The sequence below is a fragment of the Gordonia polyisoprenivorans NBRC 16320 = JCM 10675 genome, assembly GCF_000241325.1.
GTDB classification, from domain to species: Bacteria; Actinomycetota; Actinomycetes; order Mycobacteriales; family Mycobacteriaceae; genus Gordonia; species Gordonia polyisoprenivorans.
The window spans coordinates 1-115,343 of record NZ_BAEI01000056.1 but is presented as its reverse complement, the minus strand read 5'-3'; the positions used below and the strand labels follow the sequence as shown (position 1 = coordinate 115,343).

102 protein-coding genes, 2 tRNA genes, 2 pseudogenes and 1 riboswitch (1 of these 107 running past the window's edge) are annotated in these 115,343 nt (G+C 68.3%); of the genes and pseudogenes, 22 read left to right on the top strand and 84 right to left on the bottom strand.

The window, feature by feature from the left end:
• The 6 genes from tkt to GOPIP_RS13750 all read left to right on the top strand — a co-directional run.
• Positions 1-255, top strand: the 3' end of a protein-coding gene (gene tkt, locus GOPIP_RS13775) for a transketolase (protein WP_006370303.1). The gene continues 1,824 nt to the left of window position 1, outside the view; 255 of the gene's 2,079 nt are visible here — the last part of the coding sequence; its start codon lies off the left edge, out of view; it ends in the stop codon at positions 253-255.
• Between the two features lie 90 nt (positions 256-345).
• Complete coding sequence (gene tal / locus GOPIP_RS13770; RefSeq protein ID WP_006370302.1) at positions 346-1,467, top strand: transaldolase; 1,122 nt, start codon at positions 346-348, stop codon at positions 1,465-1,467.
• A 4-nt stretch (positions 1,468-1,471) separates the two neighbouring features.
• Positions 1,472-3,013 (top strand): glucose-6-phosphate dehydrogenase, encoded by a 1,542-nt coding sequence (zwf, locus tag GOPIP_RS13765; protein WP_006370301.1) that lies wholly within the window; start codon positions 1,472-1,474, stop codon positions 3,011-3,013.
• Positions 3,014-3,035: 22 nt separating this feature from the next.
• On the top strand, positions 3,036-3,953 hold the full coding sequence (locus GOPIP_RS13760) for a glucose-6-phosphate dehydrogenase assembly protein OpcA (protein WP_006370300.1): 918 nt from the start codon (positions 3,036-3,038) through the stop codon (positions 3,951-3,953).
• Positions 3,950-4,693, top strand: a complete 744-nt coding sequence (pgl, locus tag GOPIP_RS13755; protein ID WP_006370299.1) for a 6-phosphogluconolactonase — start codon at positions 3,950-3,952, stop codon at positions 4,691-4,693. Before GOPIP_RS13760 ends, pgl begins: the two co-directional genes overlap by 4 nt.
• Positions 4,694-5,397: 704 nt before the next feature.
• Entirely contained in the window at positions 5,398-6,978 is a 1,581-nt protein-coding gene (locus GOPIP_RS13750) for an HNH endonuclease signature motif containing protein (protein WP_006370298.1), read from the top strand.
• Positions 6,979-7,089: 111 nt separating this feature from the next.
• Here GOPIP_RS13750 and ppc read toward each other — a convergent pair whose 3' ends face one another.
• From ppc to GOPIP_RS13680, 14 genes are all read right to left on the bottom strand, one after another.
• Positions 7,090-9,921, bottom strand: a complete 2,832-nt coding sequence (gene ppc, locus GOPIP_RS13745) for a phosphoenolpyruvate carboxylase (RefSeq protein WP_006370297.1) — start codon at positions 9,919-9,921, stop codon at positions 7,090-7,092.
• A gap of 142 nt (positions 9,922-10,063) precedes the next feature.
• Positions 10,064-10,303, bottom strand: a complete 240-nt coding sequence (secG, locus tag GOPIP_RS13740; protein ID WP_006370296.1) for a preprotein translocase subunit SecG — start codon at positions 10,301-10,303, stop codon at positions 10,064-10,066.
• A 123-nt stretch (positions 10,304-10,426) separates the two neighbouring features.
• On the bottom strand, positions 10,427-11,218 hold the full coding sequence (gene tpiA, locus GOPIP_RS13735) for a triose-phosphate isomerase (RefSeq protein ID WP_006370295.1): 792 nt from the start codon (positions 11,216-11,218) through the stop codon (positions 10,427-10,429).
• Positions 11,215-12,426, bottom strand: a complete 1,212-nt coding sequence (locus GOPIP_RS13730) for a phosphoglycerate kinase (RefSeq protein ID WP_006370294.1) — start codon at positions 12,424-12,426, stop codon at positions 11,215-11,217. The genes tpiA and GOPIP_RS13730 overlap by 4 nt, the downstream gene beginning before the upstream one ends.
• A gap of 45 nt (positions 12,427-12,471) precedes the next feature.
• Complete coding sequence (gap, locus tag GOPIP_RS13725) at positions 12,472-13,488, bottom strand: type I glyceraldehyde-3-phosphate dehydrogenase (RefSeq protein WP_006370293.1); 1,017 nt, start codon at positions 13,486-13,488, stop codon at positions 12,472-12,474.
• A gap of 183 nt (positions 13,489-13,671) precedes the next feature.
• The gene (gene whiA / locus GOPIP_RS13720) at positions 13,672-14,649 is read right to left on the bottom strand and encodes a DNA-binding protein WhiA (RefSeq protein ID WP_170320206.1); all 978 of its coding nucleotides are present in this window, start codon (positions 14,647-14,649) and stop codon (positions 13,672-13,674) included.
• A 121-nt stretch (positions 14,650-14,770) separates the two neighbouring features.
• Complete coding sequence (locus GOPIP_RS13715; protein ID WP_006370291.1) at positions 14,771-15,775, bottom strand: gluconeogenesis factor YvcK family protein; 1,005 nt, start codon at positions 15,773-15,775, stop codon at positions 14,771-14,773.
• Positions 15,772-16,713, bottom strand: a complete 942-nt coding sequence (gene rapZ, locus GOPIP_RS13710) for an RNase adapter RapZ (protein ID WP_006370290.1) — start codon at positions 16,711-16,713, stop codon at positions 15,772-15,774. The genes GOPIP_RS13715 and rapZ overlap by 4 nt, the downstream gene beginning before the upstream one ends.
• A gap of 47 nt (positions 16,714-16,760) precedes the next feature.
• A complete protein-coding gene (uvrC, locus tag GOPIP_RS13705) occupies positions 16,761-18,809 on the bottom strand; it encodes an excinuclease ABC subunit UvrC (protein WP_006370289.1) in 2,049 nt (682 codons plus the stop codon).
• Positions 18,810-18,819: 10 nt separating this feature from the next.
• Positions 18,820-19,695, bottom strand: coding sequence for an SAM-dependent methyltransferase (locus GOPIP_RS13700; RefSeq protein ID WP_006370288.1), 876 nt, complete (start codon positions 19,693-19,695; stop codon positions 18,820-18,822).
• 14 nt (positions 19,696-19,709) lie between these two features.
• Positions 19,710-20,195, bottom strand: a complete 486-nt coding sequence (locus GOPIP_RS13695; protein ID WP_006370286.1) for a PH domain-containing protein — start codon at positions 20,193-20,195, stop codon at positions 19,710-19,712.
• Entirely contained in the window at positions 20,192-20,707 is a 516-nt protein-coding gene (gene ribH, locus GOPIP_RS13690) for a 6,7-dimethyl-8-ribityllumazine synthase (protein WP_006370284.1), read from the bottom strand. Before ribH ends, GOPIP_RS13695 begins: the two co-directional genes overlap by 4 nt.
• A gap of 47 nt (positions 20,708-20,754) precedes the next feature.
• A complete protein-coding gene (locus GOPIP_RS13685; RefSeq protein ID WP_006370282.1) occupies positions 20,755-22,104 on the bottom strand; it encodes a bifunctional 3,4-dihydroxy-2-butanone-4-phosphate synthase/GTP cyclohydrolase II in 1,350 nt (449 codons plus the stop codon).
• Positions 22,104-22,802, bottom strand: coding sequence for a riboflavin synthase (locus GOPIP_RS13680; RefSeq protein WP_006370280.1), 699 nt, complete (start codon positions 22,800-22,802; stop codon positions 22,104-22,106). The genes GOPIP_RS13685 and GOPIP_RS13680 overlap by 1 nt, the downstream gene beginning before the upstream one ends.
• Positions 22,803-22,853: 51 nt before the next feature.
• A riboswitch (FMN riboswitch) is annotated at positions 22,854-23,008 on the bottom strand.
• A 162-nt stretch (positions 23,009-23,170) separates the two neighbouring features.
• Here GOPIP_RS13680 and GOPIP_RS13675 point away from each other — a divergent pair.
• The gene (locus GOPIP_RS13675) at positions 23,171-23,446 is read left to right on the top strand and encodes a lipopolysaccharide assembly protein LapA domain-containing protein (RefSeq protein WP_006370278.1); all 276 of its coding nucleotides are present in this window, start codon (positions 23,171-23,173) and stop codon (positions 23,444-23,446) included.
• A gap of 33 nt (positions 23,447-23,479) precedes the next feature.
• Here GOPIP_RS13675 and ribD read toward each other — a convergent pair whose 3' ends face one another.
• Together ribD and rpe are read right to left on the bottom strand one after the other, a co-directional pair.
• Positions 23,480-24,511, bottom strand: a complete 1,032-nt coding sequence (gene ribD, locus GOPIP_RS13670; RefSeq protein WP_006370276.1) for a bifunctional diaminohydroxyphosphoribosylaminopyrimidine deaminase/5-amino-6-(5-phosphoribosylamino)uracil reductase RibD — start codon at positions 24,509-24,511, stop codon at positions 23,480-23,482.
• A gap of 5 nt (positions 24,512-24,516) precedes the next feature.
• On the bottom strand, positions 24,517-25,194 hold the full coding sequence (gene rpe / locus GOPIP_RS13665; RefSeq protein ID WP_193361617.1) for a ribulose-phosphate 3-epimerase: 678 nt from the start codon (positions 25,192-25,194) through the stop codon (positions 24,517-24,519).
• Positions 25,195-25,298: 104 nt separating this feature from the next.
• On the opposite strand from rpe, the gene GOPIP_RS13660 reads away from it, so the two are divergent.
• The gene (locus GOPIP_RS13660; RefSeq protein WP_006370272.1) at positions 25,299-25,772 is read left to right on the top strand and encodes a nuclear transport factor 2 family protein; all 474 of its coding nucleotides are present in this window, start codon (positions 25,299-25,301) and stop codon (positions 25,770-25,772) included.
• Between the two features lie 62 nt (positions 25,773-25,834).
• Here the strand turns inward: GOPIP_RS13660 and map are convergent, their stop codons facing one another.
• Positions 25,835-26,599, bottom strand: coding sequence for a type I methionyl aminopeptidase (gene map / locus GOPIP_RS13655; protein ID WP_035728029.1), 765 nt, complete (start codon positions 26,597-26,599; stop codon positions 25,835-25,837).
• Between the two features lie 101 nt (positions 26,600-26,700).
• On the opposite strand from map, the gene GOPIP_RS13650 reads away from it, so the two are divergent.
• On the top strand, positions 26,701-26,967 hold the full coding sequence (locus tag GOPIP_RS13650) for a helix-turn-helix transcriptional regulator (protein WP_014359929.1): 267 nt from the start codon (positions 26,701-26,703) through the stop codon (positions 26,965-26,967).
• Positions 26,968-26,999: 32 nt separating this feature from the next.
• On the opposite strand, the gene GOPIP_RS13645 is transcribed toward GOPIP_RS13650, so the two are convergent.
• The 20 genes from GOPIP_RS13645 to GOPIP_RS13550 all read right to left on the bottom strand — a co-directional run bounded on the left by GOPIP_RS13645 (position 27,000) and on the right by GOPIP_RS13550 (position 48,912).
• A complete protein-coding gene (locus GOPIP_RS13645) occupies positions 27,000-28,460 on the bottom strand; it encodes an RsmB/NOP family class I SAM-dependent RNA methyltransferase (RefSeq protein ID WP_006370268.1) in 1,461 nt (486 codons plus the stop codon).
• On the bottom strand, positions 28,457-29,392 hold the full coding sequence (gene fmt / locus GOPIP_RS13640) for a methionyl-tRNA formyltransferase (protein WP_014359927.1): 936 nt from the start codon (positions 29,390-29,392) through the stop codon (positions 28,457-28,459). The genes GOPIP_RS13645 and fmt overlap by 4 nt, the downstream gene beginning before the upstream one ends.
• Positions 29,393-29,447: 55 nt before the next feature.
• Positions 29,448-31,478, bottom strand: a complete 2,031-nt coding sequence (locus GOPIP_RS13635; RefSeq protein WP_006370266.1) for a primosomal protein N' — start codon at positions 31,476-31,478, stop codon at positions 29,448-29,450.
• 8 nt (positions 31,479-31,486) lie between these two features.
• On the bottom strand, positions 31,487-32,698 hold the full coding sequence (gene metK, locus GOPIP_RS13630; protein WP_006370265.1) for a methionine adenosyltransferase: 1,212 nt from the start codon (positions 32,696-32,698) through the stop codon (positions 31,487-31,489).
• Positions 32,699-32,768: 70 nt separating this feature from the next.
• On the bottom strand, positions 32,769-34,067 hold the full coding sequence (gene coaBC / locus GOPIP_RS13625) for a bifunctional phosphopantothenoylcysteine decarboxylase/phosphopantothenate--cysteine ligase CoaBC (RefSeq protein ID WP_006370264.1): 1,299 nt from the start codon (positions 34,065-34,067) through the stop codon (positions 32,769-32,771).
• A gap of 19 nt (positions 34,068-34,086) precedes the next feature.
• Positions 34,087-34,386, bottom strand: coding sequence for a DNA-directed RNA polymerase subunit omega (gene rpoZ / locus GOPIP_RS13620; RefSeq protein WP_006370263.1), 300 nt, complete (start codon positions 34,384-34,386; stop codon positions 34,087-34,089).
• A gap of 101 nt (positions 34,387-34,487) precedes the next feature.
• Positions 34,488-35,078 (bottom strand): guanylate kinase, encoded by a 591-nt coding sequence (gene gmk / locus GOPIP_RS13615; protein WP_014359925.1) that lies wholly within the window; start codon positions 35,076-35,078, stop codon positions 34,488-34,490.
• Positions 35,079-35,104: 26 nt separating this feature from the next.
• The gene (mihF, locus tag GOPIP_RS13610) at positions 35,105-35,419 is read right to left on the bottom strand and encodes an integration host factor, actinobacterial type (protein ID WP_006370261.1); all 315 of its coding nucleotides are present in this window, start codon (positions 35,417-35,419) and stop codon (positions 35,105-35,107) included.
• 491 nt (positions 35,420-35,910) lie between these two features.
• Entirely contained in the window at positions 35,911-37,182 is a 1,272-nt protein-coding gene (locus GOPIP_RS13605; RefSeq protein ID WP_006370260.1) for a sensor histidine kinase, read from the bottom strand.
• A gap of 14 nt (positions 37,183-37,196) precedes the next feature.
• Positions 37,197-37,835 carry a response regulator gene (locus tag GOPIP_RS13600; protein ID WP_006370259.1) on the bottom strand — a complete coding sequence of 213 codons (639 nt, stop codon included), beginning with the start codon at positions 37,833-37,835 and terminating at the stop codon, positions 37,197-37,199.
• A gap of 23 nt (positions 37,836-37,858) precedes the next feature.
• Complete coding sequence (gene pyrF, locus GOPIP_RS13595; RefSeq protein ID WP_006370258.1) at positions 37,859-38,680, bottom strand: orotidine-5'-phosphate decarboxylase; 822 nt, start codon at positions 38,678-38,680, stop codon at positions 37,859-37,861.
• Positions 38,677-42,027: a carbamoyl-phosphate synthase large subunit gene (gene carB / locus GOPIP_RS13590; RefSeq protein WP_006370257.1), complete on the bottom strand. Its 3,351-nt coding sequence runs from the start codon at positions 42,025-42,027 to the stop codon at positions 38,677-38,679. Before carB ends, pyrF begins: the two co-directional genes overlap by 4 nt.
• Positions 42,027-43,196, bottom strand: a complete 1,170-nt coding sequence (gene carA, locus GOPIP_RS13585; protein WP_006370256.1) for a glutamine-hydrolyzing carbamoyl-phosphate synthase small subunit — start codon at positions 43,194-43,196, stop codon at positions 42,027-42,029. Before carA ends, carB begins: the two co-directional genes overlap by 1 nt.
• Positions 43,193-43,759, bottom strand: a complete 567-nt coding sequence (locus GOPIP_RS13580) for a PH-like domain-containing protein (protein WP_006370255.1) — start codon at positions 43,757-43,759, stop codon at positions 43,193-43,195. The genes carA and GOPIP_RS13580 overlap by 4 nt, the downstream gene beginning before the upstream one ends.
• On the bottom strand, positions 43,756-45,066 hold the full coding sequence (locus tag GOPIP_RS13575; RefSeq protein WP_006370254.1) for a dihydroorotase: 1,311 nt from the start codon (positions 45,064-45,066) through the stop codon (positions 43,756-43,758). Before GOPIP_RS13575 ends, GOPIP_RS13580 begins: the two co-directional genes overlap by 4 nt.
• Positions 45,063-46,013 (bottom strand): aspartate carbamoyltransferase catalytic subunit, encoded by a 951-nt coding sequence (locus GOPIP_RS13570; RefSeq protein ID WP_006370253.1) that lies wholly within the window; start codon positions 46,011-46,013, stop codon positions 45,063-45,065. Before GOPIP_RS13570 ends, GOPIP_RS13575 begins: the two co-directional genes overlap by 4 nt.
• Positions 46,013-46,600, bottom strand: coding sequence for a bifunctional pyr operon transcriptional regulator/uracil phosphoribosyltransferase PyrR (pyrR, locus tag GOPIP_RS13565; RefSeq protein ID WP_006370252.1), 588 nt, complete (start codon positions 46,598-46,600; stop codon positions 46,013-46,015). The genes GOPIP_RS13570 and pyrR overlap by 1 nt, the downstream gene beginning before the upstream one ends.
• Before the next feature lie 124 nt (positions 46,601-46,724).
• The gene (gene nusB, locus GOPIP_RS13560) at positions 46,725-47,192 is read right to left on the bottom strand and encodes a transcription antitermination factor NusB (RefSeq protein WP_006370251.1); all 468 of its coding nucleotides are present in this window, start codon (positions 47,190-47,192) and stop codon (positions 46,725-46,727) included.
• Positions 47,193-47,206: 14 nt separating this feature from the next.
• Positions 47,207-47,770, bottom strand: coding sequence for an elongation factor P (gene efp, locus GOPIP_RS13555; protein WP_006370250.1), 564 nt, complete (start codon positions 47,768-47,770; stop codon positions 47,207-47,209).
• A 35-nt stretch (positions 47,771-47,805) separates the two neighbouring features.
• Positions 47,806-48,912, bottom strand: coding sequence for a M24 family metallopeptidase (locus tag GOPIP_RS13550; RefSeq protein WP_006370249.1), 1,107 nt, complete (start codon positions 48,910-48,912; stop codon positions 47,806-47,808).
• Between the two features lie 102 nt (positions 48,913-49,014).
• Here GOPIP_RS13550 and GOPIP_RS13545 point away from each other — a divergent pair, with 102 nt between their 5' ends.
• Positions 49,015-49,515, top strand: a complete 501-nt coding sequence (locus GOPIP_RS13545) for a B-4DMT family transporter (protein ID WP_006370248.1) — start codon at positions 49,015-49,017, stop codon at positions 49,513-49,515.
• A 36-nt stretch (positions 49,516-49,551) separates the two neighbouring features.
• On the opposite strand, the gene GOPIP_RS13540 is transcribed toward GOPIP_RS13545, so the two are convergent.
• The 9 genes from GOPIP_RS13540 to alaS form a co-directional block, all read right to left on the bottom strand.
• A complete protein-coding gene (locus GOPIP_RS13540; protein ID WP_006370247.1) occupies positions 49,552-50,109 on the bottom strand; it encodes a hypothetical protein in 558 nt (185 codons plus the stop codon).
• Positions 50,110-50,178: 69 nt separating this feature from the next.
• Positions 50,179-51,300, bottom strand: coding sequence for a 3-dehydroquinate synthase (aroB, locus tag GOPIP_RS13535; RefSeq protein WP_006370246.1), 1,122 nt, complete (start codon positions 51,298-51,300; stop codon positions 50,179-50,181).
• A complete protein-coding gene (locus GOPIP_RS13530; protein WP_006370245.1) occupies positions 51,297-51,860 on the bottom strand; it encodes a shikimate kinase in 564 nt (187 codons plus the stop codon). Before GOPIP_RS13530 ends, aroB begins: the two co-directional genes overlap by 4 nt.
• Positions 51,857-53,065, bottom strand: a complete 1,209-nt coding sequence (gene aroC, locus GOPIP_RS13525) for a chorismate synthase (RefSeq protein WP_035728005.1) — start codon at positions 53,063-53,065, stop codon at positions 51,857-51,859. Before aroC ends, GOPIP_RS13530 begins: the two co-directional genes overlap by 4 nt.
• A gap of 70 nt (positions 53,066-53,135) precedes the next feature.
• Positions 53,136-53,522: an A24 family peptidase gene (locus GOPIP_RS13520; RefSeq protein WP_006370243.1), complete on the bottom strand. Its 387-nt coding sequence runs from the start codon at positions 53,520-53,522 to the stop codon at positions 53,136-53,138.
• 90 nt (positions 53,523-53,612) lie between these two features.
• Positions 53,613-54,557 carry a shikimate dehydrogenase gene (locus tag GOPIP_RS13515; RefSeq protein WP_247608846.1) on the bottom strand — a complete coding sequence of 315 codons (945 nt, stop codon included), beginning with the start codon at positions 54,555-54,557 and terminating at the stop codon, positions 53,613-53,615.
• On the bottom strand, positions 54,527-55,903 hold the full coding sequence (mltG, locus tag GOPIP_RS13510) for an endolytic transglycosylase MltG (RefSeq protein WP_006370241.1): 1,377 nt from the start codon (positions 55,901-55,903) through the stop codon (positions 54,527-54,529). Before mltG ends, GOPIP_RS13515 begins: the two co-directional genes overlap by 31 nt.
• Before the next feature lie 700 nt (positions 55,904-56,603).
• Positions 56,604-57,059 (bottom strand): Holliday junction resolvase RuvX, encoded by a 456-nt coding sequence (gene ruvX / locus GOPIP_RS13505; protein ID WP_006370240.1) that lies wholly within the window; start codon positions 57,057-57,059, stop codon positions 56,604-56,606.
• On the bottom strand, positions 57,059-59,836 hold the full coding sequence (gene alaS / locus GOPIP_RS13500) for an alanine--tRNA ligase (RefSeq protein WP_006370239.1): 2,778 nt from the start codon (positions 59,834-59,836) through the stop codon (positions 57,059-57,061). Before alaS ends, ruvX begins: the two co-directional genes overlap by 1 nt.
• A gap of 125 nt (positions 59,837-59,961) precedes the next feature.
• Here alaS and GOPIP_RS13495 point away from each other — a divergent pair, with 125 nt between their 5' ends.
• A complete protein-coding gene (locus GOPIP_RS13495) occupies positions 59,962-60,429 on the top strand; it encodes an OsmC family protein (protein WP_006370238.1) in 468 nt (155 codons plus the stop codon).
• A 209-nt stretch (positions 60,430-60,638) separates the two neighbouring features.
• The gene (locus GOPIP_RS13490) at positions 60,639-61,394 is read left to right on the top strand and encodes a dienelactone hydrolase family protein (RefSeq protein WP_006370237.1); all 756 of its coding nucleotides are present in this window, start codon (positions 60,639-60,641) and stop codon (positions 61,392-61,394) included.
• A 24-nt stretch (positions 61,395-61,418) separates the two neighbouring features.
• On the opposite strand, the gene GOPIP_RS13485 is transcribed toward GOPIP_RS13490, so the two are convergent.
• The 7 genes from GOPIP_RS13485 to aspS all read right to left on the bottom strand — a co-directional run bounded on the left by GOPIP_RS13485 (position 61,419) and on the right by aspS (position 74,850).
• Complete coding sequence (locus GOPIP_RS13485; protein ID WP_006370236.1) at positions 61,419-62,858, bottom strand: MFS transporter; 1,440 nt, start codon at positions 62,856-62,858, stop codon at positions 61,419-61,421.
• Positions 62,859-62,945: 87 nt separating this feature from the next.
• Entirely contained in the window at positions 62,946-64,331 is a 1,386-nt protein-coding gene (locus GOPIP_RS13480) for a replication-associated recombination protein A (protein ID WP_006370235.1), read from the bottom strand.
• 7 nt (positions 64,332-64,338) lie between these two features.
• A complete protein-coding gene (locus GOPIP_RS13475) occupies positions 64,339-65,511 on the bottom strand; it encodes a hypothetical protein (protein ID WP_006370234.1) in 1,173 nt (390 codons plus the stop codon).
• 112 nt (positions 65,512-65,623) lie between these two features.
• Positions 65,624-66,592, bottom strand: a complete 969-nt coding sequence (locus GOPIP_RS13470) for a transglutaminase family protein (protein ID WP_006370233.1) — start codon at positions 66,590-66,592, stop codon at positions 65,624-65,626.
• Complete coding sequence (locus GOPIP_RS13465) at positions 66,589-69,345, bottom strand: circularly permuted type 2 ATP-grasp protein (RefSeq protein ID WP_006370232.1); 2,757 nt, start codon at positions 69,343-69,345, stop codon at positions 66,589-66,591. Before GOPIP_RS13465 ends, GOPIP_RS13470 begins: the two co-directional genes overlap by 4 nt.
• Complete coding sequence (locus GOPIP_RS13460) at positions 69,342-72,839, bottom strand: transglutaminase family protein (RefSeq protein WP_006370231.1); 3,498 nt, start codon at positions 72,837-72,839, stop codon at positions 69,342-69,344. Before GOPIP_RS13460 ends, GOPIP_RS13465 begins: the two co-directional genes overlap by 4 nt.
• 172 nt (positions 72,840-73,011) lie before the next feature.
• Complete coding sequence (gene aspS / locus GOPIP_RS13455) at positions 73,012-74,850, bottom strand: aspartate--tRNA ligase (RefSeq protein ID WP_006370230.1); 1,839 nt, start codon at positions 74,848-74,850, stop codon at positions 73,012-73,014.
• 181 nt (positions 74,851-75,031) lie between these two features.
• Here aspS and ypfJ point away from each other — a divergent pair, with 181 nt between their 5' ends.
• Both ypfJ and GOPIP_RS13445 read left to right on the top strand, forming a co-directional pair.
• Entirely contained in the window at positions 75,032-75,904 is an 873-nt protein-coding gene (ypfJ, locus tag GOPIP_RS13450) for a KPN_02809 family neutral zinc metallopeptidase (protein ID WP_006370229.1), read from the top strand.
• A pseudogene (locus tag GOPIP_RS13445) lies at positions 75,904-77,559 on the top strand (DUF885 domain-containing protein); the annotation flags it as partial. The gene ypfJ and the pseudogene GOPIP_RS13445, both read left to right, overlap by 1 nt.
• Positions 77,560-77,612: 53 nt before the next feature.
• Here the strand turns inward: GOPIP_RS13445 and hisS are convergent.
• Positions 77,613-78,878, bottom strand: coding sequence for a histidine--tRNA ligase (gene hisS, locus GOPIP_RS13440; RefSeq protein ID WP_006370227.1), 1,266 nt, complete (start codon positions 78,876-78,878; stop codon positions 77,613-77,615).
• Positions 78,875-79,606 carry an MBL fold metallo-hydrolase gene (locus tag GOPIP_RS13435; RefSeq protein ID WP_006370226.1) on the bottom strand — a complete coding sequence of 244 codons (732 nt, stop codon included), beginning with the start codon at positions 79,604-79,606 and terminating at the stop codon, positions 78,875-78,877. Before GOPIP_RS13435 ends, hisS begins: the two co-directional genes overlap by 4 nt.
• Positions 79,607-79,821: 215 nt before the next feature.
• Between GOPIP_RS13435 and GOPIP_RS13430 the strand changes: the two genes are divergently transcribed.
• Positions 79,822-80,925 carry a peptidylprolyl isomerase gene (locus tag GOPIP_RS13430; protein WP_006370225.1) on the top strand — a complete coding sequence of 368 codons (1,104 nt, stop codon included), beginning with the start codon at positions 79,822-79,824 and terminating at the stop codon, positions 80,923-80,925.
• A 53-nt stretch (positions 80,926-80,978) separates the two neighbouring features.
• Here GOPIP_RS13430 and GOPIP_RS13425 read toward each other — a convergent pair whose 3' ends face one another.
• From GOPIP_RS13425 to ruvC, 10 genes are all read right to left on the bottom strand, one after another.
• Entirely contained in the window at positions 80,979-83,399 is a 2,421-nt protein-coding gene (locus GOPIP_RS13425; protein ID WP_006370224.1) for a RelA/SpoT family protein, read from the bottom strand.
• Between the two features lie 168 nt (positions 83,400-83,567).
• Positions 83,568-84,281 carry a hypothetical protein gene (locus GOPIP_RS13420; RefSeq protein WP_035728000.1) on the bottom strand — a complete coding sequence of 238 codons (714 nt, stop codon included), beginning with the start codon at positions 84,279-84,281 and terminating at the stop codon, positions 83,568-83,570.
• A gap of 26 nt (positions 84,282-84,307) precedes the next feature.
• Positions 84,308-84,925: an adenine phosphoribosyltransferase gene (locus GOPIP_RS13415; RefSeq protein ID WP_035728020.1), complete on the bottom strand. Its 618-nt coding sequence runs from the start codon at positions 84,923-84,925 to the stop codon at positions 84,308-84,310.
• Complete coding sequence (locus GOPIP_RS13410) at positions 84,907-86,607, bottom strand: ABC transporter substrate-binding protein (protein WP_035727997.1); 1,701 nt, start codon at positions 86,605-86,607, stop codon at positions 84,907-84,909. Before GOPIP_RS13410 ends, GOPIP_RS13415 begins: the two co-directional genes overlap by 19 nt.
• A 65-nt stretch (positions 86,608-86,672) precedes the next feature.
• Positions 86,673-87,908, bottom strand: coding sequence for a protein translocase subunit SecF (gene secF, locus GOPIP_RS13405; RefSeq protein ID WP_006370220.1), 1,236 nt, complete (start codon positions 87,906-87,908; stop codon positions 86,673-86,675).
• Positions 87,905-89,707 carry a protein translocase subunit SecD gene (gene secD / locus GOPIP_RS13400; protein ID WP_006370219.1) on the bottom strand — a complete coding sequence of 601 codons (1,803 nt, stop codon included), beginning with the start codon at positions 89,705-89,707 and terminating at the stop codon, positions 87,905-87,907. The genes secF and secD overlap by 4 nt, the downstream gene beginning before the upstream one ends.
• 237 nt (positions 89,708-89,944) lie before the next feature.
• Complete coding sequence (gene yajC / locus GOPIP_RS13395) at positions 89,945-90,367, bottom strand: preprotein translocase subunit YajC (RefSeq protein ID WP_006370218.1); 423 nt, start codon at positions 90,365-90,367, stop codon at positions 89,945-89,947.
• A 282-nt stretch (positions 90,368-90,649) separates the two neighbouring features.
• A complete protein-coding gene (ruvB, locus tag GOPIP_RS13390) occupies positions 90,650-91,798 on the bottom strand; it encodes a Holliday junction branch migration DNA helicase RuvB (RefSeq protein ID WP_006370217.1) in 1,149 nt (382 codons plus the stop codon).
• Entirely contained in the window at positions 91,795-92,391 is a 597-nt protein-coding gene (gene ruvA / locus GOPIP_RS13385) for a Holliday junction branch migration protein RuvA (RefSeq protein ID WP_006370216.1), read from the bottom strand. The genes ruvB and ruvA overlap by 4 nt, the downstream gene beginning before the upstream one ends.
• Positions 92,388-92,981 (bottom strand): crossover junction endodeoxyribonuclease RuvC, encoded by a 594-nt coding sequence (gene ruvC, locus GOPIP_RS13380; protein WP_006370215.1) that lies wholly within the window; start codon positions 92,979-92,981, stop codon positions 92,388-92,390. Before ruvC ends, ruvA begins: the two co-directional genes overlap by 4 nt.
• Before the next feature lie 108 nt (positions 92,982-93,089).
• Here ruvC and GOPIP_RS13375 point away from each other — a divergent pair, with 108 nt between their 5' ends.
• On the top strand, positions 93,090-93,710 hold the full coding sequence (locus tag GOPIP_RS13375) for a nucleoside/nucleotide kinase family protein (RefSeq protein ID WP_006370214.1): 621 nt from the start codon (positions 93,090-93,092) through the stop codon (positions 93,708-93,710).
• A 51-nt stretch (positions 93,711-93,761) separates the two neighbouring features.
• Here GOPIP_RS13375 and GOPIP_RS13370 read toward each other — a convergent pair whose 3' ends face one another.
• The 16 genes and pseudogenes from GOPIP_RS13370 to GOPIP_RS13295 all read right to left on the bottom strand — a co-directional run bounded on the left by GOPIP_RS13370 (position 93,762) and on the right by GOPIP_RS13295 (position 109,481).
• On the bottom strand, positions 93,762-94,514 hold the full coding sequence (locus GOPIP_RS13370) for a YebC/PmpR family DNA-binding transcriptional regulator (RefSeq protein ID WP_006370213.1): 753 nt from the start codon (positions 94,512-94,514) through the stop codon (positions 93,762-93,764).
• Positions 94,515-94,641: 127 nt separating this feature from the next.
• Positions 94,642-95,253, bottom strand: coding sequence for a pyridoxal 5'-phosphate synthase glutaminase subunit PdxT (pdxT, locus tag GOPIP_RS13365; protein WP_035727995.1), 612 nt, complete (start codon positions 95,251-95,253; stop codon positions 94,642-94,644).
• Entirely contained in the window at positions 95,250-96,104 is an 855-nt protein-coding gene (locus GOPIP_RS13360; RefSeq protein WP_006370211.1) for an acyl-CoA thioesterase, read from the bottom strand. The genes pdxT and GOPIP_RS13360 overlap by 4 nt, the downstream gene beginning before the upstream one ends.
• A gap of 93 nt (positions 96,105-96,197) precedes the next feature.
• Positions 96,198-96,662 (bottom strand): helix-turn-helix transcriptional regulator, encoded by a 465-nt coding sequence (locus GOPIP_RS13355; RefSeq protein ID WP_006370210.1) that lies wholly within the window; start codon positions 96,660-96,662, stop codon positions 96,198-96,200.
• 198 nt (positions 96,663-96,860) lie between these two features.
• Entirely contained in the window at positions 96,861-97,622 is a 762-nt protein-coding gene (locus tag GOPIP_RS13350) for an FHA domain-containing protein (protein ID WP_373278842.1), read from the bottom strand.
• A 227-nt stretch (positions 97,623-97,849) separates the two neighbouring features.
• Positions 97,850-98,698, bottom strand: a pseudogene (locus GOPIP_RS13345) (PP2C family protein-serine/threonine phosphatase); the annotation flags it as partial.
• A 94-nt stretch (positions 98,699-98,792) separates the two neighbouring features.
• A complete protein-coding gene (gene pdxS / locus GOPIP_RS13340; protein WP_006370207.1) occupies positions 98,793-99,752 on the bottom strand; it encodes a pyridoxal 5'-phosphate synthase lyase subunit PdxS in 960 nt (319 codons plus the stop codon).
• A gap of 131 nt (positions 99,753-99,883) precedes the next feature.
• Positions 99,884-100,423, bottom strand: a complete 540-nt coding sequence (locus GOPIP_RS13335) for a LemA family protein (RefSeq protein WP_006370206.1) — start codon at positions 100,421-100,423, stop codon at positions 99,884-99,886.
• Positions 100,424-100,447: 24 nt separating this feature from the next.
• Positions 100,448-101,572: a glycosyltransferase family 4 protein gene (locus tag GOPIP_RS13330; protein WP_014359879.1), complete on the bottom strand. Its 1,125-nt coding sequence runs from the start codon at positions 101,570-101,572 to the stop codon at positions 100,448-100,450.
• The gene (locus tag GOPIP_RS13325) at positions 101,569-102,504 is read right to left on the bottom strand and encodes a phosphatidylinositol mannoside acyltransferase (protein WP_006370204.1); all 936 of its coding nucleotides are present in this window, start codon (positions 102,502-102,504) and stop codon (positions 101,569-101,571) included. The genes GOPIP_RS13330 and GOPIP_RS13325 overlap by 4 nt, the downstream gene beginning before the upstream one ends.
• Positions 102,505-102,518: 14 nt before the next feature.
• On the bottom strand, positions 102,519-103,205 hold the full coding sequence (gene pgsA, locus GOPIP_RS13320; RefSeq protein WP_006370203.1) for a phosphatidylinositol phosphate synthase: 687 nt from the start codon (positions 103,203-103,205) through the stop codon (positions 102,519-102,521).
• A 28-nt stretch (positions 103,206-103,233) separates the two neighbouring features.
• Positions 103,234-103,872: an ATP adenylyltransferase gene (locus GOPIP_RS13315; RefSeq protein WP_006370202.1), complete on the bottom strand. Its 639-nt coding sequence runs from the start codon at positions 103,870-103,872 to the stop codon at positions 103,234-103,236.
• Positions 103,865-105,934: a threonine--tRNA ligase gene (thrS, locus tag GOPIP_RS13310; protein ID WP_006370201.1), complete on the bottom strand. Its 2,070-nt coding sequence runs from the start codon at positions 105,932-105,934 to the stop codon at positions 103,865-103,867. The genes GOPIP_RS13315 and thrS overlap by 8 nt, the downstream gene beginning before the upstream one ends.
• Positions 105,935-106,083: 149 nt before the next feature.
• Positions 106,084-106,497 (bottom strand): TIGR02611 family protein, encoded by a 414-nt coding sequence (locus tag GOPIP_RS13305; RefSeq protein WP_006370200.1) that lies wholly within the window; start codon positions 106,495-106,497, stop codon positions 106,084-106,086.
• Complete coding sequence (locus tag GOPIP_RS13300) at positions 106,425-107,960, bottom strand: glycosyltransferase 87 family protein (protein ID WP_006370199.1); 1,536 nt, start codon at positions 107,958-107,960, stop codon at positions 106,425-106,427. Before GOPIP_RS13300 ends, GOPIP_RS13305 begins: the two co-directional genes overlap by 73 nt.
• A gap of 81 nt (positions 107,961-108,041) precedes the next feature.
• Complete coding sequence (locus GOPIP_RS13295; RefSeq protein WP_035727992.1) at positions 108,042-109,481, bottom strand: carboxylesterase/lipase family protein; 1,440 nt, start codon at positions 109,479-109,481, stop codon at positions 108,042-108,044.
• Between the two features lie 101 nt (positions 109,482-109,582).
• Between GOPIP_RS13295 and GOPIP_RS13290 the strand changes: the two genes are divergently transcribed.
• From GOPIP_RS13290 to GOPIP_RS13275, 4 genes are all read left to right on the top strand, one after another.
• Positions 109,583-110,020: a DUF1622 domain-containing protein gene (locus tag GOPIP_RS13290; protein ID WP_006370197.1), complete on the top strand. Its 438-nt coding sequence runs from the start codon at positions 109,583-109,585 to the stop codon at positions 110,018-110,020.
• An 80-nt stretch (positions 110,021-110,100) separates the two neighbouring features.
• Complete coding sequence (locus GOPIP_RS13285; RefSeq protein ID WP_006370196.1) at positions 110,101-110,988, top strand: D-hexose-6-phosphate mutarotase; 888 nt, start codon at positions 110,101-110,103, stop codon at positions 110,986-110,988.
• Positions 110,989-111,167: 179 nt separating this feature from the next.
• Positions 111,168-111,776: a recombinase family protein gene (locus GOPIP_RS13280; RefSeq protein WP_006370195.1), complete on the top strand. Its 609-nt coding sequence runs from the start codon at positions 111,168-111,170 to the stop codon at positions 111,774-111,776.
• A complete protein-coding gene (locus GOPIP_RS13275) occupies positions 111,773-112,036 on the top strand; it encodes a hypothetical protein (RefSeq protein ID WP_006370194.1) in 264 nt (87 codons plus the stop codon). The genes GOPIP_RS13280 and GOPIP_RS13275 overlap by 4 nt, the downstream gene beginning before the upstream one ends.
• Positions 112,037-112,059: 23 nt before the next feature.
• Here GOPIP_RS13275 and GOPIP_RS13270 read toward each other — a convergent pair whose 3' ends face one another.
• Complete coding sequence (locus tag GOPIP_RS13270) at positions 112,060-113,292, bottom strand: hypothetical protein (protein WP_006370193.1); 1,233 nt, start codon at positions 113,290-113,292, stop codon at positions 112,060-112,062.
• Positions 113,293-113,606: 314 nt separating this feature from the next.
• On the opposite strand from GOPIP_RS13270, the gene GOPIP_RS29705 reads away from it, so the two are divergent.
• On the top strand, positions 113,607-113,729 hold the full coding sequence (locus tag GOPIP_RS29705; RefSeq protein ID WP_269210494.1) for a hypothetical protein: 123 nt from the start codon (positions 113,607-113,609) through the stop codon (positions 113,727-113,729).
• A 365-nt stretch (positions 113,730-114,094) separates the two neighbouring features.
• On the opposite strand, the gene GOPIP_RS13265 is transcribed toward GOPIP_RS29705, so the two are convergent.
• Together GOPIP_RS13265 and GOPIP_RS13260 are read right to left on the bottom strand one after the other, a co-directional pair.
• The gene (locus tag GOPIP_RS13265; RefSeq protein WP_006370192.1) at positions 114,095-114,865 is read right to left on the bottom strand and encodes a DUF8168 domain-containing protein; all 771 of its coding nucleotides are present in this window, start codon (positions 114,863-114,865) and stop codon (positions 114,095-114,097) included.
• 73 nt (positions 114,866-114,938) lie between these two features.
• A tRNA-Val gene (locus GOPIP_RS13260) sits at positions 114,939-115,013 on the bottom strand.
• Between the two features lie 254 nt (positions 115,014-115,267).
• On the opposite strand from GOPIP_RS13260, the gene GOPIP_RS13255 reads away from it, so the two are divergent.
• A tRNA-Gly gene (locus GOPIP_RS13255) sits at positions 115,268-115,340 on the top strand.
• Positions 115,341-115,343 lie beyond the last annotated feature (3 nt).

Sequence of the window (115,343 nt, the reverse complement as noted above, 5' to 3'; positions counted from 1 at the left end):
GTGTCCATGCCGTGCTTCGAGTGGTTCTTCGAGCAGGACGCGGAATACCGCAATTCGGTGCTTCCGCCGTCGGTGCCTCGCGTCTCCGTCGAGGCCGGCATCGCCATGCCGTGGTATCAGGTCGTCGGCGATACCGGGGAGATCATCTCCCTCGAGCACTTCGGTGCCTCGGCCGACTACAAGGTGCTCTACGAGAAATTCGGCATCACCGCCGACGCCGTGGCCACCGCCGCGCAGCGCGTCGTCGGCTCCTGACCCCACGCCCGAACGCCTTCCACCACAACCGAACACACCGAGATCGCGTGCCCCACAAGGACACCACGCGATGCACGCAAGGAGAGAACCGTGACCCAGAACGCCAAGCTCGCCGAATTGTCCGCCGCCGGTGTATCGGTGTGGCTGGATGACCTGTCCCGTGACCTGATCTCCTCGGGAGGTCTGCAGGAGTTCATCGACACCCGCTCGGTGGTCGGCGTGACCACCAACCCGTCGATCTTCCAGGCCGCACTGTCGAAGGGCAACGCCTACGACGAGCAGGTCAACGAGCTCGCCGCCCGTGGCGCCGACGTCGATGCCACCATCCGCACCGTCACCACCGACGACGTCCGCAATGCGTGTGACGTCCTCGCACCGGTGTTCACCGAGTCCCGCGGTGTCGACGGTCGGGTGTCGATCGAGGTCGACCCCCGACTCGCCCACGACACCGACAAGACAGTCGCGCAAGCCATCGAACTGTGGAAGATCGTCGACCGCCCGAACCTGCTGATCAAGATTCCCGCCACCAAGGCCGGGCTGCCGGCGATCACCCGGGTACTCGCCGAGGGCATCAGCGTCAACGTGACCCTGATCTTCTCCGTCGAGCGCTACCAGGGCGTGATGGACGCCTACCTGTCGGGCATCGAGGCCGCCGCGCAAGCCGGCCACGATATCTCGACGATCCACTCGGTCGCCTCGTTCTTCGTCTCCCGCGTGGACACCGAGATCGACAAGCGTCTCGACGCCATCGGTACACCCGAGGCGACCGCGTTGAAGGGCAAGGCGGCGCTGGCCAACGCCCGCCTGGCCTACGCCGCCTACCAGGAGATCTTCGAGGTCGAGTCACGCTTCCACGGTTTGGTCGACAAGGGCGCCAATCCCCAACGGCCGCTGTGGGCCTCGACCGGCACCAAGAACGCCGACTACCCCGACACGCTGTACGTCAGCGAGCTCGTCGCACCAAACACCGTCAACACCATGCCGGGCAAGACGATGGAGGCCTTCGCCGACCACGGCTGGGTCAACACCGACTCGATCATCGGTACCTCGGCAGCCTCACAGGAGGTCTTCGACAAGATCGCCGGCCTCGGCGTCGACCTCGACGACGTCTTCGTCGTCCTCGAGGACGAGGGAGTCAGCAAGTTCGAGGAAGCCTGGAACGAATTGCTCGCAGCCACCGCCGAGCAACTCGACGCCGCGAAGAAGGCCTGAACACGTGCCTACCGGCGGTCCCACGAAATGGCGTAACCCACTTCGGGATCCGCGTGACAAGCGGCTACCGCGCATCGCCGGCCCGTGCAGTCTGATCATCTTCGGCGTGACCGGTGATCTCGCGCGCAAGAAGTTGATGCCCGCGGTCTACGACCTGGCCAATCGCGGTTTGCTGCCACCGTCGTTCGCTCTCGTCGGCTTCGCCCGGCGTGATTGGGACGACGAGGATTTCGCCACGGTGGTGCACGACGCGGTCCGTCAGCATGCGCGCACCGGGTTCCGCGAGGAGGTCTGGGAGCGACTGGCCGAGGGATTCCGCTTCGTACAGGGGTCGTTCGACGACGACGAGGCGTTCGCGCGACTCAAGTCGACGCTGGCCGATCTCGACAACAAGCGCGGAACCGACGGCAATCATGCGTTCTACCTGTCGATTCCGCCGAAGGCCTTCCCGACGGTGTGCGAGCAGTTGCAGCGCAGCGGTCTGGCCGAAGAACGTGATGACCACTGGCGTCGGGTGGTCATCGAGAAACCGTTCGGCCACGATCTGCAGTCGGCGAAAGACCTCAACGGCATTGTGAACGCCGTCTTCCCGGAGTCGTCGGTGTTCCGCATCGACCACTATCTGGGTAAGGAGACGGTTCAGAACATCCTCGCGCTGCGGTTCGCCAATCAGCTGTTCGATCCGCTGTGGAGTTCTCACTACGTCGACCACGTCCAGATCACCATGGCAGAGGACATCGGACTCGGTGGCCGCGCCGGCTACTACGACGGGATCGGCGCCGCCCGCGACGTCATCCAGAACCACCTGCTGCAGCTGATGGCACTGGTGGCGATGGAGGAGCCGATCTCCTTCGAGCCCAAGCAATTACAGGCCGAGAAGATCAAGGTACTGTCGGCGACCCGCAACATCCTGCCGATCGAGGAGAACACCGCCCGCGGTCAATACGGCCCGGGCTGGCAGGGTAGCGAGAAGGTCCCGGGACTCAAGGACGAGGAGGGGTTTGCGGCCGACTCGACCACGGAGACCTATGCGGCGATCGCCCTCGAGGTCGACTCGCGGCGCTGGGCCGGTGTGCCGTTCTATCTGCGGACCGGAAAGCGGTTGGGCCGCAGGGTGACCGAGATCGCCTTGGTCTTCAAACGGGCGCCGCACCTGCCGTTCGACAAGACCATGACCGAGGAGCTGTCGCAGAATGCACTGGTGATCCGGGTGCAGCCCGACGAGGGCATCACACTGCGTTTCGGGTCCAAGGTGCCGGCGTCGAGCATGGAGGTCCGCGACGTCAACATGGACTTCAGCTACGGAACGGCCTTCACCGAGGCATCACCGGAAGCCTACGAACGCCTCATCCTCGACGTGCTGCTCGGTGAGCCGTCGTTGTTCCCGGTGAACGACGAAGTCGAATTGGCTTGGGAGATCCTCGATCCCGTCCTCGAGAACTGGGCGGAGTCGGGTAAGCCCGACACCTACGAAGCCGGGACGTGGGGCCCGAAGTCGGCTGACGACATGATGGCCTGGACCGGCCGCGCATGGCGCCGACCGTGACGACCGATGTGAGAGGACCCCGATGATCATCGAGATGCCCGAGACCTCGACCAACGACGTCGCCAAGAAGATGGTCGAGATCCGCGAGTCCGGTGGCGCGATCAGCCTCGGCCGCGTGCTGACCCTCGTCGTGGTGGCCGAACACGGCGAACCCACCGAGGCCGCCGTGGAAGCGGCGATCGGCGCCAGCAGCGAACATCCCAGCCGGGTCATCGTGCTGGCGTGCGGCTCCAGAAAGGGCGAGTCGCTGCTCAACGCGCAGATCAGGGTGGGCGGTGACGCGGGCGCATCGGAGGTGGTGATCCTGTCGATGTCCGGGCCACTCGCCGATCAACCGCACAGCGTCGTGACGCCGTTCCTGCTGCCGGACTGCCCGATCGTCGTCTGGTGGCCGGGCGCGGCACCCGAGGATCCGTCCGCCGACCCGATGGGCCGGATCGGTCGACGACGCATCCTCGACGCCAGCAAGTCCACGCATCCCGAGAGTGTTCTCGAACGCAGGCTGGCGACCTACTCCCCCGGTGACTCCGATCTCGCGTGGACCCAGATCACGCATTGGCGTGCGCTGCTCGCGTCGGCGATCGATCGCCCGCCGCACACACCGATCCAGTCGGTGGTGGTCACCGGACCGGCCCAGTCCCCGGGCATCGAATTACTTGCGGGATGGCTGTATTCGGCGCTCGGCGTACCCACCACCCGGTCGATCGGAAGTTTCGAGGTCCGGCTGTTGCGTGACCACGGCGCGACGGTCCTGTCGATCGATCAGAACGGCAACGCGGTGATCTCGGTGCCCGGCAAGCCCGATGGTCGGGTCGCCATGACCAACCGTGATCTGCCCGTGTATCTCGCCGAGGAACTGCGCCGCCTCGATACCGACGAGGTCTTCGAGCAGGCACTTCGTGGCGCCGTCGAACTGAGCCAGCAAGGACAACCGGCATGACCACCGAGACACTGGTTTTCGATGACAAGCAGACTCTGGTCGACACCGCGGCACGTCGGTTCGTCGATCTGATCGGTGCCGCTCAGCGCGCTCGTGGGGTTGCGTCGGTGGTGCTGACCGGTGGTAGCAACGGCATCGCGATTCTGGCGTCCCTCGCCGACGACAGCGGTGACATCGACTGGTCCAAGGTTGACATCTATTGGGGCGATGACCGATTCGTCCCGACCGGCGATCCGGAACGCAATTACGGGCAGGCCCGGGACGCGCTGCTCGACCATGTGCCGGTCGATCCGGCCCGGGTGCATCCGATGGCACCGTCGGACGGCGAGTTCGGCGACGACATCGAGGCCGCGGCAGCCGATTACGCCGCCACCCTGTTGGCAAACGCGGGAGCCGATGTGTCCCCGCAGTTCGATCTTCACCTGCTCGGCATGGGCGGTGAGGGCCACATCAACTCCCTGTTCCCGCACAGCGCCGCCACCGCCGAGACGCAGAAGACCGTTGTTGCCGTGGAGGACTCACCCAAACCACCGCCGCGGCGGATCACCCTCACGCTGCCGGTGGTCAACCGCAGCAAGGCGGTGTGGTTTCTCGTCGCCGGTGAGGACAAGGCCCAAGCGGTGGCCGCGGCTCACGCCGGCGCCGATCCTGCCGACTGGCCCTGCGCCGGTGCCCACGGCACCGAGGAAACCGTCTGGTTCCTCGACCACGCCGCGGCCTCCGCTCTCCCCGACGCCTGAAACCCCGTCGGGGTTGGAGCGACGTTTCCGCCATCCGATGTCCGCCCCTTCCCCGGCGGTCGAGGTGCTCGGCGACCAGGCGCTGGGCCTCGAGACTGCCTGCCACGGTGCAGGTTTCGATTCGCGGGTGATGAGAATACCTGTCGGCGAGCGGGGTCTCGAGGCTCGTCGCTGGCGCTCCTCGGCACCTCGACCATCGGATGGAATGGTCCGGGGTAGAACGACGGAGAATTCCCTGACCGAAGCTTGCCCGTCCCCCCGGTGGTCGAGCGCTTCCATCGCGGATGCTTGGCCGTTCCCCCGGGTGGTCGAGGTGCGAGCCGCGTGCGGCGAGCCTCGAGACCGCCTGCGCCGGTGCTGGTTCCAGCTCGGCGGGTGGTGCGGACACCTGTCGGCGAGCGGGGTCTCGAGGCTCGTCGCTATCGCTCCTCGGCACCTCGACCATCGGATGGAAAGCCCCGGAGTAGAACGACGGAACATTCCCCGACCGAAGCTTGCCCCTCCCCCCGGTGGTCGAGGTGCGAGCCGCGTGCGGCGAGCCTCGAGACCCTGGTGAGATGACAAGTATCGCAACCACATCCACTACCCACTCGACGACTTGTCCACAGATTTCTCGAGCCGCGCGATCGCCGGGCCGGTTTTGTCGGTACCCCTTCGTACACTTGTTCTCATCAAGTCCGATCGCGGGAGGGGAGGTTGTTCAGATGTCGAGTCTGCTGACGTTCACCGATCCGGATGCCGACGCTGCCGCGATCACAGCAATGTCGCGCGATGAGCTCACCGAGACCGGCCCGGACCTGCTCCGCGAGTCCCGCAAGTACGAGGCCCGGACGGTGCTGGCCGCTGCCGCGTTGGCGGAGCGGGTATTTCACGAGCATCTGGCCGGGCGGCCCGAGACCGGTGTGTGGGGGTCGGTCGTCGAGCATGCCGAGAGACTCGGCCGGGCCGAGGTATCGTTGCAGTTCAAGATCTCCCGCAGCAAAGCCGGGAGTTGGATAGCGCTGGCGGACCTCCTGGAGAAGCTACCGCTGATCCGCGCTGCGTATTTGAACGGGGAACTGTCGACGAATCGGGCTTCGATCATGGCGCGGGCCGCGCAGCGTGGCGAGAACATCGACACCACCGACACCGTCGAGGCCGGGGACAACGAGGAGATGACGTTCGAACAGATCGTCCTGGAATACGGGTCTCGGGCGACGACCGACCCGGTGCTCTCGCAACAACTCGACGCCGCGTTGATTTCGATGAACCCCGACAGTGTGATCGAGGAACGCGACACCATCACCGATCTGGTCGGAAATGTGACCATCACCCCCGATGTTGCTGGGCACTCCGCCCTCGATGCGGTCGTCCCCGCCCACTACGGGGTGTTCCTCACAACCCAGATCAACGCCCTGATCGATGAACGGACCTGCCGTAAGGACCCGCGACGCGTCGGGCCAGTGCGGGTGATCGCACTCGGGGAGATCACCGGCGTGCCCGGAGCCCGACTCGACTGCGAATGCGGGCAGGACGACTGCACGAAAGGCAGCGATGCCGTCAACAGGGACTCGGCCGAAACACCCTCTGACGCCGAGGATGCGGCAGCGTGGGACGACCTGCTACCCGAACCTGCCGACGCCGACGCTCCCGCAGTCGAGTTGGTTGAGTTGGTGGAGCCGGTCGTCGAACCCGAGGTCCCCGACCCGATGGATGAGCCGACGCCGGATGAGGTGCCGGTGGCGTTCGGACGGGCTTTGGTCGTACCCGGGGCACCCGTACTGACCGTGTTGAAGGACCCGGACGGGATTCTCGTACCGCGGTTGCAGGGATATGGGCCTATCGACCGCGATTACGCCACGACTTTGGCCGAGGTGGCGAAGACCATTCACTACCCCGAATCTGCCCGTGCTGCTGGGCCGTTGATCCCGCAGATCTCCGACCGACCCCAGGCACCGCCGGCGGATCCGACCGGACACGGCGGTCACACCGTGCCACCCCCTGCGGCATTGACGTATGCACCCAGCGCCACACTGCGCGCTGAGGTGCTGGCCAACGACGCCTGGTGCCGATACCCCTACTGCGGGATGCCGTCACACCTGTGCGACCTCGATCATTGGCGACCGTTCAACCACACCGACCCCGAGGCCGGAGGCTGGCCGGTGCTCGGTGACCTGATCCCGTTGTGTCGGGCTGATCATCAGCGCAAGCATCTCGCGGAGTGGGTGCCGACGCTCCTTCTGGATCGGAGGGTGGAGTGGCGGAGCCGACGGACGGGGCAGGTGATCGTCACGTATCCGCGGTGACGTCGCTTTTGCTGTGGGATGGAACCAGCTGTGGTGCACCGGGTCTCGAGGTGCCCGGCGCCTGGGGCGCCGGGCACCTCGACCACCGGGGGAAGCACCTCGACCGAGGACCTAGCCGCTGTTGCGCAGTGCGGTCGCCAAACCGTTCATCGTCAGCTGGATCCCTCGGCGGATTCGCGGTGAATCGTCACCGGCGCGGAACCGACGCAGAAGCTCAACCTGTAGCAGATTCAGCGGCTCGAGGTACGGGAAGCGGTTGTACACCGACCGTTTGAGTGCCGCGTTGTCGGCAAGAAGATCGTTGGTACCGGTGATCTTCGAGTACATCGCGATGGTGCGTTCGTGCTCGTCGACGATCATCCCGAAGACGGTGTCGCGCAACTGCTCGTCAGGCACGAGCTGGGCGTATCGATGCGCGAGTCCCATGTCCGACTTGGCGAGCACCTGCGCCATGTTCGACATCACGGTGCGGAAGAACGGCCACTTCTCGTAGTACCGCTGCAGGGTGGCCAGACGGTCCGCGTCGTCGCCGACCCACTGCTCGAAGGCAGCGCCGGTGCCGTACCAGCCCGGCAGCATCACGCGGGATTGCGTCCACGACAGCACCCATGGGATGGCCCGCAGATCGGAGATCTTCTCGGTCTGTTTACGCGACGCCGGACGGCTGCCGATGTTGAGTGCACCGATCTCCGACAGCGGTGTCGACGTCGTGAAGTACTCCACGAATCCCGGTGTCTCGTGCACCAGCGCGCTGTAGGCCGAGCGGGCCAGCGCCGCGATCTCGTCGAGAGTGGTGTAGGCGTCCTCGGATTCGTCCCCGAGTCCCTCGACGTCGAGCAGCGACGACTCGATGGTCGCGGCGAGCAACGTCTCCAGATTGCGTTCGGCGCTGACGGGTTCGGCGTATTTCGCGGCGATGATCTCACCTTGCTCGGTGATGCGCAGCGACCCCTGGACCGCGCCCGGCGGCTGGGCCAGGATGGCGTCGTAGCTCGGTCCCCCACCGCGGCCGACGGTGCCACCGCGACCGTGGAAGAGCCGCAACCGGATTCCGGCCTTGGCCGCGGCCTCGACGAGATCGAGCTCGCCGCGATAGAGCGCCCAGTTCGCGGCCATGTAGCCGCCGTCCTTGTTGGAATCGGAATAGCCGAGCATGACCTCTTGCATGCCCGACTGCCCGTCGACGAGGTCGCGGTACAGCGGGATGTCCAAGGCGGCCAACAGGGTTTCGGCGCCCTGCTGCAGATCCTCGATGGTCTCGAACAGTGGGACGATTCGAACCGTCGAGATGAGTTTCCCGGTGTCGCCGTCGATGTCGATCAGCCCGGCTTCTTTCAGCAGGATCATCGGCTCGAGCATGTCGCTGACCGAGGTGCACATGCTGATGATGTAGTTGGGCACCGACTGCGGTCCGAACCGCGCCACCGCGGTCGCGGCCGCACGGACGATGTTGAGTTCCTTGGTCGCCAACTCGGACAACTCGGCATCGGGCCGGGTGAGCGGCCGCCGGGCGGCGAGTTCATTGGTCAGGATCTCGACCCGCTCGGCCTCGTCCAGCGATCGGTAGTCCGGGTGCACGCCGGCCCACGCCAGCAGTTCGGCGATGACGTCCTCGTGCATGTCGGAATTCTGCCGCATGTCCAGCCCGGACAGATGGAAACCGAAGGTGCGCACCGACTCCCGCAGCCGCAGTAGCCTGTCGTCGGCGATGATGTCGTCGTTGGCGGCGCGGAGTCCGGCATCGATGACGTCGAGGTCGGCGAGCAGTTCGTCGGCGGTCGAGTAGGCGTCGGCACCGTCGAGCAGGAACAGATCCGAGGTCTTCATCACCTCCTCACCGAACAGCCCGGTCGCGGTGGCGACCAACCGAGAACGGATGTGGCGCAATGCAAGACGGAACGGCTCGTCGGCGGCCGCGTCCTCGCGGGGCACACCGGCGAGTTCGTAGACCGCGTCGGAGGTCGTCATGAGCCGGGTCGACATGCTCAGTTCCTGCGCGAGCGCCTCGAGCTCCGACAGGTGGTTGCCGATCGCCGTGCGCGCCGCGAGAGTCGTTGCCATCTCCACGATCTCGCCGGTGACGAACGGATTGCCGTCGCGGTCACCGCCGATCCACGAGCCCATCCGCAGCATCGGCTCGTCGGCCAGACCGGCGTTCGGATACGCCGACCGCAACGCGGCCCGCACCGAGGTGTTGATCTTGGGCACGACCTCGAAGAACGACGCGTCGTAATAGCGCAGGCCCGAACGGATCTCGTCCTGGATGGTGAGCCGCTCGAGGCGGATCAACGCGGTCTGCCACAGCGTGAGGATCTGCCTCCGGATTCCCTCGGTGACCGCCGCCTCCTCGGCGGGCGTCAGTTCGGTCCGCGACCGGTATCGCATCAGCTCGGTGATCCGGTTCTGCGCCTCGAACACCGACCGCCGGCGCGTTTCTGTCGGATGGGCGGTGATCACCGGCACCACCGTCGCGTCGGCGAGCGCATCACCCACCTCGTCATCGCCGAGACCGGCCTCGGCCAGTTTGGCGTATGTGGCGTCGAGGCTACTGTCCTGAGGCGGGTCGCCGGCCCGTACGTGAATCATCCGCCGGCGTTCACGGTGGATGTCCTCGGCCAGGTTGGCCAACAGCGCAAAGTTGCTGAACGCGCGGATGATCGGCATCGCCACCGAGATGTCGAGATCGACGAACAGATCAGCCAACTCGTCGCGATCGATCTCGGCCCGCCGGATCTTGAACGCCGCCACCCGCGCCGACTCGACGAGGTCGAAGACCTCCGCCCCCGAGTGTTCGCGCACCATGTCACCGAGAATGCCGCCGAGCAATCGGATGTCCTCACGCAGCGGTTCGGTGAGGGTGCGGCCCTCGTCGTCGACGACGATGTGGTCGACGATCGAGATGGAAGGACGCCAGTCCGGGGCACCGCGCGAAGGAGAGGTCATTGCCCCAGTATTGCGGCTGCGCGTGACGGTGGCATCTCGGGTGGGCATCTCGGGTGCACAGAAAGTCGAGAAAGTCGGGTACACAGAAAGCACTCGACCCGATGCGGCCGTAGCCGCATCGGGTCGAGAGAAATGTGTCGGGTCAGGCGGACAGCTTGATGTCGACGCCGATACCGATGATGAAGATGAACCACACCAATCCGACAAAGATCGTCAACCGGTCGAGGTTGCGCTCGACGACGCTCGAGCCGGACAGACTCGATTGCACACCGCCACCGAAGAGCGACGACAGGCCACCGCCCTTACCCCGGTGCAGCAGAACCAGGATCACCAGCAGCACACTGGTGATGATCAGGCCGATGTCCAGAACTGTTTCGAGCACGTCAGGCAGATCCTTGTCGGTTGGAATCGAGTCGCGTCCGGCCAGGGGCCGACGACATGGTCGAGCCGGTCACCTCACGAGGAATGCGACCGGCTCGACCAGTGTACGCGTTTGAGCGAGCGCTCAGGGCAGGGGGCCGCCCGCGGCGATCGCCGACAACGTGGAGAACTCGTCGGCCTTCAGGGACGCGCCGCCGACCAGTGCCCCATCGACATCGGTCTGGCCGACGATGTCGCCGACGTTCTTGGCGTTCACCGATCCGCCGTAGAGCACCCGCACCGAGGCGGCTGTCGACGCATCGGCGATCTCGGCGAGTGTGGTACGCACCGCCGCGCAGACCTCCTGCGCGTCGGCGGCACTGGCCACCCGACCGGTACCGATCGCCCACACGGGCTCGTAGGCGATGACGACCTTCGCGATGTCCTCGGCCGACAGCCCCGCCAACGAGCCCTTCAGCTGCGCGACGTTGTAGGCGACGTGCTCGCCGGACTCCCGGATGTCGAGTCCCTCACCGATGCAGACGATCGGCGTCAGACCGTGCTTGAGCGCTGCCTTGGTCTTGGCGAGCACCACCTCGTCGGTCTCGGCGTGCATGGTGCGCCGCTCCGAATGTCCGACGACGACGAAGGTGCACCCGAGCTTGGCGAGGAACGCCCCGCTGATCTCGCCGGTGTAGGCACCCGAATCGTGCGCCGACAGGTCCTGGGCACCGTAGGTCAGCAGCAACTTGTCGCCGTCGACGACCGTCTGCACCGAGCGGATGTCGGTGAACGGCGGGATCACCGTCACGTCGACCTTCTCGAAGTACTTGGCGGGCAGCGCAAACGCGATCTTCTGCACCAGCGCGATGGCCTCGAGGTGATTGAGGTTCATCTTCCAGTTGCCCGCGATGAGCGGCTTACGGGATCCGCTCATGATTCCAGCACCTTCAGTCCCGGCAATTCCTTGCCCTCCAGGTATTCCAGCGACGCACCGCCACCGGTCGAGATGTGCGAGAAGTCGTCGTCCGGCAATCCCAGCGTGCGCACCGCGGCCGCGGAGTCGCCGCCGCCGACCACGGTGAACGCACCGGCCTTGGTGGCGCCGGCGATCGCCTCGGCGACACCCTTGGTGCCCGCGGAGAACTTCTCGAATTCGAACACGCCCGACGGCCCGTTCCAGAAGATCGTCTTGGCACCCGAGAGCAGCGCGGCGAAACGCTGCACCGACTCCGGCCCGATGTCCAGACCCATCCATCCGTCGGGGATGGCGTCGGCCGAGACCGTCTGCGACTGCGCGTCGGCGGCGAACTTGTCGGCCACCACCACATCGGCGGGCAGCCGGATGACATCACCGAATCGCTCCAGCAGATCCTTGCAGACCTCGATCTGGTCTTCCTGCAGCAGCGAGGTGCCCACGCCATGGCCTTGGGCGGCCAGGAACGTGAACGCCATACCGCCGCCGATGACCAGCGTGTCGACCTTCGGTGCCAGCGCCTCTATCACGCCGAGCTTGTCGGACACCTTGGAACCACCCAGCACCACGGCGTACGGCCGTTCCGGGTCCTCGGTGAGTGCCGAGAGCACCTTGACCTCGGCCGCCACGAGCTCACCCGCGTAGTGCGGGAGGAGCTTGGCGACGTCGTACACCGAGGCCTGCTTGCGGTGCACCACCCCGAAACCGTCGGAGACGAAGGCGCCGTCGGGACCGACGAGTTCGACGAAGGCCTTGGCCAGCGCCTCTCGCTCGGACTCGTCCTTGGACGTCTCGCGCGGATCGAACCGCACGTTCTCCAGCAGCAGGACGTCACCGTCGGTGAGTCCCTCGGCGCGCGCGAGCGCGTCGGAGCCGACGACATCACCGGCGAGTTGGACGTTGCGGCCCAGTTCCTGGCCGAGACGCTCGGCGACCGGCGCCAGTGAGTATTTCGGATCCGGCTCACCCTTGGGGCGGCCCAGATGCGCGGTGATGATCACCTTGGCGCCGGCGTCGATGAGCGCGTTCAGCGTCGGCAGGGAGGCGAGGATTCGGCCCGGATCGGTGATCGTCGACCCGTCGAGCGGGACGTTGAAATCCGATCGAACCAATACACCGCGACCCGAAACGCCTTCGTCGAGAAGGTCTTTCAGAGTGGGTACACCCATTGCAGCATTACTCCGTAACGGTTGGGTTCGTCAGCGACCGGTCGGTCAGAGAGACTTGCCGACCAGGCCGGACAGATCGACGAGGCGGTTGGAGTAACCCCACTCGTTGTCGTACCAGGAGACGGCCTTGACCTGGTTGCCGATGACCTTGGTCAGCCCGGCGTCGAACAGCGAGCTGTGCGGGTCGGTGACGATGTCGCTGGAGACGATCGGCGCGTCGTAGTACTTGAGGATGCCCTCGAGCGGACCCTCGGCGGCGGCCTTCATCGCGGCGTTGATCTCGTCGGCGGTCGCGGACTTCTCCAGGATCGCGGTGAGGTCGGTGACCGAGCCGGTCGGGATCGGCACGCGCAGCGCGTATCCGTCGAGCTTGCCCTTGAGTTCGGGGAGGACCAGACCGATGGCCTTGGCCGCGCCGGTCGAGGTGGGCACCACGTTGATGGCCGCCGCGCGGGCGCGACGCAGATCCTTGTGCGGGCCGTCCTGCAGGTTCTGATCCTGGGTGTAGGCGTGCACGGTGGTCATCAGACCCGAGACGATGCCGAATTCGTCGTTGAGCACCTTCGCGAACGGGCCGAGGCAGTTGGTGGTGCACGACGCGTTGGAGATGATGTTCTGGCTGCCGTCGTACTTGTCGTCGTTGACACCCATGACGATGGTGATGTCCTCACCGGAGGCCGGTGCGGAGATGATGACCTTCTTGGCGCCGGCGTCGAGGTGGCCCTTGGCCTTCTCCGCGGCGGTGAAGATACCGGTGGATTCGACGACGACGTCGACACCGAGGTCGCCCCACGGCAGCGCCGCCGGGCCTTCCTTGACCTCGAGGGCCTTGATGCGCTGGTCGCCGACGACGATGAAATCGCCGTCGAGGGAAACCTCCTGCGGCAGGCGGCCCAGGATCGAATCGAACTTCAGCAGGTGTGCCAGGGTGGCGTTGTCGGTCAGATCGTTGACGGCGACGATCTCGATGTCGGTGGTGCCCAATGCTTTTTGTGCTTCGACGGCGCGGAAGAAGTTGCGGCCGATCCGGCCGAATCCGTTGACGCCTACCCGAACAGTCACTGGTGTGCTCCTTAGCGGTTGTCTCGGCACGGGGTCATCTGCCCGCACCGCTCCTGGTGGCCGATCGGCTCATGGCCAACCGGCGTCGGGTCCAGCCTAGTAGGACGCCTGATCGTGGGCAGCGCGACGGGTGCACTGGCACACCCGTACCGCCGACCGAACGATCGGGTCGACAACGGTGGGTCACGCCTCGTCGAGCAGATCCGAGGTGACCGCCGACTCGGTGTCGGGGATGCCCTCGGCGTGCGCCTTCTTGTCCGCGGTCGACAGCAGCCGGCGGATCCGGCCGGCGACGGCGTCCTTGGTCATCGGCGGATCGGCGAGCTGGCCGAGTTCCTCCAGCGAGGCCTGCCGGTGGGTGATGCGAAGATGCCCGGCCGCGGCGAGGTGGTCGGGGACCTCATCGCCGAGGATCTCCAACGCGCGCTCCACCCGGGCGGCGGCCGCGACCGCGGCGCGCGCCGAGCGGCGCAGATTCGCGTCATCGAAGTTGGCGAGCCGGTTGGCCGTCGCCCGCACCTCCCGGCGCATCCGGCGTTCCTCCCAGACCAGGCGCGTGTCGTGTGCGCCCATCCGCGTCAACAGCGCGCCGATCGCCTCACCGTCGCGGATGACGACACGGTCGGCGCCGCGCACCTCGCGGGCCTTCGCCGACACCCCGAGCCGCCGCGCCGCCCCGACCAGTGCCAGGGCCGACTCCGGACCGGGACAGCTGACCTCCAGCGCCGAAGACCGGCCGGGCTCGGTCAGCGACCCGTGCGCCAGGAACGCGCCGCGCCAGGCGGCCTCGGCGTCGGCGATACTGCCGCCGACAACCTGCGCGGGCAGACCCCGGACCGGTCGGCCGCGCAGATCGAGCAGCCCGGTCTGTCGGGCAAGGCCCTCACCGTCGGCGGTGACCCGCACGATGTAGCGCGCCGACTTGCGTAGTCCGCCGCCTCGCAGGACGTGGACCTCGGAGGTGTATCCGTACAGGTCGTGGATCTCCCGGCGCAGCCGTCGCGCCACATTGCCCATGTCGACCTCGGCCTCGACGATCACGCGCCCGGCCACGATGTGCAGGCCTCCCGCGAACCGCAGAAGCGCCGACACCTCGGCCTTGCGCGGACTCACCTGCGTCACGGCGAGCCGACTCAATTCGTCCTTCACCGCCGCGGTCATCGCCACCGGTCCCTGTCCTCCTGTCATCGCCGGGTCCTCCTGTCATCCGCGGACCCGATGCCTGTACTCCCCAGGGCGCGCCCTGGCCTCCCCTGCCCGCGCTCAACCACGTTGGGCCAGCCTAACGGGTCGGTTCACGCGAACACAGTTGCTTGATCAGGCCGGCCACTTTCGCCGGGTCGTGGACGTGGCGGCCGGGAATGGCGAGATCACCGATCTCCAGGCTCGCGCCGAACATCCCGGCGGCCCTCTCGAGGTGCTCGCGCTCCCGCCCGGCGGGCACCGACGACTCGTCGACGACCACATGATCGATCGTGAACGTGTCGGCGTGGGCGTGCAGCACATGCAGATGTCGTTCCACCGAGAACCCCGGGGTCTCCCCCGGCTCCGGCGCCAGGTTCACGATCAACACCTTGCGAGAAGTGCTGCGCTGCAACGCCTCCAGTAAGTCCGGCACCAGGACGTGCGGGATCACACTGGAGAACCACGAGCCCGGACCGAGGACCACGAGATCGGCCTCGTCGACGGCGGTGATCACCGGCTCGCACACCGGCGGCTCCGCGGGCAGGAGTCGCACCCGACGCACCTTGCCGGGGGTGGTCGCCACAGCCACCTGACCGCGGATGACCCGGGAGATACGCGGATCGGATTCCAGTCCGGAGACGTCGGCCTCGATCTCCAGCGGCACCGACGACATCGGCAGCACCCGACCATCGACGTCGAACACACGCATCATCTCGTCGAGGGCCGCCACCGGATCGCCGAGGACCTCGGTCAGCCCGGCCAGCAGCAGGTTGCCCACCGGATGACCGGCGAGCGCACCGTAACCACCGAAACGATGCTGCAGGGTCTCCGCCCACAACTCGTGGTGCCGCCGGTCGGCGTCCGGGTCCCGACGCCCGGCCAGACCGTCGAGGGCTGCCGGCGCACACATCAACGCCGCCATCGCCATTCGCAGATCGCCGGGTGGGATCACCCCGAGTTCGGAACGCAACCGGCCCGACGACCCACCGTCGTCGGCTACGGTCACGATGGCGGTCACGTGGGGGCTCAGATAGCGCATCGCCGTCAGCGTCGCATACAGGCCGTGTCCGCCGCCGAGCGCGGCGATCCGCAATGCACTCATTCGCGCCCCAGATCACGGTGCATGACCCGCACGTCGTAGCGCGCGGCACCCGCGTCGTCCGCGGCGACCCGCAGGCGACGCGCCAACTCCTCGGAGATCGCGACACTACGGTGCTTGCCGCCGGTGCATCCGATGCTGACGGTCATGTAGCGCTTGCCTTCTCGGAGATAACCCTTGCCCACGACACCGATCAGTTCGGTGTAGAGATCGACGAAGCGACCGGCGTCGTCCTGTCCGAGGACGTACTCTCGCACCGGCGCGTCGCGACCGTTGAGTTCCCTCAGATCGGCCACCCAATACGGATTGGGCAGGAAGCGGACATCGGCGACGAGGTCGGAGTCGATCGGCAATCCGTACTTGAACCCAAAGGACTGCACGGCGACGCTGAGCCGGGAACTCGCGTCGTGCGGATACGAATCCTCCACCACCTCACGCAGTTTGGCGACGGTCAGCGTCGAGGTCTCCACCACGAGGTCGGCGGAATCCTTGAGGGGCGCGAGAATCACCCGCTCCCGCGCGATCCCCTCGACCAGGGTTTCACTACCCTGCAGCGGATGGCGACGGCGGACCTGCTCGAAGCGGCGGACCAGCACCTGATCGCTGGCGTCGAGGAACAGCAGTCGCGTCTGGGTGCCGGTGGCCGCGAGTTGTGCACGCAGCGTGCGCAACTGCTCGCCGAGGTTCTCGTCGGAAGCGCGTAACACCATGGCCAGCCGCAGAATCGGCGGATCGCTGTCGGCGACGAGGTCGACCATCGTCGAGATCAGGGCGGGCGGCACGTTGTCGGCGACATACCAGCCGTCGTCCTCGAGCACGTTGGCGACCGTGGAGCGACCGGCGCCGGACATGCCGGCGACGAACAGGACGACGAGTCCGTCGGTGGGCGCACCGGAGGCGTCTCCTCCCGGTGCCCCGTGCGCGGGATCGCTGTCGGTCATATCCGTGCCTCCGCTCGTGCCGTCCGTGCTCATACCGCTGCTCGTGTTCATGACCATCCCACCGTCACATCGTGTGTGGTCCCGCCCGGTCCGGCCGCCGAATCGTCGGTGGCCTGCGGCGCATCGGCGGCCACTGGCGCGTCCCCGGCAAGCGCCTCGTGCACCACCCGGGCGGTCCCCGGGCCGATGCCGGGCACCGCGGCGATGTCGTCGACGGTGGCCTCCCGCAGTTTTGCGACGGAGCCGAAGTGGGTGACCAGCGCGGTGCGCCGGGAGCGTCCGAGCCCGGGGACGCCGTCGAGTACCGACTCGGTCATGCGTTTGCTGCGTTTGCTGCGGTGGAAGGTGATCGCGAAACGGTGCGCCTCGTCGCGCACCCGCTGCAGCAGGAACAGCGCCTCACTGGAGCGGGGCAGGATCACCGGTTCGTCGTCACCGGGCACCCAGATCTCCTCGAGTCGCTTGGCCAACCCGATCACGGCGACGTCGGTGACGCCGAGCTCGTCGAGTACGGTCGCCGCGGCGTGCACCTGCGGCGCGCCACCGTCGACGACGAACAGATTCGGCGGGTAGGCGAATCGACGCGCCTTCTTGGAATCGGGATCGGCGGCCACCTGCGCAGCCACCTGCGCGGCGACACCGTCGGCCTGATCGGCGCGATGGCGCAGGAATCGTCGGCGGGTCACCTCGGCGATCGAGCCGACGTCGTCGGAGCGGCCATCGCCGGCGGCCTCGCGGATCGAATAGTGCCGATAATCGGACTTGCGGGGCAAGCCGTCCTCGAAGACGACGAGCGAGGCCACCACATCGGTGCCCTGCACATGCGAGATGTCGACGCACTCGATCCGCAGCGGGGCCTGGTCGAGTCCGAGGCCCTCCTGCAACTCGGTCAGTGCCGCCGACCGCGTCGTCAGATCACCGGCACGGCGTAACTTGTGCTGCGTCAACGCTTCTCCCGCGTTGCGCGCGACCGTCTCGAACAACGCCTTCTTGTCGCCGCGTTGCGGCACCCGCAGACTGACACGGCTGCCACGCAGATCGGAGAGGAACTCGGTCAGCTCCTCGTGCTCGGCGGGAAGCGCGGGGACGAGGACCTCACGCGGCACCGACTCACCGCGCTCGCGGTCCTCGCCGACCTCGACGGTCGCGTCGAGATCGGCCTGGGCGCCATAGAACTGCGTGAGGAACTGCCCGACCTGCTCGCCGATGTCGTCGTCATCGGATTTCTCCACGACCCACCCGCGCTCACCGCGCACCCGACCGTCCCGGACGTGAAAGATCTGCACCGACACTTCGAGTTCATCGCCGACCATGGCGATGACGTCGGCGTCGGTGCCGTCGCCGAGTACCACTGCCTGCTTCTCCAACGCGCGCCGCATCGCCCCCACGTCGTCGCGCAGACGCGCCGCCCGTTCGAAGTCGAGTGCTTCTGCGGCCGAGGCCATCTCACGCTCGAGGCGCTTGATCATCTGGTCGGTGCGGCCGGCCAGGAAGTCGCAGAAATCATTGACGATCTCGCGGTGTTCGATGGCGCTGACCCGACCGATACACGGCGCCGAACACTTGTCGATGTAGCCGAGCAGACACGGCCGGTCGATTTGCCCGTGCCGCTTGAACACCCCGGCCGAGCAGGTGCGGGCCGGGAACACCCGGGTCAGCAGGTCGACGGTCTCGCGGATGGCCCACGCGTGCGAATACGGACCGAAGTAGCGCACGCCACGACGCCGCGGCCCACGATAGACGAACAGCCGCGGATACTCTTCGTTGAGCGTGACCGCCAGCATCGGGTAACTCTTGTCGTCGCGATAACGGACGTTGAACCGGGGATCGAACTCCTTGATCCAGTTGTATTCCAGCTGCAGCGCCTCGACCTCGGTGCCGACGACCGTCCACTCCACCGACGCCGCGGTGGTCACCATCTGGCGGGTGCGCGGATGCAGCGAGGAGATGTCGGCGAAGTACGACGTCAGCCGTGAGCGAAGGTTCTTGGCCTTGCCCACATAGATGACGCGGCCGTGGGAATCACGGAATTTGTAGACCCCCGGATCGGTGGGGATCGTCCCGGGCGCGGGACGGTAGGTACTCGGGTCGGCCACGTGTTCCAGGCTAGTCGGCGCGGCCGACGGATCGGGATTCGAACCGGCCGGCGAGCAGACTCGCCGACGGCCCCGCCGAACCGTCGTCGGCGGTGCCCGGGCCCACGAGCTCGGCATCGACGGCTCGGCCCGCCGCGGCGAGTACCGAGACGGTGTCGGTGAGCTCACAGGTCCACCCGGTGTCGGTGAAACGCCCGACGATGCCCGGGTCCTCGTGCCACAGCGCGGCCACCTGCGCGAAGGGGCCATCGGTGCGTGTGCGGCGCGTGGAGCGGACGGTGACCCCGACCCGTGATCCGGATGCGCTGGCCTGCCCGATGGTGTCGATCACCCGCCGCGCGACGTCGGGTTCCAGATAGACCAGGAGTCCTTCGGCGAGCCAGCACGTCGGCTCATCGGTGTGCAGGCCGGCCTCGAGCAGGGGCGGCAACCAGTCGGAGATCAGATCGGCCTGCACGACCCGGCGGCCGGTGGTGGCGACCAGCTCGTGCTCGGCGACGAGAGCTTCCTTGACCTCGACCACGGGCGGGCGGTCCAGCTCGTAGACCACCGCCGCCGGTCCCAGCTCCAGCCGAAAGGCCCGGGCGTCGAGTCCGGAGCCGAGGATGACGAACTGCTCGATCCCGTCGGATGCGGCCGATCGGAACAGCTCGTCGAGGAACAGGGTGCGGGCGACGATCCAGTGGTACATGCCGCGACGTTCGCGACCCGCGGCATCGGTGACCGGCGGCATCGGCCGCAGGGTGCCGTCGGGATCGGTGAGAGCGGAATCGAACAACGCAACGGCCAACGGGTCGGCGAACAGCGCATCACGTCGCAGCGATTCGTAGGCGCGCACATAGGCCACCCCGAGTGCGGTCTGCCCCACGGCGTCGAGATCGATCATCGCGTGTCCCCGACTCAGCCGCGACGGTAGAGCTGCTCGATCTCCCGGTAGCGTTCCATCGCCTCGATCGCGCGGGCGCCGTCACCGGCCTGGATCGCCAGCACCGGCACGTGCTCGTCGGCGGGGAGCTCGAGCTGGCCGCCGAAACCCTTGTCCGGGTAGGTGAGTCCGCGTACCTGGTCCCACTCGAAGAGCCGCTCGGTGGCCAGATTGCGCACCGACACCCCACGAGAGCCGACCCGCAGGCGGGGTCGGGCGAGCAACATGATGGCGCACGCCTCGACCAGACCGATGCAGATGAGCGCGGCCTGATCGGACCAGCCGATGTTGTCCGGACCGGTGTTGGAGATGGTCAGCAGTAGACCGAAGGTCACGTGGATGACCACCACCACCGCCGCGGCGACGATGCCGATCAGCCGCAGGCGCCGCGACCGGTACTCCATGTCCCACTCGGACGTCGACGCATCGGTCACCGCGGGCTCCGGTCGTGCCTCGTTCACGATGCCGCGGCCGTCGTCACCGACCCGGGATAGGCCTCGCCGCGACTCAGCGCGCGCAGGGTCAGGGCCGAGGCCAGCGCCGCCGTCGTGGCCTGAGCGCCCTTGTCCTCCTTGGATTCCGGTAAACCGGCCCGATCCAGGGCCTGCTCCTCGGTGAACGTGGTGAGCACCCCGTTGCCCACCGGGGTCGACTCGTCCAGCGACACCCGGGTCAGGCCCGCGGTCACCGCGTCACAGACGTAGTCGAAGTGCGGGGTCTCCCCCTTGATGACCACACCCAGCGCGACGACGGCGTCATGGGTACGCGCCAGGGCCTGCACGATCACCGGCAGCTCGATGGCACCGGCCACCTGCACGATCGTCGGATCGTCGACGCCGTGCTCGGCTGCGGCGCGCACCGCACCGTCGAGCAGCGCCCGACAGATCGTCGCGTGCCATTGCGACGAGACGATCGCCAGGCGCAGCTTGCCCGCATCCCCCAACTCGAGGGTGGGTTCACCGTGTCCGCTCATACAGGTCCTCCGCTCGTACAGGTCCGCAGCTCATACGAGTCCGCGGCTCATGACGGTCCGCCGTCTCCGGCCGCCGAATCCAGTGTGCCGTGCGGATCCCAGTTGTCCGGACCGTCCCAGTTCTCCAGACCGTCGAGATCGTGACCCATCCGGTCACGCTTGGTCCGCAGATACCGCAGATTCTCCTTGTTCGCCCGCACCGGCATCGGCACGCGCTCCACGATATGCAACCCGTACCCGTCGAGTCCCACCCGCTTGGCCGGATTGTTGGTGAGCAGGCGCATCGAGGTGACCCCGAGGTCGACGAGGATCTGTGCGCCCAGACCGTAGTCGCGGGAGTCGGCGGGCAGACCGAGCTGCAGATTCGCATCGACGGTGTCCGAGCCCGCGTCCTGCAACTGGTAGGCCTGCAACTTGTGCAGCAGGCCGATGCCGCGCCCCTCATGACCGCGCATGTACAGCACCACCCCGCGACCCTCGGCGGCGACCATCTCCATCGCGGCATCGAGCTGCGGACCGCAATCGCAGCGCAGCGAACCGAAGACATCGCCGGTGAGACATTCGGAATGCACCCGCACCAGCACATCACTGCCGCTGCCGTCGGCTCCGGCGAGATCACCCATCACCAGTGCCACATGCTCGACGTCGTCGTGGATGCTGGTGTATCCGACGGCTCGGAAATCCCCGTGCCGGGTGGGGATGCGGGCATCGGCGACGCGGACCACATGCTTCTCGTGACGGCGTCGCCACGCGATCAGGTCGGCGATCGAGATCAACGCGAGATCGTGCTCGTCGGCGAAGATGCGCAGCTCGTCGGTCTGGGCCATCGACCCGACGTCCTTTTGCGACACCACCTCACAGATCACCCCCGCCGGTGCGAGACCGGCCAGCCGGGCGAGATCCACGGCCGCCTCGGTGTGCCCGGGCCGGCGCAACACGCCACCCTCCTTGGCGCGCAACGGGACCACATGGCCCGGACGGGTGAAATCGCCCGCGGTACTCGCCGGATCGGCCAGCAACCGCATCGTCGTCGCCCGATCCGAGGCGCTGATCCCGGTGCCGATGCCCTCCCGCGCGTCGACGGTGACGGTGTAGGCGGTGCCGTGCTTGTCCTGGTTCATCGAGTACATCGGCGGGAGTCCCAGCCGATCACAGTCGTCACCGGCCAGCGGCACACACAGATACCCCGAGGTGTAGCGCACCATGAACGCCACGAGCTCGGGGGTGGCCTTTTCCGCGGCGAAGATCAGATCACCCTCGTTCTCGCGATCCTCATCGTCGACCACCACGACGGCCCTGCCGGCCGCGATGTCGGCGATCGCACGCTCGACGGTATCCAGATGCACTGCTGCACTTGCTGATTCACTCACGGTCTCGTCGCTGACGGTCTCGCTCATCACTTCACCTCTGCCGTGCCGGCTGTGTTCTGGGTTCGGATCGACTCGGCGCGGGTCGCCTGGAGTCGTTCGACGTATTTGGCGAGGACGTCGACCTCGAGATTGACCACCGCGCCGACCGACGCCGACCCCAGAGTGGTCTCCTGCAAAGTGGTGGGGATCAACGAGATCTCGAACCAGTCACCCGGCCCGCTCGCTTCGCTCCCGGCGCCGATCTCCCCCGGCCCGCTCGCTTCGCTCCCGGCGCCGATCGCCGAGACGGTCAGCGAGACACCGTCAACGGTGATCGAGCCCTTCTCCACGAGATAGCGGCTCAGGTGCGGATCGACGCCGATGCGTACGACCGTCCAATTCTGGGAGGGGGTGATCGCCACGACGGTCCCGGTGCCGTCCACGTGCCCCTGCACGATGTGACCGCCGAACCGGCCGTCGGCGCGCATGGCGCGTTCGAGGTTGACCGAGCTGCCCAGTCCGAGACGATCGAGCGAACTGCGACGGAGGGTTTCGGCCATCACATCGACGGTGAACTGCTGGTCGTCGAATTCGACGACCGTCAGACACACGCCGTTGACCGCGATCGAATCGCCGAATCCGGCGTCGGAGGTGACCCGCGGGCCACGAATGGTGAGTCGGGCCGCGTCGGTGAGATCATCTCGGCCGACGATGGTGCCCAGTTCCTCGACGATGCCTGTGAACACCTTCTACCTCCTGTCGAGCTCGCTCGGAGCAGACAGGACGGCGTAGGGCCGTCTTGTTCTCTCGCATCCGGACTATGACCGTCGGCTCCGGATTCACACCGGAATCTGCTGTCCCCGTCCGGGTGGACGGGCGCTCGCGGGCTCGGTGTCGCCTGTGCGCCACCATCACCGCCGGTGGGGAGTTTCACCCCGCCCCGAGAACGTACGTATCGACGCTAGCACGAGGTCGCGGACCCAACCAGTACGGCGGTCCACTTACGCGGTGAGGCGGGTTCAACTGTCGCACAGCGACGAGCGCCACTGCGCTACGATTCACCACACCAGGCCTGGGTTCTCGGACCCGGTATACGGCGAAAGGCGACGCCAGCATGGCCGACAACTCGACGCGGACATCCACCGGACCCGCTGCTCGAACACCCGGCGAGATGGTCCTCGGACTCCTGAAACGCTTTTGGCTCCCGCTGATCCTGGTGATCGTCGCGATCATCTTCATCGCCCAGAACACCCAGCACGTGCAGGTGCGGTTCCTGATGTTCTCCATCAGCTCATGGCAGTGGCTGATCCTCACCATCGTCGCGCTCGGCGGCCTGCTCGCGGGCTGGATCCTGGGGCGCAACGGCGCCCGCAAGCGCTCACGGCAGTAACGCTCACGGCAGTAACGCTCACGGCAGTAACGCTCACGGCAGTAACCGGTCGCAAACACTCCGGATCAGGACGTCGTCACCGAGTCGTTCGACGTCGGCCAGATGTAGTTCGGTTGCGTCGGCGAGCGTGATCGTCGCGGCCCGTTCGACCGCCGACGGCCCGGCACCCAGGATCGTCGGCGCCACATAGCTGTCGACCTCGTCGACCAGGTCGGCGTCGAGGAACGCGCCGATGATCCCCGGGCCACCCTCCACCAGCACCCACGTCGTGTCGTCCAGCGCCGCGAGCACCTCGACCGGATCGTGGGTGCGGACATGCCGGAACCCACCCACCGTGGCGTCACGAATCCGGGCGCCGTCGGGAATGTCGCGCTCCCCCATGGCAACCCGGATGGGTTGGTGGGCATGCGGCGTGCCGTCGGGCAACCGGGCGGTCAGTGCGGGGTCGTCGGCGACGACGGTCCCGGTGCCGACGATGATCGCGTCGAGTTCGGCGCGCTGCCGATGGGCCCGGGCGCGTGCCTGCGGCCCGGTGATCCACTGACTCGTGCCGTCCGGCGCGGCGATCCGGCCGTCGAGGGTGGACGCGATCTTCGCGGTGACCAGCGGGCGCCCGAACCGTTGGCGAAACAGCCAGCCGCGCAACGGCCCCGACCGTGCGTCGACGGCACCGACGCCCGCGATCACCTCGATCCCCGCCGCACGCAACCGATCCGCACCACCCGCCGCGGTCGGATTCGGGTCGCCGACGGCGTAGACCACCCGGGCCACACCCGCCTCGATCAATGCCTGGGCGCACGGACCGGTGCGCCCGGTGTGATTGCACGGCTCGAGGGTGACCACCGCGGTCGCGCCGCGCGCCGCATCCCCGGCGCGGCGCAGCGCCTCGATCTCGGCGTGCGCACCGCCCGGCGGCTGGGTGTGACCGCGTGCGATCTCGGTACCGTCCGGCGTCAGCAACACGGCGCCGACCGCCGGATTCGGCGACACCCCACCGAGTGCCGCTCGCGATTCGGCGACGGCCTCACGCATCGCGGCGGCCAGCACCGCCTCGTCGGGGATCATGGTTGTCAGTGAGCGTGTACCCGTGCGGCCGTTGCCTTCTCACGCAACGCCGCGACGGCGGCACCGGCGTCGGCGGGACCGTAGACCGCGGACCCGGCGACGAAGCAGTCGACGCCGGCCTCGGCGGCCTCGGCGATCGTCCCGTCGTGGATGCCCCCGTCGATCTCCACGAGCAGCCGCAACTCGCCGGCGTCGACGATCGTGCGGATCTCGCGCACCTTGTCGAGCACCTCCGGCATGAACTTCTGGCCGCCGAAACCCGGTTCGACGCTCATCACGAGCAGGGTGTCGAAGTCCCGCAGGATCGCCAGGTACGGCTCGAGCGCGGTGCCCGGTTTGAGGGCGAGACCAGCTTTTCCGCCCGCGGCCCGGATGTCCTTGGCCACGGCGACCGGGTCGTCGGTCGCCTCGGCGTGGAAGGTGACGTTGTAGGCGCCCGCCTCGGCGTACGGCGGGGCCCAGCGACCGGGGTCGTCGATCATCAGGTGGCAGTCGAGTGGGATGTCGGTGGCCTTGAGCAGGCTCTCCACGACCGGCAGCCCGAGGGTGAGGTTGGGGACGAAGTGGGCGTCCATCACGTCCACGTGCAACCAGTCGGCGCGCGAGGGTCCCGGTCCGGAGACCGCGTCGGCCTCGGCGGCGAGGTTGGCGAAGTCGGCCGAGAGGATCGACGGGGCGATCATCGGGGCAATCGGGGAACTCATGGCAGACAACATACGCGGCCGGGCGGCACCGACGAAGTCGGGTTTGGCGCCCACCGATCGCCGCCGGTGCGACACTCGACACCATGGACGACGAGGTCTCGAACAACGACACCGGCGGGGTCCCGGGCGAGGACACCGGTGGGGTCGCCGAGGCCCTGTGGCGGTGTGAACCGATCTTTCACCGATGGGAGCGCGGCTTCTCCCGCGCCGAATTCGACCGGATGACCGATGTGGACTTCTCGGAGGTCGGCGCCTCGGGCAGCCGCTACGACCGCGAATACGTGTGGTCGGTGCTCGCCCGGCGTCATGCCAGCACCACAGCCGCGACCGACCTCGAAGAGAACTGGCGCGTCGAGGATTTCGTGGTGCGCAGCATCGCCCCTGCCACCCAGCTGGTCACCTATACGCTGCACCAGGGTGAGAGGGTGTCGCGCCGGGCAACGATCTGGCGGTACGACGGTGGGCAGGAAATCGGTGGGCAGGAAGACGGTGGGCAGGAAGACGGTGGGCACTGGGTGGCGCTGTATCACCAGGGCACCCTGGTGCCGGATCGGTAATTGCCGGACGGGTCATGCCCCCGGATCGGCCATACCCCCGGATCGGCCATACCCCGGATCGGTCATACCCCCGTGAGGATGCGCGGTCCTTCGTCGGTGATCGCCACGGTGTGCTCGGTGTGGGCGCCGACGCGTCCGTCGGCCAGACGCAGGGTCCACCCGTCGGGGTCGACCACGAGTTCGTCGGTACCCAGGCCCCACCACGGCTCGAGGGCGAGCACCATCCCCGACTTGAGGCGGATGCCGCGTCCGGCGCGCCCCGTGTTCGGGATGTGTGGGTCCTCGTGCATGGTCCGCCCGAGTCCGTGTCCGCCGAAGTCGGTGTTGACGCGGTAGCCGTCGGCGTGGGCGACCGCACCGATCGCGGCGGAGATGTCGCCGAGACGGCCCTGTGGCACCGCCTTCTCGATTCCCGCGGCCAGTGCACGACGCGTCGAATCGATCAGGGCGCTCACCTCGTCGTCGACGGTGCCGACCTGGGTGGTCACCGCCGCATCGGCGACCCATCCGTCGATCGACACCGCGAGATCCATGGTCAGCACATCCCCGTCGGCCAGCACATGGTTGTGCGGAAGACCATGGAGCACAGCGTCGTTCACCGACAGGCAGATCACGTTGCGGAAGGGGCCACGACCGAACGAGGGCGAGTAATCCCAATAGCACGACCGGGCACCCCGAGTGTCGAGCATCGTGCGGGCGTGCGCTTCGAGGTCGAGCAGGTTCACCCCGGGCCGGGCCCGGCCGCCGATCTCGTGCAGGACTTCGGCGACGAAGCGGCCGGTGACGGCGATCTTGTCGATCTCGGCCGGGGACTTGAGTTCGATCATCGCACTCCACTCGGATCGCATCGGTCGGAACCACATCGGTATTTCTATACCCGTCGACGCTACCATGGATCGGTACAGTAATACCGGCTAGGATGGCCGGCATGGTGCGCGTTCCACTGACCCCCGAACAAGTCGAGGCCGGCCGCCGGCTCGGCGCACTGCTCCGCGGCGCCCGCGCCGGCCGTGACCCGGAAACGATTGCGCGAGATGCGGGAATCTCGCCGGAGACGCTGCGCAAGATCGAGGTGGGCCGGATCGCCACCCCCAGTTTCGGCACCGTGGTGGCCATTTGTGACGCACTCGGGCTCCCGGTCACCGACGCCGTGGAGGTATGGCGGTCGGCGACGGCCGAAGACGTCGCCGTCTGACCCGGTCCCGTCAGCTCCTCGGTCCACGCGTCTCAGTCGCGCGTCAGCGCGGCGAGGAACATCGCGTCGGTGCCATGGATGTGTGGCCACAGCTGCACATGCGGACCCTCGCCGAGTTCGATGGCGCCGACGAGTGGCCGCGCATCGAGTTGGCGTGCGGTCGTGACCGATTCGAGCACGCTTGACACCAGGTCGGTGGTCTCCGCCGGGTGCGGGGAGCACGTGGAGTACAGCACCACCCCGCCGGGACGAACCAGCCGCAGCGCCTCGGTCAGCAACTCTCGTTGCAGCGCAACGAGTTCGGGAACATCGGTCGGCTGCCGGCGCCACCGCGCCTCGGGCCGCCGGCGCAACGATCCCAGGCCGGTACACGGGGCGTCGAGCAGAATCCGGTCGAAGCCGGGCTCGAGTCCGGTGTGGGCGGTGACATCGCGCGCATCGGCCACATGGACGTCGACCGGGAGATCGCGCACCACACCGCGAATGAGGTCGGCGCGATGCTCGCTGACCTCGATGGCGTCGAGGTGCGCGTTGTCGATGTCGGCGAGCGCACCGATCAGGGCGGCCTTGCCGCCGGGCCCGGCACACATGTCGAGCCACCGACCGCCGTCGGCGCCGATGTCGGCCACCGTCACCGCCCGCGCCACCAACTGGCTGCCCTCATCCTGCACGCCGGCGTAGCCCTGCCGGATTGCCTCCACGTCACCGGGATCGCCGCCGGGCAGGTAGACACAGTACGGCGAGTATCTGCCGATCTCTCCCCCGCTGGTCAGCGCGAGTTCCTCGGCCGTGATGAAACCGGGCCGCGCGACGAGGTGCACCGGTGGCCGCTCGTCGTCGGCGGCGAGCGCGGCCTGCAATTGCCCGAACGAACCGCCGAGGGCGTCGTAGAACACCTCCGCGATCCACCGCGGATGCGCATAGCGGAAGGCCAGGTGACCGATCAGGTCGTCGGCCATGGACGGGGCGAGTAGATCGACCCACAGCTCCTCGTCGCGCTGAGAGACCTTGCGCAGCACCGCGTTCACGAATCCGGCGGGCCCGATGCCGGCTTCGGACCGGACCAGGTCCACCGAGGTGTCGACGGCCGCGTGGGCACCGACCCGGGTGCGCAACAGCTGATAGGTGCCCAGCCGGAGCACGTCGAGCAGCTTGCCGTCGATCTCGTCGACCGGGCGGTTCGCGGCGGCGGCGATGACCGCGTCGAGGATGCCCTGTGCGCGTGCCGAACCATAGGTCAGTTCGGTGGCCAGTGCGGCGTCTCGACCGCTGATGTGGCGCTCCCGCAACATCTTCGGCAGCACGAGGTTGGCGTAGGCGTCGCGCTCACGGACGGCACGCAACACATCGCGGGCGGTCTCGCGGACCGGATCGACCGCCTTGTCCCGCACCTTCGGATCGTTACGGGAGCCGCGACCCGGACCGGAACGATGATTGCCCCGATCGGTCCCGCTGCGGTTGGACCCGTTGCGGTCACCGCGTGGTCTGCTCATCCGAGCACACTCCCCTCGTCGAGGCGGGCGCCACGCGCCCAGTCGGTCGCCGGCATCGGCTTCTTCCCTGGTGCCTGCACCGGGCCCAGGCGGACCGGGGTGGTGCCCGTCCCGACGAACACGGCCTTCTTCGTCACGTGGACCTCACCCGGCGCCAACTTTTCGGGTGCCGTCGAATCCGCGATCGCGACCGGCCCGAGTTTGAGTCGGAGGTCACCGTGGGTGGTCCACGCGCCCGGTGCCGGGGTGTGCGCGCGAATGCGGCGATCGATGATGTGCGCGGGCAGGTCCCACCGCACCCGGGCGTCGTCGACCTCGACCTTCGGGGCGTGGCTGACGCCGTCGGCCGGCTGCGGAACCGGGGTCAGCGCCCCCGCCTCGATCCCCGACAAGGTGTCGACGAGCAGACCCGCCCCGGCGTCGGCGAGACGGTCGAGGAGTTCACCGCTGGTGTCGGTGTCGCGGATGGTCTCGGTCAGCACCCCGTACACCGGCCCGGTGTCGAGGCCCTTCTCGAGGCGGAAGGTGCTGGCTCCGGTGGTGGCGTCACCGGCGGCGATCGCCGCCTGGACCGGCGCCGCGCCCCGCCAGGCGGGGAGCACCGAGAAATGCAGGTTGATCCAGCCGTGGGTGGGCAGCTCGAGCAGCGGCGGCGGCACCAAACCGCCGTAGGCCACGACCGCCCCGGCGTCAGGGGCCCACCCCTGTAGCGTCTCGGCAACCTCGGGTTCACCGAGACGTCGCGGGGTGATGACCGGGATGCCGTGGGTATCTGCGAGTTCGGCGACCGGCGCCCGGTGCACCTTGCGGCCACGGCCCGAGACCGCATCCGGACGGGAGATGACGCCGACGACGTCGTGCTCGGAACCCTCGACGAGCCGTCGCAGTGACGGCACCGCGACCTCCGGTGTTCCCGCGAACACGATTCTCACGCCGGTTTCCTCCACTCGTTCGATCATCTCGATCCGCGCACGACGTGCGCGGCGCTCATCCGATCGTAGGCGGATCGACCTGGACCCGGATCGGTCCGGTCTCGCGTTGCGCATTGCGCCGGATGTGCGCGGCGCGCAAGGCCTCGGCGAGCCGGCGACCCTGGCGGCGGTCGGTGCGGATCAGTATCCGTTCGATCTCGTCGGGAGCGCCGTGCCCGTCCGGCCGGTCCCAGTCGGCGCTGCCCGCGGGCGGGCGGACACCGTCGGGCAGCGGCACCGGGCCCAGCGTGTCGGCACCGTCGGGCAACTCGATCTGGGCGACGAAACCGGTGACCAGCTCGGCCGGGCCGTCGATGGAGGCCATGGTGACCGCGGGCGGGAAGCCGAGCTCGACGCGACGCCCGAGTTCGGTCTCGGCGAAACCGACCGGGTCCCAACGGATCAGCGCCTGTACCGGATGCAACGTCGAGTCGGCGACGATGACCATCGTGCCGCCCTGCCGCCGGGCCCGGACCAACGCGCCGACGGCCATCCACCGGCGCACGGCATCTTCTTCGGCCCGCAGGTCGGCTCGGTCGAGCTGAGCCCAGGTGTCGAGGATGACCGCGGCCCCGTAACCGCCCGGCGCGACCGGTTCGGCCCCGGGCGTGGCGACCACCACGCGCGGTCCCGGCTCCACCTCGTCGACGACGCCGGTCCCGCCGCTGGTGACGACCGGCGCGCCGGCGAAGGCCCGGCCGAGTTCCTCGGCCGTCCGGCGGGCGCCGACGGTGAGGGCGCGGACGCGGGTGCCGCCGCACTCCGGGCATCGGAAGTTGGTCTCGGGACGCCCGCACCACCGGCAGGACAACGATCCGTGGACGTCCATCTGCAACGGGCCGTGGCATGCCCGGCAGCGGGCGTGTTCGCGGCAGCGGGCACAGGCCAGCGACGGGATGTACCCGCGCCGCGGGACACTGAACAGCACCGGCGCGTCGGCGGCCAGCGCGCGCCGTGCGGCATCGAAGGCGACCGCCGGGATACGTGCGGTGTGCGCCAACGGGTCCCGCGCAACGCGGACGTCCTCGTCGGTGATGGCCTCGATCGCGGCACCACGTTCGCGGATGACGGCGCGGTCGGCGACGAGATCGTGCGCCCAGCCCGAGGCGACGAGTGCCTGCGCCTCGGCGGTGCGCGCGTAGCCGCCGATCACCAGCCCGGCCTGCTCGTGATGGGCGCGCAGCACCGCGACCTCCCGAGGGTGCGGATACGGTGCGCGCGGTTCGTTGAGGCTGTCGTCACCGTCGTCCCACACCACGATCAACCCGAGATCGTGCACGGGCGCGAAGATCGCGCTGCGCGTGCCGAGGACGACGTCGGCTCCTCCACGCCGTACCGCCAGCCACCGCCGGTAGCGGGCGGTCGGCCCCAGACCGGCGGCCAGGGTGACGCAGCGATCGCCCAACAGCGGCTCGCAGGCCGCCGAAAGGCGATCGAGGTCGCGTTGGTCGGGAACGACGATGACCACGCCGCGGCCCGCGGCGGCGGTCAGCGCGGCGAGATCGGCGAGCCGATGCGGCCAGCTCTCTCCCGGGGTGGCCTGCCACACCGCGCGTGGATTCGACGATGCCAACGACTCCAGGAACGCCGCGCCGGTGCGATAGGCCTGCCAGGCACTGCGGTCGGGCGCCACCACCTCCGTGCTCGGCATGGGGGTCGGTTGCGCCTCGGTGCGCGCGTGGCGGGGTGGGACGGCCAATCGCAGGACGTCGGACATCGTGCCCGCATACCGGTCGGCGACAGCGCGACACACGTGTGCGATCTCGGCCGAGAGCACCGGCTCCGCCGACACGATCCGTTCGATCCAGCCCAGGCGCCCCTCGTGGTCGGAGTCGTCGATCCGTTCGAGGAGGAAACCGTCGACGAGCCGGCCGGCGAAGCGGACCCGTACCCGCACGCCCGGGACGGCGTCGTCGTCCTGGTCGGTGTCGATCAGGTAGTCGAACTGCCGGTCGAGGTGGGCGAGCCCCAGCATCGGCAGGACGCGGGCGATGGGTGCGGAGTGTGCACGCTCACGGGCCCCGGCGCGGTCACCACCGGCCGCCAACGCGGGGACTACAGTCCGGCGGCCGCGCGGAGCTTCTCGGCGCGGTCGGTGCGCTCCCACGGGAGGTCGACGTCGGTACGGCCGAAGTGGCCGTAGGCGGCGGTCGGTCCGTAGATCGGGCGCAGCAGATCCAGGTCGCGGATGATCGCCAGCGGACGCAGGTCGAATGTCTCGGAGATCGCGCGGCGGATGACCACCGGGTCGGTCTTCTCGGTGCCGAAGGTCTCGACGAACAAGCCCACCGGGGCGGCGCGGCCGATGGCGTAGGCGACCTGCACCTCGATACGGTCGGCGAGTCCCGCGGCGATCGCGTTCTTGGCGACCCAGCGCATCGCGTAGGCGGCGCTGCGGTCGACCTTCGATGGGTCCTTGCCGGAGAATGCGCCACCACCGTGACGGGCCATGCCGCCATAGGTGTCGACGATGATCTTGCGGCCGGTCAGCCCGGCGTCGCCCATCGGACCACCGAGCACGAACTTGCCGGTCGGGTTCACCAGCAGCCGGTAACCGTCGGTGGTCAGACCCGGCAGATCGAGCTCGGCCAGAACCGGGTCGACGACCTGGCTCTGGATGTCGGGGGTGAGCATGTTGTCCAGGTCGATGTCGGCGGCGTGCTGTGTGGAGAGCACGACCGTGTCGAGGCGGACCGGCTTGTCGCCGTCGTATTCGATGGTGACCTGGGTCTTGCCGTCGGGGCGCAGATACGGCAGTGCACCGGACTTGCGGACCTCGGTCAGGCGGCGCGACAGGCGATGGGCCAACGCGATGGGCACCGGCATGTACTCCGGGGTCTCGTTGGTGGCGTAACCGAACATCAAGCCCTGGTCGCCCGCGCCCTGGGCGTCGATCTCGTCCTCGGAGATGCCGCTGCGGTTCTCGTGGGAGTTGAACACGCCGCCCGCGATGTCCGGCGACTGCGCGCCGATGGCCACGTTCACACCGCACGACGCGCCGTCGAAGCCCTTGGTCGACGAGTCGTAGCCGATGTCGAGGATCTTGCCGCGGACGATGCCCGGGATGTCGACGTAGGCGCTGGTCGTCACCTCGCCGGCGACGTGCACCTGTCCGGTGGTGACCAGGGTCTCCACCGCGACGCGGGCCTTGGGGTCCTGATCGAGGATGGCGTCGAGGATCGAGTCGCTGATCGCGTCACAGATCTTGTCCGGGTGTCCCTCGGTGACGGACTCGCTGGTGAAAAGGCGGGACGCAGAGCTGGACATCGGATCCTCTCGAGGTCGTGACGGCGACGTGCGGACGTCGCCGGTGATCGTAGACAAAACTACACAGGGGTCACGACGTGTGCGTGACGGGCGTTGCGGTGCCCGATCCATCAGGCACCAGCGAGCGGACCGCGTCAAGGATCCTGCTCGCCATGAGTGTTTTGGTGCCCATCGGCAGTGCGGTCTCCTCGCCGTGCGCCGACAGCAGCCACCCGGTGTTGTCCTCGGTGCCGAATGCCTTGCCATTTCCCACGGCGTTGACCACCAGGAGATCGCACCCCTTGCGCTTGAGCTTGGCCCGCCCGTGGTCGAGGACACCGCCGGTCTCGTCGCCGGTCTCGGCGGCGAAACCCACGATCACCGTCTCGACCGGGATGGCCCCCGCGTCGCGGGCCTCGACGAGTCCGCGCAGGATGTCGGGATTGGTGGTCAACTCGACCGGAGCCGGCCCCGCGTCGCCCTTCTTGATCTTGGATTCCGCGGTGGACACCGGACGGAAGTCGGCGACCGCGGCCGCCATGATGACGACGTCGGCATCGGCGGCACGGTGGGTCATCTCGGCGGCGAGTTCACGCGCGCTGTCGATCGGGACGACCTCGACGGCGGCGGGTTCACCGGCCCCGGCGGTCGACCCGGCCACCACGGTGACCTCGGCACCGCGCTGTGCGGCCGCGCGCGCGAGCGCGAAACCCTGTTTGCCGGAGCTGTGATTGCCGAGGAAACGGACCGGGTCGAGCGGCTCCCGGGTGCCGCCCGCGCTGATCAGCACGCGTACCCCGGCGAGATCGTGCGGCAGTGCGTCGGCGCGGTCGAGCAGGAGCTCACCGATGAGGGCGATCTCCTGCGGCTCGGGCAGTCGCCCGGGTCCGCTGTCGGTCCCGGTGAGCCGGCCCGAGGCGGGCGTCATGACGATGTTGCCGCGCTCCCGAAGCGTCGCGACGTTGGCCTGGGTGGCGGGATGGCGCCACATCTCGGTGTGCATCGCGGGCACGAACAGCACCGGACACGTCGCCACCAGCAGCGAGGCGGTGAGCAGGTCGTCGGCGCGGCCGGTCGCGGCGCGGGAGAGCAGATCGGCGGTCGCCGGGGCGATGATCACCAGGTCGGCGCCCTGGCCGAGCCGCACGTGGACGACCTCGTCGACGCCGTCGAAGACCTCGGTGCTGACCGGGTTACCGGAGAGCGCCTCGAAGGTCGCGGCGCCGACGAACTCCAGCGCGTTGCGCGTCGGCGCGACCCGGACGTCGTGGCCGTCCTCGGTGAAGTGCCGGATCAGCGAGCACACCTTGTAGGCGGCGATCCCACCGCCCACCCCGATCAGGATGCGCTTGCGGCCGCGTGCTGCCGGGCCGGTCGTCGCTGCGGTCATCTGCGGGCCCGCGGGGTTCCTACTCGCCCTCGGTGTGCTCGAGCAGGTCGGAGTGGATCTCGCGCATCGCGATCGACAGGGGCTTCTCCTGCAGACCCGGCTCGACGAGCGGGCCGACGTACTCGAGAATGCCGTCGCCGAGCTGGTTGTAGTAGTCGTTGATCTGCCGGGCGCGCTTGGCCGCGTAGATGACCAGCGCGTACTTCGATGAAGCGCGCTCGAGGAGGTCGTCGATCGGAGGGTTGGTGATCCCCAACGGGGTGTCGTAGGCCGGTGCGTCGGCGATCTCGGTCATGTCGAAGTTGGTCTGCGTGCTCACGCGAACTCCTGGGAGTTGTCGGGGTGGAAAGTCTGTGGGGGTTGGAAGTCTGTCGGGGTTGATGTCCGGGCGGGAACCGGCGTCGTCGGCGCCTGCGGCGGTCAGCTCGCCGCTGATTCGGGTCCGACCAGCAAGGATACCAATTCGTCGGCGGCGCGGTCGACTCGGGAGTTGACGATGACGTGATCGAACTCGTCCTGAGCAGCCATCTCGGTGCGCGCGGTGGCCAGTCGGGCGTCGATCGCCTCGGGCGTTTCGGTACCCCGACCACGCAATCGTGATTCCAGTTCGTCCCAGCTCGGCGGCGCCAGGAAGACCAGGTGCGCCTCGGGGAGTCGGCGTCGCACATTGCGGGCACCGACCAGGTCGACTTCCAGCAACACGGGCACGCCGGACTCCAGCGCCTGCTCCACGGGACGCAGCGGCGTCCCCGAACGCTGCAACCCGCCGTGGATGTCGGCCCACTCGAGCAACTCGCCGTCGGCGATCATGCGGTCGAAGTCGGCGCGCGACACGAAGTGATAATCGCGGCCGTCGACCTCTCCGGGGCGGGGATCGCGGGTGGTCGCCGAGACGCTGAACCACAGGTCGGGAACCAGCTCCCGAACCCTGGCGACGACCGTCGACTTGCCCACAGCAGAGGGGCCGACCAGTACCACCAGTCGGCCCCTCGTACGTGTGGGCTGGCCCATCACGCTGCTGTGTTCGTTGAGCTCGGTCAGGAGCTGAACTTCTCGAGCAACGCCTTGCGCTGACGATCGCCGAGACCGCGCAGGCGGCGCGTCGGGGCGATCTCCAGCTCGTTCATGATCTCCTGCGCCTTGACCTTGCCGACCTTCGGCAGGGCTTCGAGCAGGGCCGAGACCTTCATCTTGCCCAAGATCTCGTCATCTTCGGCATCCTTGAGCACCTGCTTGAGGTCGGTGCCACCACGCTTGAGACGCTCTTTGAGCTCGGCGCGCGCTCGGCGGGCGGCAGCAGCCTTCTCCAACGCAGCGGCGCGCTGCTCGTCTGTCAACTGGGGAAGCGCCACGGGTTCCTCCGTCTTTCGTTATCGATCTGGACTGCACCGGCACCGTGTGGTGCCCGGTGGCGTGTGGCCGCTCGTGAGCGGGTGCGGTGGGTCGCTGCGACGGATCGCCACGACCGGCACTCACCGATTTGGTGCGGCGAAAGCGACCGTACCCACGTGAGCAGGCATTTGCGAGGGCCACCCCTGCCAAGCGCCGCGAAGGCGGTGCTGTAGGTTGCCCGCGGACCGCCCGCCGGAGGGCGGGTCGATCGGGCATCACCGTACCCCATCAACCCGCATGGTTGCGACCATAACCGCTGGTGAGCGCGGTGTGTCGAGGCCGACACGACAATGCGGCAATCGCGCCGGGCGACGACCGCCGCGGCCCCCGACGACGATCCTGGGACTGATGTGACGGGTGTGGTCACGCCGAATTGCTCCGAACATTCCCCGCACGTTGCGCGTGTCGTGAGAGCCGAACGGCAATCGGAGGACCGACTCGGCGGGTCGGCTCAGCGGTCTGCCGGCACCGTCGCGATCGCCACGGTCCCGCCCCCGGGGCGGGCCCGAACCGACAGTGATCCGCCCGCGGCGGCCAGCCGAACCCGGCGCGAGGCGAGCCCGAGGTGGCCGGTGGCCATCTGGGCGTCGAGGCGCTCGCCCGACACGTCGTCCTCGGCGACGCCGATGCCGTCGTCCACGACGATCAGCCGCGCCCGCCCGTCGGCGTACTCGAGCGTGAGTTCCACCCGATGTGCACGGGCATGTTTGATCACGTTCGTGAGCAGTTCGCGGGCCGCCGCGAACAGCAGCCGGTCGACCGGCGTCGGCCGATCCGGCCACGCCGCGGCGTCGACGAGCACCGTCACTCCCGAGGATGCCTGGGCGGTGCGGGCGAGTTCGGTGACCGCGACGGCCAACCCGTGATGCTCGAGGACGGCCGGGGTCAGTGCCGTCAACGTCGACCGCAGCAACCGGCCGGATTCGGCGAGGGCGACCTCGACCCGGTCGATCGCCACCGGATCGCCCCGGCGGACCGCGTCCATCTCGGCGCGTGCACCGAGCACGTACTGCAGGGCGCCGTCGTGCAGCGCCTCGGCCAGCGCCTGCCGCTCGCGCGCCTCGACGCGCAGCGCGTCCTCGAGCAGTTGCGCCCGCTCACGAGCCAGCGAGGCGATGGTGATCACCCGCGAGCGCGCAACCCGCGAGAGCAGCACCGCGGCGAGCCCGAGGCCGGCGATCACCATCGTGTGCAACGACACCGACGACCAGGGTTCGCCGTTGGCCGTTCGCGCAGCAGCACTGGTGACGAAGAACACCAGCGCGGTCGGTACCGCGATCGCGGCACACACCGCCGGCCGCAACTGCGTCGCCGCCGCCATCGGGAGCAGCGCGAAGCCGGTGAGCAGTACGTCCGAGGTCCAACTGGTGGCGTCGGAGGCGGCGGCGAAGGACGCGACGGTGGTGAGGGCGACCAGATCGACCAACAGCGCCAACCACGCCCAGTACAGCGTCCGCCGGCCGGCGTGGCGTGCCGGCACGATACTGGCCACCGCCCACACCACGTAGGCGCCGACGACCGCCCATGTGGGCACCAACAGGTGCGCGGGTGGATCGAGGGCGACTACGAGCGTCATGAACACCGCGAGCGTCAGCCGCACCACCACCTGCACGCGCAGCCCGAGCAGGGCGTGTTCGTAGAGGATGCGGTCGAGTGCCGGCTCGCCGAGACCAGGTGCGGTGAAACCGCGCGGCCGCCACCGCCCGAGAGATCCCCAAGTCATTCGACGTCACCGACTCATTCGATGAGGTGCCGGCGCATGCCCTCGGCGACCGCGGCGGCACGATCGGAGACACCGAGCTTCTGGTAGAGGTTGCCCGCATGTGTCTTGACCGTCGACGCACCGATGTAGAGCTCGGCGGCGATCTGCGGAATGGACAGACCCCGCGCGAAACCGTTGAGCACCTGGCTCTCTCGCTCGCTGAGCGTGGGCGCGCCAGGAGCGGCGTGCGCCCGGATCTGGGTGACGAGACCGGCGGCGAGCTCGGGTGGTACGACCGTCTCACCGCGCGCGACCCGCTCGACCGCGCCGACGATGGCGTCGCGGTCGGACTCCTTCGACATGTAGCCCGCCGCGCCCTCGCGCAGCGCGTCGAAGACGACCACCGAGTCGGTGACCGCCGAGAGCAGCAGTACCTTGGTGGCGCCACCGTCCCGGGTCACCGCGTGGACGAGGTCGATACCCGTCATGCCGGGCATCTGGTAGTCGACGACGGCGACGTCGGGCTGTAGTTCGCCGATCGCGGCGATCCCCGACCGCGCGTCGGCGGCCTCCCCGACCACCCGGATGCGACCGCTGGCCGACAGTCCTCGCGACAGACCGTCCCGGAAGAACGGGTGATCGTCGACGACCACGACGCTGATGGTCCGGTTCATGCGGCCTCCTCGGGCGCCGGCCTTTACGACAGCGCTGATTCCACCTCATCACGCGCGGCCTCGAACGACGCGCGCAACGCGCCGATGTCGGGGCCGGCGCGCAGCACCCCGCGTGAACTCGCCGGCAGCAGCCAGTCGAGGTCGGCCTCGGCGAAGACCGGACCGAGATCCTCGGCGCGTGCTCCCTGGGCACCGAGGCCCGGGGCCAGGATGGGGCCGGCGAGTGCGGTGAGATCGAGACCGTGTGCGCGGGTCGCACCGACGACCACACCCACCGTGCCCGCGCCGTCGGTGTTCACCGCGGCTGCCGCATCGACGATCCGCTGGCCGACCGATCGCCCGTCGGCATCGGCCAACTGCACCGATGCGCCCTCCGGGTTGGAGGTACGAGCGAGGACGAAGACTCCCCTCCCGGCCGGGCGTGCCGCGTCGAGAGCCGGTGCGAGGGAACCGAATCCGAGGTAGGGCGAGACGGTGACGGCGTCGGAGACCAGTGGCGAGGAATCGTCGAGCCACGCGCGGGCATAGGCGGCCATCGTCGATCCGATGTCACCACGCTTGGCGTCGGCGAGCACGAGCGCGCCGGCGTCGCGGCATCCGGCGATGACCCGTTCGAGGGTCGCCAAGCCGGCCGCGCCGAACGGCTCGAAGAACGCCACCTGCGGTTTGACGACCGCCGCCACCGAACCGAACGCCTCGATACAGATGTCGGCGAAACGATCCAATCCGGCCGGATCGGCTCCGAGACCCCAGGATTGGAGAAGATCCACGTGCGGGTCGATCCCCGCGCACAACCGCCCGCGTGCGGTGACGGCGGCGCGGAAGCGGGGACCGAATCCGGTCACTTCGCGGTCCCGCCCGGCTCGTTCACCAGGGCCGCGTGACGCCGCTGCAGCGCCTCGACACCCATCTGGTTGCCCCGCGCGGCCTCGATGCCCTGCACCGCCGCGCTGGCACCCTGCACGGTGGTGATGCACGGGATGCCGGCGGCGACGGCGGCACTGCGGATCTCGTAGCCGTCGACCCGCGGGCCGGACTGGCCGTAGGGCGTGTTGATGACCATCGCGACCTCACCGGCGCGGATGGCGTCGAGGATGGTCGGCTCCCCCGGCTGCGCCTCGAAGTGCTTGCGCACCGTTTGCGACTCGATGCCGTTGCGCCGCAACACCTCTGCGGTGCCCTCGGTGGCCAGGATGGTGAATCCGAGGTCGGCGAGGTGCTTGACCGGGAACAACAGCGCCCGCTTGTCCTTGTTGGCCACCGACACGAAGACGGCGCCGTCGGTGGGCAGCGACCCGTAGGCGGCGGTCTGCGACTTGGCGAAGGCCCGCCCGAAATCGGCGTCGATGCCCATCACCTCACCGGTGGACTTCATCTCCGGACTGAGCAGCGAGTCGACCCCGGTGCCGTCGTGGCGGCGGAACCTGTTGAACGGCAACACCGCTTCCTTCACGGCGATCGGTGCGTGCACCGGGGCGTGGCCACCGTCGCCGTCGGCGGCGAGGATGCGCTGATCGCGCAGCTCGGCGATGGAGGTGCCCAACATGACGCGGGCGCATGCCTTGGCCAGCGGTACCGCGGTGGCCTTGGAGACGAACGGCACCGTGCGGCTCGCGCGGGGGTTGGCCTCGAGCACGTAGAGGGTGTCGTCCTTGAGCGCGTACTGGACGTTGAGCAGGCCGCGTACCCCGATCCCCTTGGCCAGTGCCTCCGTCGACTCTCGCACCATCTGCAGGTCCGCGCGACCGAGGGTGATCGGCGGCAGCGCGCACGCCGAGTCGCCTGAGTGGATACCGGCCTCCTCGATGTGCTCCATGATCCCGCCGATGTAGACCTCGGTGCCGTCGCACAGCGCGTCGACGTCGATCTCCACCGCGTCCTCGAGGAACCGGTCCACCAGCACCGGGTGATCGGGGGTCAATTCGGTTGCGCGCGAGATGTAGTCGGCCAGGGATGACTCGTCGTAGACGATCTCCATACCGCGCCCGCCGAGCACGTAGGAGGGACGCACCAGGACCGGGTAGCCGATCCGGGCGGCGGTCTCGCGCGCCTCGTCGAAGCTGGTGGCCGTCCCGAACGCCGGGGCGGGCAGTCCCGCGGCGGTCAGCACCTTGCCGAATTCACCACGGTCCTCGGCGAGGTCGATCGCCGCGGGGCTCGTGCCGACGATGGGGACACCCGCGGATTCGAGCCGGTCGGCCAACCCCAGCGGGGTCTGCCCGCCCAGCTGGACGATGACGCCGGCGACGGTCCCCGACTCCGACTCGGCGTGGAACACCTCGAGGACGTCCTCGAAGGTCAGCGGCTCGAAGTACAGGCGATCGGCGGTGTCGTAGTCGGTCGAGACGGTCTCCGGGTTGCAGTTGACCATGACCGTCTCGTAGCCGGCCTCGCTGAGCGTGAGCGCGGCATGCACGCACGAGTAGTCGAACTCGATGCCCTGCCCGATGCGGTTGGGTCCCGAACCGAGGATCAGGACCTTGGGCCGATCGGGCTGCGGCGCGATCTCGCTGGTCGCCGCCGGATCGAGTTCATAGGTCGAATAGTGGTACGGGGTCTTGGCCTCGAACTCGGCCGCGCACGTGTCGACGGTCTTGTAGACCGGGCGGACACCCGAGGCGTGCCGGAAGGCGCGGACCGCGTCCTCATCGGCGAAATCGGAACGCAGCGCCGCGATCTGGCGATCGGAGAAGCCGGTCGACTTCGCCTCGCGCAGCAACTCCGCCGTGAGTTGCCCGGCGTCGCGGATCTCGGCGCCCAGCGCCGCGATCCCGCCGATCTCGGCGAGGAACCACGGGTCGATCGCGGTGGCCTCGTACAACTGCTCAACGGTGGCGCCGGCATCGAAGGCCAGCATGATGCCGTAGAGCCGGCCGTCCTTGGGGGTGCGCAACTCGTCGAGCAGTGCCTCGAGATCCACCGTCGACGGGTCGGGCCGGTTGGGTTCGGTCCAGAACCCGGCCGCCTTGTTCTCCAGCGACCGCATCACCTTGCCCAGCGCCTCGGCGAACGACCGGCCCAGACTCATCGCCTCGCCCACCGACTTCATGGTGGTGGTCAGTGTGTCGTCGGCGCCGGGGAACTTCTCGAACGCGAACCGCGGCGCCTTGACCACGACGTAGTCGAGCGTCGGCTCGAAGCAGGCCGGCGTCTCCTTGGTGATATCGTTGGTGATCTCGTCGAGGCTGTACCCGATCGCGAGCTTCGCGGCGATCTTGGCGATCGGGAATCCCGTTGCCTTGGAGGCCAATGCCGAGGAGCGCGAGACACGCGGATTCATCTCGATGACGACGAGACGGCCGTCGGCGGGGTCCTGCGCGAACTGGATGTTGCAGCCGCCGGTGTCGACGCCGACCTCGCGCAGGATGGCGATCGAGAGGTCGCGCATCTTCTGGTATTCGCGGTCGGTGAGTGTCATCGCCGGGGCCACGGTCACCGAGTCGCCGGTGTGCACCCCGACCGGGTCGACGTTCTCGATGGAGCAGATGACGACCACGTTGTCGCGGTTGTCGCGCATCAGCTCGAGCTCGTATTCCTTCCACCCGAGGATCGACTCCTCGATGAGCACATTCGCCGTCGGCGACGCGGCGAGTCCACCGCCGGCGATGCGCTCGAGGTCGTTCTCGTCGTAGGCCATACCCGACCCGAGGCCGCCCATGGTGAACGAGGGTCGCACCACCACCGGATAGCCGAGTTCGGCGACGGTCTCGCGAACCTCCGCCATGGTGTGGCAGACGGCGGAGCGGGCGCTCTCGCCGCCGACCTTGGCGACGATGTCCTTGAACATCTGCCGGTCCTCACCACGCTGGATGGCATCGAAGTCGGCGCCGATCAACTCGATGCCGTACTTCTCCAGCGAACCCCGATCATGCAGTGCCACAGCCGTGTTCAGCGCTGTCTGACCGCCGAGGGTGGCCAGCACGGCGTCGATGGGGTGCCCGGCGTCGCGTTCGGCCTCGATGACCTTCTCGACGTATTCGGCGGTGATCGGCTCGATGTAGGTGGCGTCGGCGAACTCCGGGTCGGTCATGATCGTGGCCGGGTTGGAGTTCACCAGGCTCACCCGTAGGCCCTCGGCCTTGAGGACGCGGCACGCCTGGGTGCCGGAGTAGTCGAACTCGCAGGCCTGACCGATGACGATCGGTCCGGAACCGATCACCAGGACGTGTGACAGGTCGGTGCGGCGCGGCATCAGGCCCTCGTTCCGTTGGCGCGGTCACCCTCGAGCAGGGTGACGAATTTGTCGAAAAGGTAGGCGGCGTCATGGGGTCCGGCCGCGGCCTCCGGGTGGTACTGCACCGAAAACGCACGGCCCGAGAGCAATTCGACACCCTCGACGGTTCCGTCGTTGGCGCAGGTGTGGCTGACGCGGGCCCGTCCGAAGTCGGTGTCGAACTCCTCGCCGGCCCCGCCCTCGAGAGCGAACCCGTGATTCTGCGACGTGATCGACACCGTGCCGGTGGCATGGTCGATGACCGGGATGTTGATCCCGCGGTGTCCGAAGGTCATCTTGTAGGTGGCGCGGCCCAGCGCCCGCCCGAGGATCTGGTTGCCGAAGCAGATCCCGAACAGTGGCAGATCCGCTCCGAGGACCTCGCGGGTCAGCGCGACGGCGGCATCGGCGGTCGCCGGGTCGCCGGGTCCGTTGGACAGGAACACCCCGTCGGGCCGCAGTTCGCGGATGGCCGCGAAGGACGTGTCGGAGGGCAGCACATGCACCGCCACGCCGCGCTGGGTGAACATCCGAGGGGTGTTGGTCTTGATACCCAGATCGATGGCGGCGACGGTCAGTCGCGCCTGCTGCGCGGGCTCGACGAGATAGCCCCGGTCGGTGGACACCTCGCCGGCGAGGTCGGCGCCCTTCATCGACGGCTGGCTGCGTACCCGCTCGAGCATCTCCTCGGTCGAGGCGAGCGCCGGACCGGAGAACACCCCGGCACGCATCGATCCGTGGTCACGCAGGATGCGCACCACCGTGCGGGTGTCGATGCCGGCGATACCGACCACGCCCTGACGGGTGAGTTCCTCGTCGAGGCTCGTCGTGGCTCGCCAATTCGACACGCGCCGTGTGGGATTGCGGATCGCGTAACCGGCCACCCAGATCTTGCCGGAGTCACCGTCGATGCCGTCGCTGCCGGCGCTGCCGGTCGATTCGCCGTCCTCGGTGTTCCATCCGGTGTTGCCGATCTGCGGTGCGGTGGCCACCACGATCTGGCGGTGATAGCTGGGGTCGGTCAGGGTCTCCTGATATCCGGTCATCGCGGTGCAGAACACGGCCTCACCGAGTGTCTCGCCGGTGGCTCCGTAGGGCTGCCCGGAGAACACCTGGCCGTTCTCGAGCACCAGAACCGCTGCGGTCATTGATCTTTCCCCTGTTCGCTATCGGTCAGTGTCTCAACGTGGGCCGGGGTCTCGGAATCGGCCGGTGTCGCGGTGAATTCGGCGATCCAGGGCGGGTAGACGGCCTTGTCGTCGGCGCGGAAGCCCGAGTCGATCTCGGTTCCCGACGGCAGTGTCCAGCGGATCACCAGCACGCCGCCGCGGCCCATCACCTTCCCTGCATGGCCGTTCTCGGTACGGACCGCGGTGATCGACGACCGCGGTATCCAGATCGTCGACGCCCCGGCGCGCTCGATGCCGATGCCGTCGGTGAACGCCGAGAGGTCGGCGGCGGCGCGATCACCGAAATCGCCGACGGCGACCCGGTTCTGCCAGCTCGGTGCGAGGGTGGCACCGAGGTACAGTCCGGAATCCGGGCCGAGGAGCGCGATACCCGGATCGCCGGGGAACGCCGGGATCTCGCCGATCGCCTCGGCCTGGCGTCGACCTCGATTGCGCCAGCCCCGCAGCAACAGGGCCACCAGCGCCAGCCACGCGGCCAGCACGACGATCACGATGATCAGGTCGAGGAAGATCTCACTCATGCGCTCGCCTGCCCGTCCCGGGCGGTGACGACCCCCCGCAGCAGCGTGGCGATCACCCGCGCGGGCATCGTCATCTCCTCGTACGGCGTGTTCGACGACAGACTGGCCAGCTCGTCTCCCCGCACGACCCACGGCGAGTCGGGGTCGACCAGGGTCAGGTTGGCCGGTTCGCCGACGGCGATGGGACGACCCTGATCGGTGAGTCCGACGATCTGCGCGGGCCGTTCGCTCATCACCCGGGCGACCCCGCGCCAGTCCAGCAATCCGGGTTCGACCATGGTCGCCACGATGATCGGCAACGCCGTCTCGAGCCCGAGCATGCCGGGCTTGGCCAGGGCGAATTCGCAGCACTTGTCCTGCGCGGCGTGTGGCGCGTGATCGGTGGCCACGCAGTCGACGATGCCGTCGGCCAGTGCCTGCACCAGCGCTGCGGTGTCGCGGGCCTCCCGCAGCGGCGGGTTCACCTTGTTGACCGCGTCGTAGGTGGCCAGGCGTTCGTCGGTGAGCAGCAGGTGATGCGGGGTGACCTCGGCGGTGATGGCGATGCCCTGTTCCTTGGCCCAGCGCACCAACTCGACGGTGCCCTCGGTGGAGGCGTGGCAGATGTGCACTCGCGCCCCGGCATCGCGGGCCAGCAGCGCATCGCGCACCACGATCGATTCCTCGGCGGCGCGGGGCCACCCGGTCAAACCCAGCCGTGCCGCGTTCGCACCCTCGTGGGCGACGGCCCCCTTGGTCAGTCGCGGCTCCTCGGCATGCTGGGCGATCAGTACGCCGAGGCCGGTGGCATATTCGAGGGCGCGCCGCATGATCAGTGGGTCGTGGACGCACTTCCCGTCGTCGCTGAACATGCGGACACCCGCGACGCCGGCCGCCATCATGCCCATCTCGGCGAGTTGCTGACCGCCGAGGCCGACGGTGACCGCACCGACCGGGTGGACGTCGACCAGACCGACGTCGCGGCCGATCCGCCATACGTTGTCGGTGATCGTCGAGTTGTCGGCGACCGGATCGGTGTTTGCCATCGCGAACACCGCCGTGTACCCACCGAGCGCCGCGGCCCGCGAGCCGGTGCGGATGGTCTCGGTGTCCTCCCGGCCCGGCTCGCGCAGGTGGGTGTGCAGGTCGACGAGGCCCGGCAGGAGCACGGCACCGGCCCCGTCGATGCGCTCGGCTCCCTCGGGCACCGTCACCGACGTCCCGATCCCGGTGATCACCCCGTCGACGACGACCACGTCGACCGGGTCCTCGCCGTACGGCCGAACCTGTTGCAGGACAACAGTTCCGATGTTCCTCGGGGCGCTCACTGCGATACTCCTGACTGTTCGGTCCCGACGAGCAGGCGGAACAACACCGCCATCCGCACATGGACTCCGTTGCGCACCTGTTCCAGGACGGTCGCCGCGGGTGCGTCGGCGACCGAGAAACCGATCTCCATGCCACGCAACATCGGTCCCGGGTGCAGGATCACCGCGTCGTCACCGAGTAATCCCAGCCGCCGCTCGGAGAGCCCGTAGCGCACCGAGTATTCGCGTGCACTGGGGAAGAAACCGCCGTTCATGCGTTCGGCCTGTACGCGCAGCATCATCACCGCGTCCACGGCCGGGAGTTCGGCGTCGAGGTCGCTCGACACGGTCACCGGCCAGGTGTCGACGCCCACCGGCAGCAGTGTCGGTGGCGCCACCAGCACCACCTCCGCGCCGAGGGTCGAGAGCAGATGAGCGTTGGAGCGGGCCACCCGGGAGTGCAGGACGTCGCCGACGATCGCGACGCGGCGACCCTGCAGCGAGCCGAGTCGTTGACGCAGCGTGAGGGCGTCGAGCAGCGCCTGCGTGGGGTGTTCGTGCATGCCGTCGCCGGCGTTGATCACCGACGGACCGATGCCGTCCTGCCCCTCGGTCCATTGCGCGATCTGTTGTGCCGCACCCGAAGCCGGATGCCGAACGATCAGCGCGTCGGCGCCGATGGCGCGCAGGGTCATCGCGGTGTCTCGTAGCGACTCGCCCTTGCCGACCGAGGAACTCGAGGCCGAGACGTTGATCACGTCGGCGCTCATCCATTTCCCTGCGGTCTCGAAGGACACCCGGGTGCGGGTGGAGTTCTCGTAGAAGACCGTCATGACGGTGCGCCCGCGCAGCGTCGGCAGCTTGCGGACCTCACGTCCGGTCAGTGCCTGCTCGAAGCGTTCGGCCTCGTCGAGCAACTCGGTGGCCTCGGCCGCCGACAGGTCCTCGGTGGACAGCAGGTGCCGCATCAGCGATCCCCCGACCCGGCCGCGCTCAGCACGACCTCGTCGAGCCCGTCGTGCTCGACGAGGTGCACGGCCACGCTCTCGTCACGCGAGGTCGGGATGTTCTTGCCGACATAGTCTGCGCGCAAAGGCAATTCGCGATGGCCGCGATCGATGAGGACGGCGAGTTGCACCGCGTCGGGGCGGCCGAGGTCGCGCAGGGCGTCGAGGGCGGCCCGCACCGTACGACCGGAGTAGAGGACGTCGTCGACGAGGATCACGATCGCGTGGTCGACGCCGCCGGGCGGCACCATCGTGCGCTCGAGAGGGCGGTGGGGTTTGTCGCGCAGATCGTCGCGATACAGGGTGATGTCGAGATAGCCGACGGGGATGTCGCGTCCGGCGAATTCGCCGATCTTGGCGGCCAAGCGGTCGGCGAGAGTGGTTCCGCGAGTGGGAATCCCGATGATGATGACGCGGGGGGCGTCGGGGGCGTCGAGAGCGTTCTTCTCGATCACCTGGTGTGCGACGCGGGCAATGGTCCGCGAGACGTCGCCGGCGTCGAGGAGAACTCGTCTACCTGAGGGTGCACCGTCGGTGGGCGTGACCACGCCGACCTCCTTCTCCGCCTCACGGGACGGATCGTTAAAGGATGTCTGTCGCGGCCAAGACTACACGCCGGCATCGTGTACGCCGAACCGGACTCGAGCCGCGCCGGCCCCGGTGGACTCGAGCTCAGTGGTTGTCGCGGTCCGAACCCGCCGCCTGCGCGGCCCGCACCTGCGGGGCGAGGTCGGCGATCGTCTGCAGCACCCCGTTGACGAAGGCGGGCGAGTCGTCGGTGGACAGTTCCTTGGCGAGCTCGACCGCCTCGTCGACCACGACGATCGGATCGACGTCGGTGGCGTTGAACAACTCCCAGGTGGCCAGGCGCAGGATCGCCCGATCCACAGCGGGTAGTCGCTGCAGGGTCCAGCCCTTCAGGTGCGAGGAGATGACCGCGTCGATCTGCGCCTCGTCGGCGACCAGACCGTCGACGACCCGCGCGGTGTAGGGATGGATCTGTCCGACACTCTCGTCGGTTTGCACCAGCTCCCGCCGTTCGGCGACGAGTTCGGCCGGGCTGACGTCCTTGGCCTCCGCCTCGAACAGCAGGTCGATGGCGCGGCGGCGCGCCTTGTGTCGGGTTCCGGGCTGCTTCACGTGTGGGGATCTCGCTAGTTGTTGACGCGGCCGAGGTAACTGCCGTCGCGCGAGTCGACCTTCAGTTTGTCGCCGGTGTTGATGAACAGCGGAACCGCGATCTCGGCACCCGTCTCCAGGGTGGCGGGCTTGGTGCCGCCGGTGGAGCGGTCGCCCTGCAGGCCCGGATCGGTGTGGGTGACCTCGAGCTCGACGGTGACCGGCAGTTCGACGAAGAGCGGGGTGCCGTCGTTGAGCGAGACCTGCACGGTCATGTTCTCCAACAGGAACCGGGCGCCGTCGCCGACGGTGGCCGGTGCCAGCGAGTACTGCTCGTAGTCCTGGGCGTCCATGAAGACGTAGTCGGTGCCGTCGTTGTAGAGGTAGGTCATGTCGCGACGGTCGACGGTCGCGGTCTCCACCTTGACCCCGGCGTTGAAGGTCTTGTCAACGGTCTTGCCGGACAGGATGTTCTTGATCTTGGTGCGCACGAAGGCCGGACCCTTGCCGGGCTTGACGTGCTGGAACTCCAGGATCTGCCAGAGCTGGTCATCCATGCGCAGCACGAGGCCGTTCTTGAAATCGGCGGTGGTCGCCATATGTGTCGTCTCTTCCTTCTTGACGTCGAGAACCGTCAGATGACGGTGAATGTCTTGTCGCTGGCGGTCAGCAGCTCCGGATCGCCGTCGGTGACGACGAGGGTGTCCTCGATCCTGACTCCACCTCGGCCCGGGAGGTAGACCCCGGGTTCCACGGTCACCGCTGCGCCGCAAGGCAGTGTACCCGTTGCGAGCTTGCCGATTCCGGGCGCTTCGTGGATCTCGAGGCCGACTCCGTGTCCGAGACCGTGCACGTAGTTCTCCGCGTGACCGGCGTCGGCGATCACCGTCCGGGCCGCGGCGTCCACCCCGCGCAGGTCGGCACCTGGGTGCAGCGCCGCCCGACCGGCGGACTGTGCGGTGGCGACGAGCTCGTAGATCTCACGCTGCCACGGTGCGGCGCGACCGAGCACGAAGGTCCGGGTCATGTCCGAGTGGTAACCGCCGAACACCGCACCGAAGTCGATCTTGACGAAGTCGCCGTCGGCGAGCACCTCGTGGGTGGGGCGATGGTGTGGGATCGCCGAATGGGCGCCGGCGGCGACGATCGTCTCGAAGGCCACCGCGTCGGCGCCGTGCCGGTACATCTCCCATTCCAGGGCGCGAGCGACCTCTCGTTCGGTGGCACCCGCCCGTAATCCTCCGCCGTCGATGAGTGCCGCGAGTGCCTCGTCGCCGATCCGGCAGGCCTGCCGCAGCAGTGCGATCTCCCCGGCATCCTTGATTTCCCGTAGGCCCTGGACCAGGCCGGTCCGGCCGACGAGTTCGACACCGTCGGGTGCGTCCGCACCGAGGGCCCGGTGCGCGGCGACCGTGAGGGCGTCGGCCTCGAAACCGACCCGGCGCGCCCCGGCGTCGGCGGCGACGCGCAGCAGTGCCGGTGGGCAGTCGCGGGCGAGGACGGCCTCGAGGTCGCCGGCTTGCTCACCGACCTGGGTCTGATAACGGCCGTCGGTGCAGATCCGGTCACCCGCCGGACCCGAGGCCGAGATCAACACCGCACCGTTGGAGCCGGTGAACCCGGTCAGGTAGCGCACGTTGGTGAGATCACCGACCAGGAAGGCATCGACGGCGTGGTCACCACTGACGATCAGGTCGCGCAGCCGATCACGACGACCGGCGTGGTCATGTGTGGGGGTCATCGGTTCACGCTAGCCCGACGCATTCCGGGACAGGACCTACGACATGATTCAAAGTGTGGCCAAGAGCACTGGATGTGCTGACCCTCTAGTAACGTGTTCGGCATGTTCTCCTCCTGGTTGCTGCGCGGAGTCGTCATGACCGCGGTACACGTCGCGGCCCGAGTGGTACTCGGACTGGCCATCATCCACGCTCCCCTGCATTCCACGGTGTGGAAGACGATCGCGGTCGCCGTGGTCGTGCTGGTGTCCCTGCTCTGGGGCGGCATCGACGGCATCGCCGACGCGCGGGCCAACCCCGATCCCGACGATTACGAGGACCTGACCGTCCGCTGGCTCAAGGCCGGCGTCTTCGCAGGTGTCGTCGCGGGCCTCATCTCCTGGATCCTGGGCAGCTTCGTCTTCGCCGGGATCGGCCAGGCCAGCTTGTGGGTCGAACTGATCGCCGGTGGCTCGTTCACCGCGCTGCTGATCTTTGTCCCCGCGTTCGTCGGCGCGGCGGTGGGTCGCTGGCTGATGCGCCGCGATCAGCGCAAGAACTCCCATGACGACGACTGGTCGGTGCACCCCGACGCGCAACCAACCGAGCAGATCGAGCGGGTCTGACGCACCTCGCCCGGTCCTCGGGCAGCGTGCGGAGACTCACTGTCGGTAGAACGGCTCGCCAGGCAACGGGTGCCGCCCGATAGTGGCGTCGAAGGGCAGATCGCGCACCAACTCGGGCCGCTCATCGTACGGATCGACCTCTGCAGGCGCGCTGCGAAGATGGTCACCCAGGTAGTCGAAGAACCAGATCTCGAAAACTCCGTCACGAGCACGTTCGTAGCCACAGTGGGCGGCGGCGGTCACCAGATCGAAGCCGTCGTTCGGTGAGCACGCACGGAAAGCGGAGAGGAAGTCGGCGCACCGTTCGTCGGTGGCCCAGAGTTCGCGTTCGACCTCGGGGTCCTGCGCCGCGAGGTCCTGGTGTCCCCCAGCCCGTTCGGCCCACCACGCGTCTTCCTCGTCCTCCGACATACCCCGCGTCGGACTCGGTGTCGGGGTGGTCCACCACACGAAAGTCGGGTCGTCCGCGCGGATCAGTCCCCACTGTCCCTGGCGCCAGTCGGCCACCGGCGATTCCAACCGAGCGCGCGCCAGCGTCCACCCGGGTAGCGGTTCGCCGAAGTAGACGGGCGAGACGACACACTGTTCACACACCGACGCCGTCCCTCGTTGTCCGGCCCAGAATCGTGCGGCCCAGAATCATCAGTCCCAGAATCATCAGGCTCAGAGCAGGGTCGCCCCGCCCGGCGCCGCTTCCGCGGCAACCGCCGAGTACGCGGCGGCGACCAGCGAAGGGTCGGGGCCCTCGAGGCGTCCGGGTTTGGCGAGTCCGTCGAGGACCACGAAACGCATGACCCCGGAGCGGTTCTTCTTGTCGCCCGCCATCGTGGTGAGCAGATCGCCGAGGGCATCGGCGTCGTAGGTCGTCGGCAATCCGACGAGGGAGAGGATCGCCGCGTGCCGATCGGCGGTCGCGTCGTCGAGCCGACCGGCCAGCCGCGCGAGTTCGGCGGCGAAGACCAGCCCCACCGACACCGCCGCGCCGTGGCGCCAGCGGTAGCGTTCGCGACGCTCGATGGCGTGACCGAGCGTGTGACCGTAGTTCAGGATCTCCCGCAGCGACGACTCCTTGAGGTCGGCGGACACCACATCGGCCTTGACCTGCACCGATCGTCGGATGAGCTCGGGGAGGACGTCGGCGGTCGGGTCGGTGGCCGCGGCCGGGTCGGCCTCGATGATGTCGAGGATCGTCGGGTCGGCGATGAATCCGGTCTTGATGACCTCCGCCAGCCCGGCGATCACCTCGTTGCGCGGTACCGTCTCGAGGGTCGCGATGTCGATGAGTACCGCGTCGGGCTCGTGGAATGCGCCCACCAGGTTCTTGCCGGCATCGGTGTTGATGCCGGTCTTGCCGCCGACCGCGGCGTCGACCATCGCCAGCAGGGTGGTGGGAACGTGGATGACCCCGATCCCCCGCATCCAGGTGGCGGCCACGAATCCGGCCAGGTCGGTCGCGGCGCCGCCGCCCAACGAGATGATCTTGTCGTTGCGTTTGAGCCCGATCCGGCCGCACACGTCCCAGCAGAATGCGGCGACCGCGAGATCCTTGCCGGCCTCGGCGTCCGGGATCTCGACACGATGTGCGTCGAATCCCTTGCCGGACAGGTATTCCCGGATCTGCTCCGCGGTCTGGGCGAGCGTCGGCTGATACAGAATCGCGATCCGATCGGCGCCGGCGGCAGCATCGGCGAGCTCACCGAGCAGACCGCGACCGATGATCACGTCATACGGCGACCCGGCATTGACGCGGATCCGTACCGGCTCGGTGGTCGTCGGGTCGCTCATGTGGTCCTCTCGGGTACGAGTTCGCGGGCGATCGCGGCGATGATGACGTCGGCGACATCCTGCGCGTCACCGTCGGCCGCATCGACCTCGATGGTCGCGACACCGCTGTAGGTCTCGGCGCGTTCGGTCAGCAGTTCACGGTAGCGGGTGGCCGGATCGCCGGCGGCCAGCAGCGGTCGATCGGACCCCGAGACGCGCGAGAAGCCGTCCTCGGCACCGATTTTCAGGTGGACGACACGGTGTCCGTCGAGCGCGTCACGGACCGCTTCGGTGGTCACCGCACCCCCGCCGAGGGCCACCACCCCGCGGTGGTTCTCCAGGACGTCGGTGACGACGTCGCATTCGATCTGGCGGAACCGGGTGGGCCCGGCACCGGTGAAGATCTCCGGGATGGTCTGGCCGGTGCGGGTCACGATCTCGGCGTCGGTGTCGACGAAGTCGACGCCGAGCTTGTCGGCGAGTATCCGTCCGACCGTGGACTTTCCGGCACCCATGAACCCGACGAGCACGGCGACCGGACGATCGGGACCGCCGGTCACCGGCAGTGATGCGCCGGTCATGAACGCGGGGGCCGGGACTCGACGTGCTTGAGGTAGCCGCGCAGGTTCTCACCGGTTTCGGTGGCCGAATCGCCGCCGAACTTCTCCAGCGCCGCCTGGGCGAGTACCAGCGCGACCATGGCCTCGGCGACCACACCCGCCGCGGGCACCGCGCACACGTCCGATCGTTGATGGATGGCGCTGGCCTGATCGCCGGTGCTCATGTCGATGGTCGACAGGGCGCGCGGCACCGTCGAGATCGGCTTCATCGCCACCCGCACCCGCACGTCCTCGCCGTTGGTCATGCCGCCCTCGAGGCCACCGGCCCGGTTGGTCGACCGCAGCACGCCGTCGGGCCCGGGGACCATCTCGTCGTGGGCGGCGCTGCCACGGCGACGCGCGGTCGCGAAACCGTCACCGACCTCGACACCCTTGATCGCCTGGATCCCCATGAGTGCACCGGCGAGTCGGGCGTCGAGGCGGGTCTCACCACTCACGTGCGAGCCGAGCCCGACCGGCACATTCGTCGCGACGACCTCCACCACGCCACCGAGGGTGTCGCCGTCCTTCTTGGCCGCCTCGATCTCGGCGATCATCGCCGCCTCGGCGTCGGAGTCGAAGGCACGGACCGGGCTTGCGTCGATCGCCTCGAGGTCGGCGATCCGGGGCGGCGGGCCGTCGTAGGGCTCGCTCGCCCCGATGGAGATCACGTGCGAGACGACGTCAACGCCGAGCACCTGCCGCAGGAAGTTGCGGGCGACGGTGCCCGCGGCGACCCGCGCGGCAGTTTCGCGGGCGCTGGCCCGCTCGAGCACCGGGCGCGCATCGTCGAAGCCGTACTTGAGCATCCCCGAGTAGTCGGCATGCCCGGGACGCGGACGGGTGAGGGGCGCATTGCGCGCGCTGCCGTCGAGTTCGGCGGCATCGACCGGATCGGCCGACATCACCGTCTCCCATTTGGGCCACTCGGTGTTGCCGATCTCGACCGCGATCGGACCGCCCATCGAGAGTCCGTGGCGCAGACCGCCGATCACCGTCACCTTGTCTGCCTCGAACTTCATCCGGGCCCCTCGTCCGTATCCGAGACGGCGACGGGCCAACTGTTCGGCGATATCCGACGAGGTGATCTCAACTCCGGCGACCATACCCTCGACGATCGCCACGAGTGCCGGGCCATGCGACTCTCCGGCTGTTATCCAGCGCAACACAAGAATCCATTGTTCCATGCGGGCCACGCGGCCCGCGAACAGCCTTGACCAGGCCCGGCCGCCGGCGCCGACGACCGGCGCACGAGCCTCAACCGATCGCCAGGACGAGGACCGCGGCAAGGATCAGCGTGGGGCCGTGCGGGCGTCGCACCGGGCCGCCACGCCGATGTCCGATCAGGACTCCCACCTGGGCGAGCGCAACCATCAGCAGTGCCGCGACCGGGTGCGCGAGGAGGCCACCGAGGACGAATCCGAGTTTGACGTCGGCTCCCCCGCACCATCGGCGGGTGAAGGCGAGCAGGTACGGAACGGCCCCGGCCAGGGCCGCGATCAGCACGTGCGGGGCCGTCAGCCCGCCGACGACCACCGCGAGCACGCCCGGCCACAGCAATCGATTCGGGATGCGCGCGGTGCGCCGGTCGCTCTCGGCGACCACCGCGAGCCAGATCATCACCACCAGCGCCGTCGCAACCATGCCGCCAGTGTGGTCGGTGGCGTCGGTGGGCTCGGGCGCCGGACGGCCCGCCGGCGTCGGGCTGTGGACCGTCCCGTCTCTGTGAGTGCGTCAGGAGGCCGCGTCGGCTCCGGCGAACACCTCGGCCATCACCGTGCGCGGTGCCGGCAGGCCAGTGAATTGCTCGACCTGGCTGAACGCCTGGTTCAGCAGCATCACCAGTCCACCGGCCACCCGACCACCCGCAGCCCGAACCGCGGTGGCCAGCGGGGTGGGCCACGGGTCGTAGATGACGTCGACCAGACGCGCGGAGCCCGAGACGGCGTCGATCACCGGTGTGGTCGCCGACGCCGGGACCGTGGAGACGGTGACCGCGGCGTCACGGCAGCGCCGGCTCAGGTCGTCGGTGCTCGCGAAATCGGCCACCTGCACCGACATCCCGAGATCGCGCGCCAGAGTGAGCACGTCGGCGGCGCGCTGCGCGCTGCGGGCGACGACGGTGAGTTCGCCGATCCCGACCGCGGCGAGCGCCGCGACGGACGGTAACGCGGTACCTCCGGCCCCGACGAGCACCGCGGAATCGGGAAGGTCACCGCCGACGACGTTTGCCGCGACACCGAGGTGTTCGAGTGCACCGGTCATGCCGTCGATGTCGGTGCAGTCCGCTCGCCAACCGGTCACGGTCCGCACCAGTGTGTTCGCCGAACCCACCAGGACCGCACGTTCGGTGCGCTCGTCGGCGACGGCGAGCGCGGCGAGTTTGTTCGGCATCGTGACCGAGAAACCGATCTGCTCGGCCGGCGCCGCGGCGACGACCCCCGGAAGATCCGCTGCGGTGCACTCACGCCGCGTGTAGGTCCAGTCCTCCAACCCCAGCGCACGGTAGGCGGCCAGGTGCAGATCCGGCGATCTCGAATGCGACACCGGGGAGCCGAGCACCGTGGCTCGGCGGGCGGTGCGCCCGCCCACCGGGGCGCACAGCGGCGGACGCGCCAGCACCGAGCCGGCCTCGTCGAGCGGACCGGTCACCGGCACGTGATGAATTTGTTCTGGCATGCGGTGGCGATGTTGCGCCGATGCTGATCGAAGTCGTCGGTGAACAGTGTCGTCCCCTTGGAGTCGACGGTCACGAAGTACAGCCAGTCGCCGTCGGCGGGCTGCTCCATCGCCTCGACGGACGGCTCCTCCACCGCACCGATCGGTGTCGGCGGAAGGCCCTTGCGCACGTAGGTGTTCCACGGCGTGTCGGCCTTGAGCGCGTCGTCGTGCAGGTTCAGGTCGACGACGCTGGCGGTGTAATTGGCGGTCGAATCGAATTCCAGCCGTTGGCCTTTGGCGAGCCGGTTCAGGATGACCCGCGCCACCTTCGGGTAGTCGTCGGGTTGCACCTCGCCCTGCAGCAACGATGCGGCGACCAACGTCTGATAGGGACTGAGCCCGGACTTGTTGTTGCTCACCAGTCCCCAGCCCTCGTACATGGCGGCGCTCTTGGTGATCAGGGTGTTGAGTATCTGCGTGGCGTTGTCGTGCGGATCGATGTCCTCCCACGTGCCGGGCGCGATCAGGCCCTCGATCCGGCGATGGTCGCCGTTGAGTGCCGTCACCGACTCCTGCGCCCAGCTCGGGACACCGAGCTCGGTGATACTCGCGTTGGCGGCCGCGTCGGACAGTTGCTGCTCGGTCACCCCGAGGCGTTGTCCGTTGATCTCGACGCCGGTCTGGTCGGCGATCATCGCGAAGATGCCCGGGGTGACGCGTCCCGAGGTGTCGCGCTTGGTGTCCAGCGGGGTGCCGGGAGGTACGACGATGCGCCCGACGCGGTTGGTCGAGTCGGAGTCGGTGATCAACTTCACCGCCTCCGCCGCCGGGATCTGGGTGCGCAACTTGTAGTAGCCGCTGGACAGCGAGGCTCCATCGGCGGCGTCGACGAACGCGCGGACGCTGCCGACGACGTTGTCGTCGACGAGAATGCCGCCGATCTGTTTGATCGACGCATTCGCCGGGACGTGCACGAGCACGTCGGCGGTACCCGCGGCGTTCGTGTAGTCCTTTCGGGAGTCGAAGAGCCCGGCCTTGTCCGCTCCCCAGTACCCCACCCCGGCGACCAGCGCCAGCATCACGACGGCCACCACGGCCATGCCGATCCGGCGTCGGCGCCGACGGGCGACCGCCGCCGGACGACGTTCGGGATGGTCATCGAGGTCTGGGTGGGAGTCGTCGGATACGGGTGCGAGGACGGTGTCGTCGGCCGGTTCGACCAGTTCGTGCGGTGCGGTCAGGTCGTGATCGACGCGATCATCGGTGCGAAGGGATCCGGTGTCGTCTCGATCGGCGAGGTCGGCGTCGGCCTCGGGAACGGCGAGCGTCGGTTCGGCCAGGGCGGCCAGCGCGCCCGGTGCCACACCTGCCTCCCGCCGGCGATCTGCCGACCGGTCACGGGCCGCCGACCGGCTCGTGGTCCCGGGGGCTGACGATACGTCGGGATCGATGCGCTCCGGCTTCGCGCGCTGTGGCCGGGCCCGCTGTGGTTCGGTCCGCTGTGATTCGGCCTGCTGTGGTTCGGCCTGCCGCGGCGCGGGGATCGGAGCGGTGCGGGGGGCGGACCGCTGGGCGCGTGAACGCAGCGTCGGCTGCGGCGCAGATGGGGTCGTCTCGTCGGCGGACTGCGACGCGGGCGCCTGTGCCGCTGTCTGGGGTGCCGCTGTCTGGGGTGCCGTTGTCTGGGGTGCCGCTGTCTGGGGACCATTCCCGGGTCGGGCCACCCGATCATCCGAAGACGCCGGCACTGCCGGCCATGATCCCGACGGGGTGCCCGCCGGTCCCGTGCGGCGGCGGCGATGCCGGGTGTTGGGTCGCCCATCCACCGGCTGCGTGAAATACCGCAACCGATCGGGGTCCATGCCGTCGGCGGGGTGGTCCGCTCGCTCCCGATGGCGATTCCGATGCCGTTCGTCGCTCACCGCGGATACCCTCCCTGGTTCCGGTTCGACGGCGCGGCGTGAACCCCGCCCGTCCCCCGACACGTGCGCACGTCGCGCCTCACACTGGACCTGAACCGATCGGACCCTCCGATCGGCGGACGAAGCGACGGCGCCAACGAGCTCATCGTCGCGCGTCCAGCCATCCCTGCAGAATAGCGACCGCAGCCGCCTGATCAATCACCGAACGCGATGCCTTCGCCGACCGGCCACTCGCCCGCAACGCCTGCGCCGCGGTCACCGTGGTGAGCCGTTCATCGACGTACTCGACGAGCACCGGGGCAATCGCGGAGGTCAGGGCGTCGCCGAACTCCCGCGCGGCGGCCACCGCAACACCGTCGGTGTTGCGCAACGTCTTGGGCAAACCGATCACGACACCGACGACCTCGTATTCGGCGGCAAGTTCGGCGATTCTCGTCACATCCGACCCTCCGGACGTGTCCCGTCGCACGGTCTCGACCGGGGTGGCGAGTATGCCGTCGGGATCGCACACCGCGACGCCGATCCGCACGCTGCCGACATCGATGCCCAGACGCCGGCCCCGCCGCGTCTGCTGGTCGTCGTGCCCCGGAGCCGCCATCAGTGCAGGAGCTCGGAGATCCGTCGGATCGCCGGGTCCACGCCGGCCGGATCGGTTCCCGACCCCTGTGCCAGATCGGGTTTGCCGCCGCCACGGCCGCCGAGGATGGGTGCGATCTCCTTGACCACATCACCGGCCTTGAGCCCGGCCGAGCGGGCGGCCTCGGTGGTGGCGACGACGAACGGCACCTTGGTCTGCTCGGCGTCCTCACCCGGGGAGAACAATGCGATCACCGCGGCACGATCGGAGACCCGGCCGCGCAGATCGCCTGCCACCGAACGCAATCCGTTGGCGTCGAGCCCGGGCAGCGTGCCCGAGACGAGCAACGTCGACCCGACCGTGATCGCCCGATCGAGCAACGCGGCCGCCGACGCCCGTGCCGCCTCGGCGCGCATCTTCTCCAGTTGCTTCTCGGCGTCACGCAATCGCGTGACGAGTTGCTCGACGCGCGCGGGAACCTCGTCGGAGGGCACCTTCAGCGACGACGCGAGACCCGCCATCAGGGCGCGTTCCTTCGACAGATGGCGGAATGAGTCCATGCCGACGTAGGCCTCGACGCGGCGCACCCCCGAACCGACCGAGGACTCGCCGATCAGCGTGACCGGTCCGATCTGCGCCGACGACGAGACGTGGGTGCCACCGCACAGTTCCATCGAGAACGGGCCGCCGATCTCGACGACACGCACCTCGTCGCCGTAGTTCTCCCCGAACAGTGCGAGCGCGCCCATCGCCTTCGCCTCGGCGAGACCGGTCTCGAAGGTGTTGACCCGGTAATCGGCCTCGACTGCCTCGTTGGAGATCTCCTCGATCTGGGTGCGTTGCTCGGCCGACAGCGGTCCCGATGCATGGAAGTCGAAGCGCAGGTATCCGGGGCGGTTCAGCGAACCGGCCTGTGTCGCACCGGGTCCGAGCACCTGACGGAGCGCGGCGTGCACCATGTGGGTACCCGAGTGTCCTTGCGTGGCACCGTGGCGCCAGCTCGTGTCGACGCTCGCGAGGACCTCATCGCCTTCGGCGATCTCCCCGGCATCGACGATGACGCTGTGTAACCACACCGACTTGCCCACCCGCTGAACATCTTTGACGGTCAGCCGGGCGCCGGCACCGGTGGTGATGGAGCCGGTGTCGGCCATCTGGCCACCGGACTCGGCGTACAACGGGGTGCGGTCGAGGATCACCGTCAGTTCCTGACCGGCGCCGGCGCTGCGGACCCGCACGCCGTCGGCGATCAGACCCACTACGCGCGCCTCGGACACGAGCTCTCCGTAGCCGGTGAACTCGGTGGGTCCGCGATCGAGGAACTCCCGGTACACCCCGGCGTCGGCGTGCCCGGTCTTACGGGCGTTCGCGTCGGCCTTGGCTCGCTGCTTCTGCTCGGCCATCAGTTCGGTGAAGCCGCCCTCGTCGACCTGTAACCCGGCCTCGGCGGCCATCTCGAGGGTCAGATCGATCGGGAAGCCGTAGGTGTCGTGCAGGGTGAATGCATCGTTGCCCGAGAGCGTGCCCTTGTTGGCCGCCTTGGTGGCCGCGGCCGCATCTGCGAACAACTTCGACCCGGCGGCGAGGGTCTTGGCGAACGAGGCTTCCTCGCCGACCGCAACACTCACGATGTGCTCACGCTTGTCGGCGAGTTCCGGATACGACGGCGCCATCAGGTCGATCGCGGCACCGATGAACGCCCCCATCGTCGGGGCGTCCGCGCCGTCGACATTCGGCCCGCTCGCTGCGCTCCCGGCGCCGCTGACATTCGGCCCGCTCGCTGCGCTCCCGGCGCCGCTGACATTCGGCCCGCTCGCTGCGCTCCCGGCGCCGAGCAGTCGCGCCGAGCGCACCACGCGGCGCAGCAACCGGCGCAGCACGTAGCCGCGGCCGTCATTGCCGGGCAGCACGCCGTCACCGATGAGCATCGCGGCGGTGCGGGTGTGGTCGGCGATCACGCGGAATCGGACGTCGGCCTCGTGGTCACCGGCGCCGTAGGCGCGTCCGGTCACGCTCGCGGCGAGGTCGATGATCGGTTTGAGCAGATCGGTCTCGTAGACGTTGTCGACACCTTGCAGCAGGCAGGCGACGCGCTCGATGCCCATACCGGTGTCGATGTTCTTCTTGGGCAGCGGGCCGAGGATCTCGTAGCCCTCCTTACCGCCACCCGGGCCGCGCACGTTCTGCATGAACACGAGATTCCAGATCTCGATGTAGCGGTCCTCGTCGGCCTCGGGTCCACCTTCGATCCCGTATGCCGGACCGCGGTCGTAGAAGATCTCCGAACACGGTCCGCACGGACCGGGGACGCCCATCGACCAGTAGTTGTCCTTCATGCCGCGTCGCTGGATGCGCTCGGCGGGCACGCCGATCTCGTCTCGCCAGATCGACTCCGCCTCGTCGTCGTCGAGATAGACCGTCGGCCACAGCTTTTCGGCCGGAATGCCGTATCCGCCGTCCTCGACGCTGTTGGTCAGCAGCGTCCACGCGAAGGTGATCGCCTCGCGCTTGAAGTAGTCGCCGAACGAGAAGTTGCCCGCCATCTGAAAGAAGGTGTTGTGACGGGTGGTGATGCCGACCTCGTCGATGTCGAGGGTGCGTACGCACTTCTGGACGCTGGTGGCGCGGTCGAACGGCGGGGTCTGCTCACCGAGGAAGTACGGCTTGAACGGCACCATGCCGGCGTTGACGAACAGCAGGTTCGGGTCGTCGAGGATCAGCGAGGCGCTGGGCACCTCGGTGTGCCCGGCCTTGATGAAGTGATCCAGGAATCGCTTCCTGATGTCATGCGTCTGCACTGGGTGAGTCCTCGAAAGATCGGCGATGAGCGTATCTGCGGCTTACCAGCCTACCGTCGGCGGGCCCCACGCTCTCCGACCGCGTCGGGTATCGCGGCCGTCACCGGCGCGGGCATACTCGGCCAATGTCCGGCGAACACCACTATCGCGTCACCACCACGTGGATCGGCGACCGCGGCACCGGGACGTCCGGGTACCGCGACTACGACCGCACCGTCCGCATCGGCGTCGACGGTAAACCCGATGTGATCGGTTCGGCGGATCCGGCGTTTCGCGGCGATGCGACGCACCACAATCCCGAGGATCTGCTGCTCATCGCGATCTCGCAGTGTCACCTGCTGTCGTATCTGCACGCGTGTGTGACCCGCGGCGTCGTCGTCACCGGCTACACCGACGAGGCGAGTGCCGTCATGGCGCAGGAGGGCAACGGCGGACATTTCACCTCGGCGACGCTGCGCCCGACGGTCACGGTTGCCGACGAGTCGATGGTCGCCGACGCCCACGATGCCCACCGCGACGCCCACGAGTGGTGTTTCATCGCGAACTCGGTCAACTTCCCGATCGGCCACCACGCCACCGTCACCGTCGGCTGATCGCTGATCACCGACTGCGCCGCCCTTGGCGAAGCGATCAAATAGGTTGGACGGCAGCACGATAGACCGGCTATGGTCAGGTTTCCGTGCAACGTCCCGAGGAGGTGCCACCTGTGAATCAATTGTCGTCGGTGCTCCTCGGAGGAGTCACGGTCGGGCGATAGGTCGCCCGGGGCGCCGCACCTGTGCACGCTCCGAAAGGCACGGCCATGCATTTCACTTCTGAACGAGTTCTCGATGACGGTATCGCCGAGCGGGAGTTCACCCTCGGCGACTTCACCGGAATCCTGTGGACACCGCCGGCGGCTTCCGGGTCCACTCCGGTCCCACTGATCGTCCTCGGACAACCCGGCAGTATCGGGACCCGACACATGTATCCCCGGCTGGCGGCACGGGCCCGTCGTGCGGCCGCGGACGGCTTCGCCGCTGTCACGATCGAGCCGCCCGGTGCCGGCGATCGCACCCCGCTGCCCGGTGCCGACGACGCTCGAGCAGACCTGCGCCGCGCGATCGCCGCCGGCGAACGGCCCGGGGCAGACCTCATCGATCGGCTGGTGCTCCCCCTCCTTGAGCAGGCGGTGCCGGAGTGCCGGATCACTCTCGACGAGATCCTCGGGCGACCGGAGATCGGTGACAAGGTCGGGCTCTCGGGCGGCGTGATCGCCGTTGGTACCCGCCTGGCCGCCGTCGACCCACGTATTGCGGCAGCCGGGCTTTTCGCAGGTAGCTACGTGCCGTCGGTGACAATGGAAGAGGCACGCCTCGTCACCGCCCCGCTGCACGTTCTTCTCCAGTGGGATGACGAGAGCAACGACCGGCGGATGGCTCTCGATCTCTTCGACGCCTTCGGATCCACCGAGAAGACGCTCTGCGCCAACATGGGTGGCCACACCGGCGTCCCGCAATTCGCGGGTGAGGAGGCCGCCCGATTCTTCGCCCGCCACCTCGGCTCTGACGCCGGGTGAGGGGGAGCCACAACACCTCTCCCCTCACCGACTCTGACCAGTGACAGCGGCCGCACGCCGCCGGGGCATCGCGAACGACACCACCGCGCCGAAAACAAGCAACGCCACCATCGCGATCATCGACGCCCGGTATCCGGCGCCCACCGACGTCGCGGAGCTGAAGATCGTCCCGATCGCCGCGGCACCCACCGCGACCGACAACGCCTGCACGGTGTTGAACACCCCCGACGCGGCACCCGCGCGGTGAATCGGAACCTCGTCGAGCACCAGCAGGCCTGCCGACCCGACCACGAGCCCGAAACCGACCCCGGCCAGGACCAGGGTCAGCGCCAACCACCAGTAGGGGTCGTCAGTGCGTGCCGCGAGCATCATCGTGACCACGCCGACGGCGAAGACCAGTGCGCCGCATCGCAGCACCGATGCCCCGAACCGGGGTGCCAGGACTGTCGCCGACAGGCCTGCGGCGACGAACACCGTCACCGAGAACGGCAGCCACATCAGGCCGGTGCGCAGCACCGAGAAACCCAATGCAGATTGCACGTAGAGCGACTGGACCAGGAAGAACCCGCCGGTCGGCACCATGAAGGCGGCGAATGCCGCGAGTCCGGCGGTGAACGACCGGGTGGCGAACACCGCCGGGGGCACCATCGGCTCCACACCGCGCCGCGCCGAGGTCCACTGCCGACGGCCGAATTCGGCCAGCAAACCCACCCCGAGCGCCATACATCCGAATCCCCATGCAGGCCAGCCATGTTCGGGACCCACGGTGATCGGAACCATCAGGCTCGCCAGCCCCGCGCCGAGCAGCACCGCCGACCTGACAACGATCGGGGCCGGCACCTGCGCCTTGGACTCCGGGAGGAACGCGCGAGCGGCCAGGATCGCCAGGACGGCGATCGGGACATTGATGAGGAAGATCGGCCGCCACGACATCCCCCACCAGTCACCTGCGGTGATGACGCCGCCGAGCAGCGGGCCCGCCACGGCGGCCAACCCGATCACGGAGGTGAACATCCCCATGGCGGTACCCCGCTGCGCGGGCGGATACAACACCTGGATGCAGGTGAGCACCTGTGGAACCATCAGGGCCGCGGCGAGTCCCTGAAGGAATCGGAAGGCGACCAGCGACGCCGGATCTGCGGCGAGGCCGCACGCCAACGAGGCGGCACCGAAGGCGGCCAGCCCGACCACGAACAACCGGCGCCGCCCGTAACGATCGCCGAGTCGCGCGCCGAGCACCAGTCCCGACGCGTACGCCAGCGGGTACCCGGCGGCAATCCACTGCAACGCCGCCGCGGACAGCCCGAGATCGGACTGCATGGTGCGCAGCGCGACGTTGACCACGGTGGCGTCCATCAGTTCCATGAACGACGCGGTCAACAGGCACAGCAGCGCCACTGTGCGGGCACGGGCGCTCAAGGCAGGTGGGTCCTGCACTCCCCCAACGGTTTCGGTGATCGACATGGTAAGTGTTCCTTCGGCTCGTCTCGGTGGGGAGATCCCCTGTGACGACGACGGTAGGAACCATTGCGGTCAGAACCGGTCCGCGAATCAGCGTCGCTTCGAGGTTGCCCGTCGAATGATCGACCGCAATTTGCCCACCCGCGGCCCGATTTCGCGTTCGAAGCCGTGGTCGGTCGGCTGGTAGTAGTCGACGCCGACCAGCTCGTCCGGCGGATACTGTTGCGGCACAACGCCATCTGGGTCATCGTGCGGGTAGCGGTAGCCGACGCCGCTGCCCATCTTCTTCGCGCCGGCGTAGTGGCTGTCCCGCAGATGAGGCGGTACTGCGCCGGCCTTACCGGCCTCGACGTCGGCCAGCGCGGCTCCGATCGCGCCGACGACGCCGGCCGACTTCGGAGCGGTCGCGAGATGGATGGTGGCTTGCGTCAGAGCCAATTTCGCCTCGGGCATCCCGACCAGGGCGACCACCTGCGCGGCGGCAACGGCGGTCTGCAGGGCCATCGGGTCGGCCATCCCGATGTCCTCGCTGGCGTGGATCATCAACCGCCGCGCGATGAATCGCGGGTCCTCCCCCGCGGCGATCATCCGCGCCAGATAGTGCAGCGCGGCGTCCACGTCGGACCCGCGGATGGACTTGATGAACGCCGAGGTGACGTCGTAGTGCTGGTCGCCGTCGCGGTCGTAGCGCACCGCGGCCTTGTCGATGGCCGCTTCCACGTCGGCGAGATCCACCGCCGGGATCTCGCTCGCGTCGCCCTGCGCATCGGGATCGGACCGATCCTGGGACACGACGTCGGCGGCGGCCTCCAGGGCGGTCAGGGCACGTCGGGCGTCGCCACCGGCAACGGCGACGAGGTGATCGTAGGCGGCGTCGGTCACGCGAACCGCCCCACCGAGTCCGCGCTCGTCGGTGACCGCCCGGCGGAGCACCTCGCGGATGTCGTCGTCGGTCAACGACCGCAATCGCAACACCAGCGAACGCGACAACAGCGGCGAGACCACCGAGAAGGACGGATTCTCCGTGGTGGCGGCCACCAGCAACACGATCCGGTTCTCGACGGCGTCGAGCAACGCGTCCTGCTGAGTCTTGGAGAAGCGATGGACCTCGTCGATGAACAAAACGGTCTGCTCGCCGTCGACGAGTCGTCGGCGGGCCACCTCGATGACCGCCCGCACCTCCTTGACCCCCGCCGACAGCGCCGACAGCGCCTCGAACCGGCCGCCGGCCGCGGTGGAGATCAGCGACGCCATCGTGGTCTTGCCGGTGCCCGGCGGGCCGTAGAGCAGGACCGACGCCGCACCGGAACCGTTGATGAGCCGACGCAACGGCGACCCCGAACCCAGCAGATGGGTCTGCCCGATGATCTCGTCGAGTGAGCGGGGCCGCATCCGGACGGCGAGCGGTGCCGAGACGCCGACGGCGGGTCCGCTGCTGGGTGACGCGGGATCGGGAGTGTCGAAAAGTCCGTTCATTCCCGCGTCAGGACAGCCAGACCCGGTGCAGCGCAACACCGATCGCGGCGGCGAAATCGGCGACGTCGGCGTTGACCGATCGCGCCGACGCGGCCAGGTCCGACCACCTCGCGACGATCACGCGTGGATCGTTGGAATGCAGTGCCCAGTCGTGCGCGTGGTCGGCGGTCGCAAACTCCTGCGGTCCTGCCGGGTCCGCCGATGTGAGGTCGGCATCCTCTTCCGGCAGCAACCACACCGTCGACAGCCACGCCCACAGCAGCCGGGCGACGACCAGCTTGCGCTGTAGATCGCCGTCGCGGCGCAGCGCCGGCCAGATGGTGTGCACCTCCGAACGCCACGCGTCGACCATCGCGGTCTCGAGTTGGTCGCGACGTTCGAGCGCATGCGGGCCGAGTTGCGCCGGGAAGGTCACCAGCGCGTAGGCGATATCGAGGGTCGCGTCGCGGAACCCGCCCCACTCGTAGTCCATGAACTGCACGCCGGCCTCGTTGAGCAGGATGTTCTCCGGACCGACATCCGACGGGCTGAACGCACGATGATCGCCCTCGTCGAACAGGGTGCACGCCCCCTCGAGCGCGGAGACGACCGCGCAACCCATCTCCACCCCGAGGTCGGCGGCTCGCGTTCGTGCGATCCGGACCGCGCGTCGGGCCTCCTCGCCGAGCAGGTCGCGCCCCTCGGTCCCCGAGGGCCCGCGGCGGACCAATGCGTCGAAGTCGACCTCGCCGCCGACGGTGGCCGCGTGCATGCGACCGAGCGCCTGACCCCACGCGCTCACCGCACGGGAGATCTCGACGACGTCGAGGCCACCGAGCAGGGTGGTCATCGCGTTGCCGCGGCCGAGATCGGAGAGCACCATGAGCCGCGCGTCCGGGTCGGAGGCGATCAGCTGGGGCCCCGGTCGGGACTCGATGGGCAGTGCCGTCGCGTACTTGTACGACGCGATCTCGCGGTGGAACGCGTGCGGATCCTCGTGCTCGGGGAGCGCTTTGATGACGAGGGTGCGGTCCATCGACAGGGGGTTCTGGGCGACGCGTACGCGCACCACGATGGTGCGCCCGCTTCCTCCGAGATCCTCCGGTTCGGCGAGCACGACCGGCGAACCGGCTCGATGCGACAACAGGGCCTCTGCGGCACGCACCACGCTGGTGATGCGGCTTTCTGTGATGACCGTCATGGCAACTCCCACGGTACCGAATGCCACCGACAGTCGTCACCGGCCGTTGGGGTTTCGTGACCGATCGGAGGACATCCGAGCGCGCACGCGGGGTACCCGGCCTCGGCGAACCTCACGCGGTTCCGGTGTCGGCGGCGACGTCCGGACGGACCGGGGCCGGCGGTGCGTCGGAGTCCGCGTCGACCGGGCTGACGTCGACCGATACCTTGATCTCGCTGCGTGTGGCATCGGTGTAGATGACCCCGCGCAGCGGCGGCACGTCGTCGTAGTCGCGACCCCAGGCGACGGTGACATGCCGTTCGTCGACGAGTTTGTCGTTGGTCGGATCAAAAGGCAGCCAGCGACCGTCGGGGAGCCAGACCGCCGCCCACGCATGGCTGGCGTCGGCGCCGAAGATGCGTTCGCGCCCCGGGGGCGGATCGGTCGCCAGATACCCCGATTCGTAGCGGCCGGCGAGCCCGACCGAGCGCAAGGCGGCGATGGCCACCCGGGCGAAGTCCTGGCACACGCCTTCGCGGCGGGCCATGACGGTGTCGACACGAGTGCTGATCGCGGTCGACCCCGACTTGTAGGTGAAGTCGCGGTAGATGCGGGTCGTCAGGTCGGTCACCGCCTCGATGAGCGGCCGGTCGGGGGTGAACACGGTGGCCGCGTACTCGGTGACCGCCTCGGTGATCTCCGGCGGATCGAGATCGAGGGTGAACTCCGTCGCCAGTTGCGGGCCGAGGGTCGCCGGGCGGGCCTGCTCCCAGGGCACCCGCGCCGCCGGGCTGACGATCAGGCCCGGGTCGATCGGGTCGACCTCGACGTCCGAGGTCCCGGTCACCACCAGTTCGGTGTGCGGGGTGTGGACGTGGAAGTAGGTGTCGGTGTTGCCGTAGACGTCCAGCCCAGTCGAGCGGTCGTCCGGTTCGGGGTCGACGCTCACGTCGTTGCGCAGCACCCGCTGGTGCGGCAGATCGCGCGGGATGAGGTAGCACCGCCCGTACGACGAGGACACCTCTGCGTCGTAGGTGTAGACGGTGCGGTGGGTCACGCGGTAGCGACGGGTCGTCGGCGCGACGGGTTGCGGGCCGGTCACGTGTCACCCCTCCCGAATCCCCAGATGGGCTGCGCCGGTCGTGGCAACGCGAACCTGCTGCGGGCCAGCACCTCCGACAATTCACGTGACCCCTCGCGCAGCGTGGTCATCAATTCGACGAGGTCACCACGCCTGCCGTCGTCACCGACGGCGCCGAGATCGGCGGGATCGATACGTCGCAGTTCGGCGGTCATCTCCTCGACGAGACGTTCGGCCGCCGCCGACCGCAACGCGTCGGGCAGGCCGGTCAGGTCGGCGCGCATGCGGTCGAGCTGGTAGATCATCGCGCGCGGATTGGTCTCGTCGAACAGCAGCAGCTGCGCCACCGGGAGCAGTCGGTAGAGACCACGGCTGCGCCTGCGGTAGATCACCGCCGACTCACCGGCGATCAGATAGGACTCCAACAATGCCTGTTCGACGGCGGTCTCGTGGGGTGTCTCGAAGAGCGCCCCGGTCAGATCGGCGAGGGTGATGACCCGTTCGATCCGGCGTCCGACGTCCATGAACAGCCAGGCCGCGTCGTGAACCATCGACTCGGCCTGCAACCCGACCAGCCCCAGCACCCCGTGCATGATGTCCTCGTGCGTGCGGGCCAGGTCGGGGGCGAGATCGAGCGACGCATCGCCGAAGATGCCCGCGGTGCGCGCGCCGGTGGTCTGGTCGACCTCGGCTGACCTGGCCACCTGCCGGGCCAGCGATTCCACCGCCCGTTCCATCGACGTCAGCACCATCCAGGTACTCGTCGACATCTGATCGCGCACCGCGCGGGCCGCCGCGACGAGCCGGTCCACGGCGAAGGCCACGGTGCCCGGCACCGTCGCGTCGACGGTCAGCTCGACGATGCGCATGATCGCGGCGTTGACCTGCTCGGGCGAGCGCTGGCCGTCGTCGACCAGCAGGTCGGCGGTGCGCAGGTGCTCGGCGGTTCCGGTGATCGTCGCCACCGCGTGCAGGAACAACGGAACCGCCGAGGTGCCCTGCATCCACGGCCGGTACTGGAAGTCCTGGCATCGTTCGCGAGCGACCTTCGTCAGGCGTGTCACCAGTTCGGTCCGCTCGCCGTAGCGGCCGAACCAGAACATGTCGGAGAGCACGCGCGGGCTCGCCGCGACGGCGGTGTCGACGTACTCGGCCGCCGACGGGCGCGGCGAGCGGATCTCGATGACCTCCTCGGCCGGCTCCCCGCGCGTTTCCGAACGACGCGAGACATGACCGCCGACCTCCGGGTTGGTCACCCACACATCCTTGGCGGCCACGGTCTGCAGTGCCGCCCCGCCCACGCCGTCGGCCAGCACCGACCCGAGTCCGCCGGGCATCACCGCATACGTCGGGCCCTGCGCGACGCTGAAGGCACGCACCGAGACCGGCGCGGCGCGCACCGCACCCGGACGCCCGGTCCCGCCGGGGGTGATGGTCGGCGCCACCGAGTATGCCTCCAGCGAGCGCGCGACCCACTCCGCGCCGTGCGCGGTGATGCGGCGCGCGAGGTCGTCGCGGGTACGCACATCGGTGAGGGGGCCGACGAACTCCTCGCCGGTGCGCACGTTGGTGACCGACAGGTCGGCGAGTTCGGCGAGCACCTTGGATCGCTGGAGCTCCTCACCCGCCCAGAACGTGGGTATCGACCCGAGCGCCAACTCCTCGTCGAGCAGCACCGGCGCGGCCGCCTCGAGCACCGTGTGCAGGGCGGGGTTCTCGCAGACACCGCTGCCGAGGGTGTTGACCACGGTCACCGTGCCGCGCGAGATCGCCTCGACGAGACCGGCGACGCCGAGACGTGAATCGGTGCGCAGGTCGAGTGGATCGCAGTATGCGGCGTCGATGCGGCGCAGCAACACGTCGACGCGTTTGAAGCGGCCCAGCGAACGCATGTAGACCGCACCGTCACGCACGGTCAGATCGGCGCCCTCCACCAGCGGGAAGCCGAGCATCGACGCGAGATACGCCTGGTCGAAGGCGGTTTCGGACATGCTGCCGGGGCTGAGCACGGCCACCGTCGGGTCGTCGACCCCGGGCGGTGCGTAGTCGAACAGCGCCAAGCGCAGCGTTCCGGCGAAGGTCGCCATGGGGCGCGGGGCACACGACTGGAACAGCTGCGGGAAGGTCCGGGAGACCAGTCGACGGTCGACGGTGGCATAACCGATGCCCGACGGCGCCTGCGTGCGATCGGCGTGGGCGACGAAACGTCCGTCGCTGCGCCGGACGAGATCGATGGCATGCAGGAACAGCGCATGCGGACCGGCAACCTCCAGACGTGCGGCCTTGCGGACGTATCCGGGATGGGCGAATACCATCTCGGGGGGAATCAGCCCGGAGGTGATCAGTCGCTGGTCGCGGTAGAGGTCACGCAGGATCAGGTCCAGCAGCATCGACCGCTGGGTGATCGCCTTCTCCAGCGCCGCCCACTCGACGCCGTCGATGATCAGCGGGACGGCATCGACCGACCACGGTCGGGCGACGGTCGTGCTGCCCTGCACGGCGTTGTAGACCACGCCCTCGTCCCGGGTCGCCGACGCCAGGCGGGCGGCGGCGGTCCGCAGCCGCTCGTCACCGCGCATGCCGTAGCCGGCCACCAGCTCGTCCCAGGCCGGGCGCACCGCGCCTCCGACGTCGAGCATCTCGTCATGGTGGACGGGGCCGGCAGCGGCGCGCAGGACCCCCTCGTCGATCTGCGCGAGATCGAACAGCGCGTAGCCGTCGGAGCGATACCTGTCGAACACCGCGGGCAGTGGGCCACCCGCAGAATCGGTCACCGGAGAACTGTACGTGCCCGACGTAGGTCGAGGATCGCCGGGACCCCGGCGTCGATCGCGGCGCGCGCCAACCGTTCCCGCAACAGGCCGGTGTCGAGGGTGCCGGTCGTGTGTCCGGTGGCCTCGAACCGGCCGTTACGACGCGATTCGGCCTCGACCGCGTTCACCGGCGGCCGCTCGTAGGCGCGCCCGCCCGGATGCACCACGTGATAGGTGGCACCGCCGACCGACCGTCCGTTGACGGTGTCGACGAGATCGAAGGTCAGCGGGGTGTCGATGCTGATCGTCGGATGCAGCGCACTCGGCGGTTGCCAGGCCCGGAACCGGATACCGGCCACCCGTTCGCCGGCCCGGCCGGTCCCGCGCAACGGAACCGGGAAACCGTTGCAGGTCAACACGTATCGATCGTCGTCGCCACCGGCGACGCGTACCTGAACCCGTTCGATCGAGGAGTCCACATAGCGTGCGGTGCCGGTGCCGGTGGCCTCCTCACCGAGGGTGTTCCACGGCTCGATCGCACCCCGCAGTTCGATCTCCTGATCGCGGATCTGTACCGTCCCGAGCCGCGGGAAACGAAACTCGGTGAACGGGTCGAGCCACGCCGTGTCGAACGGATACCCGGCCTCGCGCAGTTCCTCGGCCACCGACGCGATGTCGGCGATGATGTAGTGCGGCAACAGGTATTTGCCGTGCAGATCGGCGCCGTGCCGGATCAGCCGCGCCCGATAGGGCTGCTCCCAGAACCACGACACCAGCGAGCGCACCAGCAACGACTGCACCATCGCCATCCGGTGATGCGGGGGCATCTCGAACCCGCGCAGTTCCAACAGCCCGAGCCGGCCGCGCGCCGAGTCGGGACTGTAGAGCTTGTCGATGCAGAACTCGGCGCGGTGGGTGTTGCCGGTGATGTCGGTGAGCAGATGACGCAGGGCGCGGTCGGTCACCCACGGATTCGGCGCGACCCCGACCGTCGGCGCGTGCGGCTCCCCCTTGGCGTGCTTGACCGCGACCGGTGTCTTCTCGGCGAGCCGGTCGATCTCGGCGAAGGCGATCTCGAGTTCGTAGAGCGCCGATTCGCGGCCCTCGTCGGCCCGCGGCGCCTGGGAGGTGGTGCCGATGAACTTGCCGCTGAACAGATACGACAGCGCCGGATGGCGCTGCCAGTAGGTCAGCATCGACACCAGCAGGTCCGGGCGCCGCAACAACGGCGAGTCGGCAGGCGTGGGACCGCCGAGCGTGATGTGGTTGCCGCCGCCGGTACCGCCGTGCGAGCCGTCGAGGTCGAAGGTCTCGGTACCGAGCCGGGCGCGGCGGGCGTGATCGTAGAGCGACTCCAACAGCTCCGACTGTTCGGCGAAACTCGACGTCGGCTGGATGTTGACCTCGATGACGCCCGGATCGGGGGTGACGGTCAGCGTGGTCAGACGCGGGTCGGCGGGCGGGCCGTATCCCTCGATGACCACGGCGGTACCGGTCGCCTCGGCGGCGTCGGCGATCATCTCGATGATCGCGAGGTACTCCTCGAGTGCCGCCGTCGGCGGGATGAACACGAACAGGGTCTCCCCGCGCTGTTCGGCCACCACCGCGGTCCGCGGCACGAACTGCGTCGGGTCCATCTCCAGCACGGTGAAGCCCAGATCGTCGGAGGCCTTGTCGGGCAACGCGTCATGAGGCGCCGACGGATCGGACACGAACACCGCGGGAGCCGGCCCCCACGACAGCGAGTTCAGCGGCAACCGCAGTCCCGCCGGGGAGGTGCCCGCGGTCAGGACCAGACGGCCGCGGCGGGTGGTCCATCGTGCGCTGTGCCAGGCGGTCTCGTCCTCGGATCGGCTCAACGGCAACACATATGCCGTCGGGTGCACGACGTTGGCATCGAGGCGGTCGAGCAGTTCCCGACGCGCGGCGGTCGAGTCGGCGGGCGGTTCGAGGTCGACGTCGGGATCGTCGATCTCGACGGCGGCCTCGGCCCGCGCGAATGCGCGTGCGGCCGGCGTGGTGGGGTCGGCTCCCGGGTCACCCGGTGGCAGCGCGGCGAGTTCGCGCATCCGGACCAACGGGTCCTCGAAGGCCGGCATCACCTGCGAGGAGGGCACACCCAGGCGAGAAGCGAAGGTCTGCAACAACTTCTGGGCGCGCTCGGCACCCTCGGCGGTGGGCACCGGTCCCGCGGTCTCGATGGCGATGGACTCGGCGGCGCGCGCCGGATTCGACCACGGGTCGGCGAGCAATTCCGGCCGGGTCCAGATCGGCCGGCCGTCGGCGCGCCACATGATCGCGATCTGCCAGCGCGGCAAGGGCTCCCCGGGATACCACTTGCCCTGGCTGCGCTGGACCAGTCCGGTCGGGGCGTAGTCGCGGTGCAGGCGCTCGGCGAGGTCGGAGGCGAGCAGTCGTTTGTGCGGGCCGTCGGCGGCGGTCGTCCACTCCGGGTCGGTCTGGTTGTCGATGGAGACGAAGGTCGGTTCGCCGCCCATGGTGAGCCGGACGTCGTTCTCCGCCATCGTCGCGTCCACGCGGGCGCCGAGTTCGCAGACGCGATCCCACTGGGAAGCCGTGTAGGGCAACGTGACCCGCGGGTCCTCGTGGAATCGGGTGACCGTGTTGGAGAAGTCCAGGGTGGCGTGGCAGGGACCGGTCGATCCGGTGATGGGTGCGGCGGCACCGGGACTCGGGGTCGCCGCGAGCGGGATGTGTCCCTCCCCCGCGAACAGTCCCGACGTCGGGTCCATGCCGACCCATCCGGCGCCGGGTAGGTACACCTCGGTCCACGCGTGCAGATCGGTGAAATCGGCGTCGGGGCCCGATGGTCCGTCCAGGGACCGGATGTCGGAGGTCAACTGGACGAGGTAGCCGGAGACGAAACGCGCCGCGAGGCCCAGCTCGCGCAACAGGGCCACGAGCAACCACGCCGAATCACGACAGGATCCGATCGCACTGGACAGCGTGTACTCGGGGCTCTGCACACCCTGCTCGAGACGCACCGTGTACCCGACGGCCTGCTGCACCGCCTGATTCAGCCCGACGAGGAAATCGATCACCCGAATCCTCGACGTCGGCCGGTGCGCGGCGGCGAACTCGGCGATCGCCGGATGCACGGGCGCACCGGCGAATTCGCCCTCGATGACCCCGACCGGACGCAGGTAGGCCTCGAGATCCTCCTTCAGATCGTCGGGGTAATCGAACCCGTAATGCTCGGCCCAGTCCTCGATGAAGAAGTCGAACGGGTTGATCGCCGTCAGGTCGGCGAGCAGGCTGACGGTGATCGTCAGCGACGTCGACGGCTCCGGGAACACCAGTCGCGCAAGGTAATTGCTGAACGCATCCTGCTGCCAGTTGAGGAAGTGCTCACCCGGTTCGACCTTCAGCGAATAGGCCTCGATCGGGGTGCGCGAATGCGGTGCGGGCCGGAGCCGGACCACGTGCGGGAAGATCTTCACCGGCCGGTCGAAGGCGTAGCTCGTGCGATGTTCCAGCGCGACCTTGATGGTCACAGCAGCCCACCTACCTTTCACGTCACCTCGGCGCGGGTGCGGGCGCCACAGGTGTCGGTGAACCGCGGGTCCCGCCTGCGGAAAATCACATCACAGATGTGACCCGTGCGCCCGTCGTGCGATCGGGCTCACCCCGATGGCCACCCGGGGTGGGCGGCCATCGGGTGGGCGGTCAGGCGGTGGGCTCGGCCGACCCGGCAGCGGGGGCGTCGGGGCCCTTCTTCGGTGCCGGCTTGGCGTCGATACCCGACTCCTTGCGCTGCTGTGCGGTGATGGGCGCAGGCGCGTCGGTCAGCGGGTCGACGCCGCCACCGGACTTGGGGAAGGCGATGACCTCACGGATGGACGATTCACCCGCGAGCAGCGCGGTGATGCGATCCCAGCCGAAGGCGATCCCGCCGTGCGGCGGGGCGCCGTAGGCGAAGGCGTCGAGCAGGAAGCCGAACTTCTCCTGCGCCTCCTCGGGCCCGATGCCCATGATCTCGAAGACCCGTTCCTGCACGTCGCGGCGATGGATACGGATCGATCCGCCACCGATCTCGTTGCCGTTGCACACGATGTCGTAGGCGTAGGCCAGCGCCGCACCGGGATCGGATTCGAGGTGCTCCAACGATTCCGGGGTCGGCGAGGTGAAGGCGTGGTGCACGGCGGTCCAGGCTCCGGAGCCGACGGCGACGTCGCCCGCGGCACTCGCCTCGTCGGCCGGCTCGAACAGCGGCGCGTCGACGACCCAGGTGAATGCCCAGTCCGCGGTCGCGGGGTCGATCGGTTCACCCGCTGCCGGGATGAGTCCCAGTCGCGTCGCGATCTCCGAGCGTGCGGCGCCGAGCAGCGCTCGCTGCGCCTTCGCGGGCCCGGCGGCGAAGAACACGCAGTCGCCCGGTGCGGCCCCGACATGTGCTGCCAGACCGTCACGTTCGGCGTCGGAGAGGTTCTTGGCGACCGGTCCGCCGAGGGTGCCGTCGTCGTTGACGAGCACATAGGCCAGGCCCTTGGCCCCGCGTTGCTTGGCCCACTCCTGCCAGGCGTCGAGGGTGCGTCGCGGCTGCGAGGCTCCCCCGGGCATGACGACGGCGCCGACGTACGGCGCCTGGAACACGCGGAACGGGGTCTCGGAGAAGTACTCCGTGCATTCGACCAGTTCGATGTCGAAACGCAGGTCGGGTTTGTCGCTGCCGAAGCGACGCATCGCGTCGGCGTAGGTGATGCGCGGGATCGGTGTGGTCAGCTCCACCCCGATCAGCCGCCACAGCGCGACGAGGATCTCCTCGGCGAGGGCGATCACGTCGTCCTGATCGACGAAGCTCATCTCGACGTCGAGCTGGGTGAACTCCGGCTGACGGTCGGCGCGGAAGTCCTCGTCGCGGTAGCAGCGCGCGATCTGGAAGTAGCGCTCCATACCCGCGACCATCAGCAACTGCTTGAACAGCTGCGGGCTCTGCGGGAGGGCGTAGAACGAACCCGGCTGCAGGCGTGCGGGCACGAGGAAGTCGCGGGCGCCCTCGGGGGTCGAGCGCGTCAGCGTCGGGGTCTCGATCTCGACGAAGTCGCGGGCGAGCAACACCCCGCGGGCGGCGGCGTTGACCTTCGAGCGCAGCCGCAGCGCCGATCCGGGACCCTCGCGGCGCAGGTCGAGGTACCGGTGGCGCAGGCGCGTCTCCTCGCCGGGGTTCTCGTCGAGCTGGAACGGCAACGGCGCCGCCTCGTTGAGCACCTCGAGTCGCGCGGCGTTGATCTCGATCTCACCCGACGGCAGATTGGGGTTCTCGCTGCCCTCGGGGCGCACCTCGACGACGCCGGTCACGGCGATGCAGTACTCGGCACGCAGCCGATGCGCGGCCGCGGCGACCGCCTCGTCCCGGAACACCACCTGCACGAGTCCGGAGCTGTCACGCAGATCGATGAACACCACGCCCCCGTGATCGCGGCGGCGGGCCACCCAGCCGGCGACGGTGACGGTCTGCGTGGCATCGGCGCGGCGCAGGGAACCGGCGAGATGTGTGCGGAGCACGAAGGTCCTTCCTCAAGGGTGGAGACGTCGAGATCGGTGGGCGCGTCGGCCCCTGACAATCGTAGGCGGCCACCGCACGCAGGCGGCCACCGCCCGGGCGGTTGTCGCGCACGGCTGCGGCGTCGGCGAGTCTCGAACTGTTCGACCCGATCCGGGTGGTTCGTCTCGTTACGCTGTGGCCATGACTTTTCAGGGCAGCGGGCCACTCGACACCGGGAACGTCTCCGGCGGGGGTGGCGGTGGCGGCGCCGGCCGGATCGCACTCGGCGGTGGTGCCGGACTGATCATCACCATCGTGGCGTTGTTGTTCGGGGTCAACCCGGGAGACATCATGGGCGGCGGCACCACCGGGACCGGGAGCTCCAACTCGGCCTCGTCGTCGGTGATCGACGAGCACATCCGGTCCTGCACTGTGGAGATGGCCAATCAGGGTGACGCGATCTGCCGGATCGTGGCCACCACCAACAGCCTCGACCACGTCTGGCCGACGCTGATGTCGAACTACACCCCACCCAAGACCACGATCTTCAGCGGGTCGGTGAACACCGCGTGTGGTGCGGCGACCTCGGCGACCGGCCCGTTCTACTGCCCTGCGGACAAGACCGCCTACTTCGACCCGGATTTCTTCGACACCCTCGTCCAGATGGGCGGCAGCAATGGCGCCCTCGCGCAGGAGTACGTCGTGGCCCACGAGTACGGCCATCACGTACAGAATCTGACCGGGGCGCTGCGCAAGGGCCAGCAACTCGGTTCACAGGGACCGTTGTCGGGATCGGTGCGCGTCGAACTGCAGGCGGACTGTCTGGCCGGGGTGTGGGCGCATCACGCCAGTGACGAGGGATACGACAATCGGCTGCAGCAACTGACCCAGCAGGACATCGCCGGGGTCATCCAGACCGCCAAGGCCATCGGTGACGACACCATCCAGGGCGCCAACTCCAACCCGGAGGGCTGGACGCACGGGTCGGCGCAGCAGCGCGCCCGCTGGTTCACCATCGGCTATCAGGGCGGCGACCCCAAGCGCTGCGACACCTTCGCCACCAACGACCTGTGATGCCGCCCGCACGCACCAGCACCGCCGTCGACGCGATCGCCGACGCCCATCTGCGCACGATGGCCGCCGACGACCCGATCCTGGCCACCGAACTCGGGATCGATGACCCCGCGGCCGACCGACTCACCGACTTCTCCCCCGACGCCGTCGCCACTCGCGCCGAGCACACCCGCGCAACGCTGGCCGCGCTCGGCGCCGCCGAGGTGTCCGACGACGTCGACCGGGTGACCGTCGCGACGATGACGGCGTCGCTGCGCCGCGAGCTCGCACTCGCCGATGCGGGAGAACTGACCGGTGTCTGCAACGTCATCGCCTCTCCACTACAGGCGATCCGCGACATCTTCGATCTGATGGACACCGGTTCACCGGCGGCGCGTGAGACGATGGTGCGCCGGATCGCGGCGATCCCGGACGCGCTGACCACCGCGATCGCCGGCCTCGAACAACGACGCGCAGCCGGCCCGCCGTTCGCCCGCCGGCAGGTGGAACTCGTTGCCGCGCAGGCAGATCAGGCGCTTGCAGCGATCTCGGCGAACACCGGCACCATCGTCGCCGACCCCGGATTGGCCGCCGACCTCGAATCCGCCACCACCGCAGCGGGTTCGGCCCTCGCCGAGTTCGCCGCCCACCTGCGCACCCGGGTGGCGCCCGACGCCGTCGACGACGACGCCGTCGGCCGGGATCGGTATCTGCTGCATCTGCCGCACTACCTCGGTGCCGACGCCGACCCCGAGGAGGCCTACGCCTGGGGCCTGGCCCATTTACGCGAGATCGTCGCCGAACAGCAGGCCATCGCCGCGCAACTCGTACCCGGGGGGACGGTCGCCGACGCCCTGGCCGCACTCGATGCCGATGCGCGGTATCAGATCCACGACAAGCAGGCGTTCGTCGACTGGATGCAGGCGACCTCCGACGCCGCCGTCGACGGACTGGCCGGCACCCACTTCGAGATCCCGTCCCGGCTGACCCGGCTGGAATGCCGGCTCGCGCCGTCGTCGACCGGCATCATCTACTACACCCAGCCCGCCGCCGACCTGAGCCGGCCGGGCCGCATGTGGTGGGCGGTTCCCCCGGGGCAGACCGTGTTTCACACGTGGCAGGAGAAGACCACCGTCTACCACGAGGGAGTGCCCGGTCATCACCTCCAGCTGGGTTCGGCGATCGTCGACGATGATCTCAACTCGTGGCGCAAACTGGCGTCGTTCACCTCCGGGCACGGCGAGGGCTGGGCGCTCTACGCCGAACGCCTGATGGCCGAACTGGGCTGGCTCGACGACCCGGGCGACCGGATGGGCATGCTGGATTCGCAGCGGCTGCGCGCGGCGCGGGTGGTCGTCGACATCGGCGTGCACTGCCGATTGCGTGCCCCCGAGTCGGTCGGCGGCGGCATCTGGGACGCCGAGAAGGCCTGGAGATTTCTCACCTCGTCGGTGGCCATGGACCGGGCGGTGTTGCGTTTCGAGCTCGACCGCTACCTGGGCTGGCCCGGTCAGGCGCCGTCCTACGCACTGGGACAACGGGTCTGGGAACAGACCCGCGACGCCGCCCTCGCCGCGCATCCGGGGTGGACGCTCAAGGAGTTCCACACCCGCGCGCTGGCGCTCGGCGGGGTGAGCCTCGATGTCCTCGCCGAGCAGATGCGCCGAGCGGGTTGAGGCCGATCCGTATGACATTCCCGGAGGGAATGTCATACGGATCGACGTGCGCCTCAGCCCAGCAGGCCCCGTACCTCGTCGACGAGGCCGTCGAGCGAGGCCCGATGCTGGTCGCCGGTCGCGAGATTCTTGATCTCGATGGTGCGCTCGGCGAGTTCGCGATCACCGAGCACGAGCGCGAGCCGTGCCCCGGACCGGTCGGCCGCCTTCATCGCACCCTTCAGACCGCGATCGCCGTAGGCGAGATCGACGCTGATTCCCGCGGCCCGCAGAGTCCCTGCGACAGATACCAATTCGGCTTTCGCATCGGCGCCGAGCGGAACCCCGAAGACCTCGACGCGCGCGGCGTCGGCACCCGCGACGCCTTCCGCTTCGAGGGCGAGCATCGTGCGATCGACGCCGAGGCCGAATCCGATCCCCGACAGATCCTGCTTACCGCCGATCTGCTGCATGAGGCCGTCGTAGCGTCCGCCGCCACCGATCCCTGACTGCGCACCCAGTCCGTCGTGGACGAATTCGAAGGTGGTCTTGGTGTAGTAGTCGAGTCCGCGTACCAGCCGCGGATTGATCTCGTAGGGCACGCCGAGCCGGTTCAGGTGGGCGAGCACGGTGTCGAAGTGTGCCCGCGCGTCGTCGCTCAGATAGTCCAGCAGCAGCGGCGCGTCGGCGGTGGCGGCCTTGATCTCGGGACGTTTGTCGTCGAGCACACGCAGCGGATTGATCTCGGCGCGTTTACGGGTCGGCTCGTCGAGGTCGAGCCCGAAGAGGAACTGCTGCAACGCTTCCCGATACCGGGGTCGGCTCTCGTCGTCGCCGAGGGAGGTGATTTCCAGCCGGAAGCCGGAGAGCCCGAGGCGTCGGTAGCCCTCGTCGGCGATCGCGATGACCTCGGCGTCGAGGGCCGGATCGTCGACGCCGATGGCCTCCACACCGACCTGCTGGAGCTGGCGGTAGCGACCGGTCTGCGGCTTCTCGTACCGGAAGAACGGACCCGCATAGCAGAGTTTGACCGGCAACTGACCACGGTCGAGACCGTGTTGGATGACCGCGCGCATCACGCCCGCGGTGCCCTCCGGGCGCAGCGTGACCGAGCGGCCACCGCGGTCGGCGAAGGTGTACATCTCCTTGCTGACGACGTCGGTGGACTCACCCACCCCACGCGCGAACAGCGCGGTGTCCTCGAAAACGGGCAACTCGATGTGGCCGTACCCCGCACGCCGTGCCGCCTCGGTGAGTGTGTCGCGCACCTTGCGGAAGTCGGCCGAGGCCGGCGGGTAGTAGTCCGGGATACCCCGAGGTGCGGCGAAATCGTTGGTCACAGGCCCATTCGTCCCTTCTTCGCGGTACTGGTGCCCTCGGCGCCGCCGGCGAGACCGGCGAGGAACGGATTGCTCGCACGTTCGGCACCGATCGAGGTCTGCGGTCCGTGCCCGGGCAGGACCTGGGTGTCGTCGGTGCGGGTCAGCAGCCGAGCAGCAATGGAGTCGAGCAGCTGCTGATGGTTGCCGCCGGGCAGATCGGTACGGCCGATCGACCCGGAGAACAATACGTCACCGGAGAAACACACCGGGACGGTGTCACCGGCGCCGCTCTCGTCGACCGGCACATCGAGGGTCAGCAACACCGAGCCCTGCGTGTGACCCGGTGCGTGGTCGACCGCCAGCCGCAGCCCGGCGATCTCCACCGTCTCGCCGTCGACGAAGTCGAGCACCTTGTCCGGTTCCCGGAACTCCAGCGACCCGATCACCGAGGAGAGCGCATGGCCGAGACCGATGCCCGGATCGGCGAGCATCGGCCGGTCCTCGGGGTGGATGTAGGCCGGGATCGAGAACTCGTCGCAGAGATCCGCGGCGGTCCACGTGTGATCGAGATGGCCGTGGGTCAGCAGGACCGCGACCGGGGTGAGATCATGCTTTGCCAGCACCTTCTTCGCCATCGGTGCGGCGTCCTGTCCGGGATCGATGACGACGGCCTCGCCACCGGGTGCCGGGGCGAGGATGTAGCAGTTGGTCTGGAACATGCCTGCGGGGAAGCCGGTGATCAGCATGGCTCCATTGTGTCTCATGGAAATCCGGCGGCCTCGGCCGCGGTCGGCGTACCAGCTCTTTTGTCGGCGCGAGCGTCGCCACGCCCGGCTGTGTCCTCGACCCGGTGCGGCGAGTTCACAGGAGATACTGGCACACTGCATGGGGTGTCCGGCGGGAGTCGGACGACGAGCAGAGCGCATACGACACCAAGCGCACACCGAGGAGGGGTCACAGCGTGGCGAGCAACAAGGAACCCGAGAAGCCGGGTGCCCACAACGATGCCGACAACGATGACCCGGCCACCTCGAGTCCGACGGGGCCGAACCTGAGCAAGAATCCCTCCGATCCCGCGGGCGCCGGACCCGCGGATCCGGCGACGGCCGACCGGGCGCTGACCAACGAGCAACGACGCGAGGCCGCCAAGCGCAAGCTCGAGGAACGGCTGGAGCGCGAACGCGCGGCTGCCCGCAAACGCAAGGTCCTCATCGGTTCGGTTTCGGGTGTGGTGGTCATCGCGGTACTGGCGACCGCCACCTACTTCATCGTCGACAAGATCCAGACCGATCGATTCAACGCCTCGCACACGACGTGCGATTACGTCGCCAAGGACAGCAACTTCAAGCAGATCCCGACGACGGTTCCCGCCGAGATCACCGATCCCGCCCAGCGCGCGCTCTATCAGGAGCAGATCGACAAGGTGAAGGCCGGCGAGTCCAAGCAGAAGACCGCGCCGATGCCCGACAAGACGCAGGCCAAGGACGGCACGTCCACGCTCACCCTGACCACCACGCAGGGTGTCGTGCCGGTCGATCTCAATCGCACCGGTGCTCCGTGTAACACCGGCGCGGTCATCTCGCTCGCCGATCACGGCTACTACGACAACAGCCCGTGCCATCGGATGACGACCGCGGCGCTGAAGGTCCTGCAGTGCGGTGACCCGACCGGCACCGGTCTCGGCCAGCCCGGCTGGACGAGCCCCGACGAGCCGCCGACCGATCTCAAGCCATCCGGTCAGGCCAACCCGATGACCGGCCAGCAGGCCGTCACCTACCCGCGCGGGACCGTCGCGATCGCCAACAGCGGTAGCGCCCAGCAGGGTGAGGCGAATTCCGGTGGGTCGGCGCAATTCTTCATCCTCATCCAGGACGGCACCCTGCCAGCGAGTTACGCGGTGGTCGGCACCGTCGCACCTGACGGTATGAAGGTCATCGACAAGGTGTTCGCCGGTGGGGTGAACCCCGGCATCGGACCCAACCAGACGACCGGCGCGTACGAGCGCACCGCCGACGACGGCTCACCGAAGCTGCCTATCACCATCGAGACCGCCAAGGTCTCCTGACGCCGATCTCGCCACGGCCCGGCCGTGGCGAGACCCATCAGGCCGCCGACTTCTCAGGCAGCCGAGGTGACGCGGTACACGTCGTAGACGCCTTCGACATTGCGGACGACGTTCAAGACGTGTCCGAGGTGCTTCGGGTCGCCCATCTCGAAGGTGAATTTGCTGATCGCGACGCGATCGCGGCTGGTGGTGACCGATGCCGAGAGGATGTTCACCCGTTCGTCGGCGAGCACCTTGGTCACGTCGGAGAGCAGCCGGTGACGGTCGAGCGCCTCGACCTGGATGGCGACGAGGAAGATCGATTCGGGTGACGGCGCCCAGGAGACGTCGATGATCCGTTCGGACTGATCGCGCAAGGCGGTGGCGTTGGTGCAGTCGGTGCGGTGCACGCTGATCCCGCCACCGCGGGTCACGAAGCCCATGATCTCGTCACCGGGTACCGGGGTGCAGCACTTGGCGAGCTTGATCAGCACATTGTCGACGCCCTCGACGACCACGCCGGCATCACCGCCCTGACGGGAACGGCTGGGCATGGTCGACGGGGTGGAGCGCTCGGCGATCTGCTCGGCGGCCTCGTCGATGCCACCGAGAGCGGCGACGAGACGGTTCACCACATGCCGAGCCGAGACGTGGTTCTCCCCGACCGCGGTGTAGAGCGCGCTGACATCGGTGTACCGCAATTCCTTGGCGACCGCGGCCATCGAGTCCGCACTCATCAATCGCTGCAGCGGCAGTCCCCCGCGGCGGACCTCCTTGGCGATGGCGTCCTTGCCGTGCTCGAGCGCCTCCTCGCGACGCTCCTTGGCAAACCACTGCCGGATCTTGGCCTTCGCACGTGGTGAGACGACGAAGTTCTGCCAGTCCTTGCTGGGCCCGGCCGTGGGCGCCTTCGAGGTGAACACCTCGACGACCTCACCGTTCTCGAGGGTCCGTTCGAGGGCGACGAGCCGGCCGTTGACACGTGCGCCGATACAGCGGTGACCGACCTCGGTGTGCACCGCGTAAGCGAAATCGACCGGTGTCGACCCGGCGGGCAGCGTGATCACATCACCCTTCGGGGTGAACACGAAGATCTCCTTGACCGCGAGGTCGTAGCGCAGCGACTCCAGGAACTCCCCCGGGTCGGCGGCTTCTCGCTGCCAGTCGAGGAGTTGGCGCATCCACGCCATGTCGTCGACCTCGGCGACATCGGATTTGCGACCCTTGCGATCCTTGTAGCCACTCTCCTTGTATCGCCAGTGGGCGGCGATGCCGAACTCGGCGGTGCGGTGCATGTCGTAGGTGCGGATCTGCACCTCGAGGGGTTTGCCCTCGGGGCCGATCACCGTGGTGTGCAAGGACTGGTAGACCCCGAACCGTGGCTGGGCGATGTAGTCTTTGAACCGGCCCGCCATCGGCTGCCACAGCGAGTGCACCACGCCGACCGCGGCGTAACAGTCGCGCACCTCGTCACACAGGATGCGCATGCCGACGAGATCATGGATGTCGTCGAATTCGCGGCCCTTGACGATCATCTTCTGATAGATCGACCAGTAGTGCTTGGGCCGGCCCTCGACCGTCGCGGTGATCCGGGCCGAGGACAGCGCGTTGTTGATGTCGGCGCGCACCCGCGCCAGATAGGTGTCGCGTGAGGGTGCGCGGTCGGCGACCAGCCGCACGATCTCCTCGTACCGTTTGGGGTGCAGGATCGCGAAGGAGAGGTCCTCGAGCTCCCACTTGACCGTCGCCATACCGAGCCGATGGGCAAGGGGCGCAATGACTTCCAGCGTCTCTCGCGCCTTGCGGGCCTGCTTCTCCGGGGGCAGGAAGCGCATCGTGCGCATGTTGTGCAACCGGTCGGCGACCTTGATCACCAACACGCGTGGGTCACGGGCCATCGCGATGATCATCTTGCGGATCGTCTCGGCCTCCGCGGCGCTGCCGAGGGCCACCTTGTCGAGCTTGGTCACCCCGTCGACGAGGTGGGCAACCTCCGCCCCGAACTCCGATTCCAGTTGCTCGAGGCTGTATCCGGTGTCCTCGACGGTGTCGTGCAACAGCGCGGCGACCAGTGTGATGGTGTCCATACCGAGGTCGGCGAGGATCGTGGCCACAGCGAGCGGATGGGTGATGTAGGGGTCACCGGACTTGCGGTTCTGCCCCTGATGACGTTCGTCGGCGACGTCGTAGGCGCGTTGCAGCAACGCGACGTCGGCTTTCGGGTAGATCTCCCGGTGCAGGGTGACCAGCGGTTCGAGCACCGGACGAACCGGGCTGCGGGTCGCGGTCATCCGGCGCGCGAGGCGGGCACGCACCCGCCGCGACGCGGACGAATGTTGTGGCAACGCATCGTTGAGGTCGCCCGGTGCTGCGGACTCGGCCACTGCGGACTCTGCCACTGCGGACTTGGTCACTGCGGACTCGACCGATGCCGACTCCACCTCGGCGGGTCCGGCGTCGGTGATCGGGCCCGCGGTGTTCGGCTCGTCGGCCATCAGACCCTCCCTCGGCTTCGGCGGTGGACGCGGCGGGCGCATCGGATCGTTGCCTCACACCACCGGTCGGTCCCACCACACATGTCGCAAGTCTAATCCGCGCATTCGGGAGCACCGGCGGTCCGGCCGGAATGTGACGAGCCGGGCAGCCCGTGGCGGCATCACGGCTCAGCGATCGCCACGTATCCGCTTGAGCCGCGCCTTGCCGAGATTGGAGCGCACCACCCAGGCGACGTCGGGGTCCGGATCCTGTGACAGCGCGTCGAACACCGGCAATCCGGCGTCCGGGTCGGCGGCGACCGCGACGCTCCACCCGTATCCCAATCCCTTGCGCAAGGTACGGGTGTCCGGTGCGCGCCGGCGTGCGTCGGGGACGGCACGCAATACGTCGGTGGCCCGTTCGCACACGTCGATCGCGTGGGCGGCCATCTCGGGGGTCCGCAGCAGCCTCGGTTCGCAGATCGCGGCGACCGCGGCGCGGGCGAGCAGGGGGCAGGGTCCGTCCGCCCACTCCCGTGCCACCGCGGCCATCGAGTCGGGATCGTCGTCACCCCACCGTTGCAGCGCCATGGCCACGCCCTCCCGTAGCCGCCACCGCTCGTCGGCGGCGAGTTCGCGCAGCCGGACAAGACCTTTCGAGCGGTCCTCGGCCGAACGGAGCAGACGTCCGATCCCGGCGGCCCCGCAGGTGGCCCGGTATTCGTCGGCGTCATCGACGGCCTGCCAGATCGTCGTGGCGGACGCCTCCTCCACGAAGGCGGCCAGCAAGGTCAGGTTCGCCCGTGGCCCGGGCAGATCCGAGTGCGCATCCAGATAGGCCAACCACCGCGCCGGCGCGTCGCCCAAGGCGACGAGTTCGCGTCTATACTCCTCAACACCCATGCCCGCCAACGATTCTCATCGGTCGATCAGTCGGAGGTGACCGCGTGCACCGGAACGCCGGCGAATCCGTCGGCGATGCGGGCCCGACCGCCGAGCGCCGCGATCTCCATGATCACCGCGACCCCGATCACCTCGGCGCCGGCGCGACGGAGCAGTTCGGCCGCCGCCACCACGGTGCCGCCTGTGGCAAGGACGTCGTCGACGAGCAGTACCCGCGATCCGGTGATGTCGATTCCGCTCGCCGGGATCTCCAGTCGCGCACTGCCGTATTCGAGGTCGTAGTCGATCGAGTACACCGGTGGCGGGAGTTTCCCGCCCTTGCGGACGGCGAGGATTCCGACCCCCAGTTCCCGCGCGACGGCTCCACCGAGCAGGAAGCCGCGGGCGTCGATGCCCGCCACCAGATCGACCGACCCGCAGCCATGGGTCAGCGCGGTCACGATCGCCGACAACCCGTCGGGGTCGGCGAGCACCGGCGTCAGATCCTTGAAATCGATTCCCGGCGCCGGGAAATCGGCCACCATGCGGCCGTGTTCGGCGATCGCGGTTCGCGCCCGGGCCAGGGCGTCGACAGTCGGGGTGTCGGGGGTCGGGGCGTCGGGGGTCGGGCTATCACTGTCCTTGCTCACTGGCTGCGTACCCATCGGTCCATGTTCCATCCCGTTCCGTTTCGCCCCGCACCTGCGACGACGTTGGTGATCCGATCTTTCCAGCCATGCGCGCGGGGGGCGGCGAACAGCGGGATCGAGGGCACTTGAGCCCACGCCGCGTTCTCGATGGTCCGGACGAGCGCGAGTCGCTCGGATTCGAGATCGGTGACCGCCAGCGCGTCGATCGCGTCATTGACCTGCGGGTTCGAGAAGTTCGCCAGGTCGAGTGGGTCGTCTCCACGCAGTTGGTAGGCATCGCGGGCCTCGTCCGCGGCCCCCGCGGCGGCGAAGGCGGCGCCGTTGGCCACCAACAGCGCGTCGGCCGAGGAACCGAGTGTTCCGACCCCGTGGGTGTCGGCACCGACATCGGTGACGGTGATTCCTGCGGGGGCACACGCGGTGGCGATGGCCGCGACCATCTGTTTCCAGCGCTCGGTCGGTGCGGCATAGCCGATACGCACCGTCTTGGCCGGTCGACCCCCGGCATCATCGGCCGCCTGGGCCAGCAGGTCACGGGCGCGCGGGAGATCGGGACGTGCGTATTGCGTGCCGAACTCGCCGTTCAGCGATGCGGCCAACTCGTCGCCCGGCGCGAGTACCCGCATATTCCACATCTGGGCCCCGTATCCGAATTGCCGGGCGAGCGCATCGCGTGGCACACAGGAGGCGAAGGCCCGTCGCACCCGGGCGTCGGCGAACACCCCGCGCCCGGACAGCACGAGCCCCTCGACGCCGAGCGCCTGACCGGGCGCCCCGACCCGTAGTCCGGCACCGGCGGTGGCCGCGGCCGACGTGGCGCCCGACCGCATCTCGTCGGCGCCGGCGACGAGACCCGCGGTGACGTCGGCGACGTCGTAGTCGCCGTCGGCGATACGTCCGGCGGCGTCGCTGCTGCGGCCGAAGATCGCGATCCGTGAGGTGGCCGGCGGATCACCCCACCACTTGTCGTTGGCCACCAGCACCACTCCGCCGGATGTCGAGTAGCTCGCGATCTTGTACGGTCCGGCAGACGGGAAGCGCGCGGGGTCAAGGTCTCCCGGGGCGAGGTCGAAGCCGGTGTTCCACGCCGTGGCGATGCGCGCGATCGCGGCGCGGTTGCCGGTGCGGATCGGGTCGGACACGTCGGGGACCCCGGCAGCGCGGGCCACCACCTGCGCCGGCAGCAGCGTGCCCGCGCCGAACAGCGAGGCCCAGTCGGAGGGGTCGCGTCCGGCGGCGAAGGTGACGGTTGCCGTCTTGTCTCCGGGCGCGCAGTCGACGGAGTCGATGTCGCGATAGCCCGCGGTGGTCGCCGGGGTGAACTGGCCGAATCGCCCGCTCATCGCCGCCCAGGCCAGCACGAGGTCGTCGCAATCCATCGCCGTGCCGTCGGAATACGTTGCGCGCGGGTTGAATTGGTACTTCAGGGACAGCCGGGTACCGGGCTCACGGATGACCGTACCGACATCACGGTCGGGGGTGACCTGTCCGGCGTCGCCGAGATAGCTGAACCCGGGGAGCACGCGCGTGAACGCCATCAGCACGCCGTCGGCGTTGCCGTTCTCGGTGTTCGCGTTGTAGCTGCGGATGTCGGCGTCGACGACGTAGTTGATCGTCGGAGGCGCATCGTCCCGGGAGCAACCGGCGATCAGCCCGGCACCCACCACCAGGATCACCACCAGGACTGCGGACCTCATCACCGGTGTGGTCGTGCCATGCCAACACCTGGATTGCCGACCTCTGGATGCCACGACTGCCGAGACTATCGCGCGCGACGCCGTTTCCCGCTCGGTGCCGTCGGGGTGTCGTCCTCGGCGGCTCCCCGACCGGTCGACGCCCGGGACGGACGGCGACGCGGCGGTGTGCTGCCGGCGTCCGGGTCCTGCCCGGCGGCGATGGCCGCGCGTCGATCCAGTACGCGGGCGGTGTGGCGGGCGATCTCACGACGCCGTTCCTTGAGCGTCACCAGCAGCGGGGTCGCGAGGAAGATCGACGAGTAGGTGCCGACCACGACGCCGACGAGCTGGATCAGCGCCAGATCCTTCAACGTGCCAACCCCGAGCAGCCACACGGCGATGACCATCAGCGCGATGATCGGCAGCACCGAGATGATCGTGGTGTTGATCGAGCGCATCAGGGTCTGGTTCACCGCGAGGTTGGCCTGCTCGGCGTAGGTGCGACGCGTCGTCTGTAGTACCGAACGGGTGTTCTCCGAGACCTTGTCGAACACGACGACGGTGTCGTAGAGCGAGAAACCGAGGATGGTCAGCAAACCGATGACGGTGACCGGGGTGACCTCGAAACCGACCAGCGAATACACCCCGGCCGTGCAGATGATGTCGAAGAACAGGGTCGCCAGCGCGGCGATCGACATCTCCCGGTCGAAGCGCACCGCGATGTACACGAAGACGATCACCAGGAACACGGCGAGGGCGAGCAACATCTTCTCGGTGATCTCACGTCCCCACGTGGAACTCACCTCGGAGATGCTGACGTCGGCGGCCTTGAGTGTCGGCGCATACGCGTCGGTGAGGGCGACGGTTACTGCGCGTGCCTGCTCGGCACTGAGCGCGTCGGTGCGCACCTGCACGGTTTCGCTCGACCCCGATCCGGCGGTCTGTACCGAATCCGGGGCACTGCCGAGCGCCTTGCCGACGATGTCCTCGACGGACTGGCTGGTGATGCCCTGCGACACCGGGATCGAGATCTGCGTGCCGCCCTCGAAATCGATACCGAAGGTGAACTGGCGCACGCCGATCGAGATGATGCCGACCGCGAGGATCAGCGCGGTCACGAGGTACCACATACGGCGTTTGCCGATGACCTCGAAGGCGCCGGTGCCGGTATAGAGGCGCGAGAGGAACGACCGGGAGGTGTCGGCGTGGAAGTCGGCATCACTGCCGGCGATCGTCACCGCCGTCGCGGTCGCGGTACCCGACTCCTCGCCCGTCGTCGTGCTGCCGGTCGGTGCGCCGGTGGTCCGATTGCTGCCGGTCATTTCGCCGATCCCTTCGTCGGACCAGAGGGGGTCGAGTCGGTTGATGTCGAGGCCGCGCCTGCCGGTGCCGCGCCTGCCGGCGTCTTGGACGGACTGAGGTTCGACACCCGTTCGGCCCGTGAGGTTCTGCGCGCTCGCGCTACCTCGCTGACCGCACCGAGTCCGTTGACCCGCGGTCGCGACAGGAACTCCGAGCGGCTGGCGAGCACGACGAGCGGGTGGGTGACCAGGAACACGACCACGATGTCGAGGATGGTGGTCAGGCCGAGGGTGAAGGCAAATCCGCGCACCTCGCCGACGGCGAGAATGTAGATGACCGCCGCGGCCAGGAAGCTGACGGCGTTACCCGACCAGATCGTGCGTCGCGCGCTCGCCCAGCCGCGCGGGACCGCGGACCGGAAACTTCGTCCCTCACGCATCTCGTCCTTGATGCGTTCGAAGTACACGACGAAGGAGTCTGCGGTCATACCGATACCGATGATCAGACCGGCGATACCGGCCAGATCCAGGGTGAACCCGATCCAGCGACCGAGCAGCACGATGATGCCGTAGACCATCACCAGCGACAGCAGCAACGACGCCACGGTGAGGAAGCCGAGCATGCGGTAATAGGCCAGCGCGTAGATCAGCACCGCGATCAACCCGATCGCACCGGCCAGGAGGCCGGCCCGCAACGAGGACAGACCCAGTGTGGCCGAGACGGTTTCGGCGTCGGAGGTGGAGAACGACAACGGCAGTGAACCGTACTTGAGCACGTTGGCGAGATCGGTGGCCTCGGCTTCGGTGAACGGCGAGCCGGTGATCTGGGTGGCCCCGCTGATCGCCTGGTTGATCACCGGCGCCGACACCACGCGGGTGTCGAGGGTGAACGCGGTCTGCTTGCCGATGTTGTTGGCGGTGTACTCCGGCCAGGTCGTCGCGGCGGCGCCCTTGTATTCGAGGCTGACGATCCACTCACCGGTCTGTGGGTCGGTGCCCGCACTGGCCGATTTCACATCCCGCCCATCGATGATCTCCGGCCCGAGCAGGTACACGGTCTTGCCGTCGGTGGAGCAGGCGACCAGGTATTCCTTCGGGTCGTCGTTGCCCAGCAGTGGGTCGTTGGCGCCGTTGGCGCAGTTCATCTTCGACATGTAGCCCTGCAGCGCCTGGGTGTTGGCGCCGGCGGGAGCCTGCCGGTTCTTCTTCTCCTGGGCGATCTGCGCGGCCACCTGGTCGGCGGGGAGTTCGTTGGAGTCCTGGGTGCGCGTGGTGTTGGGCGGCTGCGGCGTCGCCGGTGCCGAGGTCTCGACCGGACGCACGTACAGCCGGGCGGTCTGACCCAGCGATTTCGCCTGGGAGCCGTCCTGGCCGGGCACGGTGATGACCAGGTTGTTCCCGCTGACCACGACCTCCGAGCCGCTCACGCCGAGCCCGTTGACGCGCTGCTCGATGATCTGCTTCGCCTGGTTCAACTGGTCGCGGGTCGGCGCCTGGCCGTTGTCGGTGCGGGCGGTCAGCGTCACGCGGGTCCCGCCCTGCAGGTCGATGCCCAGCTTCGGTTCGGGCGAGCCGCCACCGGTGAGGAAGACGAGGAGATAGACGAGGGCGAGGAGCGCGACGAACGCCGTCAGCGGCTGCCACGGCGGGATCTCGATCGACGACGAGCGGCCCGGCGGACGGCGCCGGGTGCCCTTCTTCGATCCCCCCGCCGACCGCGATCGGGTCGATTGGCCCGGCGCCTTCCGACCGCCGGGACCCGCCGTCCCGGTCGAATCGGCGGCGGCTCCCTTCGATTCGGCCCCACGCGAAAAACTCACGTACTCGATCTCCTTTGATGAGCGTCGACCGGCGCACCTGGGCACACTCGTCGACGCGGACTACGCGGCGCGAACAGCCCGAGGGCCTCGATCGCGCGATCGAGTGGCCACTCTACTGCCCCGCCCGCGCAGAACGGCACGCCACCGCCCCCGACGGCCCGGCGTCACGGGCGACAGCCCTCCCCCCGGTGGGCCCGACGGGTCGGTCAAGCGGCCTGCGGTCGGTGTCGGGTGTTCCTACTTGTCCGAGTCGGCGGACGTGTCGCCGCCGGACTTGTCGAGGTTCGGCCGATCGGTGGTGACGTCGGTGGGGGTGATCGTCTCGGGCGCCTCGTCGATCGCCTCGGCGTCGGCCGCGGCGAACGGCGGGGTGTAGCCGGGGTAGGTCGCGGCGGCCTCGTCGGTGGGTATCACGCGCATGACGGCTAGCCGGTTCCATCGGGTGACCAGGCCGGTCGCGATCTCGACGTCGATGTACTCCGACGAGGTCGCGTCGATCACGGTGCCGAAAAGTCCGCTCGACAGCTGGATGCGGGTACCGGTCTGGACGGAGTTCTGCATTTCCTGCGTCTCGGCGGCACGCTTCTTCTGCTTGCGCACCGAGAAGAACATGAAGCCGACCATCAGGACCAGCAGAAGTGGGAGAAACAGAGATTCCATCGAGGTGTCGTCGTCCTTGTCGTATCGAGATCGTCACCCGCGGCGCGGCGCTGATGCCACGCTCGGCGGGTCGCCGGTGAGGGGCTCCGGCGAAGTCACGCGCCCGCGACCCGTCGCCCCGGGGTGATGATGATGACCACCGGTGACGTCGGCGCCGAGCGCACGCACTCCCTCCAGTGTGCCATGCGGGGCAAGTCGCTCCCAACGCCGAGAATGTCGGCTTTGTCGCATATATGCCGCAATGGCGCGATGAGAGGGTCGGACCTTCCTCGCCGTGGGCGCTCAGATGTCGTCGAACAGCGACGGGCTGCCCATCTCGCGCGGGCGGACCCCGAAGGTCGCGTTGAGTGCACCGGCGGGCGGTGTGAGTCCGAGGTGGTGCCACGCCGCTGCGGTCGCCACGCGTCCTCTCGGTGTGCGTGCGACCATCCCGGCGCGCACCAGGAACGGTTCGCACACCTCCTCGACGGTCGCCGGTTCCTCGCCGACGGCCACCGCCAGTGTCGACACCCCGACCGGCCCGCCACCGAATGCCCGGACTAATGCATCCAGGACGGCGCGGTCGAGGCGGTCGAACCCCAGTTCGTCGACGTCGTAGACGGCCAGCGCCGCACGTGAGATGTCGACGGTGATCACCCCGTCCCCGCGGACCTCGGCGTAGTCACGAACGCGCCGCAACAACCGGTTGGCGATGCGGGGCGTGCCCCGGGAGCGGCTCGCGATCTCCGAGGCGGCGTCGGCCTGCAGGTCGATGCCCAGGATCCCCGCCGATCGGCGCAGCACCCGGACCAGCTCGCCCGTCTCGTAGAACTCCATGTGTGCGGTGAACCCGAAGCGGTCACGCAGCGGGCCGGTCAGCGATCCGGATCGGGTGGTGGCCCCGACCAGGGTGAACGGTGCCACGTCGAGCGGAATCGAGGTCGCGCCGGGTCCCTTGCCGACGACCACGTCGACCCGGAAATCCTCCATCGCCAGATACAGCATCTCCTCGGCGGGCCGGGCGATCCGATGGATCTCGTCGATGAACAGCACGTCACCCTCGACCAGGTTGGACAGCATCGCCGCGAGGTCCCCGGCGCGTTCGAGAGCGGGCCCGGAGGTGACCCGGATGGCCGCACCCATCTCCCCGGCGATGATCATCGCCAGCGACGTCTTGCCCAGACCGGGTGGCCCCGACAGCAGGATGTGGTCGGGAGTGCTGCCACGTTTCTTCGCGCCGTGCAGCACCAGCTCGAGCTGTTCACACACCCGCGGTTGGCCGATGAACTCGGCGAGCGATCGCGGACGCAGCCCGGCGTCGAAGTCACCGTCGGAGCGCACCGGGGTCGCACTGACCTCCCGCTCCTCCTCGAGTCCATCGTCGGTGATGCGGTCGTCGGCGAGGCGGTCGTCGGCGAGGCGGTCGTCGGCGAGGCGGTCGTCGGGGTTCATGCGGACTTCCCGAGCAGGGCCAGCGACCGGCGCAGCGCCATCGACGCGTCCGCATCCGGTTGCTCGGCGAGCACCGCGGCGACCGCCTTCTCCGCCGGCGCCGCGGTGAAGCCGAGTCCGACGAGCGCCTCGGCGACCTGACCGGCCACCCCGACCGGCCGCGCTCCCGCACCGCCGGCGGCGTCGGCGACCGGTCGGTCGACCTTGTCACGCAGTTCGACGACGAGCCGCTCGGCGACCCGCTTCCCGATACCCGGCACGCTCGTCAGCGCCTTCACGTCGGAATCCGCCAGCGCCCGCCGCAACGCATCGGGCTCGAGTACCGCCAGCGTCGCCATCGCCAGACGTGGCCCGACACCGGTGACCGTCTGCAGCAGGGCGAACAGCGCGCGGGCGTCGGGTTCGGTGAACCCGTACAGCGTCATCGAGTCCTCGCGGACGATCATCGAGGTCAGCAGCGTCATCTCGTCGCCCCGTCGCATTCGCGAGAGCGTGTCGGGGGTCGCCAGCACCCGATAACCCACCCCCGCGCAGTCGATGACGACGTGATCGAGGGCGACCTCGACCACCGGTCCGCGTACCGACGCGATCATGAGCTCGTCCCCTTCCGCCCGGCCGGCACCGTCGCCGCGCGCGCCGCGGCGACCCGTTGCCGGTGTACCCGGGCCATCTGTTCGGCGCGCTGCTGTGCCTGTGCCATCCGTTCGATCATCGGTCCCCGCCAGCAATGGCAGATCGCGAGCGCGAGGGCGTCGGCGGCATCGGCCGGGCGGGGTTTGGTCTGCATTCCGAGGATACGGGTCACCATGGCGGTGACCTGCGCCTTGTCGGCGCGGCCGCTGCCGGTGACCGCGGCTTTCACCTCCGATGGGGTGTGAAAACGCACCGGCACGTCGCGTTGACCTGCGGCCAGCGCGATGACCCCGCCGGCCTGCGCGGTGCCCATCGCCGTCGACACCTGGTTCTGGGCGAAGACACGCTCGATCGCCACCACATCGGGCTGGTGGATGTCGAGCCAGTGGCTGGCCGCGGTGTACACCGCGAGCAGGCGTTGGGCGAGTTCCATGTCGGTGGGTGTGCGGACCACATCGACGTCGAGGGCGGTCACACTGCGACCACTCCCCGACTCGACCAGCGCGATCCCGCACCGGGTCAGCCCCGGGTCGACGCCCATCACCCGCACTCGACACTCCTCCACCGACAACGAACAGTTGTTCGAGATTCTAGCGACGCCGACCGACAGAGAGTGGGATCGACACGGCAACCCGTGGCGAACGAACACGGCCGAACCGTGGAGAATACGGCCGTGCCCGCCTACCGCCCGATCGACCCCGAGGGCCTGGTCGTCACGTGCGCCGAGAGGTGCGCGGCCCTGCCCGGTCAACCGGTGGTCGGGATCGACGGTGCGGTGGCGGCCCGGCCGGACCTGTTGGCGCTGCGGGTCATCGAGGTGCTGCGCTCCCGCGGACGTGCGGCGGAGGTCGTCCGGGTCGGCGACTACGTCCGCCCGGCCTCGCTGCGGCTCGAATGGGGACCGCACGACCCCGAGGCGTTCACCACCTCGTGGTACGACTTCGCGGCGCTGCGCCGGGAGGTACTCGACGGTATCCGCGACCACCGACGATGGTTGCCGCGGCTCTGGGATGAACTCTCCGACAGGTCATTTCGCGATCAACGACTCGATGCCGCCTCCGGCCAGATCACTCTGATCGCCGGTGAGATGGTAGTGCGCGACGACCTCGACCTGGACCTGACGATCGCGCTGCGGATGAGTCGCGCGGCACTGTTACGCAGGACGCCGTCCGACCGGCAGTGGACGATCGACCCGTTGCTCGACCATCAACGCGACGCACCCGACCCCGACGTCGAGGTCCGCTACGACCATCCGGACCGGCCGGCGCTGCGGGGTTGAGGGCTGAGCGGTTGACACAGCTGAACCGATGCCGGCTGCGGTGTCGGGGGCTCAGCTGTCGAGTTCGGCGAGCACCTCGTCGCTGACGTCGACATTGCTGTACACGTTCTGGACGTCGTCGGAGTCCTCGAGCGCGTCGATCAGCTTGAACACCTTGCGCGCCCCCTCGGCGTCGACGGGCACCTCCACCGACGCACGGAAGTCGGCCTCGGCCGATTCGTAGTCGATGCCGGCCTCCTGCAGGGCGGTACGCACCGCGACGAGATCGGTCGGCTCGCTGACCACCTCGAACGTCTCGCCGAGGTCGTTGACCTCCTCGGCGCCGGCGTCGAGTACGGCCATCAGGATGTCGTCCTCACTCTGACCGTTCTTCTCCAGCGTCACCACACCCTTGCGGGTGAACAGGTAGGCCACCGACCCGGGATCGGCCATGTTGCCGCCGTTACGGGTCATCGCGGTCCGCACCTCGCCGGCGGCGCGATTGCGGTTGTCGGTGAGGCACTCGATCAGGATCGCAACACCGTTGGGGCCGTAGCCCTCGTAGGTGATGGTCTGCCAGTCGGCGCCACCGGCCTCTTCGCCGCCGCCCCGTTTGCGGGCCCGCTCGATGTTGTCGTTGGGCACCGACGACTTCTTGGCCTTCTGGATCGCGTCGTAGAGAGTCGGGTTACCGGCGGGGTCACCGCCACCGGTGCGCGCGGCGACCTCGATGTTCTTGATCAGCTTGGCGAACATCTTGCCGCGCTTGGCATCGATGACGGCCTTCTTGTGCTTGGTGGTCGCCCATTTTGAATGGCCGCTCATACGCTCTTCCGATCCTTCCCGTGCACCGGAGGAGCCCCTGACGGGGTGATCCGGGCAAGACTTCTGTGGAACACGTCACTACCTGTCGAACACGTCGGAGATCGATTCTACCGACGCGCCACCGGCGTCAATGGCGCACCATGTCGACGAAGTGCGCGTGCACCCGCCGATCACCGGTCACCTCGGGGTGGAACGAGGTGGCCAGCACGTTGCCCTGCCGCACCGCGACGATCCGCTCGGCGGCCGGACCACCGGGCACCCGGGCGAGCACTTCCACGTCGGCCCCGACCTTCTCCACCCAGGGCGCGCGGATGAACACCGCACGCATCGACGGCCCGTCGTCGGTGATGTGCTCGACGTCGAGATCGGTCTCGAAGGACTCCACCTGACGCCCGAAAGCATTGCGGCGCACCGTGATATCCAGCGCATCGAGATGCCGGGCGTCGGGTCGCGTGTCGAGGATGCGGGAGGCGAGCAGGATCATCCCGGCGCATGAACCGTAGGCGGGCATGCCCTCGGCGAGCCGCTCGCGCAGCGGTTCGAACAACTCGAAGATCCCGAGGAGTTTGCTCATCGTGGTCGACTCGCCACCGGGGATCACCAACCCGTCGACCCGGTCGAGTTCGGTCGGGCGGCGGACCGCGGACGCGTGCGCACCGGCACCGGTCAGGGCGGCGAGGTGCTCGCGGACATCACCTTGGAGTGCCAGCACCCCGATCCGAGGTCGGGTGCCGCTCACCGCTGTTGCCGGGCGTGCTGATCGGCGGGCATCACGCGTCCGGTCCGGCTCAGACCCTCCTGGGTCACTGCGGCGACCATCCGTCCGGCCCGGTCGAAGATGCGGCCCTGCGTCAGGGCGCGCCCGGCACCGGCCGACGGCGAGGTCTGGTCGTAGAGCAGCCATTCGTCGGCGCGGAAGCTCCGCATGAACCACATCGCGTGGTCGAGGGACGCCGATTGGGGTTCGACGCCGGGATGGGGCACCTTCGACGACCCGAGCAGGGTCATGTCGCTCATGTAAGCCAACGTGCACACGTGGATCGTCTGATCATCCGGCAGCGGTTTGCGGTAGCGAAACCACACCCGTTGCTGGGCGACGAAGAACGGTGAGGTGACCAGCTTGTCCGCCGGGACGATGCGGATGTCGAAGTTGTCCCACTCCTTGAACACCGCCTTCTCGTCGTCGCCCGCTTCGGCGTGCCGGTCGGGCAGATCCTCGGGCGCCGGTGCGGGCGGAATCGGGTCCTGGTGTTCGATGCCCTCGTCGGTGGTGACGTGGAACGACGCCGACATCGTGAAGATGGCCTCGCCGTTCTGTATTCCGGTCACCCGACGGGTGACGAAGGAACGGCCGTCACGGATGCGGTCGACGAGGAAGACCGCGGGAATGTCGGGGTTGCCGGGCCGCAGGAAGTACCCGTGCAACGAATGCACCGAGAACTCGTCGGAGACGGTCCGTGTCGCCGACACCAGCGCCTGGCCGGCAACCTGTCCGCCGAAGGTGCGTTGGAGCTGACTCTCGAAGGCCCCGCCCCGATAGATGTCGGTCTCGATGCGCTCGACCCTGAGGACGTCCTCGATCTCTGCCACCGGACCAGTATCCCGTATGGGTTCGGTTGCCACTCGAAAGGGCCTGTGCAGACGGCTCGGCGTGGCGCCCCGGGCGCTGCATGCCCGGATGCGTCACAGCTCGTCGAGACGAACCAGACCGTCCTGCACGGCGCGCGCGACGAGGGCCGCCTTGGTCGGCGCGGTGCGGCCGATCTCGGCGTACTTGGCGCGGATGCGCGTCAGGTGGGTGTTGACGGTGCCGAGGGAGATGAAGAGTTCTTGGGCCACAGCGGGTTTCGAGTCCACCATCAGCCAGGTGCGCAGCACCTCGATCTCGCGGTTGGTCAGGCTCGGCCGCGGCAGTTCGGGAGCGGCGGCTTCCTCGACGGGCTGCGGCGCCTCGGGCACCAGTCGCATGAGCGGGTTGGCCGGCATCGGCTGCTGACCGGGCAGCGGCATCCGGCGGGCGGCGAGCCGCGCGAGTGCCTCGGTGCGCCGGCGGTCGGCCTCGGCCCGGCGACGAGCGGCCTGGGCGAGCTGATTGGCGGGGATGTGGGAAACGACTGCGGTCATGGTGTCCTCCTGGATTCGCGTCATGCGTTGGGCTCCGTTGCCCCGATGCAGAAGACGTTATGAGCGATCCGACAGGAGGTCGATGGGGAGAACTCCCCTGCCCATGGGTAGAACTACCCATGGGATAAGCGCAGGTCAGAAGGGGTAATTTCGAGCCGGTGAGGAGTTGTTGCCACGACTACCCATGCGTCGTTCCCCAGGAAGGGGGAACAGGCCCCGACATCAGCTCGCGGCGTTGCGCGCGGCTTCGGCGTCGATCAGCGGGAGATCGTCGCGGGTGACGATGCGGGAGGCGACCGCGTACTCGACCAGACGGGCGCGGCGGTTGCTGGCGAGCTTGCCGCCCCCGGCGCGCATCCCGCTGACCCCGAGTTGATCGAGCTTGTCGCAGACGTTGTCGAGTTTGCGGTTGAACTTCGTCAGCGGCCACCCCAACCGGGCGGCCGCCTTCGCCGACGACGGGATCGCGCTGGCCCCGGTGCCCTCGCGGCGCAGGATCTCCTCCGCGAGCACGACGATGAGCAGTTTCTGGCTCTCGGTGAGCATCGGGACGCCCTGAGTGGTCCGGCCCCCGGCGAAGGACTGCTCGGTCACCGGGCGCACCTGTGGGGCCGTCGCGTAGACACTGAGTTCGTAGGTGGTCGGACCCGCGGTGAACACGATCGTGGTCTCGCCGAAGACCAGCGGCATACGCGCACCCGGGCCGAGGGTCGCCGAGAACCCGACGTCGCCGGCCGACACGCTCGCCGACAGGTGGGTACCCAGGTTGGTGAGCCACCACAGTCCGTTTTCGTTGTGCAGCACCAGGAATCGGCGATGAAGGTAGGGGTTGTCGTCGACCGAGAGGTCGGCTTCGCGCCCGACGGTGAACCGTCGGTCGCCCATCAACGGATAGCGCTCACCGCAGTATTCGACGTAGGTCATCCCTGGGGGCACCGGAGTCCTCCCCGAATGCTCCGCCGGATGGTCCGGTTCAGGAATCATTCATCCGACCCCGATCACTTCTCCGGCGTGGGCTCCGCGTCGCCCCCGTCGGTTGCGGTCCCGTCGGCCCTTGTTTCCGAGGCCACCGTTTCTTCGGCTTGTTCGGCCCCTGCGTCCTGGGCTTCTGTGTCCTGGGCTTCTGCGTCTTGGGTTCCTGTCTCCCCGACAGCCGCCCCGTCGATGGCGGTGCCGTCGACCCCCGCGTCGTCCGCTTCAGCACCCTCGACATCAGCACCCTCGACCTCAGCACCGTCCGCGTCGCCGTTCACGGCGGGCATCCGGATGGTCGGGACCGATTCGTGGACCTCGACGACGATGACGGTCACGTTGTCGTGAGCGCCGAGTTCCAGTGCGGCGTCGACGAGTTCATCCGCGGCGTCGACGACACCGTCGGCGTCACCGAGGATGCGGGCGATCTCGTCGTCGGGTAGTTCTCCGGTCAAACCGTCCGAGCACATGAGCAGGATGTCGCCCGGCAACGCGACGGTGCTGAAGTAGTCGGCTACGGGCTCGATCATGCCCGCGCCGAGCGCTCGGGTGATCACGTTGCGGCGCGGATCGGTGCGGGCGTCCTCGGGGGTGAGGAACCCGGCGTCGATGAAGTCCTGGACCTGCGAGTGATCGCGGGTCAGCTGCTGCAGGGTGCCGTGCTGGAACCGGTAGGTGCGCGAGTCGCCGATGTTGAGGATCAGCCAGTGCGGCTCGCCCTCGACGGTGACCAGCACCGCACCGGTCGTCGTGGTTCCCGCGCGGCGCTCCGAGGAGGTCTCGATGTCGGAGATCCGGGCCTGTGCCTCGTCGAGGAGGTCGATGAGGGCCTTCTGCGTCTCGATCAGCTCGCCGGCACTCGTCGCCGCCGAGAGGGTCAGCAGCGCTGCCTCACTGGCGAGTTCTCCGCTGTCGTGTCCGCCCATGCCGTCGGCGAGCAGGTACTTGCCCGGCATGGCCAGTGCGGCGTCCTCGTTGGTCTCGCGCACCCGGCCGACGCTGCATCGCACCGCCCACTCCAGACGCAGATCCTCCACGAAGTGGGTGCCCGAGGTCGCCTCGTCGCGGACGATGCTCACCGAATCCATGGTCAGCAGATCCTACCGGCGAGACCTCGCCGGACAGCGTCTGACCACACCGGAAAACAGCCGTTCGGTCGACGGATACTCGCGGTCAGGACGGTCACCAACCTCGTTCGGCGAGGCGGTGCGGCGCCGGGATGTCGTCGACGTTGATCCCGACCATCGCCTCACCGAGTCCGCGCGAGACCTTCGCCAGCACGTCGGGGTCGTCGTGGAAGGTCGTCGCCTGCACGATCGCGGCCGCTCGCTGCGCCGGGTTGCCGGACTTGAAGATGCCCGACCCGACGAACACGCCCTCGGCGCCGAGTTGCATCATCATCGCCGCATCCGCCGGGGTCGCGATGCCACCGGCGGTGAACAACGTGACGGGCAGCTTGCCCGCCTGCGCCACCTCGACGACCAGCTCGTAGGGCGCCTGCAGCTCCTTGGCGGCCACGTACAGCTCATCTTTCGGCAGCGAGGTGAGCCTGCGGATCTCGTCGCGGATCCTGCGCATGTGCGTCGTCGCGTTCGAGACGTCACCGGTCCCGGCTTCACCCTTGGACCGGATCATCGCCGCTCCCTCGGTGATACGACGCAGCGCCTCACCGAGATTGGTGGCACCGCAGACGAACGGCACCGTGAACGCCCACTTGTCGATGTGGTTGGCATAGTCAGCCGGGGTCAGCACCTCCGACTCGTCGACGTAGTCGACGCCGAGGCTCTGCAGGATCTGGGCCTCGACGAAATGACCGATACGGGCCTTGGCCATCACCGGGATCGAGACCGCGGCGATGATGCCGTCGATCATGTCCGGATCGCTCATCCGCGAGACGCCACCCTGGGCGCGGATGTCGGCGGGCACACGCTCGAGCGCCATCACCGCGACCGCGCCGGCATCCTCGGCGATCTTGGCCTGATCGGGGGTGACCACGTCCATGATCACCCCGCCCTTGAGCATCTCGGCCATGCCCCGCTTCACCCGTGCGGTCCCCTGACCGGACTCGGGGGTGCCGTGGTGTCCGTTGATCGCGGACGTCGCATCAGACCCGGGGGTGGTCCCGGACTGGGGTTGGCTCACTGGAGGTCTCCTGATTCGCGGTTCTTCGAGGCTCGGCGATGGCGCAGCCCATCGGGCTGCGCAACGCGTCCCACCAGGATAGGTGAGGTGTCCGGCGCACTCGCCACACACCTCGGTTTGGCCGACTCCGGTCAGTCGGCGGTGCCGGGGGTCACCCGCTCGACGATCTCGAAGTACTCGGGTCGCTGTGCACGTCCACCGAGTCGCAGCAGCCGCACCAGGAACCGGTCGGCGAGGCTGCGGGTGTCGCGGACGGCGTCGTTGTAGAACCGGCGGGCCATCATCACCCGGGTCTCGGCGTCGGCCAGTTCGGCGATCAGTCCGGGCGGGCGGACCGACGGATCGATCCGGCTCAGCGCCGTGGACAACGCGTTCTCGGCATCCTCACGCGAGGCGCGCGGAGCGTGTTCGGCGGCGTCGGCGCAAGCGGCGAGGTGCCGTGCGGCGGTGGCGATCTCCGGATCACCGGAGTCCTCCATCCATGCGGTGAGCACCCGCACCACCACGGTTCGGCGCTCCAGGGCCGCTTCCAGCGCCTGCCACGCGAGGTCGACGCGGACGTTGAGCCGGTCGAGCCGATTCGCGCGACTGTAGGCCCAGGCACCGATGATCACCAGGATCGCCACGATGATCACGACCACTACCGTCATAAACGCCGACATCTGCCCCATCCCCTCGATTCGCGCCGCATGACCTCAGTCCGACACCACGACCGGACCGGCACCGACGGTGACGGTCTCGTACACGCGCATGATCTGATCGGCGACCCGTGACCAGTCATAGCGGGCCGCGCGAGCACGTGCGGCCCGCACCAGGTCGGCGCGGGCCTCGTCGTCGGCGAGTAGCTCGATCAAACCCGACGCGAGCTCGTCGGCCGCACCGACCGCGAACAGCCGCCCCGCCCGACCGTCGTCGAGCACCCGCCGGAACGCGTCGAGTTTGCTGGCGATCACCGCCGCACCGGCGGCCATGGCCTCGACGAGCACGATGCCGAAGCTCTCGCCGCCGAGGTTCGGCGCGCAGTAGACGTCGGCCGACGCCAGCGCGCGGGCCTTGGTGGCGTCGTCGACCTGACCGAGGAACACCAGGTGGTCGGCGAGATCCCCGGCGCGACGCCGCAGCGCTTTCTGATTGCCGCCGCCGACCACGAGGACCCGCAGGTCACCGAATCGCTCGACCACCGTGGGCAGTGCGCGCATGAGGATGTCGATGCCCTTGCGGGGCTCGTCGTAGCGACCGAGGAACAGCACCGTCCGCCCCGGCCACGGATAACCGTCGAGGGGCTCGGCGTCGGCGAACGATCCGACGTTGATGCCGTTGGGGATCTCCACCGCGTCGGAACCCAGCGACTCCATCTGCCATCGTCGTGCCAGTTCACTGACCGCGATCTTGCCCGAGATGCGCTCGTGATAGGGCCGCAGCATTCCTTGGAAAGTGCTGAGCCACAAAGATTTCGACGTCGACGTGTGGAATGTCGTGACGATCGGGCCGGACGCCACCATCAGTGCCATCATCGACAGGCTCGGCGAATTCGGTTCGTGGACGTGCAACACGTCGAAGTGGTTGTCGGCGATCCAGCGTCGCAGTCGGCGATATCCGTTGGGACTGAAGTTCACCCGCGACACCGAGCCGTTGTAGGGGATCGCGAGCGCCGGGCCGCCGGAGACGACGTAGTCGGGTAGGTCCGTGTCACCGTCGGCCGGGGCGATCACACTGACATGGTGTCCGCGGTCGATGAACACCGCGGCGAGTTCAGCGACGTGTGCCTGCACTCCGCCGGGGACGGAGAACGAATACGGGCACACCATGCCGATCCTCATGTGCTCTCCCCGGTCCCGTGCACCCGATCACGTTGGCGCGCCGACCAGTCGGCCTCCCACAAGGGCTGCAGCATGTGCCAGTCGGCGGGGTGTGCGGCGATGTTCTCGGCAAAGGTGTCGGCGAGCGCCTGTGTCGCGGCCTCGACGCCGACGGATACGTCGATCTCGTTGCTGACGGTGATCTGCGAGCCGGGCGCGTCGGTGAACCAGTGGTGCACCGGCAACAACCCGGCCCCGGTCTCGATGGCCAGCCGCGCCGAGCCCGCAGGCATGCGAGTGCGTTCGCCGAAGAAGGTGACCGGGACGCCGTGGCGCGCGATGTCGCGTTCGCCGAGCAGGCACACGATTCCGCCGGCGCGAAGGCGCTCGGCCAACAGACCGAACGGTGGTTGCTCGCCGCCGGAGAGCGGAAAGATCTCGAATCCCAACGACTCCCGGTAGTCGACGAACCGACGGAACAGCGATTCCGGTTTGAGTCGTTCGGCGACGGTGGCAAAACTCCCGCGGTTCTGCACCAGCCAGACGCCTGCCATGTCCCAGTTGCCCGAGTGCGGCAGCGCCAGCACCACACCCTTGCCGCGGTCGAGGGCCGCATCGAGTCGTGCCTGATCCGGGGGTGGGACGACGACGGTCTCGGCGGTGGCCGCCAGATCCTGCGCGGGCAGACGAAAGGCCTCGTACCAGTACCGCGCATAGGAGCGCATGGCATCGGCGACGAGGTCGTCGGGGACCTGGGCGCCGGTGGTGCCGAGAACCCGGGCGAGATTGCGGCGCAACTGCTCCGGTCCGCCATTGCGGCGTCCGGCGAAGGCACCGGCCCGGTCGAAGGCGGCGCGCGCCGGTCCGTCCGGAGCATGGCGGACACCGGCCCACCCGGCCCGATAGCCGAGGTCGGCGGCACCCGCGCTCAGCCGCTCGAGCGCTGACCCCACCCTCGTCGACCCGCTCACCGCGCGTCCGCGCCGGGTTCGGTTCCTGCCCCGTCCGGCCCGTCGGCATCGTCGGCCGCGGCGGCCATCGGGATGAGTTCACGCGCACCGGGTGACGCCGCGATCGACCACATGCGCTGGCCGACGGTGATGACCGAGCCGACCGCGAGCAACCACATCGCGACGTGGATGGCCCACCACAGGCCCAAGCCGGTCAACCCGGCTCCGACGAGCACGATGATCAGCCGGTCGGGTCGTTCGATGAGACCGCCGTCGCCGTTGAGGCCTGCGGCTTCGGCACGAGCCTTCGCATACGAGATGACCTGCGAGGTCACCAAACAGATCAGGGTGGCGACGAAGAGCAGTTGATGCGGGTGGGTCCAGGCACACCACCAGGCCAGTCCGGCGAAGATCGCGCCGTCGGCGATCCGGTCGCAGGTCGCGTCGAGCACCGACCCGAACCGGGTGCCACCGCCACGGGCGCGCGCCATCGCACCGTCGAGCATGTCGAACATCACGAACAGCCAGATGACCATCGTGCCCCAGAACAACTGCCCCATCGGGAACAGCGTCAGCGCCGCGGCCACCGAGGCCACGGTGCCGATGAGCGTCATCATGTCGGGGGTGAGTCCGGTGCGCAGCAACGCGCGCCCGATGGGCAGCGTCACCTTCGACACCGACGCGCGGCCCCGGATGCTCAGCACCGATGCGCTCCTTCTCCCCGATCGAGATTCACCGCTCGCCCCGCCCCTCGCCGAGCCCTTGACCTGCACCGAACCGTTCCCACGCCTCCGCGAGGAGGTTACGGGTGTCTCGCAACAACTGCGGCATCACCTTCGCGCCGCCGACCACCGTGATGAAGTTCGCGTCACCGACCCAGCGCGGAACGATGTGCTGGTGCAGGTGTTCGGCCAACGATCCCCCGGCGGCGTAACCGAGATTCAAACCGACGTTGAACGCGTTGGGATTCGAGACCGACTTGATGGTGCGAATCATCCGCTGCGTGAAGGCCATCAGCTCGGCCGACTCCCCCGGCGTCAACGCCTCCAGATCGGCGACCTGCCGATACGGCACGACCATTGTGTGCCCGGGGTTGTACGGGTACAGGTTGAGCACCGCGTACACGTGCTCCCCGCGGGCGACGATCAACCCGTCCTCGTCGGTCATGGTCGGGATGTCGAGGAAGGGATGCCCGGTGGATTTGGTCGCGGGCGGGTCGGCGGTGATGTAGGTCATCCGGTGCGGACTCCACAACCGCTGCAACCGATCCGGATCACCGGTGCCGCAGTCCCGGATCTGCTCGTTGGCGCCCTGCTCATTGGCTCCCTGCTCGTCGGTGCCCTGCTCGCCGGCGCCCTGCTCGTCAGCCATCGTGGTCCCCACCCGCCCCGGCGGCGATGAGCTCACTGGTCGGCGAATCGTTGCGGCGGGCGGCGATCCACTCGGCGATCGTCTCGACCGCCTGTGCCGTGGGTACCCCGTTGACCTGGGTTCCGTCGCGGAAGCGGAAGCTCACCGCGCCTGCGGCGACGTCGCGTTCGCCCGCGAGCAGCATGAACGGCACCTTTCCGGTGGTGTGGGTGCGGATCTTCTTCTGCATGCGGTCGTCAGAATAGTCGACCTCCGCGCGGATTCCGCGTTTCTTGAGGTCGTCGACGACGCCCTGTAGATGGTCGGCGAAGGTGTCGGCGACCGGGATGCCGACCACCTGTACCGGCGACAACCACGCCGGGAACGCACCGGCGTAGTGCTCGGTCAGTACGCCGAAGAAGCGTTCGATCGAGCCGAACAACGCCCGGTGGATCATCACGGGCTGGTGTTTGGCGCCGTCGCCGCCGGTGAATTCGAGGTCGAACCGGGCTGGCTGGTTGAAGTCGAGCTGGATGGTCGACATCTGCCAGTTGCGGCCCAGCGCGTCCTTGACCTGCACGGAGATCTTCGGGCCGTAGAACGCGGCGCCGCCCGGGTCGGGTACGAGGTCCAGCCCGGACTCGCGCGCCACCTCGGCGAGGGTGTTGGTCGCGATCTCCCACGATTCGTCGTCGCCCACGTACTTCTTGGGGTCCTTGGTCGAGAGCTCGAGGTAGTAGTCGTCGAGCCCGTAGTCGGCCAACAGGTCCAGGACGAAGGTCAGCAGCGACCGCAGCTCGTCGCGCATCTGCTCGCGCGTGCAGTAGATGTGCGCATCGTCCTGCGTCATCCCGCGCACACGGGTGAGCCCGTGCACCACGCCGGACTTCTCGTATCGGTAGACCGAGCCGAATTCGAAGAGCCGCAACGGCAATTCGCGATACGAGCGGCCGCGGGACCGGAAGATCAGGTTGTGCATCGGGCAGTTCATCGGCTTGAGGTAGTAGTCCTGCGCCGGTTTGCGCACCGTGCCGTCGTCGTTGAACTCGGCGTCGAGTTGCATCGGCGGGAACATGCCGTCGGCGTACCACTCGAGGTGCCCGGACACCTCGTAGAGATGCGATTTGGTGATGTGCGGGGTGTTGACGAACTCGTAGCCCTCTTCGGTGTGGCGCTTGCGTGAATAGTCCTCGAGTTCCTTGCGGATGATCCCGCCCTTGGGGTGGAAGACGGGCAGGCCGGAACCGAGTTCGTCGGGGAAACTGAACAGGTCGAGTTCGGCGCCGAGCTTGCGGTGATCGCGCTTCTCGGCCTCGGCGAGCAACTCCAGGTACGCGTCCTGCGCCTCCGCCGATTCCCAGGCGGTGCCGTAGATGCGCTGCAGATCGGCGTTGTCCTGATCGCCGCGCCAGTAGGCCGCCGAGCTGCGGGTGAGCTTGAACGCCGCGATGTACTTGGTGGTCGGCACGTGCGGACCACGGCACAGGTCGCACCAGATGCGTTCTCCGGTGCGGGGATTGAGGTTGTCGTAGGCGGTGAGTTCGGCGCCGCCGACCTCCATCACCTCGCTGTCGGCGGCCGCGCCCTTGTCATCGATGAGTTCGAGCTTGAACGGCTCATTCGCCAGCTCCATCCGGGCCTCGTCCTTGGAGGCATAGACCCGACGCGAAAACCGTTGGCCCGACTTGATGATCTGCTTCATCTTCTTCTCGAGGGCGGCGAGATCCTCGGGGGTGAACGGCTCGGTGACGTCGAAGTCGTAGTAGAAGCCGTCCTTGATGGGCGGGCCGATGCCGAGCTTGGCGTCGGGGAACAGTTCCTGCACGGCCTGCGCGAGGACGTGGGCGGTCGAGTGCCGGATCACGCTGCGACCGGCCTCGGTGTCGGCGGCCACGGGCTCGACGTCGGTGTCGAGTTCCGGGGTCCAGGACAGATCGCGCAGGTCGCCGGCCGCATCGCGGACGACGACGATCGCCTGCGGCCCCTTGTTGGGCAGATCGTGCTCACGCAGCGCGGTGCCCGCGGTGGTCCCAGCAGGCACACGGATCGTGGCTGGGTGACTCACCTTGAGATCGTCGGGCACGGCGAACGCTCCTCACACATGTGGCGGCACCGGTCGCCGGTGCCGCCGAATTTTCGATTTCGTGGTCGATCGTATCCGCGCCGGGTACGCGGGCGTGCCACAGGAGTGCCACAGGAGTGCCAGAGGAGTGCCACAGGTCGGGTCGCGCGTCACAGGATCGGGCTCTGGGCCCAGTCGGCGTGGACGTCGAACCATCCCGCGACCGTTCCGAACACGCCGAGCACCCACAGTGAGGCGAGCACCACCACGCACGTGGCCAACCCGAACATCCCCTGCACCGACCAGTGCCGGCGCTTCATCCATTCCATCCACGCGTCGTAGCGCCCGCGGGCGAAGCGCAGCAGCCGGTGCGCCCACTCGAACTCCGATGCGAGGATGCCCAGACCGAGGAAAACGATGAGCCAACCGGGTCCGGGGTACGGGATGGCGACGATGCCGCCGGCGAGAACGATCGCGCCAACCACGCCGACGCCGATCCGGTAGGTCAGATTCAGTCGGGGGTCGCGCCGGACGATGTAGCGGCGTTGCCGTCCCCAGATGCGAAGTCGTTCCCACGCTCGCACTGTCGGCTCCCGTCCTGCTCTGGTCGATCCCGGTTGTCGGTTCGATCCGTGTGATCGCCGGACTCGTCGTCGTCCGGCGTGCCGCCAGGATACCGATCGATGTCGGGTTCGTCGGATACCGAGCGTCGGGAGAGGCCGACGACAAGCGTCATCGCAATGGTGACGAGCAGCACCGCGACGTAGGCACCCGAATAGAAGACGACGGCCGCACCGTCATACCAGTGCACGTTCGGCCAGCGCGGCATCATGAACACGCCGATCGCGATGGCGTGATCGGAACTCTGATAGCGCCCGCTGGTCCACCAGTTGTACGACCAGGCGAACGTGGCGAGAACCAATGCGACCGGCAGGACCCACCACCACAGCCGCCGGCGGTCGGCGAGCGTGCCGCGGTAGGCCACATCGATCGCGACGATCAGCAACGGCACGAACCACACCCAGTGGTGGCCCCACGAGAACGGCGATGCCGCCGCCGCGGTCATGCCGGTGATTGTCACCGACAACAACCGCCAGCCCCGGCGATAGGCGATGACCGCTGCGCACAGGCCCGCCACCACGACCACCGCGGCGACCGGCACCCACATCCACGTGGGTGCCTCGAACACGGTCCCGCCGTCGGCATACGGGTGACGGAAGGAGGTCGCACCGAAATAGGCGAGCAACTGCGAGATGAAGCCGTTGATCGACTGGTTGGCCGGTGAATCGACCCGACCCACCCGGTCGGCCGCCCCGAGGTAGGTGGTCCAGTAGTCGCGGGAGTCGCCCGGAATGACGACGAAGGCAACGACGATGGTCACCAGGAAGCCCACGACCACCCCGATCGCGGCGCGCCAGCGACGCAGAGCGAGCAGATAGAGAACGAAGAACCCAGGGGTGAGCTTGATCCCCGCGGCGATGCCGACCCAGAACCCCCGGACGCGAGAGTTCGGGCGGTTCAGGTCACAGAAGACGAGGTCGGCGAGGATCAGGAACATCAGGAACACGTTGATCTGGCCGAGCCAGATCGTCGTGCGGACCGGTTCGAGCGCGGTGACGGCGATGGCCAGCAGCACCGACAACGTCCACAGTCGTGCGTCGGCACGGTAGCCCAGACTGCGGAACCCGAGGAGCACGGTGATCACCAGCACGACGCCGATTGCCGCCCACCACAACAGTTTTGCGGTGGCGAATCCGACCAGGGACAGCGGCGCGAAGAGCACCGCGGCGAACGGCGGATAGGTGAAGTCCAGATCGGCGATCAGCGAGTGATGGTAGAGCGGCGCCGCGGTGACGACGGTGTGGCCGCCGGCGCGATAGACCCGCAGGTCCACTCCGTTGTGCAACAAGCCGTAGAACGGGTTGTGCATCGGGATGACGGTGATCTGCCAGACGAACACCGCGATGGCCGCAATCGCGGCAAGACCGACCAGTCCCCACCCGACGGAGCGGGGTTGCCGCCCGACGAGGGTCGCGCTGCTCGGCATGGGTAACACCGTACGACGATCCTGGGCCGATCAGAGGACTGCGGGCCCCGGACACGCCGACGACGTGAGCGGGTTACGTGGTCAGTCGAAACGGCGGATCTCGCCGCCGGAGGCGTACGGGGACCATCCGGGATCGCCCGAGGTGGCGAACCGTACCCACGTGGCGTGCATGTCGTCGGCGATCCGCTGGTCGGGTTCGGGGCCGACGAGCGCGTGCGCCTCGTCGAGGTGATCGAAGACGAATGGGATCTCGACCGCATGCCCGGCGCGGATGTCCCCCTGCGGGCTCTCGTATCCGAACTCGTAGAGATGGGTGGAGGCCCGCTCTCCCTGAGCACTACCGCGCACCTCGGCGATCGTGGTGGTCGGGCCGGAGAACGCGGCGCGGCTCAGGGCCTCGCTCAGCGCGTCACCGGGGCTGACGCCCGCGTCGAGGCGGTTCCGCAGGAACTCGGCACCACCGTCGGTCGAGCCGAGCATCGCCGCCGCCCCCTCCTCCGTGACCGCCGACGCCCCACCGGTGGCCACCATGAAGAACCGGAACTCGTCGGCGTTCCAGCCGGCGAGTAACGGCACCGAGGCGCCCGCACCGGCCGCGATGGCGTCGACTGGCCGCGCGGTGAGCACGTCGCCGTCGATCACCGGGAACTGCGACATGATGCCGAGGCCGACCTTCACGATCGACTCACCCCACACCTGCGGATCGGGGGCCAACATGAGTTCGAGTGCGACCTGGGTCTGCGCTTTCAGCAGTTCGTCGCCGGAGACCTGACCGAGCGCGTCGGCGGTGGCGTCCACGCGCAGCAGCGCCGCGAGCCGGTCGGTGACCTTGCGCGCATCGGCGGGGTCGGCGGCCGCATTGCCGTTGCCGCTCTCCATGATCGCCCGTCCGAACAGTCCGTCCACCCGTGGCGAGGACAGCAGCGAGGCGACGCTCATGGCGCCGGCGGACTCGCCGAAGACGGTGATGTTGTCGGGGTCGCCGCCGAATGCGGAGATGTTCTCGCGCACCCACCGCAGCGCGGCGATCTGATCGAGCAGCCCGCGGTTCTCCGGAGCGCCCGCGACCGAGGCGAATCCCGGTGTGCCGAGCCGGTAATTGATGCCGACGCAGACGACGCCATCGCGGGCGAAGGTGTCCCCGGTGTACATCGTGATCCGGTTGGAACCACGGGTGAAAGCACCCCCATGAATCCACACCATCACCGGCAGCCCGGCCCCGCCCGGGTCCGGGGTCCAGACGTTGAGGTTCAGGTAGTCGTCGCCGTCGACGATGACGTTGTCGAGGAGCGCGGCGATCGGTGCGGGGTACGGCGCCTGCGGTGCGGTCGGGCCGTAGGCGGTGGCGTCCCGAACGCCGTCCCACGACGGTGCAGGCTTGGGTGCGGCAAACGCATCGGGCCCGACCGGCGGTGCGGCGTAAGGGATTCCGAGGAATGCGGAGATCCCATCGGTGGTGCTGCCGGAGACTGCGCCGCCGGCGATCGAGACGACGGGGGCGTGAACATCAGCGCGGGTCATACCCGCCGACGCTACGCCCATGTCCGGGGTCGGCTCGGCAGAACCGCATTCGCGATACCGATGCGCTGGTGAGTGCCCGGACGCGGCACTACTCTCCAGAAATGGACATCGAGAGGGTCTTCTCCGGAGTCGCGGTCACCCTCGAGGTGATCGGCGCGGTGGCGATGATCGCCGGGTTCGTGGTGGCGGTGGTGCTCAGCGTCCGATCGTTGCGTCGCGACGAGGGCGGTGCGACCGCATTCGCCACCCTGCGCAATACCCTCGGTTCGGCGATCCTGCTCGGCCTCGAGATCCTCGTGGCCGCCGATCTGATCCGCACCATCACGTCCAAACCGTCGATCACCGACGCCCTGATCCTCGGCATCGTGGTGCTGATCCGGACGATCCTGTCGATGTCGATCCAGATCGAGATCGAGGGCGTGTTGCCTTGGCGGCGTGCGCTTCTCACCAGTGGTGGCCAGTTGATGGGACATGCGGTCGCCGCGGATGCGCGCGCATCACGGGCGCATGCGGCGCGGGCGGAGGAACCGGGGCCGTGACGAGGTGCGGCGCGGTCTCGGGTCTGTGATCGTGCACCGAGCGGCGGGCGCCATGGTGACAGGCGTGCGACGCTGATCCGGTGACGACATCGGGTGACGACGTAACGCAGCACTCCCACGGGGTCCGCAAGGGCTCCGTTCACGGGCTCGACGCCCACATCATCGAGACGCCGCACGCGCAGGCGGCGATTTCGGTGTTCGGCGGGCAGGTCGTGTCGTTCCGGCCTTACGGGTCGGCTCACGACGTGGTGTGGGTGTCCCCGGTGTTGGCCGATCTGCCGACGCCCATCCGCGGCGGAATCCCGGTCTGCTGGCCCTATTTCGCTCGCGAGGGCCAGACCGGCGACGTTCCCTCGCACGGTTACGCGCGCACCGCCCGATGGGCGATCACCGGAGCGGTGGTCACCGAGACCGGCGAAGTCGAGATCTCGTTGGCACCAGAGGGACTCGACCAGCTCGAGTTGCGCCTGTCGATGACCGTGCGGGTCGGCGCTACGTTGGAGCAGGGTATCCACACCCACAACCCGGGCACGGCGCCTGCGCGGCTCACCGAGGCTCTGCACAACTACTTTCGCGTCTCCGATGTCGCTGATGTCCGCGTCGAGGGGTTGGCCGGGCTGACCTATGCCGACAAGTTCGACGGCGGCGCGATCCATCCGCAGCACGGCGAATGGACGTTGCCGAGTTCCCCTGCGCGCAGCGACCGCCTGTACCCGGGGGCGGGCGGCACCTACCGGATCGTCGACCCCGGCTTCGGTCGGGTGATCGAGATCCGTGGACGCCGGGCGCGCACGGCCGTCGTCTGGAATCCCGGCGCCGCCGTCGCCGCGGGCATGGCCGACGTCGGTCCGCACTGGCGCGAGTTCGTGTGTGTCGAGACGGCCAATGCCGGCCCCGACGTCGTCGAGGTTCCCGCCGGGGCCACCCACTCCATGTGGCAGACCATCTCCGTCACGCCCGTCTCATAACTCCGGATATCGAATCTCGTAAGTCTCATAATCTACCGGTGCGCGTCATGCTGGGCCGTGTCCGTAAAACACTGTCTTCGAAGACCGATCCTGCGTAGAACCAGCTGACGCCTCTGCGGTCTCATATCTCACTGCGTGTCTCGTCTCGGTAACTCGTCTTTTGAGATAGCCTCGTCGGCATGCCCACCACCGATCCGGGAGCGCAACCCGGGATGCTCCTCGGTTACGCGCGGGAGAGTTCGGATTCCCCTGCACTCGATGAGCAGATCGATCTGCTCATCGACAACGGTGTCGACCCGGAGCGCGTGTACTCCGACCATTCGCGCCACGACTCCCCCACCGCACACCGCCCGGGGCTCGACGCGCTGCTCGGCTACGCCCGCCCCGGTGACACCGTCGTGGTCGTCGGGATGGATCGGCTCGGACGCAGCACACCCGAGTTGCTGTCGACCGTGCGCACCCTCGACGATCGCAACATCGGGGTTCGCTCGATTCGCGAGCGATTGCGTACCGACGACGACGTCGGAGCGACACTCGTCGGCGTCCTCGCCTCACTGGCGGTGGTGAACGACGAGGCCGCCCGAACACGCCAACGAACCCAACCCAGGCCGACCCGACACAGCGGCAGCTCCCCGCTCGGACGCCCCCGTGTGCTGACCGACGAACAGGTCGAACTCGCACAACGCATGCGGGACAACGGGGATCCCGTTCCGACCATTGCCACGACCCTCGGGGTCAGCCGCGCCACCCTGTACCGAACTCTCGCCGAGAAGAGGACCACTCGATGACCACCAGCAACTCCCGCGTACTCGCCTTCCCGACCGCCATTCCGCCGGAGTCGGCGATCAGCGACCCGACCCTCGACGAGGCGGAATTCCAGCGCGGATACGACGAGGCATCGGACTACCTCGCGTCCTTGCCGCGTGCCTGGGCCGCCAACCACGCGACGGCGGCTTTGGCCGCCGGTGAGATCCCCCAGATCACGCAAAGCTACGAACGCGGTTATCGCGCAGCGCTATACGGTTACAGTCGGCATCCGCGGCGCTGAGTTGCACACCGGCCGCGGAACCGTCACGAAGCAAGCGTGTACCGCAAGATCACCCGATACCGATACATGCCATCGACGATCACGTTCTGAATGCGGGTCAGAGTGGCGCCTTCGCGAACGAGTTCTTCGACGATCTCGGTGTCCCCATCGCATCGGCGGGCCGTCGGCGGGTACCCGGATTCCTCGTAGTCCAGCATGTAGTCGCGGCCGTCCTCCGTCCCGAGAAAGTCATGAAACGTGTAGCCCAGTCCTTCGAGCGCCCCCTCTACGGACCAGAAGGGGATCTTGGGGTCGGTGCCGTCGGCGAGTTCGTAGAACGAACCGTCGGGCCGAATCGTCAGCTCGACGGCGAACGGCGCCTCGATGGGAGCTGTCGAACTGCGCACCGCGCTGTCGGGATCGGGCCGTCCGTCGAGCCATTGATCGTTCGCGTCCTCGGCAAGGTCCTCGCTCCAGTCGAGTTCGAGTGCTTCGACGGTCTGCAGGCGCCATCGTCCGACGAGATCCTGGGTCGACTCGCCAGTGCTGTGCGAAGGTGGATACACCTCCTGCGCTTCCAAGCATTCGACCCTGACACGTACCGGTTGGACGTCGTTGCCGGCCCCTTCGGGCCAAATCCGGATGTCGCCGGCGACACCCGGTCCGTTGTCGAGGATCAGATAACGGTTGTTACCCCACGGCGTGACACTCGGAGCAATGGGGCCCTCGATTCCCTCCGCGGTCACCGCGGACGTACGCAATCGTACGAGCGCACCGGGCCGCACCACATGCTCGACTGTCAGCGGCTCCCAACGGGAATCCGGTTGCGCCACAACTTCTCCGAACAGATCGGCCAGGTAGGCGTCACGTCCGTCACTCAACCACACACACCATCGCCAGGCTGCGGGCCCGGTCACGACGGTGCGGCGAGCAGTGCCGGTGGCCCTGTCCGCGCACACGATGATCGCTGCCGGGAAGTTCTCCGCGCCGATGCCTGCATGCGCCTCGTCGACAACATCGTCGACCACCTGCGGTAGTTCGACATCGGGACTTCTCCATTCACCGTCGACACGGATGTTCGCACTCATGGAACGGCTGCCCTGGGCGAGGCAGCTGACGATGTAGGCGAACTTGTCCCAGCCTTCGTCGATGGTTGCGGGCGCATCGGTTTCTTGAGCCCTACGACGCCCCCAGCGAACAACATTCGGCCACGGCGCGAACACCGCCGCAGCCACCTCGTTGGGCAGATCCTGCCACAGGGTTTCATCGACGAGCATGCGTTGACCTCAATCTTTCCGGAAACTTCGCGTCGTGAACGACGAAAGATGTTCAGACATCTGATGATCGGACTTCCACGCATCGAGCCACCCCGGTCCGAACACCCCCGTTCAGGTCGGTCAGCCTACGTCGTGGTCTCCGCGATGTCAGAGGGCGCGCCGGAGATGCCGGACTGTCGTCATTCACAGACCGGACCGCAAAACACACAGATCAGGCATAGGGTCGTCGAACGGTCTACGCCGAGTGTGAGGACTGGCATTCCGACATCGTCAAGGTCCCCCGGGCCCACCGCCCGACCCTCATAAAGCTCGAGGTGGCTGCAGTCGAGAAGTGTCTGGCCGTCGTCGAGGGCTATCTGAGCGTTGTTATTCGACTCGGATGGGGCGGCCTGAACGAAGCCGCGATCGACGAGCTGCGTACACCACTATCCGCATGAACCGAGTACCGCGTGACCGCCCCCGTGTGCCGAACTGATGCCCCGACGACCACAGATCGACCGAGGCCAACGTCGCCTACTGTCACGAACGTTTGGACCGAACAAATCCAATGGCACACGAGACAAAAGGGACCAACACACATGGCAGTTGGTAAAGATTCCACCCCTGCCACCGCCAGCTGCAGCGGTTGCGCAGAGTGCAATCGCGAAACTGACTGCGAAAGAACAGGGTTGGCTGCAGCGAGCATGGTGTGTCATCGGCACGGTGGGCGCGGCCGGGGTGTTCGAGGCTGAACCACGCAACTGGCACCGGCACGGCCGCCCACTTCGAGGCCGATCGAAACAGCGGCGGCGGTGTTGTCGTCTTAGCTCTGGCCGGCCTCAACGGCGCGGAGGTTGGGTAAGTAGTCCTCGATGTACTTGGCGATCACGTCCCGAGTCCAGCGGAGCCACATGATTCGGTCGTCGTGCGAGAGGACAAGACTCTCTCCGTGGCGACGCGCCGTCGCCAGCTTCGTGAGCGGGTCCATCCCAGCCTTCGACGTGCCAAGGGCGGCGTGCATCCGGCTCCACGACGGTCCCGTCTTATCGCCATCCTCGGGTTGCAGAAACTCATGGCGCAGGCATTCGATGCCGCGGTAACAGTAGAAGGCGGTATCGATCGAGAGCCTCAGAGCCATCCGCATGTCGGCAAGCGCGTCCCTCACGTTCGCGTTCTGGCCCACGGCGGCGAGGTACTTCCCTAGTAGTTCACCTTCGACCCGCTCACCTTTGACCCGCGCGAATGCAGGAAGGGAAGTGTGGCTACCGACGACGGCAATCTCGTCAGCTCTACCCGTGGTCATCTCGACCTCCAGCGACGCCGCCAGAACAAAACCGAGCGAGTCAAGCACTGACCTGACCGACGCTTCGACCTGATACCAGATCGGATTGAGCCAGATGGCGTCACTGTCCGCATCGCCCTTGCCGATGTCGTAGTCGTCCTCGAAGGTGACGCGCACGTTCAGCGCGGAACGGTAGAAGAACACTTCCACCCGACAATCACCGCTATCCACGGTGACGGGATGGTCCAGACACCAGTTACCCGCTTGCGGGTGAATCAGACCGGTGAAGAGGATGTTGTGCTTGCGGCTCACTGGCGATGAATCCCTTCACCACGACCGCGATTCCGGGTCGATGTTGTGCAAGACACCGGATAACGCCCTGACCTGGTGGTCCCGGCTGGGATCGAACCAGCGACCTCCCCGGTGTGAACGGGACGCTCTTCCACTGAGCCACGGGACCATGTTTCCGGCGCTCGGGGCGCCGGTGCACGAGGCAGAAGATTACACGCCGGTGACCCGGTTGCCAAAATCGCACCCACCGCGCGTCCCATGCCCAATCCGCGGAACCCGTCCGCGCACCCGCGCCCGACCGAGAACCTCACCGGCCATACACGCCCACGTCCCCGACCAGGCGATTTGGTATCTCCGTAACGTTCGGATAATGTTCTGTCCCGCATCGCGAGCACAAGGTCCACAAGATCGCTCGCGAAGCGTGCGGATGTAGCGCAGCTGGTAGCGCATCACCTTGCCAAGGTGAGGGTCGCGGGTTCGAATCCCGTCATCCGCTCGG

What these genes read in the sequence shown, in the direction of transcription:
- GOPIP_RS13370 (WP_006370213.1), bottom strand. Translation starts at nt 94,514, where the DNA reads ATGAGCGGCCATTCAAAATGGGCGACCACCAAGCACAAGAAGGCCGTC.
- GOPIP_RS13330 (WP_014359879.1), bottom strand. Translation starts at nt 101,572, where the DNA reads ATGAGGATCGGCATGGTGTGCCCGTATTCGTTCTCCGTCCCCGGCGGA.
- GOPIP_RS13435 (WP_006370226.1), bottom strand. Translation starts at nt 79,606, where the DNA reads ATGCTGATCACCGGCTTCCCCGCAGGCATGTTCCAGACCAACTGCTAC.
- ruvB (WP_006370217.1), bottom strand. Translation starts at nt 91,798, where the DNA reads ATGAACCCCGACGACCGCCTCGCCGACGACCGCCTCGCCGACGACCGC.
- gmk (WP_014359925.1), bottom strand. Translation starts at nt 35,078, where the DNA reads ATGGGCCAGCCCACACGTACGAGGGGCCGACTGGTGGTACTGGTCGGC.
- whiA (WP_170320206.1), bottom strand. Translation starts at nt 14,649, where the DNA reads ATGACCGCGGCGGTGAAGGACGAATTGAGTCGGCTCGCCGTGACGCAG.
- GOPIP_RS13495 (WP_006370238.1), top strand. Translation starts at nt 59,962, where the DNA reads ATGTCCGGCGAACACCACTATCGCGTCACCACCACGTGGATCGGCGAC.
- rpe (WP_193361617.1), bottom strand. Translation starts at nt 25,194, where the DNA reads ATGATCGCCCCGTCGATCCTCTCGGCCGACTTCGCCAACCTCGCCGCC.
- GOPIP_RS13415 (WP_035728020.1), bottom strand. Translation starts at nt 84,925, where the DNA reads ATGGGTACGCAGCCAGTGAGCAAGGACAGTGATAGCCCGACCCCCGAC.
- GOPIP_RS13580 (WP_006370255.1), bottom strand. Translation starts at nt 43,759, where the DNA reads ATGAGTGAGATCTTCCTCGACCTGATCATCGTGATCGTCGTGCTGGCC.
- GOPIP_RS13275 (WP_006370194.1), top strand. Translation starts at nt 111,773, where the DNA reads ATGACCACCAGCAACTCCCGCGTACTCGCCTTCCCGACCGCCATTCCG.
- GOPIP_RS13570 (WP_006370253.1), bottom strand. Translation starts at nt 46,013, where the DNA reads ATGCGGCACCTGCTGTCCACCGAGGACCTGTCGGCGGCCGAGGCCACC.
- aroB (WP_006370246.1), bottom strand. Translation starts at nt 51,300, where the DNA reads ATGAGCGACCCGACGACCACCGAGCCGGTACGGATCCGCGTCAATGCC.
- GOPIP_RS13475 (WP_006370234.1), bottom strand. Translation starts at nt 65,511, where the DNA reads ATGACGGTCATCACAGAAAGCCGCATCACCAGCGTGGTGCGTGCCGCA.
- GOPIP_RS13270 (WP_006370193.1), bottom strand. Translation starts at nt 113,292, where the DNA reads ATGCTCGTCGATGAAACCCTGTGGCAGGATCTGCCCAACGAGGTGGCT.
- rapZ (WP_006370290.1), bottom strand. Translation starts at nt 16,713, where the DNA reads ATGACCGACAGCGATCCCGCGCACGGGGCACCGGGAGGAGACGCCTCC.
- GOPIP_RS13315 (WP_006370202.1), bottom strand. Translation starts at nt 103,872, where the DNA reads ATGGCTGACGAGCAGGGCGCCGGCGAGCAGGGCACCGACGAGCAGGGA.
- ruvA (WP_006370216.1), bottom strand. Translation starts at nt 92,391, where the DNA reads ATGATCGCGTCGGTACGCGGACCGGTGGTCGAGGTCGCCCTCGATCAC.
- GOPIP_RS13675 (WP_006370278.1), top strand. Translation starts at nt 23,171, where the DNA reads ATGGCCGACAACTCGACGCGGACATCCACCGGACCCGCTGCTCGAACA.
- GOPIP_RS13760 (WP_006370300.1), top strand. Translation starts at nt 3,036, where the DNA reads ATGATCATCGAGATGCCCGAGACCTCGACCAACGACGTCGCCAAGAAG.
- GOPIP_RS13295 (WP_035727992.1), bottom strand. Translation starts at nt 109,481, where the DNA reads ATGACCCGCGCTGATGTTCACGCCCCCGTCGTCTCGATCGCCGGCGGC.
- GOPIP_RS13520 (WP_006370243.1), bottom strand. Translation starts at nt 53,522, where the DNA reads ATGGTTGCGACGGCGCTGGTGGTGATGATCTGGCTCGCGGTGGTCGCC.
- GOPIP_RS13300 (WP_006370199.1), bottom strand. Translation starts at nt 107,960, where the DNA reads ATGCCGAGCAGCGCGACCCTCGTCGGGCGGCAACCCCGCTCCGTCGGG.
- metK (WP_006370265.1), bottom strand. Translation starts at nt 32,698, where the DNA reads ATGTCCAGCTCTGCGTCCCGCCTTTTCACCAGCGAGTCCGTCACCGAG.
- carB (WP_006370257.1), bottom strand. Translation starts at nt 42,027, where the DNA reads ATGCCGCGCCGCACCGACCTGTCACACGTCCTGGTGATCGGTTCCGGA.
- GOPIP_RS13685 (WP_006370282.1), bottom strand. Translation starts at nt 22,104, where the DNA reads ATGAGCGAGACCGTCAGCGACGAGACCGTGAGTGAATCAGCAAGTGCA.
- GOPIP_RS13545 (WP_006370248.1), top strand. Translation starts at nt 49,015, where the DNA reads ATGTTCTCCTCCTGGTTGCTGCGCGGAGTCGTCATGACCGCGGTACAC.
- yajC (WP_006370218.1), bottom strand. Translation starts at nt 90,367, where the DNA reads ATGGAATCTCTGTTTCTCCCACTTCTGCTGGTCCTGATGGTCGGCTTC.
- GOPIP_RS13410 (WP_035727997.1), bottom strand. Translation starts at nt 86,607, where the DNA reads ATGAGGTCCGCAGTCCTGGTGGTGATCCTGGTGGTGGGTGCCGGGCTG.
- coaBC (WP_006370264.1), bottom strand. Translation starts at nt 34,067, where the DNA reads ATGACCGCAGCGACGACCGGCCCGGCAGCACGCGGCCGCAAGCGCATC.
- GOPIP_RS13480 (WP_006370235.1), bottom strand. Translation starts at nt 64,331, where the DNA reads ATGAACGGACTTTTCGACACTCCCGATCCCGCGTCACCCAGCAGCGGA.
- aroC (WP_035728005.1), bottom strand. Translation starts at nt 53,065, where the DNA reads ATGGAACAATGGATTCTTGTGTTGCGCTGGATAACAGCCGGAGAGTCG.
- pgl (WP_006370299.1), top strand. Translation starts at nt 3,950, where the DNA reads ATGACCACCGAGACACTGGTTTTCGATGACAAGCAGACTCTGGTCGAC.
- GOPIP_RS13515 (WP_247608846.1), bottom strand. Translation starts at nt 54,557, where the DNA reads ATGCCAGAACAAATTCATCACGTGCCGGTGACCGGTCCGCTCGACGAG.
- GOPIP_RS13350 (WP_373278842.1), bottom strand. Translation starts at nt 97,622, where the DNA reads ATGATTCCTGAACCGGACCATCCGGCGGAGCATTCGGGGAGGACTCCG.
- map (WP_035728029.1), bottom strand. Translation starts at nt 26,599, where the DNA reads ATGATCGAACTCAAGTCCCCGGCCGAGATCGACAAGATCGCCGTCACC.
- GOPIP_RS13425 (WP_006370224.1), bottom strand. Translation starts at nt 83,399, where the DNA reads ATGGCCGACGAGCCGAACACCGCGGGCCCGATCACCGACGCCGGACCC.
- GOPIP_RS13605 (WP_006370260.1), bottom strand. Translation starts at nt 37,182, where the DNA reads ATGACTTGGGGATCTCTCGGGCGGTGGCGGCCGCGCGGTTTCACCGCA.
- GOPIP_RS13355 (WP_006370210.1), bottom strand. Translation starts at nt 96,662, where the DNA reads ATGACGCGAATCCAGGAGGACACCATGACCGCAGTCGTTTCCCACATC.
- GOPIP_RS13530 (WP_006370245.1), bottom strand. Translation starts at nt 51,860, where the DNA reads ATGACCGGCGCATCACTGCCGGTGACCGGCGGTCCCGATCGTCCGGTC.
- GOPIP_RS13715 (WP_006370291.1), bottom strand. Translation starts at nt 15,775, where the DNA reads ATGAGTGCATTGCGGATCGCCGCGCTCGGCGGCGGACACGGCCTGTAT.
- carA (WP_006370256.1), bottom strand. Translation starts at nt 43,196, where the DNA reads ATGACCGCAGCGGTTCTGGTGCTCGAGAACGGCCAGGTGTTCTCCGGG.
- GOPIP_RS13290 (WP_006370197.1), top strand. Translation starts at nt 109,583, where the DNA reads ATGGACATCGAGAGGGTCTTCTCCGGAGTCGCGGTCACCCTCGAGGTG.
- GOPIP_RS13700 (WP_006370288.1), bottom strand. Translation starts at nt 19,695, where the DNA reads ATGATCGATCTCGACGCCGTGGGGCAGACCGCACTCGGGGTGGCCTAT.
- GOPIP_RS13730 (WP_006370294.1), bottom strand. Translation starts at nt 12,426, where the DNA reads ATGGGTGTACCCACTCTGAAAGACCTTCTCGACGAAGGCGTTTCGGGT.
- ribH (WP_006370284.1), bottom strand. Translation starts at nt 20,707, where the DNA reads ATGAGCGGACACGGTGAACCCACCCTCGAGTTGGGGGATGCGGGCAAG.
- GOPIP_RS13645 (WP_006370268.1), bottom strand. Translation starts at nt 28,460, where the DNA reads ATGAGCAGACCACGCGGTGACCGCAACGGGTCCAACCGCAGCGGGACC.
- GOPIP_RS13335 (WP_006370206.1), bottom strand. Translation starts at nt 100,423, where the DNA reads ATGGGGCAGATGTCGGCGTTTATGACGGTAGTGGTCGTGATCATCGTG.
- ypfJ (WP_006370229.1), top strand. Translation starts at nt 75,032, where the DNA reads ATGACTTTTCAGGGCAGCGGGCCACTCGACACCGGGAACGTCTCCGGC.
- ribD (WP_006370276.1), bottom strand. Translation starts at nt 24,511, where the DNA reads ATGATCCCCGACGAGGCGGTGCTGGCCGCCGCGATGCGTGAGGCCGTC.
- ruvX (WP_006370240.1), bottom strand. Translation starts at nt 57,059, where the DNA reads ATGGCGGCTCCGGGGCACGACGACCAGCAGACGCGGCGGGGCCGGCGT.
- ppc (WP_006370297.1), bottom strand. Translation starts at nt 9,921, where the DNA reads ATGACCTCTCCTTCGCGCGGTGCCCCGGACTGGCGTCCTTCCATCTCG.
- GOPIP_RS13485 (WP_006370236.1), bottom strand. Translation starts at nt 62,858, where the DNA reads ATGTCGATCACCGAAACCGTTGGGGGAGTGCAGGACCCACCTGCCTTG.
- GOPIP_RS13420 (WP_035728000.1), bottom strand. Translation starts at nt 84,281, where the DNA reads ATGGGTGTTGAGGAGTATAGACGCGAACTCGTCGCCTTGGGCGACGCG.
- GOPIP_RS13280 (WP_006370195.1), top strand. Translation starts at nt 111,168, where the DNA reads ATGCCCACCACCGATCCGGGAGCGCAACCCGGGATGCTCCTCGGTTAC.
- GOPIP_RS13490 (WP_006370237.1), top strand. Translation starts at nt 60,639, where the DNA reads ATGCATTTCACTTCTGAACGAGTTCTCGATGACGGTATCGCCGAGCGG.
- GOPIP_RS13650 (WP_014359929.1), top strand. Translation starts at nt 26,701, where the DNA reads ATGGTGCGCGTTCCACTGACCCCCGAACAAGTCGAGGCCGGCCGCCGG.
- GOPIP_RS13600 (WP_006370259.1), bottom strand. Translation starts at nt 37,835, where the DNA reads ATGAACCGGACCATCAGCGTCGTGGTCGTCGACGATCACCCGTTCTTC.
- efp (WP_006370250.1), bottom strand. Translation starts at nt 47,770, where the DNA reads ATGGCGACCACCGCCGATTTCAAGAACGGCCTCGTGCTGCGCATGGAT.
- tpiA (WP_006370295.1), bottom strand. Translation starts at nt 11,218, where the DNA reads ATGAGCGGATCCCGTAAGCCGCTCATCGCGGGCAACTGGAAGATGAAC.
- GOPIP_RS13660 (WP_006370272.1), top strand. Translation starts at nt 25,299, where the DNA reads ATGGACGACGAGGTCTCGAACAACGACACCGGCGGGGTCCCGGGCGAG.
- GOPIP_RS13750 (WP_006370298.1), top strand. Translation starts at nt 5,398, where the DNA reads ATGTCGAGTCTGCTGACGTTCACCGATCCGGATGCCGACGCTGCCGCG.
- GOPIP_RS13550 (WP_006370249.1), bottom strand. Translation starts at nt 48,912, where the DNA reads ATGACCCCCACACATGACCACGCCGGTCGTCGTGATCGGCTGCGCGAC.
- secF (WP_006370220.1), bottom strand. Translation starts at nt 87,908, where the DNA reads ATGACCGGCAGCAATCGGACCACCGGCGCACCGACCGGCAGCACGACG.